The sequence below is a fragment of the Methylobacterium sp. AC690 genome (assembly GCF_979256535.1).
In genome coordinates this window covers 1-111,670 of sequence record NZ_CEEDOX010000013.1, presented here as the reverse complement: position 1 = coordinate 111,670, position 111,670 = coordinate 1, and the positions used below count along the sequence as shown (strand labels likewise).

Here is a 111,670-nt window from a genome sequence, read left to right as displayed (position 1 = left end):
TTGCAGATCGTGGCGGAGGCGTTCGACGATAAGGACGCCGTGTTTGTGACCACGACGCAGGATCTGCTCAAGCAGGCCAATCGCCAGGGATTCGTGGTCAAGGACTGCAATCGGAATCGTCCCGGCGATACGCTCACCTGCGTTTGGCAGTGCATCAAGATCATCCGGAACGTCCGGCCCAACGTCATCATCTCCACCGGAGCGGCGCCTGGGCTGATCTGTCTTGTCCTCGGCCGCTTGACCGGCGCCAAGACGATCTGGATCGACAGCTTCGCCAATGTCGAGAAGCTTTCCATGTCGGGAAAGATCGCAGGCTACATCGTGCACGAATGGCTGACGCAGTGGAAACACTTGGCCACGCCGAAGGGTCCCTTCTATCGCGGTGAGCTGCTGTGATTATCGTAACAGTCGGCACCCAGCTGCCGTTCGACCGTCTGATCAAGATGATGGACGACATCGCTCCGGACCTCGGAAAGCCGGTAATGGCTCAGACAGGGGTGGGAACTTACACGTGTCGGAATATTCAGGCGGCAGCCAACTACTCGCCAATCGAATTCGATGACTATGTGAAAAAGTGCGACGTCCTCGTCGCGCACGCCGGCATGGGCACGGTGTTGAAGGCGTATAAGTATCGCAAACCCATCATCATCGTTCCGCGGAAAGCGGCGCTCGGCGAGCATCGGAACGATCACCAGCTTGCGACCGTCTCCCAGCTCCGCTCGCGAATCGGCATCCACGCCGCTGAAACCGAGGAGGAACTTCGATCGCTGCTGTCCCGGGATCTTGAGCCCGCTCTGGTCACGAACGACATGCTGGAGCGTCGGGGCCAACTCGTCGGCTTCGTGCGGAACCTGGTCGCCTAGCGGCGGGCGCCCTCCGCGTTGATCCCGATGCGTGTGATGGCGGCGCGGACGGTGGGCCTCGGGTTTCCATGACGCTCCGGAGTGCCGAGGGGGTTCGTGACGGTGGGGGATCGGTCTTCGATGGCCCTCCCCGCGGTCGCGTCAAAGAAAACGTCGGCCGGTCGACCCTGTCGACAGAGGTGAGGCGCGGCAAGGATATGGCACCCGGATGCTCACTTGGGCGTTGAGCCACCGGGACATGGGTCGCATAAGTTGGGCTATGCCGGGTGTCCGGGAGCCTTCCGATCTCGCGAGGATGCCGCCATCACGAAACGCGCTCGTCTGTTCACCCGACGCCCGGCTCGATGAGGGCGAAGCGGACACGCGGGGGGCGAGCCGCGGGGACCAACCAAGGCGCGGCGAGCGACCACGGGATCGGCGGCAGCCACGGCACCCGGTCGCCGACTCAGCGATAGGGCCGACGGCAAGTCCAGCGATGGTGTCCTGATCTCACAGCAACGCAGAGCGAGGCGCCATGACCGACATCATCGAGCACACCGACGGCCAGCGCATCAGTGAGGATGGACACGCTGTACGGTTCATGTTGCCGGCCTGGCGACACGACCACCCGGTCACAGGCGGGGTGTGCACGGACAGGGTGCTCAACGGCCGGAGGGTTCGAACCTTCAGCATCCAGAAGGGCGATTTGTCAGCGGGTGAGGCGCGTCAGTATGCGGGACGGGTGAAGGACGCACCGGCCCGGGCAATGGCGGTGTTCGACGTCAGCAAGGCGGATGTTCGGCCTCCGGGCAAATTGATGCGGGCGAGCTTCACGATCACCGTTCACCCGGGCCTGCTGATGACGCACGATTGGTGCGGGATCTGCCAGTACAATTCACGGCCCAGCCCCGGTGAGCGCTGGCGCAATCCACCCTTCGCGATCGGCATGAAGCCCAGGGCTCGGAACTCCCGGGAAGAGGTGTTCTACGTCGATTTGACAACCTTCCCGACAGCAGGGTCGCAGGAGCAAGGCCGTCACATCGATCTGGGACCGAAGGCGCTGCTCCCCTTGAAACGGGATCGCCCCTACGCCTTCGTCATCGACTTCGTGGATGGGGCGGGTGGCGAGGGACTGCTGAAGGTGAAGGTCGATGACAGGCTGATCGTCGATTATGCCGGCCCGACCGGCTACGCCAACTTCGCCGGGTGCTTCTTCGCCTACGGTCTGTACCGCTCCCCCTGGTGCCCGGGCTGTGAGGGCTTGACCGCGAGCTTCGCGGACGTCGTCGAGGGCGCGGTGGGTTAGGGACGCTCGTCTCGGTCATTCAGCGCTTGGCTGTGCCAAGCGCCCCGTCAGCCGATGGCCATGCATCCGCGGCGCCGCTCCCTTCGCGACACCGCCTGCCATCGAAGGGCGGTGCCGGCGCATGTCGCACCACCTGCAGACCGAAGCGGGCCACGGCCGCAGCAGCTGCGATGCGGAGCCTCGCGCCAAGCTCCCGCCGCCCGATCAGACGATGGGCCACCCTGCGCACCGTGCTGGCCGCTTCACGGCTTGGGATCCTTGGTCAAGACGTACGAGCGACTGGACCCTGAAATCGTGACCGTCATTTGCTGACCCTCTATCAGGCCGATGTACTGGCGGGCTCCGATCTGAAAGACGATCATCCCGCCCGTCACGTTCTTGATGACCAGCGGACTCCATTCGAAGGGCTTGTCCGGATTGTCGTTCGCCTGAACGGCATCTTGATCGACCCGGATCTGAAGATCCTCTCCCACCCAGTGCCCTTCGAGGAATTTGCGCATGTTGAGTTGGGCGCTCGCCGGGACAAGACCAAGCAGAAGCCCTATCGCCACGTTCAGCAAGCATCGGGTGATTTTCAAAGCGCACCTCCGGTGCTCGCGTAGCATTCTTCGGATTGCACCGCCCCCTCCGACGAAGCACCGATACGACGCGCGTGGCGCAGCCATTTTCCACCTGGGACGTCGGCGCCGCAACGACGCATCGGCCATCGCGCACTGACTGACGGCTGAGCCTCGCGGGCCGCCAAGAGACTGCCATCGGCGCCCAGACCAGCGCGGATGTCTCGTGAGCCATTCGCGGCGGAGGATCCACCCGGATCACAGGAGCCGAGAGGCCATCCTGAGGCCTGTCGCAATCAGAATTTTGCCGGCTCCAGGCAGCGACCATCGCTGGCAGGGCCGCGTGGATCTGCATCGTCCTCAACGCGTCGGTCGATCACCCAGCGGAGGCCGCTCCCGTGCTCTGGGCATCGCTGTCTCCGTCCGCCTCCATGGCAGCGCCGACGCGGCCGCGAGGGTCGGCGGCGCCCAGGCTCCTGACGCGACGCGCGTCGGAGATGAGGCGCGCGACCTCGGCACCGAAGCGGCATCACCGGTTCGGAATAAAGGCGTTGTCGAAGGGGGGGCACGGCGAACTGGCCGCGCGGGGTTCGGGCTCATCAGCCTCTTCGCGGATCGAAGCCACCGAGCCGGCCCTCTCGCGCCGGGTCCGACGCCGACCGGCGGGCGCGGCGGGATGTTCAGCCCGCCGGCCGCGCGTCTCCTGCCTTCAGGGGCCGCCGCGCCCACCGACGGCGCCGAAGACCTGGCCCGTGGAGTAGCTTGCCTCGTTGGAGGCGAGCAGGACGTAGATGCCCGCGAGTTCGGCCGGCTGCCCCGGCCGCCCGATCGGCGTGTCCTTGCCGAAATTCGGCAGCTTCTCCGGCGGCTGCCCGCCGCAGACCTGGAGCGGCGTCCAGAAGGGTCCCGGCGCGACCGCATTCACCCGGATGCCGCTCTCCGCCAGTTGCTTGGCGAGACCCTTCGAGAAATTCACGATCGCCGCCTTGGTGGCGGCGTAGTCGAGCAGGGTCTCGGAAGGCTCATAGGCGTTGACCGAGGCCGTGTTGATGATCGCCGCGCCGGGCCCGAGATGCGCGAGAGCGGCTTTGGTGATCCAGAACATCGCGTACACATTGGTCCGGAAGGTCTGGTCGAGTTGCTCGGTGGTGATGTCGAGGATCGAGACCTGGGACTTCTGATAGACCGCGTTGTTGACGAGGATGTCGAGGCCACCGAGTTCGCGCGCCGCATCCGCCACCAGGCGCTGGCAGAAGGCCTCCTCGCGGATGTCGCCCGGTAGCGCCACCGCCTTGCGTCCGGCCTGCCGGATGAGCGCCACCACCTCGGCCGCATCCGGCTCCTCGGCCGGCAGGTAATTGATGGCCACGTCCGCGCCCTCGCGGGCATAGGCGATGGCCGCGGCTCGGCCGATGCCCGAATCGCCGCCGGTGATCAGCGCCTTACGGCCGGCGAGACGTCCGGACCCCTTGTAGCTGGTCTCACCATGGTCCGGGCGCGGCACCATCCGGCTCGCCAGCCCCGGCCACGCCTGCTGCTGCTTCTCGAAGGGGGGCTTCGGATAGCTGCGCGCCGGATTCGGAGCGGTATCGGTCTGCGCGACCTGCTCCTGGGCGCCCGCAGAACTTCCCAGGACGGCCACCATGCCGGCGGAGAGGCCCCCGACGAGGGCGCGCCGCGAGGGATCGGTCTTGGTCTCTGTCATCAGGACTTTCGCTGCTCATCGAGACGGCGGGCTGGACGATCGCCGCCCCCTGGGAGACCCGCGGCCCGGCCGCCCGTCATTGGGGGCGGACCGGGGTCGGCGATCGGAGGGGAAGTGCCTACTGGGTCCGGGTGGAGGCGCTCACCCGCCAGATCGTCTTGCCGACATCGTCCGAGACCAGCAGGGCGCCGGTCTTGTCGAGGATGACGCCGACGGGACGTCCCTGGGCCTTCTCGTCGGCGTTGAGGAAGCCGGTCAGCGCATCGACCGGCTGACCGGTGGGCTTACCGTCCTTGAAGGGCACGTAGATCACCTTGTAGCCGCTCTTCGGGCGGCGGTTCCACGAACCGTGCTGCGCGACGAACAGGCCGCTCTTCCAGGCCTCCGGCAGGCTGCTCGCCTGCGAGAACGCGATGCCGAGGGAGGCGGTGTGGGTGCCCACCGCATAGTCCGGCGCGATCGCCTTGGCGACGAGGTCGGGCTTCTGCGGCTCCACCCGCGCGTCGACGTGGTTGCCCCAGTAGCTGTAGGGCCAGCCGTAGAAGCCGCCCTCCTGCACGGAGGTGATGTAGTCGGGCACGAGGTCGCTGCCGATTTCGTCGCGCTCGTTCACCGCCGTCCAGAGCTTGCCCGTCACCGGCTCGAAACCGAGGCCGTTGGGGTTGCGCAGGCCGGTAGCGTATTCGCGCATCTGCTTGGTGGAAATCGTGTATTCCCAGATCGCCGCGCGGCCGGTCTCCTTGTCGAGGCCGTTCTCGCCGACATTGCTGTTCGAGCCGACGGTCACGTAGAGCTTCTGCCCATCGGGGCTGGCGATGACGTTCTTGGTCCAGTGGTGATTGATGCCGGACGGCAGGTCGACGAGCTTTTCCGGGGTCGCGGTGATCTCGGTCTGGCCCGCCTGGTAGGGCACCTTCACCAGCGAATCCGCGTTGGCGACGTAGAGGTCCGACCCGACCAGCGCCATGCCGAAGGGCGAGTGCAGGTCCTTCAGGAGCACGTGGCGTTCCTCGGCGACCCCGTCGCCGTTCGCGTCCCGCAGCAGGACGATCCGGTCGGGGCTCTTCACGCCGGCGCCGGCCAGGCTCTTGACCTTGTCGGCCACCCAATCCGCGACGCCGGTGGAAGGGTCGTCGGTCTGCGGCTTGTTGGCCTCGGCCACCAGCACGTCGCCGTTGGGCAGGAGGTACATCCAGCGCGGATGGTCGAAACCATCCGCGTAGGCCGCCACCTGCAGCCCATCCGCGGCCTGCGGCTTGGCGCCATTCTCCCAGCGGGCAACGCGGGCGATGTTTACGGTGGGCATCAGGGTCGGGTTCGGAGCCGGCAGGGTCGGACTCGCGCCCTGTCCGGCCGAGGCCTCGAGCGTGGCCTGCTCGGGATAGACGATGAAGCGCACGAAGGCCGCGCCGCCGAGGAGAACGACGGCCAGGGCCGCGAGGCCGAGTTTCGATCGGGTCCGCATGATGATCTCGTCAGCTGGCATGGTGCGCGAGGCCCAGCGGGCCACGCCTCATCGGAACAAGCACCCGAGACCGGTTTTGGCTCCATCGGCAGGGGTGGCGGTTCCTTTGCGGCAGCCCCTTGCGCAGGCTCCCTCGCCTCCGCTTGAATGCTGATCGCGACCCTGCACGCGCGAGGCGATCTCCGCAGGGACGCGGCGGCCCACGATCCCGCAGGCCATGTTCCCGCGGCCCATGATCCACCGGATGGACCCATGCTCAGGCGCTCGTTCCTCATCGCGGCCACGGCGGCAACGCTGGTCCCGTCCCGGCGGGCGCGATCGGCCGGCGGGCTCGTCCTGGCGACGGCGACGCCCGGCGGCTCGTTCCCCGCCTTCGGCCAGGCGCTGGCGGAGGCGCTCCGCACGGTCGATCCCGCGCTGTCCATCGCCCTGCAGCCCTCCAAGGGCTCGGCCGAAAATGTCGGTCTCCTGAAGGGCGGTTCCGTCGATCTCGCCCTGGTCCAGGGCGACTATGCCTATGACACCCTCAAGGCCGAGCCCGCGGCGGGGCCGCGGATCACCGTGGTCGCGCCGGTGAACGCCTCGCCGGGCCTCTTCGTCGTCCCGGCCGCCAGCCAGATCCACGGTGTGCCGGACCTGCGCGGCAGGCGCGTCGTGCTGGGCACCCACGCCTCCGGCCTCACCGTCATGGGCCGGACCGTCCTGGCAGGGTCAGGCCTCGACCCCGACCGCGACATCGCGCCGATCCTCCTCGACCGGGCCGGCGACGGCGCGGTCATGGTGCAGGACGGGCGCGCCGCGGCGCTCTGGGGGGCGGGGCTCGGCTGGCCGGGCTTCCGCACGCTGGCGGAGGCGCCCGGCGGCGCCCGCTTCTTCGGGCCGCCCGCCGATGCGATCGATCGCATCCTGGCGCTCGGAACCTCCCTCCGCCGCCGCACCGTTCCGGCAGGGGCCTTCGCGGGGCAGCACGCGCCCATCGAGACCGTCGGCTCCTGGAGCTTCGTCCTCGCCCGGCCGGACATCGACGGCGCGCAAGTGGCACGCTTCGTGGCGGCCCTGGCACGAAGCCAGGCGAGCCTCGCGCGGATCTACCCGCAGGGCGGCGACAGCGACCCGCGCAACCTGATCGACGCCGTGCCGCGGGGCTGGCTGCACCCGGCAAGCGCCGCCTACCTGCGCGACAGCGGAGCGCTTCCGTGAGCGGAGGCGCAACCTTCCCTCGCGCCAGCCGGTTGCGCTGAGCGGAAACGGGGGGAATGACATGCGGCAGGCCATCCTGGGAGTCACCCTCACGCTCCTCGCCGGTCCAGCCAGCGCGATCGAGGTCTCGCGCAGCCGCGACATCCCGGCCCCGGCCGCCGCCGTATGGGCGCTCATCGGCGGCTTCTGCTCCATCGCCCTGTGGCACCCGCAGGTGGTCGCCTGCGAAGCATCCGGGACCCGGGACGACGCCGACCGGGAGGACAACGAGCCCGTCCGCCGCCTCGTCGTCGCCGGAGGTCTCGGCACCCTCGTCGAAGCCGAGACCCGGCGCGACGAGGCCGGGATGAGCTACAGCTACGCCTTCATCGAGGGGCCCCTGCCGGTGGCGGCCTACAATGCCACCTTGCAGGTCCGGCCGAACGGCACCGGCGCGACGGTGGTGTGGAGCGCCACCTTCGACCCGGCCGGCATGAGCGAGGCCGAGGCCCGGGCCGACATCGAGGGCGTCTACGACCAGGGCCTCGACGGCATCGCCCGGGAGCTCGGCGCTCCGGCGACCCGCCCGCGATAGGTCCCCGCGACCCCCGATCCGGGATCAGCCCGCGGCGAGGCGAAGACCGGCCTTGTCCCGGCGCCGCACCTGGACCTGGTTGCGCCCGTTCGCCTTGGCCGCGTAGAGCGCCTGGTCCACCGCCTCGACGAAGGCGGCGGCGTCGGCCGCCCGGATTTCGGGGATCTGCGCCAGGCCCAGGCTGACGGTGAGCACCCCGAGGGGGCTGCTCGCATGCGGGACCTTCCAGCCCGCCACGGCCTCGCGGATGCGGTGGGCGACGATCTCCGCCCCCGCCGCGTCGGTCTCGGGCAGGATCACGGCGAATTCCTCACCGCCGATGCGGCAGGCCGTGTCGGAAGCATTGGCGATGCTGGCCTCGATGGAGCGCGCGATCAGCCGGAGGGCCTCGTCGCCCCGCTGGTGCCCGTAGCGGTCGTTGAAGCCCTTGAAGTAGTCGGCATCGAGGACGATGAGGGAGAGGGGCAGCTGGTTGCGGACCGCACGGCGCCATTCGCGTTCCAGCGCATCGTCGAACCGGCGCCGGTTGGCGAGGCCCGTCAGGGCATCGGTGGTGGCCAGCTTCTCGAGCTGGACGTTGAGGTCGAGGGCCGCCTGCTCCGCCGCCCTGCGCTGGTGCAGCTCGCGGCGGAACAGCCAGGTCAGGACGATGGTGGAGGCGCACAGGCTCAGCACCACCCCCCCGAGGACCAGGGCGCGGTGCCACCAATCGGCATAGATCTCCTCCGGCGCCACGGCGATGCTGAGGTGAAGCGGCAGGTCGCCGACCTTGGTGAACACGAAGTCGCGGCTGCCCTCGCCGACCATCGCAGGGCCGGTGAAGCGGCCCTCCGGTGCATCGAAGAACTTCCGGTAGCTGTCCGTGGCCGAGACGCTCCGCCCGATGACGCCCTCGTCGTAGGGCTCGCGCATGACGATCGTGCCGCCCGGACCGTAGAGGGTGACGGTGCCGGCATGATCGGCACCGACGGCGGCGAACAGCTGGCGGAAGTAGTCGAGATAGATCGAACCGAGCACGACCCCCGCGAAGCTGCCATCCGGGTCCGACAGGCGCCGGCTGATGATCAGCACCCGCTTGCCCGTGAGGCGCGAAACCAGGGGTTGGCTGATGTGCAGCTCGTTGCCCGGGTGGGTGATGTGGTACTGGAAATATTCGCGGTCGGCGTAGTTCAGCGGCTCGGGGGCGAGGGATTTCGAGCTGATGATCAGCTTCCCGACTCGGTCGAACACCAGGGTGTGGCCGAAGTTCTCGGCCGTGGCGGCGCGATCGAACAGGATCATCTGCCGGAGCTCGGGATCCGCCTGGGCCAGATCGGGAAGCTTCAGGCCATCGACGACGGCCCGCAGGGAGAGATCATAGAGCTCGATGTTCCGGGCGATATCGCGTCCCAGAACCTGCACGAGGCTCCGCGACGTCACCTCCGAGCGCCGGGCCGAATCAAGGCGCATCTGCCAGAGCATGAAGGCGGAGACGGCGCAGAGACCGATAATCGAAAGCAAGTTGATGGCACTCAGCCATCGGGCCGAATGCGTCCATCGAAATCGCTGCAGCAGGACGGGTCGCTTGGGCATCGTCAGCACCCTGACATCCATCGTTGATCTGCGGTCAGCGCGGCGTGAGCAAGGAGAACGACCGCCGCCAGAGTCCTTTCATCACCGAGAGCCAGTTAATTCTTTCTCCGTTTCCTGCGTATGCGTACGCTGATGGACCATTGCGGATTGGCGGGCCGGCGGATCAAGGGCCGTTCGGCCGCGTTGCCCCGGCGACGCGGACCGAACCGGACGGCGCACAGGACGGAAGGACCCTTCATGGCATCCCGGCATCGTCACATCCTGCTCCTTGCCTTCGGGCTGGCCGGCCCGGCCCTCGGGCTGGCAACGCAGGTCGCGGCCCAGGCACCGGCCGTCGCCCCGCCCGCGAGCGGGCAGGCGCACGACGAGGCGGTCTGCGCCGCGCAGGCCGACAAGAACGCGTTCACGGGCGCGCACCGCGAGACCTACCTGCGGGAATGCGTGGCGGGCGAGAAGCTCGATCGACCGAAGACGGATCCGGCGAAGCCGTGACGATCCGCGCCGCCGCGGATCCCGTTCAGAGAACGGCCTTCAGCTTGTCCGCCATGGACTGTTCCTTGTCGCGCCGCGACGAGAACGCCATGGTGAAGAAGACCCGCTGAACGCCGATCTCGCTCAATCTGGCCTCGCAGGCCTCGATGAGGGCGCAGATGTCGCTGAGTTCGCCCTCGATATTGGTCCCGTTGGCATGCATCTCGGCATTGAGGGGACTGGCGTCGATGACCGCCTTGATCTCTTTCACGTAGGGCGAGACCGAGGGGCCGACGCCCATCGGAACGATGCACAGATCCGCCACGACCTTCATGATGTGTCTCCCGGTGCCTGCTGACGCTGTCAGAGGTCGCACGCGCTCCGGCCTGTCAACCACGTCCGGACGCCGACGGCTCTCACCGCGGGGCCGCGGGTGGATCAAGGCGGGGGGAACGGAATCCGCACCTTCGCCGTATCTGCTGACCGACGGGGACCCCTCCGCGCCTCACGGGGCGCGTCTGTCGAGAGGTCCGGAGGACAGGAGACGATCGAGCCTTGACCGACAGGTTTCGCGCCCTCGCCGCGGCGATCGCCGCTCTGCTGCTGTCGACGGCCTGGGAAGCGCCGGCCCAGGCCGCGACCGAGGCACCGGCCGTCGAGGTGGAGGAGGGGCGCCCGGGACCGCCACCGCCACTCCCCGATCTGGCCGATCCCAACGGGCGTGCCGGCGAGCCCTTGAACCAGCCCGGCCCGAACTCCGGTATTCCGCGGGCGCTTCGCGGCTCTGCCGACCGAGCCGGTGGCCCGGCCAACGACCTGACCGAGGTCGACCGGCCGGATGAGCCGCCGCTTCCCAGGGCCGATCTCGCGCAGGTGCTGGAGGGCAAGGCCCTGTTCCACGGCAATTATTGCGGTGCCGGCCAACGGGGCGAGGGCTTGCCGCCGACCGACGATCTCGATGCCGCCTGCCTGCGCCACGACGCCTGCTTCGATGCGGCCGGGCATCGGTCCTGCGCCTGCAACGTCCGCCTCGAACGGGAAGCGGCCGCTGTCTCCGAGCGGCCGGGCCTCTCGCGGCAGGTTCGCGAGCGCGCCCTCAGCGTGGCCCAGGCCGCCGAGGTGATGGACTGCCAAGCCCCCTGACCGCCCTCTCGACGATGGCGCGGCTCGGGGACGTGATGCCCCCAACGAGAACGGCCGCCGCTCGTGACACGACGGCCGTCTTCGTTCTCGGAAAGGCGCTGCGGCTCAGATGTGGATCGCGCGCTTGCCGACCGCGAGGGCGGCTTCCTTGACCGCCTCGGTAAGGGTCGGGTGGGCGTGGCAGGTGCGGGCGACGTCCTCGGCCGAGGCGCCGAACTCCATCGCCACCGCGACTTCCGCGATCAGGTTGCCGGCATCGGCCCCGACGATGTGGACGCCGAGGACACGGTCGGTGGTGGCGTCGGCCAGGATCTTCACGAAGCCGTCCGTGGTGTGGTTCACCTTGGCACGGCCGTTGGCGGTGAAGGGGAACTTGCCGCTGTTGTAGGCAATGCCGTCCTTCTTGAGTTCCTCCTCCGACTTTCCGACGGAAGCGACCTCAGGGTAGGTGTAGACCACGTTCGGGATGACGCCGTAGTTCACGTGGCCCGACTGGCCGGCCAGCAGCTCGGCCACGGCGACACCCTCGTCCTCGGCCTTGTGGGCCAGCATCGGCCCGGCGATGACGTCGCCGATGGCGTAGATGCCGGTGACGTTGGTGGCGTAGTGGCTGTCCGTCTGGATGCGGCCCTTGTTGTCGAGGCCGACCCCCACCGTCTCCAGCCCGAGGCCTTCGGTGTAGGGCACCCGGCCGATGGCCACGAGCACGACGTCGGCCTGCAGCTTCTCGGCCTCGCCGCCGGCGGCGGGCTCCACCGTGACGGTGGCGGCGCCGTCCTTGACCTCGACGCCCGTGACCTTCGACGCGAGCTTGAACTGCATGCCCTGCTTGCCGAGGATGCGCTGGAACTGCTTGCCGACTTCGCCGTCCATGCCCGGCAGGATCCGGTCGAGATACTCGACCACGGTGACCTCGGAGCCGAGGCGGCGCCAGACCGAGCCGAGTTCGAGGCCGATGACGCCGGCGCCGATGATGAGAAGCTTGCCCGGGACCTTCTCCAGGGTGAGCGCACCGGTGGAGGAGACGACGACGGTCTCGTCGATGGTGACGCCCGGGAGCTTGGTGACGTCCGAGCCCGTGGCGATGACGACGTTCTTCGTCTCCAGGAGCTGGTTGCCGCCATCCTCGGACAGCACCTCGACGCGGCCGGCACCGGCGAGGCGCGCGGTGCCGCGATAGGCGTCGATGCCGTTCTTCTTGAGGAGGAACTCGACGCCCTTGGTGTTGCCGTCGACGCCGTCCTGCTTGAACGTCATCATCTTCGCGAGGTCGAGTTCGGGCGCGCTGACCATCACGCCCATGTCGGCGAAGTGCTTGCCCGCCTCTTCGAACGCTTCGGAGGCGTGCAGCAGGGCCTTCGACGGGATGCACCCGACGTTGAGGCAGGTGCCGCCGTGGGAGGCCCGCTTCTCCACCACGGCCGTCTTGAGGCCGAGCTGGGCGGCGCGAATGGCGCAGACGTAACCGCCGGGGCCGGTGCCGATGACGACGAGATCGTAGGACATAGGAATCTGACTCGCTGGATTGGGCGGCGGGTCATGCCCCACCATCGAAGTACGAAGCGCACGGAAGCGTCCGGCCGCGCGGGAGCGCGGCCGGCGGACGGCAGCTGCCGGGCCTTAGAGGTCGAGCACGAGGCGTGCCGGATCCTCCAGCGCCTCCTTGACGCGCACGAGGAAGGTCACGGCCTCCTTCCCGTCGACGATGCGGTGATCGTAGGACAGGGCGAGGTACATCATCGGGCGCGCCTCGATCTTGCCGGCGCGCACCACGGGGCGCTCCTCGATGCGGTGCATGCCGAGGATGCCGGATTGCGGCGCGTTGAGGATCGGCGTCGACATCAGCGAGCCGTAGATGCCGCCGTTGGTGATCGTGAAGGTGCCGCCCTGCATCTCGTCGATGGAGAGCTTGCCCTCGCGGGCCTTCTTGCCGAAGCCGGCGATCTTCTTCTCGATGCCGGCGATCGACAGGTCGTCGGCGTCGCGCACCACCGGCACCACGAGGCCCTTATCGGTGCCGACGGCGATGCCGATGTGGTAGTAGTTCTTGTAGACGAGGTCCTGCCCGTCGATCTCGGCGTTCACCGCCGGAACGTCCTTGAGGGCGCCGATCACCGCCTTGGTGAAGAAGCCCATGAAGCCGAGCTTGGTGCCGTGCTTCTTCTCGAAGATGTCCTTGTACTGGCTCCGCATCGCCATCACGGCCGACATGTCGACGTCGTTGAACGTCGTCAGCATCGCGGCACTGTCCTGCGCGTCCTTGAGACGGCGGGCGATGGTCTGGCGCAGCTTGGTCATGCGCACGCGCTCCTCGCGCGCGGCATCGTCGGGCTTCGAGGGCGCGCGCGGGGCGGCGGGCTTGGCCTCCCGCGCGGAGGCGGGCGCCGGGGCGGAGGGAGCCTTCGACGTGGCCTCGAGCATGTCGCCCTTGGTCACGCGGCCATCCTTGCCGCTGCCGTTCAGGGTCGCGGGGTCGATGCCGGACTCGCGCGCCATCTTGGCGACCGCGGGGCCGTGATCGCCGCTCTCCCGAGCCGCCGGCGGGGCGCCATCGCCATGGTTGCCGTAGCCGGCCGAGGTGTCCTGGGCCGGCGGTTCCGCGGCCTTGGTCTCGGACTTGGTCTCCGTCTCGGACTTGGTCTCGGCCTTCTTCGGCGCCGCGGCCTTGCCCCCGCCGGCCCCGGCCTCGACGATCGAACCGAGGAGCGCGCCGGGCTCCACCGTCTCGCCGTCCTTGGCCAGGATCTCGCCGAGCTGACCCGCGGCCGGCGCGTTCACCTCGAGGGTGACCTTGTCGGTCTCGAGTTCCACCAAGGGCTCATCGGCTGCCACGGCGTCGCCCGGCTTCTTGAACCAGCGGCCGATGGTGGCCTCGCTCACGGATTCGCCCAGGGTCGGGACGACGATATCGGTTGCCATGGTTCAGTGTCCGTCCGGAGGGTTTGGGACGCCGCTCTGCGGCGCCCTCGGATCGCGAAACGTGGGGGCGAGTAACGTGGAGAGAGGGCCGGCGGTCAGACCGCCAGCGCCTCGTTGAGGAAGGCCTGGAGCTGGGCCTGGTGCTTGGAGAGCATGCCCACCGCCGTGGAGGCGGAGGCCGGGCGACCGACGTAGCGCGCACGCTTCACCGGCGACTGGGCCTGGCCGAGCACCCATTCGAGGTAGGGCTCGACGAAGGCCCAGGAGCCCATGTTCTTCGGCTCCTCCTGGCACCACACCACCTCGGCGTTGCGGAAGCGCGCCATCTCGTTGGCCAGGGCCTTCAGGGGGAACGGGTAGAGCTGCTCGACGCGCATCAGGTAGACGTCGTTGACGCCACGCTTCTCGCGCTCCTCGTAGAGGTCGTAATAGACCTTGCCCGAGCACAGCACGACGCGCCGGACCTTGTCGTCCTTCACGAGCTTGATGCCGTCCTCGTCGCGCTCGGCATCGTCCCAGAGCACGCGGTGGAAGCTCGAGCCCTCCGCCATGGCCTCGATCGGCGAGACCGCCTTCTTGTGGCGCAGAAGCGACTTCGGCGTCATCAGGATGAGCGGCTTGCGGAACTCGCGGTGCAGCTGGCGCCGCAGGATGTGGAAGTAGTTCGAGGGCGTGGTGCAGTTGGCGACCTGCATGTTGTCCTCGGCGCACATCTGCAGGAAGCGCTCCAGGCGGGCGGAGGAGTGCTCCGGGCCCTGGCCCTCGTAGCCGTGCGGCAGCAGCAGGGTCAGGCCCGACATGCGCAGCCACTTGCGCTCGCCCGACGAGATGAACTGGTCGATGACCACCTGGGCGCCGTTGGCGAAGTCGCCGAACTGCGCCTCCCACAGCACCAGGGCGTTGGGCTCGGCCGCGGAGTAGCCGTACTCGAAGCCGAGCACCGCCTCCTCGGAGAGCATCGAGTTGATGACCTCCAGGCTGGCCTGGCCCTCGCGGATCGAATTCAGCGAGGTGTAGCGCTGCTCGTTCTCCTGGTCGATCACCACCGCGTGGCGCTGCGAGAAGGTGCCGCGCTCCACGTCCTGGCCCGACAGGCGGACGCGATTCCCCTCGATGAGGAGCGAGCCGAAGGCCAGCGCCTCGGCGGTGGCCCAATCGATGCCCTGGCCCGAGTCCACCGCCTTGGCGCGGTTGTCGAAGAAGCGCTGGATCGTCCGGTGCAGGTGGAAACCGGGGGGCGGCGTGGTGATGCGCTGGGCGATCTCCCGCAGGGTCTCCACCGGCACGCCGGTCTTGCCGCGGCGCGGATCGTCCACGTCCTCGCGGACGGCCTTGAAGCCGGCCCAGCGGCCGTCGAGCCAATCGGCCTTGTTGGCCTTGTAGTTCGTCGCGACCTCCAGCTCGGCGTCGAGCATGGCGCGGAACTCGGCCTTGCGCGCGTCGAGCTGCTCCTGGCTCACCACGCTCTCGGCGACGAGCTTCTTGCCGTAGGTCTCCAGCGCGGTCGGGTGCTTGCGGATGCGCTGGTACATCTTCGGCTGGGTGAAGGCCGGCTCGTCGCCCTCGTTGTGGCCGAAGCGGCGGTAGCAGAGCATGTCGATGACGACGGGCTTGCCGAACCGCTGGCGGTACTCGATCGCGATCTTGGCCGCGAAGGTCACGGCCTCCGGGTCGTCGCCGTTGCAGTGGAAGATCGGTGCCTCGACCATCTTCGCCACGTCGGACGGATAGGGCGAGGAGCGCGAGAAGCGCGGATCGGTGGTGAAGCCGATCTGGTTGTTGATGATGAAGTGGATCGAGCCGCCGGTGCGGTGCCCCTTCAGGCCGGACAGGCCGAGGCACTCGGCCACCACGCCCTGGCCCGCGAAGGCCGCGTCGCCGTGGATGAGCAGCGGCACCACGCGGGTGCGCTCCACCGTGGGCTTGGCCCGCTGGTCCTGCTTGGCGCGCACCTTGCCGAGCACGACGGGATCGACGATCTCGAGGTGCGACGGGTTGGCGGTGAGCGAGAGGTGGACGTTGTTGCCGTCGAAGGCACGGTCCGACGAGGCACCGAGATGGTACTTCACGTCGCCGGAGCCCTCGACTTCGGCCGGGTTGGCCGAGCCGCCCTTGAACTCGTTGAACACCGCCCGGAAGGGCTTGGCCATCACGTTGGTGAGCACGTTGAGCCGGCCGCGGTGGGCCATGCCCACGACGATCTCCTCGGCACCGAGCGCGCCGCCGCGCTTGATGATCTGCTCGAGGGCCGGGATCATCGCCTCCGAGCCGTCGAGGCCGAAGCGCTTGGTGCCGGTGTACTTGAGGTCGAGGAACTTCTCGAAGCCCTCCGCCTCGATCAGCTTGTTGAGGATCGCGCGCCGGCCCTCGGGGGTGAAGGTGATCTCCTTGCCCTTGCCCTCGATGCGCTCCTGAATCCACGCCTTCTCCTCCGGATTGGAGATGTGCATGAACTCGACGCCGAGCGTCTGGCAGTAGGTGCGCTCCAGGATCTCGACGATCTCCCGGATGGTCGAGAATTCGAGGCCGAGCACGTTGTCGAGGAAGATCGGGCGGTCCCAGTCCTTCTCCTCGAAGCCGTAATGCTGCGGATGCAGCTCCTCGTGGTCGCCGCGGGGGGCGAGGCCGAGGGGATCGAGCTTGGCGTGCAGGTGGCCGCGCATGCGGTAGGCGCGGATCAGCATGATCGCGCGGACCGAGTCCTTCGTCGCCTGCTCCACCGAGATCCCGGGAGCCGAGGCGATGACGGCCCCCTTGGCCGGGGCCGTCGCGGTGTCGGATTTGGCGCGGATCTTGTCGCCCATCGCCTTCTCGACGGTGGCCCAGTTGCCGTCGAGGGCCGAGACGATCTCGCCGTTGGCGTGGATCGGCCAGTTCGGCCGCTCCCACGAGGCGCCGGCCGCGTTCTTCTCCGCCAGGCCCTTGTCCTCGTTCAGGGACCGGAAGAACGTCTGCCACTCGGGGTCGACCGAGTTCGGATCACGGGCGTAAGACGCCTGCAGCTCCTCGATATAGGCGGCGTTGCCGCCGTAGAGGAACGAGGTTTCGAGCGCGTCCTGGCGTGCCATCGTTCGGGTCATCCTGCCGCTGTGCGGGGTCCTCCGCCGGGGAGGCCCCCTGCCCGACCCCATCCGCGCGGATCGCGGCCGGGATCGGATGTCTCGGGAAAGACGCGGGCCCCGATGGGCTCGCGTCGCTCAGTCGTCAGATGGGGTCGCGGACCTGAACCTCGTACAACGCGAGGCCCGCGTCCCGTGCGTGTCAGCCGCGCAGGACCTCGACGAGGGTGCTGCCGAGGCGGGCCGGCGAGGGCGAGACCCGGATGCCGGCCGCTTCCATTGCGGCGATCTTGTCCTCGGCGCCGCCCTTGCCGCCCGAGATGATGGCGCCCGCATGGCCCATGCGGCGGCCCGGAGGCGCCGTGCGGCCGGCGATGAACCCGACCATGGGCTTCTTGCGGCCGCGCTTGGCCTCGTCGGCGAGGAACTGCGCCGCCTCCTCCTCGGCCGAGCCGCCGATCTCGCCGATCATCACGATCGACTCGGTCTTGTCGTCGGCGAGGAACAGCTCGAGCATGGAGATGAACTCCGTGCCCTTCACCGGGTCGCCGCCGATGCCGACCGCGGTGGTCTGGCCGAGGCCCGCATTGGTGGTCTGGAACACGGCCTCGTAGGTCAGCGTGCCGGAGCGGGAGACGATGCCCACCGAGCCCGGCTTGAAGATGTTGGCCGGCATGATGCCGATCTTGCACTGGCCGGCGGTGACGATGCCGGGGCAGTTCGGCCCGACGAGCCGGGACTTCGAGCCCTCCAGGGCGCGCTTGACGCGCACCATGTCGAGGACCGGGATCCCTTCCGTGATGCAGACGATGAGCGGGATCTCCGCCTGGATCGCCTCGCAGATCGCGTCCGCCGCGCCCGGCGGCGGCACGTAGACGACCGATGCCGTCGCGCCCGTGGCCTCGCGGGCCTCCGCCACCGTGTCGAAGACCGGCAGGTTGAGGTGCTTGGAGCCGCCCTTCCCCGGGCTGGTGCCGCCGACCATCTTGGTGCCGTAGGCGATGGCCTGCTCGGAGTGGAAGGTCCCGTTCTTGCCGGTGAAGCCCTGGCAGATGACCTTGGTGTTCGCGTCGATCAGGATGGACATGGGTACTCTCAGCCCTTCTTCACGGCGGCGACGATCTTCTGCGCGGCGTCGTCGAGGTCATCGGCGGGGATCACGTTCAGGCCGGAATTCCGGATGATCTCCTTGCCCTTCTCGACGTTGGTGCCCTCGAGGCGCACCACCAGGGGCACCTGCAGGCCCACCGCCTTCACCGCCGCGATCACGCCGTTGGCGATCACGTCGCACTTCATGATGCCGCCGAAGATGTTGACCAGGATGCCCTTCACCTGCGGGTCGGCGGTGATGATCTTGAAGGCCGCGGTGACCTTCTCCTCGGAGGCACCGCCGCCCACGTCGAGGAAGTTCGCCGGCTCCTCGCCATAGAGCTTGATGATGTCGAGGGTCGCCATGGCGAGGCCGGCGCCGTTGACCATGCAGCCGATGGTGCCGTCGAGGGCGATGTAGGCGAGATCGTACTTCGAGGCCTCGATCTCCTTGGCGTCCTCCTCGGTCTCGTCGCGGAGCGCGACGATGTCGGGGTGGCGGTAGAGGGCGTTCGAGTCGAAGGAGATCTTGGCGTCGAGACACTTGAGATGGCCATCGCCGGTGAGCACCAGCGGGTTGATCTCCAGCATGCTCATGTCCTTGGCGGTGAACGCCTCGTAGAGCCGGGTGGTGAGGTCGCCGGCTTCCTTGGCCTGGGCGCCGCTGAGGCCGAGCGTCTTGGCGACGAGGCGGCCGTGATGGGGCATCACGCCCGTGGCGGGATCGACCGAGAAGGTGACGATCTTCTCGGGCGTGTCGTGCGCCACCGTCTCGATGTCCATGCCGCCCTCGGTGGAGACCACGAACGCGACCTTTCCGGTCTCGCGGTCGACCAGCATCGAGAGGTAGAACTCCGCCTCGATCTGGGCGCCCTCCTCGATGTAGAGGCGGTTGACCTGCTTGCCGGCCTCGCCGGTCTGGATCGTGACCAGGGTCTGGCCCAGCATTTCGCCGGCGAACTGCTTCACTTCGTCGAGGGACTTGGTGACGCGCACCCCGCCCTTGGCGCCGGCGGGAGCGCCCTTGAAGGTGCCCTTGCCGCGGCCGCCCGCGTGGATCTGCGACTTCACCACCCAGACCGGGCCGCCGAGTTCCCGGGCGGCCGCCTCGGCCTCTTCCGGCTTGAAGATCGCCACACCCTTGGAAACCGGCAGGCCGAATTCCTTCAGCACCGCCTTGGCCTGGTACTCGTGAATGTTCATGGATGAGAACCTCAGCGTCATCCCGGGGCCGCGCAGCGGAGCCCGGGATCCAGAAACACAGGTTGCGATCCAGCCTGCCGCATCGGCGGCCCTGGATTCCGGGCGCGCCCGCGGCGCCCCGGAATGACGGTCGAACTAGGCCAGCGCGGGGTTCACGCCCTTGCAGGCCTCGATCAGGGTCTTCACGGCGCCGACCGACTTGTCGAACATCGCCTTCTCGTCGCCGTTGAATTCGACCTCGAGGACGCGCTCGACGCCGTTCGCGCCGATCACGATCGGCACGCCGACATACATGTCGGAGACGCCGTACTCGCCGTTGAGGTAGGCGGCGCAGGGGAGCACGCGGCGCTTGTCGCGCAGGTAGCTCTCGGCCATGGCGATGGCCGAGGCGGCGGGGGCGTAGAAGGCCGAGCCGGTCTTGAGCAGGTTGACGATCTCGCCGCCGCCCTTGCGGGTGCGCTCGACCATGGCGTCGAGCTTCTCCTGCGTGGTCCAGCCGAGCTTGACCAGGTCGGGGAGGGGTACGCCGGCAACCGTGGAGTAGCGCACCAGCGGGACCATGTCGTCGCCGTGGCCGCCGAGCACGAAGGCGGTGACGTCCTCCACCGAGACCTTGAACTCGTCGGCGAGGAAGTGGCGGAAGCGGGCCGAATCGAGCACGCCGGCCATGCCGACCACCTTGTGGGTGGGCAGGCCGGAGAACTTCTGCAGGGCCCAGACCATCGCGTCGAGGGGGTTGGTGATGCAGATGACGAAGGCGTCCGGCGCGTGCTGCTTGATGCCGGTGCCGACGGCCTCCATGACCTTCAGGTTGATCCCGATCAGGTCGTCGCGGCTCATGCCGGGCTTGCGCGGTACGCCGGCGGTGACGATCACCACGTCGGCCCCCGCGATCGCCGCATAGTCGCTGGCGCCCGTGTAGGTCGCATCGAAGCCGTCAACGGGCGCGGATTCCGCGATGTCGAGACCCTTGCCCTGCGGAACGCCGTCGGCGATGTCGAACAGCACGACGTCGCCGAGTTCCTTCAGGCCGGCGAGGTGCGCGAGGGTTCCACCGATCTGTCCAGCGCCGATGAGCGCGATCTTGCTGCGTGCCATGGGGGAAACGAACCTCCGGTCCTTGCGTGGCGGTCGCGGCGCTGGGAGGCTTGAAAAACCACCGGCGCGTTGCTGCGGCGGTGTGTGGCGGAAAAGGCCCAGGGCTTCAACCGAGGCACGAAGGGCAAAGCAGGGCGAAGGTCAGGACGGGTGCCGGCCGGGCTCCCGGCCGGTTGGAAAAAACCGTTCAGGACCGGAGAGTTAGAGAAACGAGCGCCGAGTTTACCCCGGGATCGAGCCTAAGTGACAGAGAGGAAATTCTGTCACAGAGCCTCAGAGCGTCCCCGTCCGCAACACCTTCTGGATCGCCAGAATCACGGCGCCGAGGCGGGCTTCCACGAGGTCGCGCGGCAGGTCGGCATCGTGCTGAATCGCCAGCGGATGGGTGAAGCGGTAGCTGGCGTCGAAGATATGGGCGATGGCCCGCTCCCGGTCGCGGGCGATGAAGGCACCGGCCCCGATCCCTTCCTCGACGACCCGCTCGACCAGGCTGCGCAGCCGGACCCGGTGACGCCGGGCGATGGGCCGTGCCCCCACGGTGGCGTCGAGATGGACGGCGAAGAGGTTCGGTTCGTGGACCAGGGTCTCGCGCTGGACGCTGGCCAGGGCGGTGAGCAGGCGCTCGATCTTGTCGTCGGCCGGGTCCGGCGCGTCGGCGATGCGGGCGAGCTCCGCCTCGACGTCGCGCAGCCAGCGCCCCGCCACGGCATCGAGGAGCGCGTCCTTCGACGGGAAGTAGCGGTAGACGTTGGCATGCGTCATGCCCGCTTCGGCGGCGACGGCCACCACGGTGACCCGCTTGGGACCGAGGCGCCGCAGGTGCTCCGTGGCGACGGCGAGGAGCCGCGCATCGACGGCCAGGGGAGCCGCGGCCCGTGGTGCCGGACGCGCGACGCGCGGCACCGTAAGGCGGACGGCGCTGTCCGGGGCTTTCCGGTCGTCCGACGGTTCGCTTCCCCCGCTCTCGCCGAGGTCGATCTCATGCCCGAAGGCGAAGGGCGGGCCGGGCGGCTGCATCAAATCGGACACCGGGGCTCGTGGATGGACGGGATGGACCGATCCGGACAGAGCCGCTTCGCGAGAAGTGGATTTCCACCCGGAAAGTCCAACGAGGCCAATATCAATGACAGCACCAGCCTCGCTGTAACGCCCCTTTAACGACTCAGAACCGGTTCTTCCAGGCCCTCAGTGCGGCAAAGACAACCGACGGCTGGGTGCCGGGGGCGAGATCCACCCCTTGGGCGAGGCTCGGCTCGCCGGCACGCAGGAACGGATTGGTCGCGCGCTCCGCCCCCAGGGTGGTGGGAATCAGGAAGCGGCCCTCCGCCCGGGCCCGCTCGGCCTCGGCGGCCCGGGCGGCGAGGGCGGCATTGCCGGGCTCGGCCGCCAGCGCGAACCGGGCGTTGGAGAGCACGTAGTCGTGGCCGCTATAGACCTGGGTCTCGTCCGGCAGCGGCAGGAAGCGCTCCAGGGAGCGCCACAGGGTGGCGGGCTCGGCCTCCATCACCCGGCCGCAGCCGAGGGTGAACAGGGTGTCGCCGGCAAAGATCACGCCCGCCGCCTCGAACCAGTAGGTGACATGGTCGGCGCAGTGCCCCGGCGTCTCCCAGACCCGCGCCACGAGGTCGCCGACCCGGACCACGTCGCCCTCCGCGACCGTGGCGTCGACGTCCGGCACGGCGTCGCCGGCCTTCAGGGGTGCCGTCACCCGGGCGCCGGTGCGGCGCTTCACCTCCGGGATGCCCTCCACGTGATCACCGTGCCGATGCGTGACGAGGATATCGGTGAGGGTCCAGCCGGTCTCGTCGAGGGCCGCCAGCACGGGGCCGGCCTCGGGCACGTCGATGGCGGCGCAGGCGCCGGTGGCGGGATCGCGGATCAGGACCCCGATGTTGTCGCTGCGGCACAGGAAGGTGCGGATCTCGGGCTTCGGGGCGCTCATGGGGCTTCCTTCCGGACGGGGGACGGGCCGCGCCGACGCGGTGTGCGGCGGACCCTCGGTGCGGCACAGGAAGATGGGTGCGGCAGGAGACAGGTCCAGGGGCGGTTTCCCCGCTCCTTCCGGGGCCTTGGGCCGATCCGGACTTGTCGGGCCGGGCGTCGCCCCCCATTGATGCGGGTGAGCCTTTCTCGTCGCGCGCCTTCGAGCCGATCCCGACCCGAGCCGCGCGATCGTACCGAAACCCGAGCCATGCGCCTCGACGTCACCGATCTGCGCGCCTTCTATGCGAGCCCCCTCGGGGGGGTGACGCACCGCATCGTGGCGCGCGCGATCCACGGCTTCCTCGGCTCGGTCTCGGGCCTGCGGGTCCTCGGGCTCGGCTATGCCACGCCCTATCTCGGCCCCGTCCACGTCATCGCCGAACGGACGCTGGCCTTCATGCCGGCGACGCAGGGCGTGGTGAACTGGCCCGGCAGCGGCCGCTCCTGCTCGGCCCTCGCCGACCCGACCATGATGCCCCTGCCGGAGGCGGCCGTGGACCGGGTGATCCTCGTCCACGCACTGGAATCCGTCGAGAGCCCGACCGAACTCCTGCAGGACGTCTGGCGCGTGCTGACCCCGGGCGGCCGCATGATCCTGGTGGTGCCGAACCGCCGGGGCGTCTGGGCCCGGCGCGACGCGACCCCCTTCGGCCATGGCCAGCCCTACAGCCGCTCGCAGCTCGCCCGGCTGATGCGCACCACCCAGTTCTCTCCCGAGGGCTGGGCCGAGACCCTCTACATGCCCCCGGTGGAGAACCGGCTGCTGCTGCGCACGGCGAGCGCCTGGGAGCGGATGGGCACGAGCCTGTCGCTGCCCTTCGCCGGGCTGCACGTGGTCGACGCCACCAAGCAGCTCTACCGTCCCGTCGCCGTGCGCCGGGTGCGCAAGGTGGCCCGCCTCGCACCGGCCCGCGTGCTGGTGCCCGCCCCCTCGCCGGGCTGAGCGGATGCTGAGCCTCATCGCCCCCGAGGCGGCCCTGCAGAGCTTCGTGCTCGCCTTCTCCTCGCTGTTCTCCATCGTGAACCCGGTCGGCTCGTCGCTGATCTTCGCGCAGGTGACGGCCCTGAACTCCCATGCCGAGCGCCTGGAGCTCGCCAAGCGCATCGGCTTCTACGCCGCCCTGATCATGCTCTCGACGCTCTGGGCCGGCGCGCCGATCCTCAACTTCTTCGGCGTCTCCCTGGCGGCTCTGCGCATCGCCGGGGGCCTCGTGGTGGCGGCCTCGGCCTGGACGCTGCTGACGGCGCCCGAGGCGCGAGAGGCGCGCAAGCAGGCGGAGGCGACCCGGGAGCCGGCTGGAAACTTGGCCGGGAACCCGGCCGGGAGCTCGGTCGGGAACTTGGCCGAGATCGCGTTCTTTCCCCTGACGCTGCCCTTCACCACCGGACCCGGCACCATCGCGGTGGCGATCGCGCTGGGCTCCAACCGTCCGGCCCCGGGCCCCGACCGGATCGGCTTCTACGTCGGCATGTCCCTGGCGGCGCTCGCCATCGCCGTGCTCGTGCGCTTCACCTACGGCTCGGCCGACCGGGTGGTGACCTGGATCGGCCCCGTCGGCGCGCGGGTGCTGGGGCGCCTCTTCGCCTTCCTGCTCCTCTGCGTCGGCACCCAGATCACCGTGAACGGCGTCACGGACGTGCTGGGGCCCCTGCTGGCGCAGGCGGGGCGCTGATCCTTGTCCGCTCCGTCCGGAGGCTGTACCGCAACGCGCACGCGGCAGTGGGCAACAATCTCTGGAGGCTGAGGACGATGCGGCTCGTGGTGGTCGGCGCCGACGGGCGCATGGGACGGATGCTGATCCGCGCGGTGGCGGAGACCGAGGGCTGCACCCTGTCGGGCGCCATCGAGCGCGCCGGTTCCCCCGCGCTGGGGCAGGATGCCGGCACGCTCGCGGGCCTCGCGCCCCTCGGCGTCGCGGTCACGGACGATCCGCTGCCGATCTTCGCGGCGGCCGAGGGCGTCCTCGACTTCACGGCACCGGCCGCCACCACCTTCTTCGCCGAGCTCGCCGCCCAGGCCCGCATCGTCCACGTGGTCGGCACCACGGGCCTGCAGGAGGACGATCTCGCCAAGCTCTCGGCGGCCGCCCACCATGCCCGCATCGTGCGCTCGGGCAACATGTCCCTCGGGGTGAACCTCGTCGCCGGCCTGGTGCGCCGGATGGCGGCGGCCCTCGGGGAGGATTTCGATATCGAGATCGTCGAGATGCACCACCGCATGAAGGTCGACGCCCCGTCCGGCACCGCCCTCCTCCTCGGCGAGGCGGCGGCGGCGGGGCGTGGGGTCTCGCTCGCCGACACCCGGGTCTCCGCCCGCGACGGGCATACCGGCGCCCGCCGGCCCGGCGACATCGGCTTCGCCACCCTGCGCGGCGGTACGGTGGTGGGCGACCACAGCGTGGTCTTCGCCGGCCCGGGCGAGCGGATCACCGTCAGCCACCATGCCGAGGACCGGGCGGTCTTCGCCCGCGGCGCGGTGCGGGCCGCACTCTGGGCCTTCGCCAAGCCCCCCGGCCTCTACGGGATGGACGACGTTCTCGGGCTGTAGAGACATCCGAACTTGAGGAAGTTCATGGGTTGTCAGGCGTCGCCAGGCATTCATACGGAGCCCGCACCGGGCCGGCACGTTTCGTCATCTGCCGTTCAGACTTACGCGCGCATGAGCCGCCCGATGCGCGCTCGCTGCGCTGCACCATCGCCCTGTGCCCGCGCCTCTGCCGAGGCCGTGCCGTCTCAAAGACCAAGAGGATCATCCCCCGATGGATCGCCTTCTCGTCCTCGCTCGTCATGGCCAGAGCGAATGGAACCTCAAGAAGCTGTTCACGGGCTGGCGTGATCCCGAGCTGACGGATCTCGGCGTCGAGGAAGCCCGCAATGCCGGGCGCTGGCTCAAGGAGCAGGGCTACGGCTTCGACGTGGCCTTCACCTCCAACCTGAAGCGCGCCCAGCGCACCTGCGCGCTGATCCTGGAGGAGATGGGCCTGGAGGGGGTCGAGACGATCCGCAACGAGGCGCTGAACGAGCGCGATTACGGCGATCTCTCCGGCCTCAACAAGGACGACGCCCGCGAGCGCTGGGGCGACGCCCAGGTGCACCAGTGGCGCCGGTCCTACGACGTGCCGCCGCCCGGCGGCGAGAGCCTGAAGGACACCGCCGCGCGCGTGCTGCCCTACTACATCCAGTTCATCCTGCCCCGCGTCATGGCGGGCGAGCGCGTGCTGGTGGCGGCCCACGGCAACTCCCTGCGCGCCCTGGTGATGGTGCTCGACGGCATGACCACGAAGACCATCGCCAGCCTCGAGATCGCCACCGGCATCCCGCTCGTCTACCAGCTCAAGGCCGACACCACGGTGGAGAGCAAGACGGTGCTGGAGCACGACATCGACCATAAGGTCTGACCACGGCACCGATGGCGTCCCCTGATCCGGCCGGGATCGTCCTCGTTCCCGGCCTGCTCCATCTGCCGGGCTACCTCGACGCGGCGGCGCAGGCACGCCTCGCCGCCGAACTCGCGACAGCCCTGAGGGCCGCCCCGCCCTACACGCCGCGGATGCCCCGCACCGACCAGCCCTTCTCGGTGCGGATGTCGAATTGCGGGCCCCTGGGCTGGGTCTCCGACCGGGCGGGCTACCGCTACCAGGCACGCCATCCCGTGACCGATACCCCCTGGCCGGATATCCCACCCACGGCGCGGGCCGCCTGGGACGCCCTGTCGGGGTATGGCGCTCCGCCCGAGGCCTGCCTCGTCAACCTGTACGAGGCCGACGCCCGCATGGGCCTGCACCAGGACCGCGACGAGGATGCCCTCGACGCGCCCGTCCTCTCGCTCTCGCTGGGCGCCACCGCCCTGTTCCGCTACGGCGGCCTCCGGCGCTCGGACCCGACCCGCTCGGTGCGCCTCCGGGCCGGTGACGCGCTCGTGATCGGCGGGCCCGCACGGCTGATCCATCATGGAATCGACCGCCTCGTCCCGGAGGCACCGGACCTGCTCCAGGGTACCGCCCCCGGGCCGGTGCCGGATTTCCTCATGCCGGGCGGGCGCTGCAACCTGACCCTGCGACGCGTGACGCGGCCCCCGGACGCTTGACAGCGGCGGGGTGTTGAGCCGACCCATCGCGACAGCCTCAGCGCCGGACCGCTCCCGCCACGGGACGGGCGGCGGACCTTGACCAGCGGACCTTGCCCGGCGGACCTTGCCCGGTCCGAGACCGGGGCCTTGCGGAGATTCGATACGATGCGTCTGCGTAACCTCGTTCGTCCCGTTTCCCTCCTGGTCCTCGTCCTGGGGCTGGCAGGACCCGCCCTGGCGGCCGACCCCGTCTTCCCGCCGAGTTCGCGCTTCGGCTTCGACCCGCCCTCCGACATGGTCTCGTCCAAGCGCTTCTCCGGCCTCGAGCGGCTGGAAGGCGGTGCCACGGTCTCGGTGGTCGAGCTGCCGGCCAACGCCTTCGCCGACCTGGAGACGAACTTCACCGATGCGAACCTGAAGGCCCAGGGCTTCATCGTCACCAGCCGACAGGCCATCAAGGTCGCGGGCGACGTCGACGCGGTGCTGTTCACCGGCGAGCAGCCGGCGGTGGAATCGGCCGGGACCCCGGCGATCAAGAAGTGGATGCTCCTCGTGGGCGACCCGACCGTGACCGGCATCATCATCGCGCAGGCGACGCCGGATGCCGAGACCGAGGAGACCATGAAGCGGCTGCTGACTGGGATCCACATCCGGCCGGCGCTGACCCTGGAGCAGCAGGTCGCCGCCCTGCCCTTCCGCATCGGCAACGACGCCGGCTTCCGTCCGGTGCGGGTGCTCGCCGGCAATTCGGTGCTGCTGACGCAGGGCACGAAGGACGAGATGCTCGGCCTGGAGCAGCCGATCCTGGTTCTGGCCCAGGCGGTGCAGCCGCCGCCGGCCACGGAACAGCGCGACGCCTTCGCGCGGGCGGCGCTCTATTCGAACCAGACGATGAAGGACTTCGTGATCGAGCGGGCCCAGAGCTACCGCCAGAACGGCGTCGACTGGCACGAGATCGTGGCGCGCGCCGTGGACACGGCCTCCGGCACGCCGGTGGTGATCTCGCAGACGATCCGCTTCGCGCCGGACGGCTACCTGCGCGCCGTCGGCGTCGTGAAGGCCGAGAAGCGCGAGGGCGTGCTGGCGAAGTTCCGCGAGGTCGTGGACAGCGTGCAGCTGCGGTAGGGGCACGCCTCCCCGCCCTCCACGGGGCGGGGGTGGTCGCCCGGGCGACGGGTCGCGTGCCGACCGTTCGGCCGGTTGCCCCACAGGCAGGGGGTGCAGGATGTCAGACCGTCGGCGGCTCCGGATTCCGGGCTCGCCTGCGGCGCCCGGACCGACGGCACGCTACCCACCTGCGATCCCCCTCCCCGGGCGGAGAGGGGTGGTGCTGCGCTTTAAAGGCGCGTCAGGCGGCGTCGGCCGGGTTGGCGGCGGTCGGCTTCGGTCCGCCCTTGGCCACGCCCACCAGGGCCGGGCGCAGGACGCGGTCGCCGATGATGTAGCCGGCCTGCATGACCTGCACGACGGTGCCGGCGGGAACCTCCGGATCCGGGACCTCGAACATGGCCTGGTGGCGGTTGGGGTCGAAGCGCTGGCCCTTCGGCTCGATCAGCTTGACGCCGTGCCGCTCCAGGGTCTTGGCGAGATCGCGCTCGGTGAGCTCGATCCCGTCGATCAGGGCCTTGAAGGCGCCGTCGGCACCGGTCCGGTCCGCTTCGGGAATGCTCTCGAGGGCCCGCCGGATGTTGTCGGCCGAATTCAGGAGATCGCGGGCGAAGTTGGTCACCGCGTAGGCGCGGGCATCGGCCACCTCGCGCTCGGTACGCCGGCGCAGGTTCTCCATCTCGGCCAGGGTGCGCAGCACCCGGTCCTTCAGCTCGTCGCGCTCGGCCACGAGGGAGGCCAGCGCATCGGCCTGCATCGCCTCGCCGGATCCGGCAGACTCGGCCTGCGCGGCCCCTGGGGTCTCCTCGACCGCCTGGGCCGGGTCGCGCCGCTCATCGTGCATGTCGTTCGCCATCATGTGGTTTCGTCGGAGATTGTCGGTGTCGGGGTTGGCGCTGATATCAGGCGGTGACGCCCTGAAATCAAGCGCGCAGCGCCGCCTCGCTTCCCGCACGCCTCGGCTCAGGCCTCGCGCGGGGGCGGCGAGTCGATCAGCGCATCGAGTCCTTCGGCCCGGAGCGCGGCCACGTCGCTGGCGAAGACTTCCATCACGGCCGTCCGAATCGCCACCTGGCGGTCGGGCTGGGTCACCCGGGTGCCGGTGAGGTCGGTGACGTAGAACACGTCCACCGCCCGCTCGCCGAAGGTCGCCACATGGGCCGAGGTGATGTTGAGGCTGAGCCGGCTGAGCGCCGTGGTCAGTTCGTAGAGGAGGCCCGGGCGGTCGAGGCCGGTGATCTCGATCACGGTCTCGCGGCTCGACAGGGCATTGTCGATCGCCATGTCGGGCGGCACCAGGAAGGTCCGCGACCGCTCGCTCGGCGGGTGCTTGTCGGCCACGAGGTCGGCGATGCGGATCTCGCCGCGCAGCGCCTTCTCGATCGCGGCGGTGATGCGGCCGGCCCGGCGCAGCTCGTCCTCGTCCCGCTCGAAGGCGCGCGAGATGAAGATCGAATCGAGGGCGAAACCGTCCGTGGTGGTGAAGATCTGCGCGTCGACGATGTTGCCCCCCGAGGCCGCGCAGGCCCCCGTGACGATGGCGAGCAGGCGCGGATGATCCGGCGAGTAGATCGTCAGCTCGGTGACGCCGCGGACCGGATCGGTCTCCGTGGCGGTGGCCACGGTGCGCCCCTCGGCCGTCAGCGCCTTGACGAAGCCCGCGTGCTTGTACTGGCGGGTGGTGTCGACCTTCAGCCAGTAGGCCTGGTTGTGGCGCGCCGCGTAGGCGTCGAACAGCTCGGCCTGCCAGTCGCTGAGCTGCTCGCGCAGGGCCATCTGGATCAGGCGGACCCGGTCGGTGCGGGCGATCTCCGAATGGCCGCCGGAGAGCACCACCTCGGTCTCGTCGTAGAGGGTGCGGATCAGGGTGCCCTTCCAGGCGGTCCAGACGCCCGGTCCCACGGCCTTGATGTCGGCCACGGTCAGGATGGTGAGGAGCTTCAGGCGCTCCAGGGTCTGCACCACGCCGGCGAACTTCTCGATGGTCTTCGGGTCCGAGAGGTCGCGGCTCTGGGCGGTCATCGACATCAGCAGGTGATGCTCCACCAGCCAGGCCATGAGTTCGGTCTCGGCCGGGGTCAGGCCGAAGCGCGGCCCGAGCTTCTCCGCGATGGCGGCGCCCGCGATGGAATGGTCCTCGGGCCGGCCCTTGGCGATGTCGTGCAGCAGCACGGTGACGTAGAGGGCGCGCCGGTTGCTGATCGTGTTGATCAGGCGGGTGGCGAGGGGGTGCTCCTCCTCGGTGCGCCCGGACTCGATGGCCGAGAGCACCCCGAGGGCGCGCAGCAGGTGCTCGTCCACCGTGAAGTGATGGTACATGTTGAACTGCATCATCGCGACGATGCGGCCGAAATCCGGGATGAAGCGACCGAGCACGCCGGCCTCGTTCATCAGCCGCAGGATCGTCTCGGGCGAGTTCTTCGAGGTCAGGATGTCGAGGAAGAGCCGGTTGGCCTCCTCGTCCGCCCGCAGGGAATGGCCGATCAGGCGCAGGGCGCGGTTGGCCGCCCGGGTGGCGTCGGGGTGGATCGGCAGGTTGTGCCGGTCGGCGAGCCAGAACAGCCGGATCAGGTTCACGGGGTCGCGGCTGAAGGCGTCCGTGTCGCGCAGGTTGATGCGGCCGTGATCGTCGACGAAGTCCTCCGCCTCGATGGCGGTGGCGCGGAAGCGGTCGCGGAACCGGCCGATCCAGCGGTCGAGCACCGGGGTGCGCTTGGCGTGGCGCGCCTCCAGGGCCGCGCAGACGATGGCGGTGAGGTCCCCGACCTCCTTGGCGATCAGGAAGTAGGCCTTCATGAAGCGCTCGACGCCGGAGAGCCCGCCGCGGGGCTCGTAGCCGAAGCGCTCGGCGATCTTCGGCTGCAGGCCGAAGGACAGGCGCTCCTCGGCCCGGCCCGTGACGAAGTGCATGTGGCAGCGCACCCGCCACAGCAGCTCGTCGCAGCGCTCGAACACCCGGTACTCCTCGGGCGTGAACAGGCCGGCGGCCACGAGCTCGCTCTGGTCGCGGACCCGGTAGGTGTACTTGGCGATCCAGAACAGGGTGTTGAGGTCGCGCAGGCCTCCCTTGCCGTCCTTGACGTTGGGCTCGACGAGGTAGCGCGAGGCGCCCGCCTTCGAGACCCGCGCGTCGCGCTCGCGCAGCTTCGCCTCGACGAATTCCGGTGCGGTCCACATCACCAGCTCGGTGTCGAAGCGGGTGACGAGCTCCTCGAACAGGGCGCGGGTGCCGAACAGGTAGCGCGCCTCGAGGAGCGAGGTCCGGATGGTCATGTCGGCCCGGCCCTCGCGCAGGCACTCCTCCACCGAGCGGGTGGCGTGGCCGACCTTCAGCTTGAGGTCCCAGAGGACGTAGAGCATCGCCTCGACGACGCTCTCGGACCAGGCGGTCTGCTTGTAGGGCAGCAGGAACAGGAGATCGATGTCCGAGCCCGGGGCCATGGTGCCCCGGCCGTAGCCGCCGGTGGCCACCACGGCGAGCTGCTCGCCGGTGGAGGGATTGTCGTTCGGATAGAGCCGCCACACCACCGCGTCGTGGATGGTGCGGATCACCGCGTCGGTGAGGCGGCTCAGGCGCTGGGCGCAGGCGATGCCGTCGCGCTCCTCCAGGAGCCGCGCCTCGGCATCGGCGCGCCCGAGCTCGATCACCCGGCGCAGCTCCGGCACCAGGACCGCCCGCAGGCGCGTCGCCTCGCGGGCGTCGCGGTCCAGGTTCTCGAGGATGTCGTGGAGGGCGGCGACGGCGTCGAACATGGCCAACCCCGTTAGCATGTTGGCAGAATGACGCCAGCGGCATCACCGCGCGGGTCCCGCGCAGCGGCGGGATCGCGACGCGTTTTCACTCGCGTCCCGCGCCGTCGCGGCGTTCTGCGTTCCGGCCAGCGATGATCCGGCGGGCCACGGTTGCGCCGCAAGCCGGCGCTAGCGCTGCGTCGTCTCCGATCCGAACCCTGCCGCCCCGCGCACCTCAGCATTCACGAAGGCTCCCGATGCGTTCGATCCTGCCTCCGATGTCCGTCCGCCCCGCCCGGGCCCTCGTCGCTCTGGCCGGCCTTCTCCCGGCCCTGGCCGCGCCGGCTTGGGCCGCTTCCTTCGAGTTCGTGCCGGCGCCCCAGATCGACCTCAACCGGGTCTATCGCGTCGACAAGGTCACGGGCGAGGTGACCTCCTGCCAGTACGGCCTGCGCGAGGGCGCGGTGGGCAGCGTCGGCGTCACCGTCTGCTACGGCGCCGGCGAGGGTGCCAGCGCCCAGGCCCCGTCGGAATACGGCCTGGTCGCCTCCCGCCACACCCGCGAGGCGGGGGTGTTCCGGGTCAATTACCGCACCGGCGAGATGAGCATCTGCTACGTGCAGCTGCAGAAGGAGGCGGTGGTCTGCACCGCGCAGGCGAATCCGGCGAGCCCGGGGGCCGACGAGGCCCCGGCCACCGGCGCCGCGCCGGGCCGGGTGGGTCCGAGCGCCACGCCGCCCCAGGGCGCCCGTCCCTGACCGAGCCCTCTCCCGACCGCAACCCCTGGCACGCCGCGTTGGACCGTCCGGCCCGGCGTGCTAGGGGCACCGGGCACGCCGGCCGGCCGCTGGCGCGCCCCAGTCGATTCGCCCCTCGCCCGAGCCTCCCATGCCGCACGCCTTCCCCCTCCCCGCCGCCGGAGCCTTCGCGTGAGCGGGCCGGATCTGCGCCGCGCGGCGGCCGAGGTCGCGGTCGGACTGGTGACGCCCGGGATGCGGCTGGGGATCGGAACCGGGTCCACCGCCAACGTCTTCGTCGAACTCCTGGGGGCCCGCGTCCGGGATGGCCTCGACGTCGTCGGCGTGCCCACCTCCGAGGCGACCCGGGTCGCGGCCGAGGCCGCCGGCATCCGCCTCGCCACCCTGGACGCGCTGCCCGAACTCGACTTGACCATCGACGGCGCGGACGAGATCGACGGGGCGATGAGCCTCGTGAAGGGCGGCGGCGGCGCGTTGCTCCGCGAGAAGATCGTCGCCTTCGCCAGCCACCGGATGGTGGTGATCGCGGATGCCGCCAAGCGCGTCGAGACCCTCGGGGCGTTCCCGCTGCCGATCGAGGTCAACGCCTTCGGCCTCGGCGCCACCCGCCGGGCCGTGGCCGCCGCCCTGCAGGCGAGCGGCTGCACCGGCCAGCTCGTCCTGCGGGCCCGGGACGGCACGCCCTTCGTCAGCGATGGCGGCCACCACATCCTCGACGCCCATCTCGGACGCATCCCGGATCCCGAGGCCTTGTCGGGTGCCCTCTGGGCCGTGCCGGGCGTCGTCGAGCACGGCCTGTTCCTCGGCCTCGCCACCGGAGCCATCCTGGCCGAGGCGCGCGACGGGCAGGCGGTGGTGAGCCGGCTCGGAACCGTCTGAGGGCGCTCACCCCATCTCCCGCCCCTCCCATCCTCCCCTTCGCCGAACCCCTCCCGGAGCGTCCGCCATGTCCCGCCGCCTCGCCGCCCTGGCCGCCCTCGTCCTCGCCAGCGCCCCCCTGGCCGCCCAGGGCCAAACCCCGGCCCAGAAGCCGCCGGCGGCCAAGCCCGGCGCCAAGCCGTCGACGCCCGCCGCCGCACCGGCGCCGAGCACGCCCGCCGCGCAGACACCCGCCTACTCGGCGAACCACTTGGCCCTCGCCCGCGAGGTCATGCTGAATTCCGGCATCGCCCGGTCGTTCGACTCGATCATCCCGGCCTTCGCCGAGCGGATCCGCCAGGGCGCCGTGACCCGGCCCGAGCTCTCCAAGGACCTCGAGACGGTGCTGACCTCCCTCGAGCCCGAGATGGAGCTGCAGAAGCAGGCGATGATCGACACCGCCGCCCGGATCTACGCCGCGCGCCTGTCCGAGGCCGAGCTGAACGAGATCGCGACCTTCTTCCGCTCGCCCGCCGGCAAGCGCTACGTCGAGACCCAGCCGCAGGTGCTCGACGAGATGGTCCAGGCCATGCAGAACTGGACCCAGGACGTCTCGGAATACATCATGGTCCGGGTCCGTGCCGAGATGGCCAAGAAGGGCCATCAGCTGCAGTAGCGGGCTTCGGGGCCCGGGCGGCGCGGCGGCCGGGCTTCAGGCCGCCGCCGCTTCGACGCGGTTCCGGCCGGGCTTCAGGCCGCCGCCGCTTCGACCCGGTTCCGGCCGGGCTTCAGGCCGCCGCCGCTTCGACGCGGTTCCGGCCGGTGCTCTTGGCCCGGTACAGGGCGAGGTCGGCCCGCTTGAGCATGTCGGCCGGCCCGACATCCTCGGCCCGGCGCCAGGCCACGCCGATGGACACCGTCACCGGCACCATGCGGGTGTCGCGCTGGATGGCGAACGGCACCGCCTCGATCCGCTCGCGGATGCGCTCGGCGATGGCGTAGGCCCCCTCGGCCTCGGCATCCGGCAGGATGATGACGATCTCCTCGCCGCCGTAGCGGGCCACGATGTCGATGCCGCGCGTATGGGTGCGGATGCGCTCGGCGAAGGCCTTAAGCACCTCGTCGCCGGCCTCGTGGCCGTAGGTGTCGTTGATGGACTTGAAGCGGTCGATGTCGAGCATCAGCGCCGCCACCGGACGGTTGCGCAGGGCCGCCTCGCCGAACAGCGCGCCGAGGTGGCTGTCGAGGTAGCGCCGGTTGTGAAGGCCCGTGAGGCCATCGGTGACCGCGAGTTCCATCGAGGCCTGGACGGCGCCCCGCAGGGCGTCCGAGAAGCGGCGGCGGCGCACCTGCGTGCGCACCCGGGCCACGAGCTCGTTCCGGTCCACGGGCCGCATCAGGTAGTCGTGCACGCCGAATTCGAGCCCCCGGATCACCCGGGCGCGGTCGTGCTCCTCGGCGATCATCATCACGGGCATCAGGCGGGTGCGATCGAGGGAGCGCAACTGGCTGCACAGGCGCAGGCCGTCGAACCCCTGGATGTCGAGGCTGACCAGGGTCAGGTCGAACGCGCCCTCCGCCGCCAGCACCAGGGCCTTGTGCGGGTCGGGCTCGACCGTCAGCGTGTGGTGCTGGCCCAGGGCCGCCGAGAGGCGGTCGGCCGAGCCGGGACGGTCCTCCACGAGGAGGATCGAGGCGTTGAGGCCGGTCTCGGCGGCGGCGAGGGCCAGGGGATCGCCGATCCCGAAATCCCGCGAGGCCATGGCGCGGGAGCGCAGCTCGTCCGTCACCGCCTTGAGGCGCACGAGGCTGCGCACGCGGGCGAACAGGGCCGTGTCGTCGATGGGCTTCGTCAGAAAGTCGTCCGCACCCGCATCGAGCCCGCGCAGGCGGTCGGAGGGCTGGTCGAGGGCGGTGACCATCACGACGGGCAGGTGGGCCGTGTTGGGATTGCTCTTGAGCCGGCGGCAGACCTCGAACCCGTCCATGCCGGGCATCATCACGTCGAGGAGGACGAGGTCGCAGAGGCCCTTCTCGCAGATCGTCAGCGCGTCGGGGCCGTTCATCGCCGCCAGGACGTCGAAGTATTCCATGGAGAGCTTCGTCTCCAGGAGCTTCACGTTCGGGAAGAGATCATCGACGATCAGAATTCGGGCCGACATCGGTCCTCGCGCAGGGTCGTACTACGGGCCATCGGGAAGGCTATGAGCGAGGCGGGCGGGTCAGGCGGTCCTGGCGTCGCCGAGATACTGTCGGACGGTGGCGAGAAACTTCGCCACCGAGATCGGTTTCGACAGGTAGGCTTCACAACCGCCCTCGCGGATGCGCTCTTCGTCGCCCTTCATGGCGAAGGCCGTGATCGCGATCACCGGGATGGCCTTGAGGTCGTCGTCTTCCTTGAGCCACTTCGTGACTTCGAGGCCGGAGACCTCGGGCAGCTGGATGTCCATGAGGATCAGGTCGGGGCGATGGGCCCGCGCGAGCTCGATCGCCTCGATGCCGTTGGCCGTCTTGAGCGTCGCGTAGCCATGTCCCTCCAACAGGTCGTTGAAGAGCTTCATATTGAGTTCGTTGTCCTCAACGATGAGCACGGTCTTCTTCATGGCCCGTTGTTCCCGGTGCGTGGACGGCCCATTGTCGTTCGACGCATGCCCCGCCTGAGGAGATTTAGCGGATACATGTTGACGAAACGCAAACCCAATAGCGGAGACGAATCCGCCGAAGGCGTGGCCCTGGCGGCCCTCGCCTGGATGGCCACCGACGACGAGCGCCTGTTCGCCTTCCTCAACGCCACCGGGGCGACGCCCGAGACCCTGCGGGCCAGTGCACAGGACCCCGGCTTCCTGGCCGGCATCCTCGATCATATCATGGGTGACGAGGCGACGCTCCTCGCCTGCGCGGAGGCCCTCGACACCAAGCCCGAGCGCATCGCCGCCGCCTGGCGCCGCCTCGGCCCGCCGGAGTTCGACGACGGGATGTAGGCGGGGCCGCGCGGCCGGATATCCCCCTGGGATTGTCCCCGCGAGGCTCGCCCCGTCCCCGGCCCCGCGCTATGGCTCGACGGCTTCGCGCGGGCGCCGTCCGCGCCGCGGGCCCCTCGATGCGGCCCCTCGCCGGAGACCCCTCGCCCATGTCCCTCGCCAGCCTCTCGACGACCTGGGCCCCGCGCCTCCTCAGCATCCTGCGCATCGTGGCAGGCCTGCTCTTCCTGGAGCACGGCACGCAGAAGCTGTTCGGCTTTCCCCTCCGGATGGGTGGGGGAGCGGGCCCCGCGATGATGTCGCTCCTGTGGTTCGCCGCCATCCTCGAAACCCTGGGCGGCGTGCTCATCATCCTGGGCCTGTTCACCCGGCCGGTGGCGTTCCTGCTCTCCGGCCAGATGGCGGTCGCGTATTTCATCGCCCACCACCCCAAGAGCCCGTTCCCGGCCCTCAACGGCGGCGATGCCGCGATCCTGTTCTGCTTCGTCTTCCTCTTCCTGGCGGCCGCCGGCGCCGGCCCGTGGAGCCTCGACGCGCAGCGCCGCGGCCGGTTCTGAGGCGGCCTCCGCGCGGGGCGCGGCTCAGGCGCTGAAGCGCCAGACGCTGCTGCGCTTGACCTCGGCATCCTCCAGGGAGCGGCTCACCGGCACCGTGTAGGTGGCGAGTTCGGTGAGCCGGTCGCGGGGCAGGTAGGAGCGGCCGGGATCGCCCACCAGCACGGTGGCGCCGCGCGCGTGCAGGCCGGACAGCCAGGCGGTGACCCGGGCGGCGAGGTCCTGCTCGTAGAAGATGTCGGCGGCGAGCACCACGGCGGACCCCGGATCGGAGCCGATGAGGTCGCGCGACACCGCCTCGATGCGCTCCGCCACGCCGTTGGCCGCCGCGTTGAGGGCGATGGCCGGGATCGCGAAGGGGTCGAGGTCGCTCGCCGTGACATGCTCCGCGCCGGAGCGCGCCGCCGCGATGGCGACGAGGCCCGAGCCGGAGGCGAAATCGAGCACCCGGCGTCCCGCCACGAGACCGGGATTGTCGAGGATGTAGCGGGCCAGGGCCTGCCCGCCGGCCCAGGCGAAGGCCCAGAACGGCGGCGGCAGGCCGATCACCGCCAGCTCGTCCTCGGTCTTCTGCCACAGCTCGGTGGCCTCGTCGGCCACGTGCAGGACGATCTCGGGCGCGTGCGGCACCGGGCGCAGCCGGGTGTTGGCCCGGATGAAGGCGAGGGGATCGGCCGACGGCGTCATGCGGGCGTTCTCTTGCGGGGCTTGCTCATGCGGGCGTGATCATGCGGGCGTGATCAAGCTGGCTCGATCATGCTCGGGCGAACTCGCCGTAGAGCGTGCCGGCGGCGACCGCGAGCCCGTCCGCGCCCGCCAGCGCCAGCGCCGTATCGGCCGGGTCGAGGCCCAGGGCGGCGGCCTCGGCCGCGGTCGCGCAGAGATAGCGGGTGGCCCGGGTGGCGAGGGGGCCCCGCAGCGCCCCGCGCAGGCCGAAGCGCGTCAGGCGCCCGGCGGCGTCCGTGCGGGCGTTCAGGGCCGCGAGGTCGCCGGGCTGGTAGATCCGCGCCGCGATTCCCGACATGGCCGCGGCCGTGCCGCCGACCACGATCGCCCGGAGGCCGATGGCGTGGAGGAGGTCGGCCTCCAGCGCTTTCAGGATTCCAGCGAGCTGGCCCGCCTCGTAGCCCGCCGCCATCGGGTTGAGCCGCGAAGTCCCCAGGGCGAAGGGAACCACCCGGGCGCCCGCCGCCTCGATCGCCCCGCGATGGGCGTCCACCCGCGTCACCACCGTCGCGGACAAACCGGCAGCCCGGGCCGCCGCCACGAGGGGAAGGTCGCGGGCCGCGAAGCCCGCATCGTCGGGGGCGAGGAGGACGAGGCGCCGGGATGCGGCGGCGGAAGCGGGGGTATCCATCGGACGCGATGTAGCACGCTCCGCCCGGAACGGGGCATGGCAGAGCGGGGCATGGCGGAACAGGGCATGGCGGAACAGGGACTAGCGCGGGCCCGTTGACGGCGAACCAGATCACCGCAGGGACGGGACCAGCATGGCCACGGCGCGCGACGAAGAGGGCACGGTCGCCGACCCGCGCGACGCCGCCGAGGAAGCGGGCCTGCGCTACGTCGACGACACCATGCCGGGCCTGACGCGTCGGAAGAGCGGGACGGGTTTCGCTTATCGCGACGCCCGGGGCCAGCCGGTGCGGGACGCGAAGACCCTCGCCCGGATCCGCGCCCTGGCGATCCCGCCGGCCTATACCGACGTCTGGATCTGCCCGCGGGCCAACGGCCACATCCAGGCGACGGGCCGCGACGCCAAGGGGCGCAAGCAGTACCGCTACCACCCGGATTTTCGCGCCGCCCGCGACCTCACCAAGTTCGAGCACGTCATGGCCTTCGCCGACGCGCTCCCGGCCATCCGCGCCCGCGTGGATGCCGACATGGGCAAGCGCGACCTTCCCCGTGAGAAGGTGCTGGCCACCGTGGTGCATCTCCTGGAGACCACGCTGATCCGCGTCGGCAACGACGATTACGCCCGCACCAACAAGAGCTTCGGCCTCACGACGCTGCGCGACCGGCACGCCCGGATCGCGGGTTCGGCGCTGACCTTTCGGTTCAAGGGCAAGAGCGGCAAGACCTGGGACCTCGGCCTCAAGGACCGCCGCGTCGCCCGGATCGTCAAGGCCTGCCAGGACCTGCCCGGCCAGGAGCTGTTCCAGTATCGCGACGCGGACGGCACCGTGCGCGACGTGACCTCGGCCGACGTCAACGCCTACCTGCGCGAGATCACCGGCCAGGACATCACCGCCAAGGATTTCCGGACCTGGGCCGGGACCGTCCTGGCCGCCCTGGCGCTGCAGGAATTCGAGGCCTTCGACAGCGAGGCCAAGGCCAAGAAGAACCTGCGCGCCGCCATCGAGGGCGTCGCCGCCCGGCTCGGCAACACGCCGACCATCTGCCGCAAGTGCTACATCCATCCGCAGGTGCTCGACTGCTACCTCGAGGGTGCGCTCCTCCTGCAGATCAAGGACGCGGTGGAGGACGAGCTGCGCGAGGACCTCACCGTGCTGAAGCCCGAGGAGGCCGCCGTGCTCGGCCTGCTCCAGGCACGCCTCGCCGAGGTCAAGGACGGCCAGGGCCGCGATCTCTCGACCGGAGCGGGAAGCCCCGGTGCGCGCAAGGCCACGCGCCGCCGGGCCACCAAGGCGGCGAAGTCCCTGGCTGCCCCGGCAGCCGCCGCAGAGGCGCCCGCGGCCAAGGAAGCGAAAGCCAAGGAAGCGAAAGCCAAGGCGGCGACAGCCAAGGCGGCGACAGCCAAGATGTCGAAAGCCAAGAAGCCGGCCGCGGAGGCGGGCCAGGCGGCCTGAGGCGTCGTCGACCGCCCGGTCCGTCCGGGACCCGTGTCGTTTGGGCACGCGGTCCTCGAGGCAACAGCCGCACCCCTGGACCGTTGGCGCAGGCTGTCGTCGAGAAGGAAGCCGAAATCCATGACCAAGGTCGCGGTCGTCACCGGAGGAACCGCCGGAATCGGGCTCGCCACCGCCCATCTCTTCGCGCGGCGAGGCTGGGCCGTGGTCGTCATCGCCCGCGATGCCGACCGCCTGCGCGACGCGGAGGCCGACCTGACCGCCTACGGCCGCCCCGTCCTGGGGATCTCGGCCGACGTCGCGGACGCGGAGGCGATCGACGCCGCCGCCGAGCGGATCGAGCGGGAGTTCGGGCCGATCCGGGCCTGGGTCAACAACGCGATGGCGACGATCGTGAACCCGGCCGACCGGATCACGCCCGAGGAGTACCGGCGCGTCACCGAGACGACCTACCTGAGCCAGGTCTACGGGACACTGGCGGCCCTGCGCCACATGAAGCCGCGCAACCGCGGCGCGATCATCCAGGTCTCGTCGGGTCTCGGCATCCGGGCCGCGCCGCTCCAGGCGCCCTACTGCGCGGCGAAGTTCGCGGTCTCGGGCTTCACCGACGCCCTGCGCTCCGAGCTGATCCACGATCGCGTGGATGTCTCCCTCAGCGTGGTCTACCTGCCCGCCGTCAACACCCCGCAGTTCAACTGGGCCCGCAACCGCACCGGCCACGGCCAGTACGCTTCCGATCCGGTCTACGATCCGCGCCTCTGCGCCGAGGCGATCGTCGCCGCGGCGGAGAACCCGAGCCGCGAGGTCTGGGTCGGCCACAGCACGGTGATGATGGCCGCCGCCCAGGCGCTGATGCCGGGCTACGCGGACAAGAAGGCCGCCACGATGTGGTCGGCCCAGCTCACCGACGAACCGGTGCCCGACAAGGCCGGCAACCTGTTCGCCCCGGTGCCCGGCCATGTGGGCATCGACGGGCGCTTCTCGGACCGGACCAAGACGACGCGCAGTGCCTACTGGACGAGCCGCGACCGCGACCTCCTCGTGGCCGGGCTGACCGGGGTGGTGGCCCTCGGCCTGTTCGGGGTCGCGACCCTGGCTCGCGCGCCGCGCCGCCTGCTGCCGCGGCGCTGAGGAGCCCCCCGGGCCGCCCCCTGCGACCCGGTCGCCCGCCGCGAACCGGATGCAGCTTCGGCGTCTTCACGCTATAGCTGCTTCAGGAGTCCCTGCCATCGGGGCTCCGCATCGCATGAGGGTTTGCCATGGAAGTCGACGCGCTCCTGCTCTCGCGCATCCAGTTCGGCTTCACCATGGCCTTCCACATCATCTTCCCGGCCTTCACCATCGGGCTGGCGAGCTTCCTCGCCCGCCTGGAGGCGCAGTGGCTCTGGACCGGCAACCCGATGTACCGGAACCTCTACCGGTTCTGGGTGAAGGTCTTCGCGGTCTCGTTCGGCCTCGGCGTCGTCTCCGGCATCGTGATGAGCTACCAGCTCGGCACCAACTGGTCGCGCTACTCCGACTTCACCGGCAACGTGCTCGGGCCGTTGATCCAGTACGAGGTGATCACCGCCTTCTTCCTCGAAGCGGGCTTCCTCGGGATCATGCTGTTCGGCTGGGACCGGGTCGGCGACAGGCTGCACTTCGTCTCCACCTGCATGGTGGCGATCGGCACCCTGATCTCGGCCTTCTGGATCCTGTCGGCCAATTCCTGGATGCAGACGCCGGACGGCTTCGTCGTCGAGAACGGCCGGGCCATCGCCACCGACTGGTGGAAGGTGATCTTCAACCCGTCCTTCCCGATCCGCTACGCCCACATGGTGCTGGGCTGCTTCCTCACCACGGCCTTCGCGGTGGCGGGCATGTCGGCCTGGATGATCCTGCGGGCGCGCAAGGAGCCGGCCGAGAAGGTGGCGGGGGCCCGTCTCTCGCTCTCCATGGCGCTCTGGTTCGCGGTGATCTTCACCCCGATCCAGATCTTCGTCGGCGACACCCACGGTCTCGCCGTGCTCAAGCTGCAGCCGACCAAGCTCGCGGCGATCGAGGCGAACTGGGACCGGCAGGACAACATGCCCCTGCTGCTCTTCGCGATCCCCAACATGCAGGCGGAGAAGAACGACTTCGAGATCGGCATCCCGCGCCTCGGCAGCTTCATCCTCACCCACGACTTCTCGGGCGTGGTGCCGGGCCTGAAGGACGTGCCGCCGGACCAGCGTCCGCCGGTCTGGCCGGTCTTCTATTCGTTCCGCATCATGGTCGCGATCGGCATGGCGATGCTGGGCTTGAGCCTGTGGAGCCTCTACCTGCGCTGGAAGGGCACGCTCTTCTCGAACCGCTGGTTCCTCAACGCGGCGATGCTGATGACCCCCTCCGGGTTCGGGGCGGTGCTGTTCGGCTGGTTCACCGCCGAGATCGGACGCCAGCCCTACATCGTCTACGGGCAGCTGCGCACGGCGGACGCCCACTCGCCCCTGACGGTCAACGCCGTGACGACCTCGCTGATCGCGTTCCTGATCGCCTACGCCTTCATCTTCGGGTTCGGCAGCTACTACCTGGCCAAGCTCCTGCGAAAGGGTCCGGAGCCGCTGGAAGAGGCCATCCGCGGCGGCGACGTGGCCCAGAAGCCCAAGCGTCCCCTCTCCGCGGTCAACGAAAGTCTGACCCCCGCCTGAAAAACGCTTACCTGCCTGAAAAACGACTTGCCCGCCCGAGGGGCGTCGCGGCCCGGCTCAGAGCCGGGCCACGGACTCGCTCGCGTGCTGTCCCCGGGGGCGGTCGCCGCCCGTCGAACGGACCGGAGCGGCATCGACCACCGGCGTGAGGCCGAGGTGGCGGGCCAGGGCGACGAGGTCCTTGAGACGCCCGGTCTGGGTCTTGCGGCGCAGGTTGAGGCGGTGGGTCTCCACCGTGCGCACGCTGAGGTTCAGGCGGCGCGCCACCTCCTTGTTGCTGAAGCCGGCGCTCAGGAAGCGCAGGATCTCGGCCTCGCGCGGCGTCAGGCCATCGGCCGGCGCTGCCGCCGCAGCCTCGTCCCAGGTCGGCTCGGCCGGGTTGGCGGCAAGGCTCAGGAGGGCCTCGCAGACGTCGCGCGGCGTCGCCGAGCGGGCGATGAAGGCATCGGCGCCCGCATCCACCAGACGGGTCAGCAGGCCGGCCCGCAGCACCTCGAAGCCGACGAGGACGGCGAGGCCCGGCGCCCGGCCCTTGAGCGCCGCGATCCGGCCGGCGAGGCCCGGCTCGGGCTCCGCGCCGACGAACAGCAAGGCGACCTTGCGCGACGGCCCTTCCGATCCGGGCGCGAGCTCGCCCTCGCTCAAGGTCTGCAGGCGCGGCTCATGCTCGATGACGGCGCGAAACGCGGGTTCGAGCCCGAGGGGCTCGCCGACGATCAAAACTCCCACGGCGTCATTCATGCCGCTGCACTCCCCATTGTCCCACCGCGACACACCGCGGCGTTCCCTGGGAGGTTCAGATCAAGTTCCGTTCCAGAGCTTTACTGGCCAAATCTCAGTCTGGATTCGGGCGAAATCCCCCGAACATTGCCCAAGCCGCGCGGAAATCCGCGCGGTACTTTGGTAAACGGCCGGATTTCGCGGTCGGATCGGGAAGCTTGGCGTTTCGCAACGGCACAGGGGCGTCGGCGGGTTAACCCTCGATTCGAGACAGGGTCGGACTCAGCCGGCGCGTGCCAGCACGAGGTCGGAGGCGGCGCTCACGACGCGGTTGCGTCCCGTCGTCTTGGCCTCGTAGAGGGCGATGTCGGCCCGCTTGAGAAGCCCCTCGATGGTGTCGCCCTCCGACCACTCGCTGACGCCGAAGCTGCAGGTGAGGCGGATCGGGACCCGGCCGCCGCGGATGCGCAGGGCTTCCATCGAGCGGCGCAGGCGGGTCGCCAGACCCTCGGCCTCGGCGCCGGTGCGATGGGGCAGGACGATGCCGAACTCCTCGCCGCCGAGACGGCCGACGAGGCCGTCGAGGGCGAGTTCGCGGCACACAGCCTGGATCGCCGCGTCGCCGACGTCGTGGCCGTACTCGTCGTTGATGCGCTTGAAGTGATCGATGTCGAGGAGGATGGCCGACATCTTGCCGTGATCCCCCACACGGTCGGCGGCATCGCGCGCTTTCTGCAGGAAGGCGCGCCGGTTGAGCAGGCCCGTCAGCGAGTCCGTGTCGGCGAGGCGGATCAGTTCGCTCTGCATCGTGGTCAGGCGCTCGGCGGCCCGCAGGCGGGCATGCAGCTCCTCCGGTCCCGGCGGCTTCTCGATGAAGTCGTCGGCGCCGCTATCCAGGGCCTCGGCGAGGTTCCGGGCGTTCCGGGCCGAGGACATGGTGATGACGTAGAGGGGACGATTGGCCTCGGCGAGCAGGCGGGCGGACCAGCACAGTTCGAGGCCGCCCAGGGGCCGAACCTCGAGACTGGTAATCAGCACCCGAACCGAGCCGGTATTCTCGACGAAGTTCAGGGCCTCGGCAGAATCGGTGAAGGCCGAGACAGTGTGCCCGTTGGGTTCGAGCAGCGCCGCGATCATCTTGAGCACGACCCGACTGGTGTCGACGAGGACGATATGCATGACGCGGCCTGACCACCTTCACGGTTCTTGACGTGAGAGTGGCACGAACAGATTAACCGCTTGCGAAAGCCGGCTCGAAGTCTTCTTCCCGCAACCGCCTTACCGGCGCGAGATCTGGACCGGCGAAACCCGAACGGGAATGACGCGGGCGCCACCGCCCGTCTCGGCGACCGGAGCCGCAGCCTGGAACGGCCCGCCGCGGGCCCGGGTCCGCTCGGCGCCGGCCGCGTCCGACCAGCGCCCCTGGCGGTTGCGCGTCAGAACCCGGGCGCGGCCCGGGGCTGCCGTGCGCAGCGCGGAGGGCTGCCCATCGATGACGTAGACCGTCGGCGTGCCGACCGAGGCGCTGCGGATCCCCGCCACCGTGGGGATGCCGTAAGTGCCGTAGCCCCAGGCGCTGGGCACGAGCTCGCTCGGGCGGGGGAAGCGGGTGAGCGGCGCACCGACATAGTCGCCGTGGAGCAGCGGCCCGCCATAGCCGTTCTCGGAACCGGCATAGGGATCCGTGCCGTAGGCGAGGTCCTGGCCCTGCGCCGTGCCGGCCAAGCCGGAGAGCACCAGGGTGCCGGCGAGGCCGACGACGCGGAGAGAGATTCCCCGGCGCGGCCGGATCTTCGAACAAGTGGTCATGCGGCGCCGAACTCCCACGCTGGCCGATTCGAGAAAGAACCGGCGGCCGCATCCGTCGTTCCCCAAATCCCGGCGGCGTTCAGCGTCGAAGAGTGCTTACAGGGCGTGCCGGCCAGGGTCCCCATCGGAACGGAGCAGCCCCGGGGCGGCGGGCGACCGGACCGATGACACGAAAAAACCCTGCCTCGCGGCAGGGTCGGGTTCGCCTCGGTGGTCTCGGTCCGAAGTCAGCGGCAGGTGGTGACGCGGCGAACGATCCAGCCCTCGCCCTCGACCCAGAGGCGCTTGCGCGAGCGGCTGCAATTGACCGATTCGTCCTCCGATTCGGTCACCGCCGCGACGGGGGTGACGGCCGCCGTCACCACGGCGGTCTTGCCCGGTCCCTGGTTGGCGACCGGGGCCGCCATGGCGCCGGGGACGAGAGCGCCCGAGAAACCGGCTCCTGTCAGAACCGTCCCTGCCAAGACGAAAGCGCCCACGATCGTGGACACGCGCAGTCGATTCGCTACCATCGAAAAGTCTCGCTCGCACATCCCTCGGTGGACGTGCCCTCAACATGTCGGGATCGTGCAACGGCGTGCCCAGCGGCGCGCGTTGCATCTTGGACTGTTAAGTCGCGAGAGGCCGGAAGGGTTGCAGTCAAGAGGGCGGACCGATCATGAATCCTTGAGCGGGATTTCGGATGCGGCCCGGACCAGAGCTCAGGGCAGCGCCGAGACGGAGATCATCGGCAGGGTGACCGCCAACTGGGTCACGGCCGGGCGTGGCAGGGCACGGTCCGACAAGACCAGGGCACCGAGCCCGAGGACCAGACTGAGAGCCAGGAGGCCCGTCTCGATCCCGCGATAGAACCCGTCCATCTCACACTCCCCGCGCGCCGACGCGAGGCCGTCAGCGGGCTCGCGTCGGCCATGTTCGGCCCGGGAGTGTGAGGGAATCGTAACCGTGACGGCTCAAGCGCGTCCGAGGGGGATCATGCGCGCGAGATCGGGCTCGGGCGGCTGCATCAGGGCCGCCGCGAGGTTGGCCTCCAGCACGATGAGGTCGCAATCGGGATCCGGCTCCCAGCCGCAACGGCAGCCCTGCGGCCCCTCATGGGCCTGGGCAACCTGCCGATAGAGGGCGCCGACGACGCGGGCCGCCACCTCCAGTGCCGAGAGGGCCGGCAGGGGCGCCCGGTTCAGGCTCTGCCAGAAAGCGCGGCGCAGGGCCTCGTCGAGATGGGCCTCGGGTGACGCGGGCTCGGCGCAGGCCGGCACCGGGTGGGGTGGGGCCTCCATCCGCTCGTCCTGCCCGCTCACGCCCGGGCTCCCGAGGTCCGGTCGGACGGGCGTTCCCGCCAGTGGGCCGGCACCAGGGCGGGATCCGTCTCCGGAGCGCCCGCCAGGGCGTCGATGAGATCGGCGAAGCGATGCAGCCGCAGGTCGAGGGCCGAGCCGTCCCACCAGGCGATCCGCAGAGCGCCGCGAAGCCAGTCCAGCATGCGTTCCATGATCCCGCTCTCCTCTCGCGATCAGCGTCGTTGAGAGAGGGTTTGAAAGCTTAGTCTCCGCTTGGCAAGCAATTCCCACAACATTGGAATTGATTGAATCTTGTACGCTGCGAACGATCTACTGTCTTCGATTTGGAAGAATTCCATGCGCTGGAAAAAACGGCGCGGTGGCGGGGGCTTGATCCTGCGACAGCGCGGTGCCGGGCGGTTCTCAGGCCCGGTAGGCCACCAGGATTGCCCCGGCCGCGATCAGGGCGACGCCGATCCAGTTCGGCAGGGTCAGGCTCTCGCCGAGGAGAATCACCCCGAGGATCGCCACGAGGACGACGCTGAGCTTGTCGAGGGGGGCCACTCGCGCCGCATCTCCGAGGGCGAGGGCCCGGAAGTAGCAGAGCCAGGAGGCGCCGGTGGCGAGGCCCGAGGCCACGAGGAAGCCGGCGCTGCGGCCCGGGATCGTCGCGAGGCCCGTCGCCTGCCCGGTGGCGAACAGGATCGCGCCGGTGAGGGCGAGGATCACCACGGTGCGGACGAAGGTCGCCACGTCGGGGGGCACGCCGGTGACGCCGACCTTCGCCAGGATGGCGGTCAGCGCGGCGAAGAAGGCCGAGAGCAGGGCCCAGAACCGCCAGGATTGCAGCAGCGCGCTCAGCATCACGACGGCCCGGCCGGTCTCACAGGATCATCCGCATGACCATGAGGCCGAGGAGCAGGCCGGCGAGACCGAGGACCACCGAGCCGAGAATGTAGATGATGGCCGCAGCCACCTCGCCGCGCTCCAACAGGAGGATGCCGTCGAGGGCATAGGAGGAGAAGGTGGTGAAGCCGCCGAGCACGCCGGTGGCCAGGAACAGCCGCATCGGCTGGCTGCCGCTGCGCATGGCGTACCAGCCCGCCAGCACCCCCATCAGGATCGAGCCCAGGATGTTGATGCCCATCGTGCCGTAGGGAAAGGCCGTGCCGAAGCGCAGGGCGGCGAGCCCGACGCCGTGCCGGGCCATGCCGCCGAGGCCGGCCCCGAGAAAGACGATGAGAAACCCCATGGCGGGTACGATCCCCCTGCAGCCGGCCGCCAGCCCGGCCCGGCGCTCAGGATACGCAGAAACTTCGAGCGGTTCGCCGTCGGGGCCCGGCTTGCCCCCGAGGTCCACAGGGCACGGACGGGATTTCGTGCCGGCGGCGGGCAGATCCGTCTCGCTCCGCCCCGCCGACGACCGTGGATGGAGGCTCCCGGCCGGCGCTGAACCACGTGGCGCAAGATTTCTGCACAAGATGCGTCGCGGTTTATCTGGGATTAACCAAGCTGCGGCTGAATAGGGTCAGTTAAGGTTGATGTTTTCCTAACGGGCACCTTCCGCCGCTCTCGTCTACGCTTAACCTTCTCTTGAGGTCTGCGGCGATGGGCTGTGCCAGTTCGGGAACTGCGTATTCGAGTTCGCCCGCATGAACGACGCTGTGTACCCGTCCGGCCGCCGCCTCCGCCGCCGTCGCCGGCCCCACGGGCCGATGCTCCTGCGGACCTCCGCGGTGGCGCTCCTCTGCGCCGCCTTCCCGCACCTGACCGCGCCGGACGCACCCGTCCCGGCCGGCCCGGGACGGGCGGTGCTGGCGACCGCACCTGCGCCGAGCGCCTCCGCCTGGATGCTCGATCCGGTGCCGGTCCTGGGCTCCGCAGCCCGGGGGCTGGCCCAGGCGGCCCCGCTCAGCGCCGCCCTGCTGCCCGGCGCGGGTGCCGCCCGGACGCGGCTGGCGACGGCGACGCCGCGCCCCGCGCCGGTCCCGGTTGCTCCGGCCGCCAGCCCGGTCCGGATCGCGCAGGCGCTGCCCCAGACCATCCCGCTGCCGGTGCCGCGCCCGGCCGGCCTCGTGGCCCAGGCCGAGCCGGCCCGCCTCGCGCTCCGCGCGGCGCCCGCCCTGCGCGCCCTGGCCACCCGCCGGACCCAGGTCGCCCGCGCGAGCGCCGATGCCGCGGCCGAGCGCTCCTTCTTCGACACGGTGTTCGGAACGCGCTCCGCGCCGGAGCCCGAGGCGGAGCCGCGGACCACCCTCGCCTACGCGGCGGTGGATCCCAGCGTCGATCCGGGTCCGCGCCGGGTGATCGAGAGCAGCCCGGTGGTCGGCGCCGGCACGGCCGTCTACGACATCACCGCCCGCACCGTGACCCTGCCCAGCGGCGAGCGGCTCGAGGCCCATTCCGGCCTCGGCGAGAGCATGGACAACCCGCGCCACGTCCACCGCCGGATGCGCGGCTCGACCCCGCCGGGCACCTACGAGCTCACCGAGCGCGAGGCGCTGTTCCACGGCGTCCGGGCGATCCGCCTCAACCCGGTGGGCGGCAGCGCGGCGATCCACGGCCGCGACGGCATCCTGGCCCACACCTACATGCTGGGCCCCAGCGGCGCCTCGAACGGCTGCGTCTCGTTCCGCGACTACAACCGCTTCCTCCAGGCCTTCCTCCGCGGCGAGGTCCGCCGCCTCGTCGTGGTCGCCGGGCGCGGCGATGCGGGCCCGACCTTCGCCGAGCGCCTGTTCGGCCGCGCCACGCGCTGAACAGAAGAGCCGCGCGCCCGGACAGGCACGCGGCTCTCAAGACATCAAGACCGGCGGCGCGGGATCAGCCGATGATCTTGTCAATGGTAATCGGCAACGTGCGGATGCGCTTGCCGGTGGCGTGGAACACCGCGTTGGCCACCGCCGCCGCCGTGCCGACGATGCCGATCTCGCCCAGGCCCTTCACGCCCATCGGATTGGCCGTGTCGTCCTCGTCCACGAAGATCACGTCGATGTCGTGGATGTCGGCGTGCACCGGCACGTGGTACTCGCCGAGATTGTGGTTCATGAACCGGCCGATGGTGTGGTCGAGCATGGACTCTTCCTCGAGCGCCGAGCCGATGCCCATCACCACGCCGCCGAGGATCTGGCTGCGCGCCGTCTTGGTGTTGATGATCTTGCCCGCCGCGATCGCCGAGACGACGCGGGTGACGCGCACCACGCCGAGGTCCTCGTCGACCTTCACCTCGGCGAAGATGGCCGAGTGGGTGTAGCCGGCGAATTCCTGGGAGTGATTGGAATCCGGCCCGGCCGAGCCGGTGGCCTCGATCTTGTCCATCCCGGCCTTCGCCATCACCTCCGTGAGGGCGATGCTGCGGGACGGGTCGCCCGCCACGGAGATGCGCCCCTCCTTGAAGACCGCGCGGTCGAAATCGACGTTGGCCAGCGGCGAATCGTCGAGGCCGCGGGCCAGGGTGAAGACCTGGGCGGCGATGTCGCGGCAGGCCTTCATCACCGCCGTGCCCGAGGAGGCCGCGGTCCAGGAGCCGCCGGCGATCGGCGCGTCGGCGAGCTTCGAGTCGCCGAGCTTCGTCGTCACGTCCGACATCGGAACGCCCAGGGCGTCGGCGGCGATCTGGGTCAGGATGGTGTAGGTGCCGGTGCCGATGTCGCCGGTCTGGTTGCCGACCACGAGCTTGCCGTCGGCGGTGAGGGTCGCCTGGGCGCTGGACTGCTGCATCAGGGCCTCCCAGATGCCGGTGGCCATGCCCCAGCCCACGAGCTCGCGCCCCTCCTTCATGGAGCGCGGCTCCGGGTTGCGGGTCGACCAGCCGAAGCGCTCGGCGCCCTGGGCATAGGCCGCCCGCAGGGACTTGGAGCTGAACGGCTTGTCCTGGGTCCGGTCCTTCTCGGCATAGTTCCGCAGGCGCAGGTCGATCGGGTCCTGGCCGGTCTCGTGGGCGAGCTCGTCCATGGCGATCTCGAGGGCGAACACGCCCGTCACCGCGCCCGGCGCGCGCATGTCGGAGGGGGTGTAGGTGTCGATCTTGGCGAGCCGGTAGTCGAGGGCGACGTTCGGACAGTCGTAGAGGATGCCCGACCAGTTCACGACCACCTCCTGGTAGTCCTCGAAGCCGGAGGTGCCGGAGATCGCCTCGTGCCGGACGGAGGTCAGCGCGCCGTCGGCCTCCGCCCCGAGGGCGATGGTCTGGCGCACGTCGGGCCGGTAGCCGAAGGTGAACATCTGGTCGCGGGTCAGGGTCACCCGCACCGAGCGCTCCAGCTCCCGCGCCGCCATGACGGCGAGGAAGAGCTGGTATTGCGGGCGAAGCCCCGAGCCGAAGCCGCCGCCGAGATAGGGGTTGAGGACGTGGACGTCGTCCTTCTTCATCCCGAACACGCCGGTGATGTAGCCGAGGCTGTTCGAGACGCCCTGGATCTTGTCGTAGACGGTGAGCTTGCCGCCGCCTTCCCAGACCACGGTCGAGGCGTGGGGCTCCATCGGGTTATGGTGCTCGACGGCCATATGGTAGTGGTTGGTGAGCTGGACCGGGGCGGCCTTGTAGGCGCCGTCCGCATCGCCCCAGGGCGCCGGCGGCGGCTTGATGCCGGACCGCTTCTTGGGCGGCACGTAGGCCACATCCTCCAGGGTCCGCAGATCGGTGGTCGGCGTCTCGGCCTCGTAGGTGAGCTTCACCAGCGAGGCGGCGTAGCGCGCCGTGCCGAAATCCTCCGCCACCACCAGGGCCACGGGCTGGCCGCTGTAATGGACCTTGTCGTCGTAGAGCGGCCGGAAGGGCGAGCCCGGAGGCGCGACCTGGTCCTGGTAATTGTAGTCGAGCCAGGCGGTGCGCGGCCGGTTCTCGTGGGTGAAGACCTTGACGACGCCCGGCACCGCCTCGGCGGCGGCGGTGTCGATGGAGAGGATGCGGCCGCGGGCGATGCCGCTCGAGACCACGTAGCCGTGGGTCAGGTCGGGGGCGGCGAACTCGCCGGCGTACTTCGCCTGGCCGGTGACCTTGGCCGGGCCGTCGACGCGGCTCTGGGCGGTCCCGACATAGGTGTCGGTGCCTGAGGTGCTGATGCTGTGGGCCATGGGGGTTCCTTCAGGCGATGCGCTTGTCGGACTGCGACTGGGGCGTGCCGGCAGCGGCCTGGGCGAGGCCGCGGGCGATGGCGCGCCGCGCGAGTTCGATCTTGAACGCGTTCTCGGATTGGGGCTGTGCCTCGGCCACGACGATCTCGGCGGCCGCCGCGAAGGTCTCGGCGGTGGCGGGCTTCCCGATCAGGGAGGCCTCGGCATCGCGGTTGCGCCAGGGCTTGTGGGCCACGCCGCCCAGCGCGAAGCGCGCGGTCCGGATGGTGTCGCCGTCGAGCTTGATCACCGCCGCCACCGAGACGAGGGCGAAGGCGTAGGAGAGCCGGTCGCGCAGCTTCAGGTAGGTGTGGTGGGCACCGAAATCCTCGTCGGGCAGGTCGACCGAGAGCACGATCTCGTCCGCCGCCAGGGTGGTGTCCCGCTCAGGGGTGTCGCCCGGCAGACGGTGGAAGTCGGCGAAGGGGATCGTGCGCTCGCCCCCCGGGCCGGCGACCCGGACCGTCGCCTCCAGGGCGGCCAGCGCCACGCACATGTCGGAGGGGTGGGTGGCGATGCAGGACGGGCTCGTCCCGAAGATGGCGTGGATGCGGTTGACCCCGCCGATGGCGGCGCAGCCGGTGCCGGGCTCGCGCTTGTTGCAGGGGGTGGCGTCGTCGTAGAAATAGTAGCAGCGGGTGCGCTGCAGGAGGTTGCCGCCCGTGGTGGCGGCGTTGCGCAGCTGGCCCGAGGCGCCGGCCAGGATCGCGCTCGACAGCAGCGGATACCGCGCCTTGACCCGGTCGTCGTAGGCCACGGTGGAATTCGTCACCAGGGCGCCGAGGCTGAGGCCGCCATCGCGCGTCTCGATCCGGTCGAGGGGCAGGCGGGTGATGTCGACGAGGCGCTCGGGCCGCTCGACGTTGTACTTCATCAGGTCGACGAGGTTGGTGCCGCCGGCGATGAAGCGGGCCTGGGTGCCGGACGCGACGGCGAGGACCGCCTCGTCGACGGTGGTCGGGCGGACGTAATCGAAGCGGTTCATTTCGCGGCTCCCGCGTGCATCACGTCCTCGATGGCGTCGACGATGTTGGTGTAGGCGCCGCAGCGGCAGATGTTGCCGCTCATCGCCTCCCGGATCTCGTCCCGCGACTGGGCATGGCCCTCGGAGAGCATGCCCACCGCCGAGCAGAGCTGGCCGGGCGTGCAGTAGCCGCACTGGAAGGCGTCGTGCTCGACGAAGGCCGCCTGAAGCGGGTGCAGCCCGTCGGATCCGGCCAAGCCCTGCGCTCCGGCCAAGCCCTCGACCGTGGTGATGCTGGCTCCATCCTTCATCACCGCCAGCGTCAGGCAGGAATTGATGCGCGTGCCGTTCACCAGCACCGTGCAGGCGCCGCACTGGCCGTGGTCGCAGCCCTTCTTGGTGCCGGTGAGGTCGAGGTCCTCCCGCAGGAGGTCGAGGAGTGTGGTCCAGGGGGCGACCTGAAGCGTCCGGCTCTCGCCATTGATCGTCAGGGTGATGCCAAGAGTGTTGGCAGCATGGCTGGAGCCGCTTTCGATGAGCATGGCGGTATCCGTGGCTTGCGCGGCGCGAAAGGCGCGACGCCGCTGGTGTTCGGAAAAAACTCGCAGGGGCGGCGGCGGGGGAAAACCATCCGCCCCGTCCCGGTCCACTCGATAACAGTTCCAAAAAGCTGGTGTTCCCGCCGGGTATCCCTGCGCCGGGTTCACGTTTGACGGGAGCACCACTTGGCGACCCGATCCCGTGGCCGCGCCTCGGACCGACGCGGGGCCGCCGCGGTCGCCTGCCCGGAGGCCGCCCGCCCCGGGGGCCGGCTGTCGGCCGCCCCTTCCCGGTCACCCCCCGGCCCGCCGTGACGGTCCCCTGGTTGCTTGGCGCGGGCGCGTTGCGCTAACCCGGTGGCGCCACGTGTGCCGCCGCCTGTGCCGCCACGCGCCTGAGCCACTCGCCTGATCAAGGACGCCCGATGACCGCGCTCGCCCCCGTTCTCAACGACATCGACCGCGACCTCGACAACGCCCTGGAGCGGCTCTTCGCCTTCCTGCGCATCCCCTCGATCTCCACCGATCCGGCCTTCGCCCCCCAGTGCCGCGAGGCCGCGAGCTGGCTCGCCGGCACCCTGACGGCCCTGGGCTTCGAGACCGGGATCCACGAGACCTCCCTGCACCCGGTGGTGCTGGCCCATGCGCCGAAGCCCGGCACCCCGCACGTGCTGTTCTACGGGCACTACGACGTGCAGCCGGTCGACCCCCTGCATCTCTGGGAGACGCCCCCCTTCGAGCCGCGCCTCGCCACCGATGCCGCCGGGAAGCAGAAGATCGTCGGGCGCGGCGCCTCGGACGACAAGGGCCAGGTGATGACCTTCGTCGAGGCCTGCCGGGCCTTCAAGGCGATGGAGGGCGAGCTCCCCTGCGGCGTCACCCTCCTGATCGAGGGCGCCGAGGAGAACGGCTCGCAGGGGCTGCCCGAATGGGTCGCGGCCAACCGCGACAAGCTCGGCGCCGACATCGTCCTCGTCTGCGACACCAGCATGTGGAATCCGACCACGCCCGCCATCACCACCTCCCTGCGCGGCCTCGCGTATTTCGAGGTGAAGGTGACCTGCGCCGACCGGGACCTGCATTCGGGCTTCTTCGGCGGCGCGGCGCGCAACCCGATCCACGTCCTGTCCAAGATCATCGCCGACCTGCACGACGCCGACGGAAAGGTCGCGCTGCCGGGCTTCTACGAGGGCGTGCGCGAGACGCCGCCGGAGGTGCTGGAGCAGTGGCGCGGCCTCGACTTCACGGCGGAGACGTTCCTCGGACCCATCGGCCTGTCGGAGCCGGCCGGCGAGCGCGGCCGCATGCTGATCGAGCTGATCCAGTCGCGTCCCGCCTGCGACGTCAACGGCATCATCGGCGGCTATACCGGCGAGGGCACCAAGACGGTGATCGCCGGCCAGGCCAGCGCCAAGGTCTCGTTCCGCCTTGTCGACGATCAGGACCCCGAGCAGCTCGCCCGCACCTTCGAGGCCTTCGTGCGCGCGCGCATCCCGGCCGACTGCGCGGTGGAGGTGATCTGCTACAAGGGCAGCCGCGCCATCAGCCTGCCCTTCGACATGCCGGAGCTGGAGACCGCCCGCGCCGCCCTGGCCGAGGAATGGGGCGTGCCCGCCGTGACCATCGGCGCCGGCGGCTCGATCCCGATCGTGGGCGACTTCAAGCGTCTCCTCGACCGCAACACGCTGCTGATCGGCTTCGGCCTGGACGACGACCGCATCCACTCGCCCAACGAGAAGTACGACCTCGACAGCTTCCACAAGGGCACCCGCTCCTGGGCTCGCATCCTGGCGGCCTTCGGGGCGCAGCGGGCCGGCTGAGCGGCCCTCTCGTCTCCCGTGGCGCGCGGCTTCGCACCCTGGAGCCTGCGCCGATCCCTTCCGGAGTCTGCGCCGATCCCGTCTGGTGTCTGCGCCGATCCCTTGGGGGGACGCGCGTGACGACGCGCCACCCTCTCCCGGAAGGAGAGGGTTGGGGTGACCCTCGACCGTTCGAGATCCGCGGATTCACGCTCCGCTCGAGTCCCAAGGCCGCATGACCGCCCTTCCCGACCATCCAGCCCCCCGCGAAGCCCGCTTGTTCGCGGCCGGCCACGGCGTGCTGGTCTGCCGCTATCCGGTGGCCACCGATCTGCCGATTCCCCTCGCGGTCCCGGAGCCGCCGGGCCTGCGCCTGCTCAGCTGGACCTTCACCGGCTTCGGCGGCCCTGAGCCCGATCCCGCCGGGCTCCTGGTCCTGCAGGACGGGGCGGCGGCCCTGGCGGAGGGCGGCGTCCTGACCCTGGAGACGCATTTTCGCGACCAGGCGATCGCCTGTCCGAAGCCCCGACCCGTGGCGGAGCTGGCGCGCCCCGCGCGCGCCGCCCTCGGGGAGGCGGTGCTGGCCGCGGTGATGCCGGACACCCTCGACGCTCTGGCGACGCTGTTCCCGCTCCTGGCGCCCGCCGTCGCGGAGAGTCCGGTGCCCGAGACGGCGCCCCGCCTCGCCCTCGCGGGCGACGATGCGCACCGGGCCACGCTCTCGGGCTCCACGGTGCCGAACTACCTGCTGCTGCGGGCCGGCAGCACCTGGAGCTGCGCCCGGGTGGCGACGGCCGAGCTCCGCTTCGGCCCCGCCCCCGAGATCGACCTCACCCTGGCGCCGGCCTGGGGCAACCCCCGCGGGGCGACCGTCGAGACCGCCTTCCTCCTCGGTCCCGGCACCGTCACGCCGGCCCGTCTCCGCCGCGAGGGCGGACGGTGAGCGGCCCGGCGATCCTCGTGGTGGCACCGATGCCGGCGTTTCCGACCAGCGCCGGCAACCGGCGCCGGCTGCTCACCACCTGCGCCGCCCTGCAGCGCGGCGGGTACGCGGTCGACCTCGCCTATTATGCCCATGAGGACCAGATCTACCGCCGCTTCGGGCAGCACCCGCCCACCGACGAGGCCGCGGCGGCGGGCCTGTTCCGGCACACCTTCCGGATCGAGCCGCCGGCGACCATCCCGCTCACCACCCGGTCGCGGTGCTTCTCCATCGACGACTGGTGCCCCGAGGCCGTCGGCGCCTTCGTGTCCTGGTACGGGAAGGCCTATCCCGAGACCAGCGCGATCCTGATGAACTACGTCTTCCTGTCGCGCGCCCTGGAGGCGGCGCCTCCGGGCGTGCTGACGCTCATCGACACGCACGACCGCTTCGCCGACCGGCAGCGCCAATACCGGCCGTTCCGGGCCGAGCCGAACTTCTTCTACACCGATCGGGCGGGCGAGGCGGCGGGCCTCGGCCGGGCCGACATCGTGCTGGCGATCCAGTCCGAGGAGGCGGCCTATTTCCGGACGATCACCGACCGCCGGGTTCACCTGCTGCCGCCGCGCTTTCCCGCCCGCCGGCCCTTCACCGCCCCGACCCGGGTGAGGCGGATCGGCTTCCTCGGCCACGGCAACGATCCGAACCTGTTCTCCATCCGGCGCTTCGCCGCGGCCTGGAGCGAGGGCTGGACCGCGGCCCGTCCCGAACTCGTCATCGCGGGGGAGATCAGCAACAGCCTCAGCCCGACCGCGGGGCCCGGGATTCGCTTCGCCGGCTACCTGCCAGACCTGGAGGACTTCTACGACGGAATCGACCTCGTGGTGGCGCCCATCCTCATGGGCAGCGGCCTGAAGATGAAGGTCGCCGAGGCCCTGTCCTTCGGCAAGCCCGTCATCGGCACCGCCCTCGGTTTCGAGGGCTTCGACCCCGTCGTGCCGGCCCATCGCCTGGACACCGCCGAGGCGGTGATGACGCAGGTGCTGGCCTTGGCCTTGGACGCGGCCGAACTCGCCGCGCTCACCCGGGCCTGCGCAGATCTATTTGCCGGCTACAACGCGCGTGCGGAAGAGGCGGAAACCGCTTTGCTGGCAATGCTTTCTGTTTCCGACGGGAAACCATTGGCGGCCGATGCGGCGGCGGCTCGCTCGGCGGCCATCGACCCGGACCGGGTCGTCACCGCCCTGGCGAGCGGACGCCTCACCTGCGAAACCTCCCTGCGGTCCGACCTGCGCGACGATCCCAACCTCGGCCTCCTGGTCGCCACCGAGCGCGTCGCCCCGCCGGGCGCCGAACCCTACACCCCCGCCCGCCGGCGCTGGTTCGCCAGGGCGGAGGCCGCGCAGACCGGGCGCAAACAAGACGAGGCCGGGTCAGCGGATGCCGGCCTGGCCGGGCTCCGGCTCGCCCTCTCGCCGGAATGGGTCCGCGACCGGCGCCTGCCCCCGCCCCTCCGGGCGGAGCTCGCGGCGCAGCTGGCGGACGTCGCGGCGGATTGGGATGCCCAGGCGGTCCGCGTCGGCACCGCCGGAGACGAGACGACCCTGGCCCTGACGCTGCCGCGTCACCTCGCGTTCGGGACGCATCCCCACGCGGTCTTCCGGATCGGCACGCCGACGCGCGAGATCACCCTCCGACGTGTCACGCTTCTGAATACCAGCCGGATTTCGGTGTATTCCAGCCCGTATATCAGTGCGTATGCCAGCGCCCGCGCGGACCTCCCGGGGGCGCCGGCGGCCGTGACCTTCGCGGGGCTCGGGGCGGGCACGGAGGCGTCCACGATCCTGGTCCTGCACGACGATCTCATCGGCCGCATCACCGTCCTGCCCGACCCTCTGCCGAGCCCGGAGCCCCTTGCATGATGGCGGCCCCCGACATCCTCGACGCCCCGGCAGGCCGGAAGGCGGCCCTGGTCGAGGCCGCCCTGATCTGGAACGCGTTGTTTCTCAACGACGTCCGCATCGCGTTCCGGCCGGAGGCCGCGCCCGTGATCTCGGTCGTGATCGTCTCGCGCGGGGCCCGGCACCTGCTGGCCTGGACCCTGGCGAAGCTCGCCGGGCACCAGGCTTTCGCCGGGCCGGCCTTCGAGGTGATCCTGGTCGACAACGCCTCCGATGCCGAGACCCGGGCCCTGTTCGGGCGCATCGACGGCGCCCGGATCCGCCTCAATCCAGAGAATGCCGGCTTCGGTCCCGCCTGCAACCAGGGTGCCGCCGAGGCCCGCGGCCGCTACGTGCTGTTCCTCAATCCCGACATCGACCTGATGCCCGGCGCCCTCACGGCCCTGGTGCGCACCTTCGCGGAATCCGACGAGATCGGCATCGTCGGTGGGCGGCTGGTGTTCCCCGGCGGCATCCTGCAGGAGGCCGGGGCCGGCTTCCAGGACGACCCGCAACTCACCCATCCGGCCGGCCGCGGCGGTCTCGATCCCTTCGCGCCGGAGGCCTCCTACGTCCGCGACGCGGGCTACGTCTCCGGTGCCCTGCTGATGATCGAGGCCCGGCTGTTCACGGATCTCGGCGGCTTCGACGACCGCTTCGCGCCGGCCTATTTCGAGGACACCGACCTCTGCGCGCGCTGCCAGCAGGCGGGGCGGCGGGTCGTCTACCAGCCCCGGGCCCTGGCGATCCACGTGGAGAGCGGCACCAGCGTCCGGCGTGCCGACGTCGAGGCGCTCCTCGATCGCAACCGGGTCCGCTTCCGCGAACGGCACGGCCCCTGGCTCTTCGGGCAGGGTCCGCGGCGCACGGGCTTCGGCCCCCGCGACGACGCCCCCTTCGCCCTACGCGTCCTCTACGTCGACGACCGGGCCCCGCATCAGGATCTCGGAGCCGGGCTGCCGCGGGCCAACGCCATCGTCAACGCGATGGCGGACCTCGGCTACGCCGTGACGGTGTGCTCGGTCTATGGCGAGCGCGAGGAGCCGGCGACGACCTACCGCGATCTCTCGGACCGGATCGAAGTCATCGAGCCCTGCGGGCGGGAAGGCTTCCGGCGCCTCGTCACCGAGCGGGCCGGGATCTACGACGTGCTCTGGGTCAGCCGACCACCGCATATCCGCATGGTGTGCGAGGTCCTGGCGGATCTGGGCCTGACCCCGCGGGAGGTCGGCCGCGCCCGCGTGGTGTTCGATTCCGAATCCCTCTACGCCCTGCGCGAGTTCGTCGTCGATGCCCTCAAGGGCCGGCCGGCGCCGGGGCCGGCCCTCGCCCGGGCGACCGCCCTGGAGCTGCGGACCATCGCGGCGGCCGACCGGGTGGTCTGCGTCTCCCCGGCCGACGCGCGCCTGCTGCGCCGGGCCGGGGTCGCGGATCCGGTGGTCCTCGGCCACGTCCAGGCGCCCCATCCGAACCCGCCCGGCTTCGCCGCCCGCTCGGGGTTCGTCTTCATCGGATCCCTCGCCCGCGAAGGCGAGCCGAACATCGATTCCCTCGACTGGTTCTTCGGGCAGGCTTGGGATGCCCTGCGGGCGCTCCTGCCGGAGGCCCACGTCACCATCATCGGTGCGGTCGCGCCCTCCATCGCCGAGCGGCTGACCCGGCCCGGCGTCACCGTCCTCGGTCGCCTCGACGAGATCGGCCCCGCCCTCGATGCCGCCCGCGTCGCCCTTGCCCCCACGCGCTTCGCCGCCGGCCTCCCGCACAAGGTGCTGGAGACCGTCGCGCGCGGCCTGCCGAGCGTCATCACCCCGGTCCTGGCCGGACAGATGGGCTGGCCCGACGGCACCGGATACCGGGTCCATGACTGGCACGATCCCCGGGGCTTCGCCGAGACGCTGGCGCATCTCCACGCGGACGCGGCCGCCTGGACGCAGGTGCAGCGCGCCGGTCTCGCCCAGGTCGGCCGCGAGGAGGACCCCGAGGCCTACCGCGCCGTCCTGCGCCGGTTGTGCGAGGCGCCGACCTTCCCATGACACGCAGCCCGACGTTCCACGCCGTCCGCCTCGCCACGCCCCTGATCCGCCGGGTGATCCTCGGCCGCGTGCCCCGCCTGTTCGACGCGGCCTATTACCGGACGAACAACCCGGACGTGGCCCGCTCCGGCATCGACCCGTTCCTGCACTATGTCTGGCGCGGCGCGGCGCAGGACCGCGATCCCAGCGCGGATTTCGACACCGCCTTCTACCGGCGCCAGAGCGGCGCGACCCGCCTCGACCCGGTGCGGCATTACCTGCGCGTCGGTGCCAAGGCCGGTCTCGACCCGAACCCCGCCTTCAGCACCCTGATGTACGTGGCGCGCTACCCCGATGTCGGCCTGGCCGGGATCAACCCCCTGGTGCATTACCGCCAGGACGGGCGGGCGGAGGGCCGCGTCGCCGCCCCCTCCGCCTCGCAGCCGGAGGAATGGGTGCCCTTCCAGGGGGTCCGCGAAGCCCAGCGCTGGGCTTATCCGGCGCAAGCCTCGCCCCGCTTCGCCCTGACCCTGAGGCGCGACGTGCCGGTCTCGGCCTGCCCCAGCGTCCTGCCTCGGCTCTGCCTCGTGCTGACCCTCGATGGGAACGAGATCGACGGACTGGTGCAGAGCTTCGACGCCTTCCCGGACTCCGCCGCCGATGCGCTCACCCTCGCGATCGACACCACCCTGCGCCCCCATCCGCCCCGCTCCACCCTGGTCCTCGCCCTGGAGCAGTGCTTCCACGGGCCGGGCCCCGGGGGCACGGTCCTGCTGCGCTACGCGGAGGCGCGGATCTGGGACGTGCTGCCGGAGCGCCCGCACGTGCTCCGGCTCTGCCCGGCCGGAGCGCTCGCGCTTCGGGTGCTCTGAGGCGCCTCCGGCGAGACTGCGGGCGTTCAGGCGGCGGAGGCCGGGCGCACGAGATCCGCGAGGTCGACCGGGCAGTCGCCGTTGCGGGCGATGACGATCACCGGCACGGCCCGGTGCCGGGCGATGGCCCCCGCCACGAAATCGGGCGGGGTCGGCGCGTCGGGGCTGGCGCAGACGACGATCCCCAGCAGGGGAACGCCGTGCGCCTGCAGGGTCTCGGCCGCCGTGAGGGCATGGCTGATCGCGCCGAGATACGAGCCGGAGACGAGGAGAGCCGGCAGGCGCAGGGCCTTGAGCCAGTCAAGGCCGGTCGCCTCCCCCGTCACCGGGCTCATCACGCCGCCGACCCCCTCGATCAGCAACGTGGTGTCGGGCGGCGTGGCCGCGATCTCTCGCCGGCACCAGCCGACGAGGTCGTCCAGGGCCAGGGTCCGGCCCTCGCGGGTGGCGGCGAGATCGGGGCTCAAGGGGGCGGTGAAGCGCCAGGGCGAGCAGGCGGCGACCGTCTCGGGCGTCGTCGCCAGGCCCTGCGCCGCGAGCAGGCGCCCGGTGTCGCTCTCCGCGAAATCCGCGGCATCGAGGGGCGGGACGCCGCTCGCCAGGGGCTTGAGGGTCCGCACGCCGCGGCCCAGGGCGCGCAGCCGCCGCGTCAGCGCGGCGGTGACGTAGGTCTTGCCGATCTCGGTCCCGGCGCCGGCGACGAAGACGGCGCGCGTGCCGCTCACTTCTCGACGAAGGCCTTCTCGATGACGTAGTGGCCGGCCTCGCCGTGATTGCCCTCCTCGTAGCCGCCCTCGGTCAGCAGCTGGCGGGTGTCGCGGATCATGTCGGGCGAGCCGCAGAGCATGAAGCGGTCGTTCTCCACCGACATCGGCGGCAGGCCGATATCCTCGAACAGCTTGCCCGAGGTCATCAGGTCGGTGATGCGGCCGCGGTTGCGGAAGGGCTCACGGGTCACGGTCGGGTAGTAGATCAGCCCGGCGCTGATCACCTCGCCGAGAAACTCGTGGTTCGGCAGATCCTGGGTGATGGTCTCGCCGTAGGCGAGCTCCTGCACCTGACGGCAGCCATGGACGAGGACGACCTTCTCGAAGCGCTCGTAGGTCTCCGGATCCTTGATGATCGACATGAAGGGCGCGAGGCCGGTGCCGGTGCCCAGGAGGTAGAGGTTCTTGCCCGGCATCAGATTGTCGAGCACCAGGGTGCCGGTGGGCTTCTTGCCGACGATGATCGGGTCACCGACCTTGAGGTGCTGCAGCTTCGAGGTGAGCGGGCCGTTCGGCACCTTGATCGAGAAAAACTCCAGTTCCTCCTCATAATTGGCCGAGACGACGCTGTAGGCGCGCAGCAGCGGCCGGCCCTCGACCTCGAGGCCCATCATCACGAACTCGCCGTTGCGGAAGCGGAAGGCGGGATCGCGGGTGGTGCGGAAGGAGAACAGCGTGTCGGTCCAGTGATGGACACTCAGCACACGCTCCTCGTTGAACTTGCTCATCGACGGTCCGTCTCGAATTTCGCTCGAATCTCGAAGCTTTGCGTGGGGTCTTCTCGCACCTGCGGTAGGCCCGTCAAGGCGGCGCGCGTACGCAGGCACACGCGCGTGCAGTGGCTTGGAATCGTTCTTAATTCTGCCCCGGCCCGTCAGAGGGGCTTCAGGCCGGCCTCGATCTCCGCGCGGCGGGGTTCGAGGAAGGGCGGCAGGGCCAAGCGCTCGCCCAGGGTCTCCATCGGCTCGTCAGTGGCGAAGCCCGGCCCGTCGGTGGCGATCTCGAACAGGATTCCGTTGGGTTCGCGGAAGTACAGGCTGCGGAAGTAATAACGGTCCACCGGGCCGCTGGAGGGCATGCGCCGCTGCTGGAGGCGATCGGCCCAGGCCGCATAGTCGGTGTCCGGGATGCGGAAGGCGACGTGGTGCACGGCCCCGGCGCCTTGACGGGCGGGGGCCAGCTTCGGTTCGGCCACGAGGTGGAGTTCGGCGGCGGGGCCTCCCCCACCCATGCGATAGACGCGTACCTCGCCCTCGGGAAGCTCATAGTTCCGATCGTGATTCATGCCGAGGATCTCGGTGAGCACGGCCTCGGTCCGCTCGATCTGCGCCACGCTGAGGCGGATCGGCCCGAGACCCCGGATCTGATGCGCCGCCGGTACGGGGCTCTGCGCCCAGGGATGGGCCTCGCCGGCGCCCCCGTCCTCCAGCAGCATCAGGCGCTGACCCTCGCCATCCTCGAAATCCAGGGTGAGGCGCCCGTCGCGCTCCACCGGCACCGCATGGCTTACGCCCTGCCGGGCGAAGTGCTCGCGCCACCAGTCGATCGCGCCGGCGCCCGCGACGCGCAGGCCGGTGCGGCTGATGCTGTTGGTGCCGCGCCGCTCGCGCGGCGCCGGCCAATCGAAGAAGGTCACGTCGGTGCCGGGCGAGGCCAGACCGTCGGCGTAGAACAGGTGGTAGGCCGAGACGTCGTCCTGGTTCACCGTCTTCTTCACCAGCCGGAGGCCGAGGACCCGGGTGTAGAAGGCCAGGTTGTCGGCCGCCTGCGCGGTGATGGCGGTGAGGTGGTGGATTCCGGTGAGTTGCATCGGCTGATCCCTGAGCGACGGGCGGACCCGTCAGATGGGGCGGCCTGTCCGAAAACGAAACGGCCCCCGGGAGGGGGCCGTTCGACGACGTCGGATGGGGCGCTCAGAAGGCGCCGGCGAGAAGACCGAGGCCCGCGAGCGCGAGGCCCGCGCCGGTCACCCGCAGGGCAGTGAAGCTCTGCACGAGCCGCCCGGCCGAGAGGCCGAGACCGAGGCCCACCGCGTGCAGGAGGGCGGTCGCCCCGAGGAAACCGAGACCGTAGGTGAGGCCCGAGCCGGTCCCCGGCATCTCGGCGCCGTGGGCATGCCCATGGAACACCGCGAAGGCGCCCACGAGGGCCATGGCGGCGGTGACCGGCAGGGCCGGACGCAGGGCCAGGGCGGCACCGAGCACCACCACCGAGAGGGCGATCCCGATCTCGACGAAGGGCAGCCCGATGCCGGCGACCCCGAGGGCGCCGCCGACGGCCATCATGCCGAGGAAGGACAGGGGGACGAGCACCAGGGCGCGTCCGCCGATGCGGGCCGCGATCAGGCCCACCGCCACCATGGCGAGGACGTGGTCGAGGCCGCCGAGGGGATGGAGGAAGCCCTGGGTCAGGCCGGCGGCGGGCGCGTGGCCGGGATGGGCCAGGGCCGGCGTCGCGGCGAGGCCCATCGCCGTCACGAGGGCGAGGCGGGCCGGCAGGGAGGCGAGGCGTGATGTCATCCGGACTGTCCCGAGCTTGAAAACCAGCGGTGCAGCATCGTCGCCGCCCCGGCGGAAACTAGCAACCGTCGTGCCCGCGGACAGGCCCGAGACACCGCAGCCAGGCGCGGCGGTTCGTCCACGGGCCCCGGACACCCGGGCGCCCCCGAACGTTCGTGATCCGTCAGACGTCCGTGGGACGGCCGGCGGCGACCACCAGCATCTTCCCGTCCGCGAAGGTGCGGGCCCCGGCGCGGCGGATGTCGGCCTGGGTCACGTTGGCCACCAGATCGTTGCGGCGGGCGATGTAGTCCATGCCCAGGCCCTCGAAGGCGATCTGCACGAGCTGGTGCGCGATCTTGGTCGAGGTGTCGAAGCCCAGTGCGTAGGAGCCGGTCAGGTAGTCCTTGGCCTTCTGCAGCTCCTCGTCCGAGGGGCCGTCCGTGACGAGGCGGCCGATCTCCTCGCCGATCACCGACAGGGCCTCGCCGACGCGCTCGTTCTTGGTGGCGGTGTAGCCCCAGGTCATCGAAGCGGCGCGGTGACTGACCAGGGACGTGCCCACCGAATAGGCGAGGCCGCGCTTCTCGCGCACCTCCTGGAACAGGCGGGAGGTGAAGGAGCCGCCGCCCAGGATGTGGTTCAGGACGTAGGCCGGGATGAAGTCCGGGTCGCACCACGGAACGCCGTTCATGCCGAAACGGATCACGGATTGCGGCACATCGAGATCGACCACGTGGCGCGCGCCGATGTTATGCATCCGGGTCTGGGGCACCGCCGTGAGGGGGGTGGCCATGTCGAGCTTGCCGAACGCCCGGTCGAGGCTCTCCGCCAGGCGGGCGGCGTCGATGGCGCCCACCGCCGCGACCTTGACGGCCCCGCGCCCGATGATCTGGCGATGCATCGTCACGAGGTCGTCGCGGGTGATCGCCGCGATGCTCTCGGGCGTCCCGGAGGACGGGCGGGCATAGGGATGCCCGGCATAGGCCTCGGCGAAGAAGCGGCGCGAGGCCATCACGCCCGGATCGTTCTGCTGGTAGCGCAGGCCGGCCAGGGTCTGGGCCCGGACCCGCTCGATGGCGTCGGGGTCGAGGCGGGGCTTGGCCAGGGCCAGGGCCAGGAGGTCGATCGCCTCGTCGGCATGCTTGACCAGCATCTTGAGGGAGCCGCCCAGCGCGTCGGAGCCGGCATGGAAGGAGAGTTCGATGGCCCTGGCGGCGAGGCGCTCCTGGAAGGCGTCGGAGGTGAGGTCGCCGGCCCCCTCGTCGAGGAGGCGGGCGAGCATCTGGGCCACGCCGGCCTTGCCCTCCGGGTCCTGGGCCGCGCCGCCCTCGAAGGTGAAGGCCAGGGCGATCAGCGGCACCACCGGGGATTCGACGTGCCACGCCTCGATGCCGGGAGCGACCGCGACGGGAACCGCCTGGGTCGGCGAGGTCGCGGAGCGGGTGGCGGGGTCGAGCAGGTCGGTGGTGGCCACGGTCATGGGAACCTCATGCTGTGCGCGGGGCGCGGCGGCAGGCGCCGCGGCCTCTCGAATTGCGTGGCCCGGCCGCGAGGCCGGGAGCGGCCTTCAGGCCGCGTCGGCCTCGCGGGCCTTGGTCAGGTAGCCGGTGACGGATCGGGAGGGCGACAGGTAGCGCTCGGCCACGGCCACGAGCCGCGCCTTCGTCACCCCCTCGATGTCGGAGGGCCAGCGACGGACCTCTTCGATGCTCTCGCCGATGGCCAGCGCCGAGCCGTAGATGCGGGCGAGCGAGGATTGGCTGTCGGACGAATAGACCGTCTCGGCCACGAGCCGGGTCTTGGCCCGCTCGATCGCCTCGGGCTCCAGGGCCTCGGAGGGGACACGGCGCAGGACGCGGTCGACCTCCTCCTCCAGCTTTTCCAGGCTGACCCCCTCGGCGGGGATCGCGTAGACGGAGAAGCGGGTGTCGTCGATGGCCGAGCCCATGTACCAGGCGCCGGCATTCACTGCGACGCCGAGCTCCATCACCAGCTTGCGATAGAGGTAGGAGGTGGAGCCGCCGCCCATGACTTCGGCCAGCAGCTCGAGGGCGTGGCACTCGCCGTCCCGCGCGGTGATGCAGGAGGGGGTGAGGTAGAGCCGCTGCAGGGTCGGCTGCTCGACCTTCGGATCGGCCACGGCGAGGCGGCGGAGCGCCCGGGGCTCCGGCTCCTTGGCGCGGATGCGCACGGGCCGGGCGCCCTGCGGGGTGACGCGGCCGTAGGTGTCGTCGGCCATGCGGCGGACGTCGTCCGGGGTCACGTCGCCCGCCACCACCAGGATGGCGTTCTCCGGCGTGTAGAAGCGCTTGTAGTAGTCGAGGGCGTGGGTGCGGTTCAGCTCCTCGATCTCGTGCATCCAGCCGATGATCGGCGTTCCGTAGGGATGATGCACGAACAGCGCGGCGGCCATCGCCTCGGAGAGCTGCGCCGAGGGGTCGGTCTCGACCCGCATGCGGCGCTCCTCCAGCACCACGTCGCGCTCGGGCGCCACCACGGCGTCGTCGAGGACGAGGCCGGTCATGCGGTCGGCCTCGAACTCCATCATGGTCCGGAGGTGATCGCGGGCAACGCGCTGGAAATAGGCGGTGTAGTCGTAGGAGGTGAAGGCGTTCTCCTGGCCACCGAGGCCCGAGACGGCCTTTGAGAAGGCGCCGATCGGGTGCCGATCGGTGCCCTTGAACATCAGGTGCTCGAGGAAGTGGGCGATGCCCGACTGGCCCAGCGGATCATCGGCCGAGCCGTTGCGGTACCACACCATGTGGGTGACGACCGGGGCCCGGTGATCGGGCACGACCACGACGTCGAGGCCGTTGTCGAGGGCGAAGGCACTGACCTCGGGGCCGCCCGCCTCGGAACGCCCGAAGGGCGCGGCCTCGGCCCGGCCCGCGCTGGCATGGCCGCGCGCGGGTCCGAAGAGGGGCATGTCCTTCCTGAACAGGTGCATCGAAGCTCTTCCTTCCGCGGCCGGCCGCTCGCGAGGGCCGTCCGTCATGTTGGCATTGCGCCGGCTCCGCGCCACGGGGGTGCGGCGGAGGGGCAGGAAACGGGTCCGCGTGCGGTGACTCGCCGCCCCTGCGGCACCGGGCCGGACCCGGGGTTCAGTTCGCGGAACGCGCGCGCACGTAGGCGCCCGGATCGGACTCCTCACGCTCGCGATAGGGGTTGTTCACGGGGTCGCCGTTGGTCTTGGCGACCTTGCGCGGCGGCTTGCGGTAGCCGGTGGGCGGATCGGTGAGGACGTCGCGGTCCGGCTCGACCTGCGACGGCTCCGCGACCTCGGCGGAACGCAGGCCGAAGGGGTTCGACCAGAAGGAATTGCGATCGTCGTTCTCGCCCTCGGGCCGGCCCGGCTCGGTACGGCCCTGGGCGCTCGCCCGGCGGCCTCCGCGCATCTCGTCGATGGAGAGGGTCATGTTGTTGTCGTTCATCCGGCCCTGGGCGCCGCGGACGATCGGCTTCCGGGCCTCCTCGCGCTCGCGCTCCCGCTGGACGACCTCGGGATCCTTCGGCCACTGCGCCGAGGCTTCGGGCTGGCGCGGCGGCGGCAGCGACTTGCCGTCGAGCTTGGGCGGCATCACCAGGGGGGCCCGCTCGCGGTAGGTAATCGCGGGCTTCTCGGGCTCGATCAGGCCGATGCTGCTGAGCGTGTCGCGCATGAACACGCCCTGCTGCGCCTGAGCGCTCCCGGCGGTCAGGATGCCTGCCACCACCAGCAAAGCCCGATGTCCGATCATGCTGTCCCCGCTCTCCGCCCGGTTGTGGGTCCCGGTTCCCCGAGCCCGGATGATCGCCTTGTGCCGCGATCTTGATCCGACCTCCTCGGCCTGACCCCGGTTTCAGGCGATCGTATGGCGCCTTGACCGCAGTGCACCAGCCCAGCCGGCACAACGATCCCGGTTGTGGTTTACGGACCACAGGTCCGACGGAAACGACAGCGGAGCCTCAGAGCTCGGAACCGGTGCTCCGGGGAGCGGGCCGCAGGCTGTCGAGGATGAGGCCGACGACGCCCGCGACGATGGCCGCATCGGCGATGTTGAAGACGTACCAGGACCAGCTGCGCCAGTGCAGGTGCACGAAGTCGAACACCGCGCCGTAGGCCGCGCGGTCGATGGCATTGCCGAGGGCGCCGCCCGCAACGAGCCCGAGGGCCACCGCCAGCAGGCGCGAGTCCGCCCGTCGCATCCAGAGCGACAGGCCCAGGGCCGCGAGGCAGGACACCCCCACCAGCACCCAGCGGCCGATCCCGCCCTCCTGCTGGAACATCCCGTAGGAGACGCCCCGGTTCCACACCACGAGGAACTCGGCGAAGGGCGCGATCCGCCAGGGCTGCGTCAGCACCAGATCGGTGCCGAGATAGAGCCAGAGCTTCGAGGCTTGGTCGACGACCAGGGTGACGAGGAGCGCAACGAGGCCCAGGCGGGAGGGGGTCATGCGGGAGAAGGGGTCATGCGGGAGAGACCGTCATGCGGGAGAACGTCGCGCGCGGGGATGGGGCCTCCCCCCGGAAAGGGGGGAAGGTCGGGGGCGGCGCCTGCGTCAGGCGGCGTCCGTGCCGGCATGCGCCGCGTCCCACTCGCGCAGGGCGCGGGCGTCGCGGGGCGTCACGTCGGGATAGTCCGGGTCGCTGCCGACCTCGGGCGTGACCCGCCAGGAGCGGGCGCATTTGCGGCCCTCGGCCAGGGCCGGCACCACGGCGACCCCCCGCACGTCGTCGAGGCGGAACGCCTCGCTCGGGCCCTCGCCCGCCACGATGCGGAGGGCGGAGGTGATGCAGATATCGGCGAAGTCGACCCCCTCGACCACGGCCCGCAGCTCCGCATCCGCGACGTAGACGGTGGGGGCCGCCTCCAGGCTCGCCCCGATGCGCTTGGCCGTCCGCTCGATCTCCAGGGCCCCGGTCACGACCCGGCGTACGCGGCGGATCGTCTGCCAGCGGGCCGCGAGGGCGTCGTCCCGCCAGGCGGTGGGCGTCTCCGGCAGGGTCTGGAGGTGGACCGAGCCGGTCTCCGACGGGTAGCGGTCGAGCCAGGCTTCCTCCGCCGTGAAGGCCAGCACGGGCGCGAGCCAGATCGTGACCCGGCGGAAGGTCTCGTCAATGACCTGAAGGGCGGCGCGGCGCACCGGCGACGAGGCCGGGTCGCAGTAGAGCACGTCCTTGCGCACGTCGAAGTAGAAGGCCGAGAGGTCGCCGGTCATGAAGCCGTTGAGGAGCGCCACCACCCGCTTGGTGTCGAAGGTGGCGTAGGCCTCGCGGATCTCGCCGTCGAGCTCGGACAACCGGTGCCGGATCAGCCGCTCCAGTTCGGGCAGCTCCGCGTGCGGGATCTCGGTGCCGGGCTCGAAATGCGCCAGCGATCCCAGCATCCAGCGCACCGAGTTGCGCAGCTTGCGGTAGGTCTCCGCGAAGGTCTTGATGATCTCCGGGCCAATGCGCAGGTCGTCCGCGTAATCGGAGGCCGCCACCCACAGGCGCAGGATATCGGCGCCGGAATCCTTGATGACGTTCTGCGGCGCGACGACGTTGCCCTTCGACTTCGACATCTTCAGGCCCTTGGGATCCAGAACGAACCCGTGGGTGAGGACGATGTCGTAGGGGGCGCGGCCGCGGGTGCCGGCGGATTCGAGCAGGGACGACTGGAACCAGCCGCGATGCTGGTCCGATCCTTCCAGGTACATCACCGTGTCGGTCCCGCCGTCGCGCTTGCGCGCGACGCCGGACAGGCCGGGGAACTGCTCGGGATCATCCAGCACGAAGGCGTGGGTCGAGCCGGAATCGAACCAGACGTCGAGGACGTCCGTGACCTTTTCGTAGTCCGCCGGATCGTAGTCGGGCGCCAGAAAGCGGGCACCGTCGGCATCCGTGAACCAGGCATCGGCCCCCTCGGCCTTGAAGGCGGCCTCGATGCGGGCGTTCACCGCCGCATCGCGCAAGACCTCGTGGGTGCCGCGCTTGACGAAGACGGTGATCGGCACGCCCCAGGCGCGCTGGCGCGACACCACCCAGTCGGGCCGGTTGGCGACCATGCCGTTGATGCGGTTCTTGCCCTGCGGGGGCACCCACTGGGTCTCGTCGATCGCCTTCAGCGCCACGTCCCGCAGGGTCTTCTCGCCGAGGGACGCGACCGGCCTGTCGAGGGCGATGAACCATTGCGGCGTGTTGCGGAAGATGACCGGCTTCTTCGAGCGCCAGGAATGCGGGTAGCTGTGCTTGAGCGTGCCGCGCGCCACCAGGGTGCCGGCCTCCGTGAGGGCGGCGATGACCGCCTTGTTGGCGTCGCCCTTCTCGCCCTTGTGGTTAAGAACGAGTTTTCCCGTGAAACCGGGAGCCTCCTCGGTCAGCGCACCGTCGGCATCCACGGTGTAGGGGATGCGGGTCTCGATGCCACGCTGGGCGAGAGCCCGGCCGTTGGCCATCCAGACCTCGAAATCCTCGCGGCCATGGCTCGGGGCCGTGTGGACGAAGCCGGTGCCGGCCTCGTCGGTGACATGCTCGCCGTCGAGGAGCGGAACGGCGAAGTCGTAGCCGGGCAGGTGGCCGGCGAGCGGATGGCTCAGGGTCAGGCCGGCGAGTTCGGCCGGCGCGACGTCACGCAGCCGCTCGAAAGCCTCGACCCGGGCGCTCGCGAAGACCGAAGCCGCCAGGGCATCGGCGAGGAGGTAGCGGTCGCCGACCTTGGCCCAGTTGTCCTCCGCCGCGGCGGTGACGCGATAGAGCCCGTAGGCAACCTTCCGCGAATAGGCCACCGCCCGGTTGGCCGGCATCGTCCAGGGCGTGGTGGTCCAGATCACGACCCGGGCCGTCTCGAGGGCCTCCGTCGCCCCGCCGGTGATCCGGAAGGCGGCGAAGATCGCGTCGCTGACGACGTCCTCGTACTCGACCTCGGCCTCGGCCAGGGCCGTCTTCTCCACCACCGACCACATCACCGGCTTCGAGCCGCGATAGAGCTGGCCCGTCATCGCGAAGGTCATGAGTTCGCGGGCGATCGCGGCCTCGGCCGGGAACGACATGGTGACGTAGGGGTGGTCCCAGTCGCCGGTGACGCCGAGGCGCTTGAACTCCCCGCGCTGCACGTCGAGCCAATGGGCCGCGAAGGTCCGGCATTCCTGGCGGAACTCGATGACCGGCACGTCGTCCTTGTTGCGGCCCTTGGCGCGGTACTGCTCCTCGATCTTCCACTCGATGGGCAGGCCGTGGCAGTCCCAGCCCGGCACGTAGTTGGCGTCGTAGCCGAGGGTGCCCTGCGCGCGGACGATGACGTCCTTCAGGATCTTGTTCAGCGCCGTGCCGATGTGGATGTTGCCGTTGGCATAGGGGGGGCCGTCATGCAGCACGAATTTCGGCCGGCCGGCGGCCTGCGCACGGATCTGGCCGTAGAGGCCGGTGGCGGCCCAGCGCTCCAGCAGCAGGGGCTCGCGCACCGGCAGGCCGGCCCGCATCGGGAAGTCGGTCTGGGGCAGGAACAGGGTCTTCGAGTAGTCGCGCGCGGCGGCCGCGGCGGGAGAGGTCTGGTCGCTCATGGGCTGTCTGTGAGGTCTTCGGCGCGGATCGGCGTTGAGGCGTTCGGCGGGCAGGACTGCCCCCGGGGCCGGCGGAATGGAGGCGAGACATCGCCCTCCCGGCCTTCGCATCGGTCCGCCGCGGCGGCCCTCAGGCGCAGGCCGGGCTCATAATTCGGGGCCGGGACGCGCTCGGCACGCCGAACCGCCCGCGTGGATCACCATCAACGCACATCCGGCGGCTTCTAGCAGCGGTGCAGGCGCGAGACCAGCGAGCTTTCCGCCGCCGGTACACCGCGGGACGTTTCGCGGGGACCTTTTTCAAGCTCGGCCGTTGTCCCGCACGCGTTCGGGCGCCCCTCGCCTCGCCCGGGAACCGGCTCCGAGGGGCGACCCGAGACGCGGCGTCATTGGGAGACACGATCATGAGAAAAGCTCTGCTCGCCGCCAGCCTCGTCCTGTCCGCCTTCGCCCTGTCGGGCGCGGTCGAAGCGCAGGGCCTGCCGGGCGGCATCCGCCGTGGCGCGGCCGAGGGCGACCGGGTCGCCGGTCCGGTGGGCGGCATCGTCGGCGGCGCCGTCGGCGGCGCGGTCGGGACCGTGAACGGGGCGCTCGGCATCGATCCGGGCCGTCGCGCCTACCGCACCCGCATGAAGTCCCGCCGCCACGCCCATCACCGCCGTCACCGCTGAGGCGGTGCGGGATCCCGTGGCCCGACCGCGCCGGCCGGCCGGCGGCGTCCACGGGATTCCTGGGCCAGCAGGGTGAGCCCGGACCCGATGACGATGGACGCGCCGATCAGCGTCCATCGGTTCGGCACGTCGCCGAAGATCAGGTAGCCCAGCATCACCGACCAGAGCAGCTGGGTGTAGATGAAGGGGGCCAGGACGTTGGCCGGCGCCCGGGCATGGGCCAGGACCAGGAGCCAGTGCCCGAGGGTGCCGAACAGCCCGACCCCGATCAGGAGCGCCCAGGTGGCCCAGGCCGTCGGCGTGGTCCAGATCCAGGGCAGGAGCGGGGTCATCACCGCGAGCCCGGCCAGCCCCGAGTAGAAGACCGTCGTGGCCGTCGAATCGACGCTCGCGAGCTTGCGCGTGGTCAGCACGTAGAACGCGTAGCACAGCATGTTGCCGATGCTCAGGAGCACGGCGGGCTGGAAGGCGCCGACGCCCGGACGCACGATGACCAGCACGCCGAGGAAGCCGATCGCCACCGCCCCCAGGCGACGCGGCGACGACCATTCGCCCAGGAGCGGCCCCGCGAGCAGGGCCACCATCAGGGGCGTCGCGAACTGGATCGACAGGGTCTCGGCGAGCTGGAGCTTGCGCAGGGCGAGGAAGTTGAGGGCCGTCGAGCCGAACAGCAGCAGCGAGCGCAGGACCTGGAGCGTGAGCCGGTTCGTCCGCGCCACCCCGGGCGTCCGGACCGGATTGAGGACCATCAGCACCAGCGAGACGTTCACCGCGTAGCGCATGAAGGTCGACAGCAGCGGATCGACGCCCAGGCCCGCCAGGGTCTTGGCCGAAGCGTCGAGGCAGGCGAAGAACGCCAGCGTGCCGCACATCAGCGCGATGCCGGCCAGGCGCCGGTTCGGGGGCGCGGCGCCCCCTGGTTGTGACCTCAACGACGTGATCCCGATCCGCGACGGCGTTCCGCCCGGTGTGAACGGCGTGGGGGCCAAGCTTTAAAGCAGGCGCGGGGCAGCGCACACCTGCGTGGGGATCGGGTCCGCCACGGCGACGGAGCATCGATCCGCGACGCGAAACCAGCCCGTTCGTAACCAGATGGTGACTCTCAGTTGCGATCGCGTCCGCGAATCGCACGGGCTGCACGAAGTCTTATCGATGGCCGCTCAGGATCGCCGGCGAACGTCTCTGGCGGAGGGCCATCCATGGCGAAGACCATACCGTTGCTTGCGACCTTCGGGCTGATCTGCCTGATGGTTCTCCCCGCTCCGGGCATCCTGGGCCTGATGATCGGCCTCGGCTGCGCGATCACCATCGTGATCTGCGCCGCGATCTGGCTGTTCGACCGGGTCGCCACCCGCCTGGCCTTCTTCCTGGAACAGAGCAGCGAGCGCCTGTTCCGGCGCCGCCGGGCCGTGCATGCGGGCTCCGGCATGATGCGCAAGGCGAAGCCCCCGAAGGCCAAGGTCGCGGCGAAGGTCGCGGCCAAGGTCGCAGCCAAGGTCGCGTAGACCGCGGCGCGCGAGGGGGATCGGTTCGAGGGGGCGTGGTCCGGGGGCTGCCGGCGCTACAGCGCGTCCGGGACGGCCAGGCCGTCCGCCTCGTCCTCGTCCATCTCGGCATCGCCCTCGACCTCGTGACCGGTGACGCCGGAGGCGTCCGCGAGGTTGCGGGCGGCCTTGCGCAGCAGCTTGCGCAGGCGGCGCTTCTCCTTGCCGTCGAACCCGTCGAGGAGTTCGGCCTCGACCTCGTCCCACAGCCGCTCGATGGCGGCGGCCTTGGCGAGGCCCGTCTCGGTGAGGCGCACGCGGACGATGCGGCCGTCGCCGGCCTCGGCGCGGCGCTCGACGAACCCCAGGGCCGCGAGCCGCGAGATGGTCTTGGAGGCGGTCGGCGGACGCACCCGCAGAGTCGCGGCGAGGTCGCCCATCGTCATGGTCCCGGCCGCGGCGAGGGCCTGGACCACCTGTTCCTGTCCGGCGAAGAGATCGAGGCTGGCCAGCCGGTCGCCCACGCGGGAGCGGTGCAGGCGCGCGGCCTGGACCAGGGCCCAGCCCACGCTCTTGGCGCCCGGAGGCCGCAGGCGCTTGTCGGACTTGCTCATGCTCCGCTCGCCATCCGTGTCACCGCTCGTCTCGGGGAGCGACGCCATCACCGCGCGGGTCAAGCCCTCGCGGGGTTCGACCATCCCGCGCTCGTCAGCCGCCCGCATCGCTCGTGCCCTCTGCTCTCATACCCCGCGGACGATGGGCCCGCGCCGGTCAATCCGGGTACATCCACCGGCAACCGGGAACGTCCCTTCGTCCCGGGGCATGACCGGCCCGTATGAAGCTGGGATGACAGTGCCCGGCCCGGGGGCCCGAGCAGGCGGGAAAAGTCGGCTAAACGCCCGGTCGGTCCCGGGGCCCGCCCCGTGCCTGGACGAAGGCCGACCCCTCGACTAAGCCTTGCGCGACGGGGCGCACGCGTCCGCAGCGCGACTGTTCCTGCACCAGGAGCTTGTCCCGCACCAAGACCTTGTCCCGCGCCAGAACCTCCGACGACCACTCAGGAATCCATGAAGGCAGTCATCCTCGCAGGCGGTCTCGGCACGCGCCTCTCGGAGGAGACGGTGACCCGGCCCAAGCCCATGCTGGAGATCGGCGGCCGGCCGATTCTCTGGCACATCATGCAGATCTTCGCCGCCCACGGGGTGCGCGAGTTCGTGATCTGCCTCGGCTACAAGGGCTACGTCATCAAGGAGTTCTTCCTGAACTACCGGCTGCACCTGTCCGACGTGACGGTCGACATCGGGCGCGGCCACGTGGACTTCCACCGCAGCACCGCCGAGGACTGGCGCGTTTCGCTGATCGAGACCGGCGAGACCACGATGACGGGCGGGCGCCTCAAGCGGGTGCGCGACTATCTCGGCGACGACGACTTCTTCATGACCTACGGCGACGGCGTCGCCGACGTGGACCTGACGGCCCTGGCGGCCTTCCACCGGGCGCACGGCAAGCTCGCCACCCTCACGGCGGTGACGCCGCCGGGCCGCTTCGGGGCGCTGGAGCTGGAGGACGGCACGGTGCGGCGCTTCCGGGAGAAGCCCGCCGGGGACGGGGCGACGATCAACGGCGGCTTCTTCGTGCTCTCGCCGCGGGTGCTCGACCGGATCGCCGGCGACGCCACCGTCTGGGAGGCGGAGCCCCTGGAGGGCCTGGCCGCCGACGGGCAGCTCGCGGCCTACGTCCATGCGGGCTTCTGGCAGGCCATGGACACCCTGCGCGACAAGAACCACCTCGAAGCCCTGTGGGCGGGGGACGCGCCGCCCTGGAAGTGCTGGTAGTCTGGCGCCAGCGAAGATCGTTTCCGGAGATCGTTTCAGAGCGTGCAGCCCTCGCCCTTCCCGCAGCCCTCGCCCTTCCCCTTGCCGCGCACGCGCAGCCCGAATCCCGATCCCGCCTTCTGGGCCGGGCGGCGGGTGCTCGTCACCGGCCATACCGGCTTCAAGGGCGGCTGGCTCTGCCTGTGGCTGGAGCGCCTCGGCGCCCGGGTGAGCGGGCTGGCCCTGGCCCCCGACAGCACCCCGAGCCTGTTCGCGACGGCCGGCCTCGGCACCGGCCTCGACTCGCACCTCGCCGACATCCGCGACCCGGCGGCGGTGCAGGCCTGCCTGACCGCCACGGCCCCGGAGGTCGTCATCCACATGGCGGCCCAGGCCCTGGTGCGCGCCTCCTACCGCGACCCGCTGGCCACCTACGCCACCAACGTGATGGGCACCGCCCACGTGCTGGAGGCGGTGCGGGTGACGCCCTCCGTCCGGGCCGTCGTGGTGGTGACGAGCGACAAGGCCTACGCGAACCAGGAATGGCCCTGGGGCTACCGCGAGACGGAGGCCCTCGGCGGGCACGACCCCTACAGCAGCTCCAAGGGCTGCACCGAGCTGGTGGCGGCCGCCTACCGGGCCTCGTTCCTCGCCCAGCGGGATTGCCGGCTCGCCACCGCCCGGGCGGGCAACGTCATCGGCGGCGGCGACTGGTCGGAGGACCGGCTCGTGCCCGACATCGTCCGCGCCTTCGCGCGGGGCGACTCGGTGGAGATCCGCGCCCCCCACGCGACGCGGCCCTGGCAGCACGTGCTCGAGCCCCTGAGCGGCTACCTCCGCCTCGCCGAATGCCTGTCGGGGGCGGACGGGGCGCGCTACGCCGAGGCCTGGAACTTCGGCCCGGCCGACGAGGATTGCCGGCCCGTGGCCCATCTCGTCGACGCCCTCGCCCAGGCCTGGGGCTCCGAGGCCCTCTGGCACCTGTCGGAGGCGATCCACCCGCACGAGGCGACCTTCCTCAAGGTCGATTCGGCCAAGGCCCGCACCCATCTCGGCTGGGACCGGCGCCTGCGCCTCGATGCGGCCCTGGCCTGGACCGCGGCCTGGCACCGGGCCCAAGCCGGCGGGGCTTGCGCCCGCGACCTGACCCTGGCGCAGATCGGCGCCTACGAGGCGCTCGCCGCATGATGGCCCCGACACCGACAACGACAACGACCCCGACCCCGCCTCCGGCCCGAAGCTGCCGCGCCTGCGGGGCGCCCCTGCACCGGAGCGTGGCCGATCTCGGCCTGTCGCCCCTGGCCAACGCCTACGTGCCGGCCGACCGCGCCGATCGGGGCGAGAGATTTCATCCCCTCCACACCTTCGTCTGCGAGACCTGCTGGCTGGTGCAGCTCGAGGCCTTCGAGACCCCGGAGGCGATCTTCTCGGACTACGCCTACTTCTCCGGCTTCTCCGCCGGCTGGCTCGCCCATGCGGAGGCCTACGTCGCGGCCATGCAGGCGCGCTTCGGTCTCGGGCCGGACAGCAAGGTCGTGGAGGTGGCGAGCAACGACGGCTACCTGCTGCGCGCCGTCGTGGCCCGCGGCATCCCGGCCCTCGGCGTCGAGCCGGCCGCCAACGTGGCGGCGGTGGCGCGCGCGCACGGCATCCCCACCGCGGTGGCGTTCTTCGGGGCGGAGACCGCCCGGCGTCTCGAGGCGGAGGGCCACGCCGCCGATCTCATGGCGGCCAACAACGTGCTGGCGCACGTGCCCGACATCCACGACTTCGTGGACGGCTTCCGGATTCTCCTGAAGCCCGAGGGCGTCGCCACCTTCGAGTTCCCGCACCTCCTGCGGATGATCGCGGAGCGCCAGTTCGACACCATCTACCACGAGCACTTCTCGTACCTTGCCCTCGGGGTCGTCTCGGGGATCCTGGAGGCGCACGGCCTGCGGGTCTTCGACGTGGAGGAATGGCCGACCCATGGCGGCTCCCTCCGGGTCTTCGCCTGCCACGCGGCGGCCGCCCACCCGCAGGGTCCGGCCGTGGCCCGGGTGCTGGCGGCGGAGCGTGCCGGGGGCCTGTTCGACGCGAGCGGCTACGCCGCCTTCGCGGAGGACGTGGTGCGCATCAAGTGCACCACCCTCGCCTTCCTGGCGGAGCTGCGGCTGACGGGGAAGACCGTCTGCGCCTATGGGGCGGCGGCCAAGGGCAACACCTTCCTGAATTACTGCGGCATCGGTCCCGAGCTGGTGCGGGCCGTGGCCGACCGCTCGCCGCACAAGCAGGGCACGCTCCTGCCGGGGAGCCGCATCCCGGTGGTCGCGCCGGAGGCCCTCCTGGCACGGCGGCCGGACTATGTCCTGATCCTGCCCTGGAACCTGAAGGACGAGATCGCCGGCGAGATGGCCGCCATCCGGGATTGGGGCGGGCGCTTCGTCACCGCGATCCCGCGGCTCGCGGTGTTCTGAGCCCATGCGCTTCGAGGCCCTGCCGCTCGCCGGCGCGTACCGGATCGTCCCGGAACCCCATGCCGACGCGCGCGGCTTCTTCGCCCGCACCGCCTGCGCGGAGGATTTCGCCGCGCGGGGCCTCGTCGGCGCCTTCGCGCAGTCCAGCATCTCCTACAATGCCCGGCGCGGCACCGTGCGGGGCCTGCACTTCGCCGCCGAGCCCGACGCGGAGACCAAGCTCGTGCGCTGCACGGCCGGCGCGATCCACGACGTCCTCGTCGACCTGCGGCCGGATTCCGCCACCTACCTCCGGTCCTACGGGGCCGAGCTCAGCGCCGGGAACCGCCACGCCCTCTACATTCCGGCGGGGTTCGGCCACGGCTTCCAGGCGCTCAGCGACGGCGCGGAAGTGCTCTACATGATCGACCGTCCCTACGTGGCCGGCAGCGCCCGGGGCCTGCGCTGGAACGATCCGAGCCTCGACGTCGCCTGGCCGGAGCCCGTCACGGTGATCGCCGAGCGCGATCTCGCCTATCCCGACTGGGTGCGGTGAGGGAGCGCGTCCTCGTCACGGGTGCGGCCGGCTTCGTCGGCCGCCACGCCGTGAAGGCCCTGCGGGCGCGCGGGTTCGCGGTTCACGGCGTCGGGCGTGCCGCCTCTGCCGAGGCGGGCTGGCACGCCGCCGACCTGCTCGTCCCCGAGGAACGGCGCGCGCTGCTCGCGCAGGTCCGGCCGAGCCACCTCCTCCACCTCGCCTGGGATGCCGAGCCCGGCCGCTACTGGACCTCGGCGCGCAACCTCGACTGGGCCGCGGCCACCCTGGATCTCGCCCAGGCCTTCGCGGCCTCGGGGGGCCGACGGTTCGTGGGGGTCGGCACCTGCGCCGAGTATGCGTGGGGCGCGGCCCGCCTCGACGAGGCGACGACGCCCTGCCGGCCCGCGACGCTCTACGGCGCCGCCAAGGACGGCACGCGGCGCATCCTGGAGGCATTCGCCGGGCAGACCGCGATGCGGTTCGCCTGGGGTCGGCTGTTCTACCTCTACGGGCCCGGCGAGCGTCGCGGGCGGCTGGTCTCGGACGCGATCCAGGCGCTGATCGCCGGTACGGCGTTCCCGACCTCGCACGGGCTCCAGCGCCGCGACTTCCTCCATGTCGCGGATGCCGCCGCGGCCCTGGCCGCCCTGGTGGCGGGGGACGTGACCGGACCGGTGAATATCGGCTCGGGCACGGCGATCCCGGTGCGGACGCTCCTCGAAGGGCTCGCCGCCCGGATCGGGGGCGCCGAGCACCTGGATTTCGGGGCCCGTCCCCTGAGCCCGACCGAGCCACCGGTCATCGAGGCCGGGACCCACATCCTGACGGAGACCGTGGGGTTCCGGCCGCGCTTCGACCTGGCACGGGGCCTCGACGACACCGTGGCGTGGTGGCGGGCCCAGGGCCAGCCGCCGGCCTGACCGCTCAGGGCCTCAGCAGGGCAGCAGGCCCCTGAGCTGGGACAGGATGTCCTCGCCGGTGCAGGGCCGGGCAATGAACTTGGCCCCCTTCGGCATCCGCTCGGGATCGGGGGCAGCGCGCCCCGAGACGATCACGATCGGCAGCTGCGGCCGGGCCTCGGACACCGCTGTCGCGAGCTCGAAGCCGTTGGTCTTGCCGGACAACTCGACGTCCGTGATCAGGCCGCAGATGTCGGGGCGGGCCTGGATGATGCCGAGGGCCCGCTCGGCCGAGGCGCATTGCACGGTCTCGTATCCGCCATTCTCGAGAACGTCGCCGAGGTCCATGATCGTCAGGGCCTCGTCCTCCACCAGCAGGATCACCGGCCGGTCGTCGTTCGCCTTCGCCTCATCCACCACGATGCACCCTCCAGCCTGTCTGGCCGCGGGCCCCGCCCGGGACCGGGACCCGCGCGTGAAGCCCGGGGGCCCGCACGGCACGATCAGGGTCTCCGGGGATCCTGGACACTTCGGGGATCTTGGACACGGGGCCAGCGCAACGTCATCCCAACGAGCGACGCGGGCGTGGGTTGCACCGGATGCAGGGTCCCGCCGTCAGGAGGCCACGGCCCGCACCACCGTCCGCATGGCGTCGAGAAGCTCGGCCAGATCCTGCGCCGGGATGGTGAGGGCCGGCGTCAGGTAGACGATGTCGCCGAAGGGGCGGACCCAGGTGCCCCGCGCCAGGAAGCGGCGCTTCAGGTCGGCCAGGTCGGGGGCCTGGCGGAACTGCACCACCCCGATCGCCCCCAGGACCCGGATGTCGGCGACGTGCGGCAGCCCGCGCAGGGGTTCGAGGCCGTCCGCCAGGGCCTCCGCGAGGGCCGCGGCCTGGTCGAGGCGCGGCTCGCGCGCGAACAGGTCGAGGCTGGCATTGGCCGCCGCGCAGGCGAGCGGGTTGGCCATGAAGGTCGGCCCGTGCATGAGGGCGGCGGCGGGATCGTCGGCGAGGAAGCTCTCGAACACGGCCCCGGTGGCCACCGTGGCGGCCAGCGCCATCGTGCCCCCGGTGAGCGCCTTCGACAGGCACAGGATGTCCGGCACGATGCCGGCCTGGGTGCAGGCGAACAGGGTGCCGGTGCGCCCGAACCCGGTGAAGATCTCGTCGGCGATGAGCGGCAGGCCGTGGCGCCGCGCGAGCCGGGCCACGGTCGCCAGCACCTCGGGGGGGTGCATCCGCATGCCGCCGGCGCCCTGCACCAGGGGCTCCACGATCACGGCCGCCAGGCTCTCGCGCTCGGCCGCCAGGGTCGCGTCGAGGGCGGCGACCTGCGCCGCCGTCCGGGGCAGGTCGCAGAAGACCTGCCCCGGCAGGTAGGCGCCGAAGCGCCGGTGCATGCCCTCGTCGGGGTCGCAGACCGACATCGCCCCGAGGGTGTCGCCGTGATAGCCCTCGCGGAAGGCCAGGATGCGGGTGCGCCCGGCGACCCCCCGGTTGATCCACATCTGCACCGCCATCTTCAGGGCGACCTCCACGGCCACCGAGCCGGAATCGGTGAAGAAGACGTGGTCGAGATCGCCCGGGAGCAGGGCCGCGAGGCGCGCCGCCAGCCGCTCCGCCGGGGCGTGGGTGAGCCCCCCGAACATCACGTGCGGCATCGCCTCGAGCTGCGCGGCCACGGCCGCCCGGATGTGGGGATGGTTGTAGCCGTGGGCCGCCGTCCACCACGAGGCGATGCCGTCGATCAGTTCGCGCCCGTCGGCGAGGACGATGCGCGACCCGTGCGTGCGCACGGCCTCCAGCGGCGGGGCCGCCCCCCGCATCTGTGTGTAGGGCCGCCAGAGATGTTGGATGTGCGGGCTGTCCATGACCCGCAGGGGATGGGCCGGCGCAGACCCCGGGTCAAGGCGGGGCGCGATGCTCCGCCTGGGACCCGGGATCATTCGGCATGAAGTTTAGTTTGTGAAATATATTGATATACTGACATATATAACAGCAGAGTTAGATATATTCCAATATACGCGACGGCTATTGTTATAAAGTCAAGACTATCCTACGGCAGATCGACCCCCGACCAGGAGCGATCATGTCCCGTCAGGCCCGACGTCATCACCGCATCTCGTCCTGCGTCCGGAAACCTGCGGGTCCGGCTGCATGGATCTCGCCATGGATCTCGACGCGGTGGATCTCGACGCGGTGGATTTCGGCGGGATGGATCTCGGGTGCCGCGCTCCTGCTCCAGGCCGGGCCGACGGCCGCGCAGCAGCCCGATTTCTCGTCCGTCGCCCTCGATGAGATCCGGGTCGCGGGCGACGGCGGGGCGGTGATCGGCTACCAGCCCCGGCGTACGAGCTTCGGAGCGGGGTCCGACACGACCCTCCTCGACACACCGGCCAACCTCGCCATCGTGCCGAACGCCGTGCTGCGCGATCAGCGGGTGCTGAGCCTCGACGAGGCCCTGCGCAACGTCAGCAGCGTGGTGCAGACCAACAGCCTCGGCGGCACGCAGGAGGCCGTCATCCGGCGCGGCTTCGGCTTCTCCCGTGACAGCTCGATCCTGCGCGACGGGCGCCGCACGGTTCTGCAGCAGAACTTCAACCATGCCATCGAGCGGGTCGAGGTCCTGAAGGGTCCGGCCTCGCTCCTCTACGGCATCTCGGATCCCGGCGGCCTGATCAACCTCGTCTCGAAACGTCCGGACTTCACGCCTCGCGGCTCCCTCGACCTGACCGGGACGAGCTTCGGCGGCGGTCTCGTCCAGGCCGACCTCACCGGCCCGATCCAGGACACCAACCTCGCCTACCGGGTCGTCGGCGATTTTCAGGACTACGCCTACTGGCGCAATTTCGGGCAGATCCGCCGGCAGGTCGTCGCCCCGTCGCTGACCTGGCGCGGTGACGACACCACCGTGACGGTGGGCTACGAATTCACGCACTACGCCATCCCCTTCGACCGGGGCACGACCTTCGACCGGCGCACCGGGCGCGCCCTTCGCGTGCCCCGCGACCGCCGCTTCGACGAGCGCGTCAGCAAGGTGGACGCCGAGAGCCATCTCGCCACGATCGATGTCGACCACAGGTTCGACGCGGATTGGAGGCTTCACTTCGGCTACAGCTATTCGCGGCTCGGCTACGACGACAACCAGATCCGACCCGTCGCCTACAATTCCGACACGCGCCTCCTGACGCGCCGGGCGGACGCGACGCGCGGCGGGGATTTCGAGGCCCACGTGGCCCGCCTCGACCTGACGGGGCGCTTCGAGACCTTCGGCCTGCGCAACGATCTCCTTGCCGGGGCGATGGTCGAGCGGATCGACTATTATCGGAAGACCAGCGTGCGGGGACCGAACGTCGGCGGGTTCGACCCGTTCGACCCCGTCTACGGCCTGATGGGCGCCTCCGACCGGGTCTCGCTGGCGGCCAGCAACAACCGCGACCGACTCAGCAACACCAGCCTCTATCTTCAGGATTCGCTCCACCTCACCGACCGGCTCATCCTGGTGGGCGGGATCAGCGCCCAGATCTACGACCAGCTCGCCTATGAGGGCCGCCCCGCCGTGATCTCGACCGCCATCGACGGCGTGAAGCCGGTGCCGCGGGCCGGGCTCGTCTACAAGCTCGCGCCCAATCTCTCGCTCTATGGAAGCTACACGCAGTCCTTTCGCCCCAACGTCACCGACCTCGATGTGACCGGGGCGCTGCTGCCGGAAGAGGGGACGGCCTACGAGGTGGGGGTCAAGGCGGAGGTCGCCGACGGCCTCCTGATCACCGGCGCGATGTTCGATGCCGAGAAGAGCAACGTGCTGATCACCCAGGTGATCGACGGCACCCGCTTCGGCTCGACCGCGGGCAAGGTGCGCTCGCGTGGCTTCGAACTCGATTTCGCGGGGCAGATCCTGCCCGACTGGGCCGTGATCGGCAGCTACGGCTTCACCCAGGCGGTCGTCACCGAGGATCCGGTGCTCGCCGGCAAGCAGCTCCAGAACACGCCGCGCGTCACGGCCTCGCTGTTCCTCACCCACCAGTTCGGCGCCGTCGCCGACGCGACGGCGTTCGGCTCGACCCTCCTCGGCCCTGGCTTCCTGGAGGCCGGGTTCGGCAGCCGCTACGTCGGGGTCCGCCCCGGAGACGCGGCCAACAGCTTCACCATGCCGGACTACGTGGTCTGCGACGCGTTCCTGTCTTACCGGACCCAGGTGAACGGCCTGCCGACCACCCTGCAGCTCAACCTGAAGAACCTGTTCGACGAGACCTATTATCCCTCGGCCGGCGCCAGCAACCTGCTGGTGGCGGTGGGCGAGCCCTTCCAGGCCCTGGTCACCGCCCGCGTCGCCTGGTGAGCGGGCGCACCGAAGCCGGGCGGGATGCCGGGTCACCACAGACTCTGATACCGGGACGAACCGGCCGGTCTGATCTTGCGTTCACTGCACTAGATCCAAGAATGATTCTAGAACTCAACGTCTCTTCTGTTTTTGAATGCTTCTAATCTTGGCATTCACAATGGAAATTCCGCGGGGGAGCCGGTAGAGGTACCGGCTTCTCCGCACGGACCCGTCATGCCTTCCGCTCCCCGCCCGTTCGCCGCCACGCGGCGGCCCCTGCCGACCGGCCTTCTCCTACTCCTTGCCACCGGGACCGCCTTGCAGGCCCAGGGCACTTCGGACCAGGCGGCGTCGCCGTCCGCCGTCACCCTCGAGGAACTCAGCGTGGCCGGTCTGGGCAACGGACTCGCCACCGTCGGCTACCAGCCCAGGCGCTCGACCTTCGGGGCGGGCGCCGACACCGCGATCCTCGACACGCCGGCCAACATCGCCGTGGTCTCCGCCGGGGTGCTGCGCGACCAGCGCGTGATCTCGCTCGACGAAGCCCTACGCAACGTCAGCGGCATCGCCCAGACCAACAGTGTCGGCGGCACGCAGGAGGCCGTGGTGCGGCGCGGCTTCGGCACCTTCCGCGACGACTCGATCCTGCGGGACGGGCGCCGCACCGTCCTGCAGCAGAACTTCAGCTACGCCATCGAGCGGGTGGAGGTGCTCAAGGGACCGGCGTCGCTCCTCTACGGCATCACCGACCCGGGCGGCCTGATCAACCTCGTCTCGAAGCGGCCCGAGTTCACCGCGCACGGCTCGCTCAACCTCACGGGGACGAGCTTCGACGGCGGCCTCGTGCAGGGCGACCTCACCGGCCCCATCGCGGGCACCAACCTCGCCTACCGGATGGTGGCCGACCTCCAGAGCTACGCCTACTGGCGCAACTTCGGCCATCTCAGCCGCCAGGTCGTGGCCCCCTCGCTGACCTGGCAGGGCGACGACACCACCGTGACGGTGGGCTACGAGTTCGGGCATTACCGCGTGCCCTACGACCGCGGCACGATCTTCGATCCCCGCACCGGTCGGCCCCTGCGGGTGCCGCGCGACCGGCGCTTCGACGAACGTTCGAGCGAGCACGCGGCCACCAGCCATCTCGCCACCCTCGACGTCGACCACCGCTTCGACAACGATTGGAAGCTCCACTTCGGCTACACCTACTCCCATCTCGGCTACGACGAGGACCAGATCCGGCCGGTCACCTATGTCCCGGCCACCGGCCTCCTCACCCGCCGGGCCGACGGCACCCGCGACGCCGACTTCAATGCGCATGTCGCCCGCCTCGACCTGACCGGCCGCTTCGACACCGCCGGCCTGTGCCACGACCTCCTGGCCGGCGTGACCTACGAGAACATCGATTACGGCCGGCCCGACATCATCCGGGGTCCGAACCGGGCGGGGTTCAACCCGTTCCGGCCGGTCTACGGCACCCTCGCGGCGGTGCCGGTGATCTCGCCCGCCGACAGCAACCTGCGCGAACGCTTAGTGAATACCAGCCTCTATCTGCAGGACTCCCTGCACCTCGGCGACCAGTGGATCCTGGTCGCCGGGGTCAGCACGCAGATCTTCGACCAGTTCGGCGCCAAGGGGACGCCGGCGGTGGCCTACACCGACATCGACGGGGTGCGCGTCCTGCCGCGGGTCGGCCTCGTCTACAAGCTGGCCCCCCATCTCTCGCTCTACGGCAGCTACGCGCAGTCCTTCAAACCCAACACCTCGCTGGCCAACATCGTCGGAGCCCTGCCACCCGAGGAGGGGGAGTCCGTCGAAGTCGGCGTGAAGGCGGAGATCGCGGCCGGCCTGACCGTCACGGGGGCGATGTTCGACATCGACAAGGCGAACGTGCTGGTGACGCAGGTCAACGGCCAGGGCCTCACCGTGGCGACCACCGCCGGCAAGGTGCGCTCGCGCGGCTTCGAGCTCGACGTCGCCGGTCAGATCCTGCCCGACTGGGCGGTGATCGCCAGCTACAGCTTCACCCAGGCCGAGGTCACCCAGGATCCGGTGCTGGTGGGCAAGCAGCTCCTGAACACCCCGCGGGTCACCGCCTCGGCCTTCCTCACGCACCAGTTCGGGGCCGTCGCCGAGCCGACGGAGTTCGGCGCGACGCGGCTGGGCGCCGGCTTCCTGGAAGCGGGCTTCGGGGCACGCTACGTCGGCGTCCGCCCAGGGGACGCCGCCAACAGCTTCGCTCTGCCGGACTACGTCGTCTGCGACGCGTTCCTCGCCTACAACACCCAGGTGAACGGCTTGCCGATCACGCTCCAGCTCAACCTCAAGAACCTGTTCGACCGCACCTATTACCCCTCGTCGGGGGGCAGCAACCTGCTGGTGGCGGTGGGCGAACCCTTCCAGGCCCTGGTGACCGCACGGGTGGCGTGGTGAGGTACCTGCGCGCCGTCCTGTTCCAGTTGCACTGGCTGCTGGGGCTCGGGGCGGGGCTGATCCTGGCCGCGGCGGGCGTCACCGGTGCGCTCCTCAGCTACGAGGACGCCATCGGCGAGGCCTTCGACGCGGACCTGATCCGCGTCGCCCCCCGGGCGGGGGATCCGCTCACGCCGGACGCCCTCCTGGCCCGCTTCCATGCCCAACGGCCCGACACGGTGGCGAACCTGACGCTCTCGGCCGAGCCCGCCACCGCCGCGATCGTACGGCTCGGGCGCGATCCCGCCACCGGCCAGCGGCCGCCCGCCCTCTACCTCGACCCCTATGACGGCGCGGTGCGGGGCGCTGCGCGGACGGAGGAGGCCTTCGCGACCATCCGGCGCCTCCATCGCTGGCTGCTCCTGCCCGGCGACGGCAAGGGCTGGGGCCGGACCCTGACCGGCGCGAGCGTCGTCGCGCTCCTCGTCCTCCTGTGCACCGGTCTCTACCTGCGCTGGCCGAAGGTGATGTCGCTGCGGATCTGGCTGAAGCCCCATCTCCGGCAATGGGGCCGGCCGACCTACTGGTCGCTGCACGCGGTGGCCGGAACCTGGGTGCTGCCGGTCTACCTCGTCATCGCCCTGAGCGGACTGTGGTGGTCCTTCGACGGCTATCGCGAGGTCGTCACCGCCGTCCTCACCCGCGGCGAGACCATCACCCGGATGGCGGATGGCAAGCCACAGGCGGAGAAGACGAACGGGCCGGCCGCCGGCCGGAGGGATGCCGCGGCGAAGGGCGAGGCTGTAGGTGGAGGCCGTCGGAAGGATGAGGGGCTGGGCAGCGCAGGAGCGCCGTCCCTCGACGCAGCCTGGTCGGCCTTCCGCACGGCGGATGACGGACACTTCACCCGTGCCACCCTGCTCCTGCCCGCGGGCCTCACCGGGCCGGTGCGCATCCGCTCCGAGAATCGGAACGGCTGGCGCGACGACACGCGGATCGAAGCGGCCAGTGCGCGCATCCTCGTGCGCGAGATCGGAGGGGAGCGCCCGCTCGGCGTCCGCATCGCCGGCAACATGCTCGACGTGCACAGCGGGCGCATCTTCGGGCCCCTCGGCCCCCCGGTCTTCCTCGTCGCGGCCCTGACGATGCCGCTGTTCCTCGTGACGGGGCTACTGCTCTACATCGGGCGCCGCGCGGCGAAGGCGCGGCGGCGCGTGCAAGCGGGGGCGAGCCCCACCGCGACCTCCGCACTCAACCCGCGCGCTTGACCCTCCGACCGGTTTTCGACAGGTTCCGCCGCCACAGCTCCCGACCCCGACCGCTGCAACTCCTGAGATCCGATGTCGTCTGGCGACGAATCCGCCGTTCCGCCCGCCGCATCCGCGCCCGGGCGACGCTTCACGATCTGCCGCGAGGACGAGCCGGTGCCGCCCGCGATCGCCGGTGCCATCGCGGCGATCGGGAATTTCGACGGGGTGCATCTGGGTCACCGGGCCCTGATCGCCGCCGTGCGGGAGACCGCGCAGGAGGCCGCCCACCCGGCGGTCGCCCTCACCTTTGAGCCGCATCCGCGCGCCTATTTCGCGCCGCATCTCCCCATGTTCCGCCTCACAGACGCGGACGCCAAGGAGATCGTCTTCGCCCATCTCGGCCTCGACGGGCTCATCGTGCGCCGCTTCGACGCCACCCTGGCGGGCACCGGCGCGCGCGACTTCGTCGAGGGGCTGCTGGTGCGCGACCTCGGTGTTGCGGGCGTCGTCATCGGCCACGACTTCCATTTCGGCCGAGGTCGCGAGGGCACCCCGGCGCTCCTCGCCGATCTCTGCGCGCAAGCGGGCCTGAGCTGCCGGATCATCCCTCCTGTCGCCCTGAGCGCGGGCGCGGAGCCGGTCTCGTCGAGTGCGATCCGGGCGGCCCTTACCGAGGGTGCGGTGGCGCGAGCCAACGCGCTCCTCGGCTATCGCTGGTTCGTCGCAGGCGAAGTCCGCCACGGCGACAAGCGCGGACGCACCCTCGGCTATCCCACCGCCAACGTGGCGCTGCCCGCCTGCAATCTCGCCCACGGCATCTACGCGGTCCGGGTGCGCCTGCCCGACGGCCGGGTGAAGGACGGGGTCGCCAGCTACGGCCGGCGCCCGACCTTCGATGATGGCGCCCCGCTCCTCGAGGTCAATCTGTTCGATTTCTCCGGCGACCTCTATGGCCAGACGATCGCAGTGGAGTTCCTGGAGTATCTCCGCGGGGAGGTCCGCTTCGACGGAGCGGAGGCCTTGATCGCTCAGATGCATCGCGACGCGGCCGAGGCCCGCCGGATCACCGCCGAGAATGCCGTCCCCTCGCTGCTCGACGCCTGAGGCCGCGCCTATTCGGCATCGTCCTCGGTCTCCGGCGTGCGATTGGGCCAAGTTACGATCCGATCGAGGAGTTCGTCGGCGGTGAACTCCTCCTCGTTGCCGGAGACGCGGCCACGCACGGAGATGCCGGCCTCATGCACGCTGGCCGCGCGGCCTGAAACCAGCGGATGCCAAGCATAGAGATCGCGGCCTTCGCGGATCAGGCGATAGGCGCAGGTCGGCGGCAGCCACGGGATCGTGCGCACCGCCTCGGGCGTCAGGCGCACGCAGTCGGGCACCCGCTTCTGACGGCGTGCGTAGTCGCGGCAGCGGCAGCCATGGCCGTCGAGAAGGGTGCAGCCGACATCGGTGTGGTAGACCTCCGCCGTATCCTCGTCCTCGAGCTTGAGGAGGCAGCAGCGACCGCAGCCGTCGCACAGGCTCTCCCACTCGGCCGGGGACATCGCCTCCAGGCTCTTGGTCCGCCAGAACGGCTCGTCGGTCGGAGAAGCCGGGAGATCGGAACGGACGGTTTCGGGGAAGGCCTGCTGCGTTTGAGAACGCGCGGCCGAGCGGTCCCGCATGGGGAACACCTTGGGCTGGGAGCGGCGAGGATCCGGATGATCCGCTCCTGTGCCGCAACGCGGCCCCGGGAGCAAGCGTTGCCGGCGCACGGCATGACGCCGCGCCGCGTCGGGAGGCGCCACGCCACCACGCCGCCCCATTCCAGCATCAAGGTTAAGAACAGGTTATGGCCTGCGGCGGCGGGACGCTTGCCCTTGTCGGGCGTTCCCGCGAACGAAGCCTCGCGGCCGGGCGCGGGTGTTGTTAGGATCGCGCGGGCCGGCGTCGTGCCGGAACCGGGTGCGGAAGGACTGGAACTCAGGTGCGCCTGCCCAAAGCGACCTCCCTCACGACTCGGATCAAGCACGCCGCCCTCGCCTTCGACGCCTGGGTGAACGCGAGCCTGTACGACGGCGGCCGCACGGCGGGAGAGACCTACGAGCGCTTCCAGGAGCGCATGAACGTCTTCTCGGTGCGGGGCTGGAAACGCTTCGCCCTCGACCTGACCAGCGAGGCGGTGACCCTCGGTACGGGTGGCGCGGTCCTGATGCTTGCCCTGGCGCAGCCGGCCTTCAACCTGACCAGCGACAACTGGCTGAAGGCCCAGGACCTCGCCGTGACCTTCCTCGACCGCTACGGCACCGAGGTCGGACGGCGCGGCATCAAGCACGACGATTCACTGAAACTCGACGATTTTCCAGACATCATGATCAAGGCGCTGGTCTCCACCGAGGACCGGCGCTTCTACGAGCATTGGGGCATCGACCCCATCGGAACCGCCCGCGCGCTGGTGTCGAATTCGCGCGGTGGCGGCAACACCCAGGGCGGCTCGTCGATCACCCAGCAGCTCGCCAAGAACCTGTTCCTCACCAACGAGCGCTCCCTCGAACGCAAGATCAACGAGGCCTTCCTGGCGCTCTGGCTGGAGAGCCACCTCTCCAAGAACGAGATCCTGAAGCTTTACCTCGACCGTGCTTACATGGGCGGCGGCACGTTCGGCGCCGTGGCAGCGGCGGATTACTATTTCGGCAAGCCGCTCAAGGACATCACCCTGGCCGAGGCCGCGATGCTCGCGGGCCTGTTCAAGGCGCCGACCAAGTACGCCCCCCACGTGAACCTGCCGGCGGCCCGCGCCCGCGCCGGCGACGTGCTGCACAACATGGTCGAGGCCGGCTTCCTCACCGAGGGCCAGATCCAGACCGCGCTGCGCAACCCCGCAACACCAGTGACCCGGACCCGCGACATCACAGCGGACTACTATCTCGACTGGGCCTTCGGGGAGATCAAGCAGATGGCCGATGCCGGTCGCTTTCGCAGCGACCGCGTCCTCACCGTGAAGACGCCCCTCGACCTGACCATCCAGCGCCGGGCCGACGAGGTGGTGCAGAACACCCTGCGCCGCTTCGGAGACCAGTACGAGGTCGACGAAGCCGCCATGGTGATCCTCGATCCGGACGGGGCCCTGCGGGCGATGGTCGGCGGTGCCGATTACGGCGAGAGCCAGTTCAACCGCGCCACCGACGCCCTTCGCCAGCCCGGCTCATCGTTCAAGCCCTACGTCTACGCCGCCGGTCTCGCCTCAGGCCTGTATCGCCCGGACACCCGTGTCGTCGATCGGCCCGTCTGCATCGGCAACTGGTGCCCGCAGAACTATGGGCGCTCGTTCTCGGGTGCCACGACGCTCACCGTTGCGGTGGCGAAATCCATCAATACCATCCCGATTCAGGTGTCGATCGCCCTGGGCAAGGCGATGGGCATCTCCCACGAAGCCCGGGCGGCCGCCGCCGGGCGCAAGAAGATCATCGAGACCGCCCACGCCATGGGCATCACCACCCAACTGACCGATTCCGTCTCCCTGCCGATCGGCTCGGCGGAGGTGAACGTCATCGACCAGGCCGCCGGCTACGCGGTGTTCGCCAATGGTGGGCGCAGGGCCAAGCCCTATGCGGCCATGGAGGTCCGCAACTCGTCCGGGGATGTGATCTACCGCCATGCCGACGAGCCGATGCAGCAGGTGCTGTCGACCCAGGTGGTCGCCGACATGAACTACATGCTCACCAAGGTCGTCGAGGAAGGCACCGGCAAGCGCGCTGCACTGGAAGGCATCAAGGTCGCGGGCAAATCCGGCACCACGAACGCCTACCGGGATGCCTGGTTCGTCGGGTACACGGGCAATTACGTCGGCGCCGTCTGGTTCGGCAACGACGATCATACCTCCACCAACAAGATGACCGGCGGCTCGTTGCCGGCCATGACGTGGCATGACGTGATGGAAGTCGCCCACCAGGGTATCGAGCTCAAACCCATGCCGGGCCTGAAGGATCCGGGCCGTGCGGTGGCCCAGTCGGGGCAGAGCGCGGCCCCCGTGAACGCCGCGGCGAGCGCGGCCGGCAAACTCTCCCGGCGCTCCTTCGAGGTCATCGGCAGCATGAACGGCCTGTTCCGCCAGGTGGAGAAAACTTCCCTGAAAGCACCCGAGAAAACCTCTGCCCTTGAGCCCGTGAACGCCCCCGGCTCGGTGGCGGACGGGGTCCGCGCCGTCAGCGGCCGCATCGGCACACCGTAACCGGCGATCATGCGCATGACATTCGCCGAGACGGTCGCGCGGTTGCGTCCGGACCAGACCCGAACACGCTCTTCCGAGTCTCTGAGCCGGGAAGCAGGCCCGGTCTCCGAGACCGGCGGACGCGTGACGCGCGCACTGCGACACGGCGTGCGCAAGGCTTCGACCGTGACGCTGATGCTCTACGCCCTGGCACTGGGGGCGGGACTCGGCCTCGCAACGGCCGATTACGCCACGCGGGGTGGCTATCTCTTCGGCGGCGTCCGGGTGGGGGCCTGGACCGCTTGGCCGAAAGTCGGCTCCTTGGGTGCGGATCCTTACGCCCGTGCGGTCAACGCGCGGCGCGGCGAGATCCCACTGGCGGTCGGTGAAGGCATGCTGCTCACGGCCGAACAGGACGAATCCGGACGGCAACTCGATGCCGCCTGCACCTACCGCGTGGCGGGCGTGACGCCGCCGGCCCGTGCCTGGACCGTGACGGTGGCCGGACGCGGGCCGCGCGATTCGGATAGCGCCCCCATGCGCGAAGGCTTCACCGCCACCGAGATTTTGCGCGAGGCCGATGGGCAGTTCGTGATCACCCTTTCACCGGAGGTCCAGCCGGGCAACTGGCTGCCAATGCCCCGTGCCAAGGGGCCGGTACGGCTCGCCCTGCGCCTGTACGACACGCCCGTGGCAGCCAGCGCGGGCAGCCTCGACCGCTCGGCGGTGCCGGCCATCACCCGGACTGGGTGCGCCGTATGACGCCGCGGGGACGCTTTCTCGTCGCCAGCCTGTCGGGACTGGTTCTCGCCGGCCTCGTGCACGGGGCCACAATCCTGCTGATTCCGCGCCTGGCGGAGTCCGATGCCCTATCGCGGGCGCGTTCCGGAGAGAACCTCGACCATCCTTTGGCGATCAACACCGTGGCGGCCGGCGACACCACACCGCCCGTGGAAGCGTGGCTTCCGATTCCGGATCCGGCGGTGGCGGTCGGGCTCTGCGCCTATGACCTCTCCGAGGGACCGATGCGGGTTTCAGCGCGCACGGGCGCACTGATGCTGTCCCTGGCGGTACACGGGCCGCGGGGGGCATTCTACGCGGTGACCGATCAAGCGGCGGTGCGCGGCGCCCTCGACCTCGTGGTGCTCACCCGGGCACAATACGACGAGGCGCTCGCCAACGCCGACGAGGACGAGGTCAGCCACGACGTCCGTATCGTCGCCGGCGACACCCGTGGGTTCGTGGTCGTGCGTGTGATCGCGGCCCTGCCGAGCCAACGCGCGGCGGCCGACGCGGCGGTACAGGCGGTCTCCTGCACCGTCGACAGCCCTGGCGACGAGAAGGCCGGCGGCTGAAGCAGCCCTCAATGCTTCGCGACGATCGGCCTCGGCGCAGGGATCGGGACCACGCCGTCCGTCTCCGGCAGCAGCCCGCATCGGGCCTCGGCTTCCGGCGGCACCAACGGATCAAGCAGCGGCCTCCGTCCGTCGAGGGCGGCTAAGGTCTGTCCGACCGCCAAGCCTTCCGGCCCCGGCGCCTCGATCAGCAGGTGCTCAAGCGCATAGCGGTAGCGGCGGGAGCGGCGACCGGTCTCAAAGCGGACCCAGGCGATGAGGCAGCGGTTCTCGGCCACCCGCATGGCGGCTTGGCGTACGTCGCCGTCGTCCAGACTCTTGGCGAAGGGCAGGCTGCGCAGGCGCAGGGCGTCGCCCTCCTTCACCCGCATCGCCACAGCGGCGAATTGCGGGATCAGCCGGGCATCGGTGCCGATATCCTCCGACAGACGCCGGTAGCGCGAGACTGGCGAGCGAAAGCTCTCAGCCATCAAGGTGTCGTGATAGGCGGCCGGATCGTCGGTTCGCCAGGAGGCGGGCAGCACCCGAGTGCGCGTGAGATTGGCGAGAATGTCCGTGAACGCGTCGTGCCCGGCCGCCGGCATGAGGAAGCGCCAGGCGCGATCGCGCAGGGCGCGTTCCTCGTCGGTGAAAGGAAAGGCCGAGGCCGGCTCCTCGCGCTCCCGCGCCGCCAGAGTCCCGGTGGTCTCGATCAGACTGTTCCAGGCGCCGGCCTTGGGCCGCCCGAAATCGCCCCCCTGCGCGCAGCCGGCGAGGAGCGCCAGCGTCGCGAAGGGTGCCAGGCGCAGGGCCTGCCGGCGTCCGGTCCGGGAAAAGGGTACCATGCGGGCGCGCGTCGGCCGGGTGTCAGGACCGGCGGCGCAGGCGCGGCGCGGGAGCTTCCGGCTCGGGCATGCGCTCGTAGCGAATTCCGGTGAAGAGCAGGATGGCGCCCCGCGGCGCATCCGCGTCCGCTCTCCGGAAGCGGCGCGCCGGGGCCGGGAACGTCACGACCGTGGCCGTCGGACGCTCGGGGCGGCGATCGGCGCCGCCGGTATCGGGCAACCTGTGGGTGTTCATCGGCTGGTTTCCGATTCCATTCGATCTCTGAGGCGAGCCGTCGCCGGGCCTGCCACCACCGCATCCGGGCCGTTCCGGTATCGGGGTGATGCCGTCAGAGATCAGCATGGGGTGGTTAACGGAACCTTGCGATGGCCGGAGCGCCTTCGTCTTCCATGCCCTACTCACGGCAGGCCGATCGGGCGTGGCTTCCCTGCCACGCTCCTCGGCTCATGCCATGGCCCACGATTTGCTAAGCCGTGGACTGCCCATGGCGGGCATTTCCTCCCTTGTACTCGGCCCCGCTCGCCCGGCGAGCGGGGCTTTTTTGCGGGAGCGGCGTCATCGTGGCGCTTCGAACCCCGCTGGGTGCGGGATCGAAGGCATGGAACACGCGGCGGCGGGAGCGCTTGCTAAGGGCCGGTCGCGCCCGATATGCCGTGTCGCTTCCGTTCGAACGACCTGACTCTTCGCGAACGCACTCTCCCGTCCAACGCATTATCCCTTTCGCACACCCCACTTTCGATTGAAGGACACCGCCGGATGCGCGTGGTTATCTCCCGACTCTTGAGCTCCAACAAAGGACTCAACACGGCCCTGCGGATTGCGCCGTTCGCCCTCCTGATGGTGGCGGTCAGCCCGGCCCAGGCCCAGCGTGAGGACCAGGGCCTTCAGCTGGGATGCGCGAACGATTATTTCCGCCTGTGTGCCGGCGTGGATCCCAACAGCCAGGATGCGGAACGTTGCATGGATCGCAACCGTGCCCGCCTGTCGCCCGAGTGCAAGGCCGCCATCGGCGACTACGACCGCCGTACCGGCGGGAAATCGCAGAAGTAAGGTGCCGCACGGCACACCGCATTACGGTCGGGACGGGCATCGACGCGGCCCGTCCCCAGACAGAGGTTTGACAGCATGACCCTGACCGTCGCGGTGCAGATGGATCCGATCCAGGCGATCCGGATCGCCGGAGACACCACCTTCGCGCTCCTGCTCGAGGCCCAGGCGCGGGGACACCGGCTGCTTCACTACACCCCCGATCGACTGTCGATGCAGGGGCAGGTCGTGACGGCCCGCGTCGAGGCCCTCACGGTGCAGGACGTGGAGGGGGCGCACGCCACCCTTAGGCCCGCCGAGCGCATCGACCTGTCCAGCGTTGACGTGGTCCTGATGCGCCAGGACCCGCCCTTCGACATGGCCTACATCACCGCGACCCACATGCTGGAGCGGATCCACCCGCGGACCTTGGTGGTGAACAACCCGGCCGAGGTCCGCAATGCGCCCGAGAAGCTGTTCGTCCTCGACTTCCCGGAGTTGATGCCACCGACCCTGATCACCCGTGACAAGGCGGAGATCGAGGCGTTTCGGGCCGAGCATGGCGCCATCGTGATGAAGCCCTTGCACGGGCATGGCGGAGCCGCGGTGTTTCGAGTCCTGCCGGAGGACGCGAATTTCGGCTCGATGTTCGACCTGTTCTCGGTGACGTTCCGCGAACAATGGGTCGTGCAGCGCTTCCTGCCGCGCATCACCGAGGGCGACAAGCGCATCATTCTGGTGGACGGCGAGCCGATGGGCGCGATCAACCGAGTGCCTGCCCTCAACGACATCCGCTCGAACATGGTCCGCGGTGGAGCGGCGGCGGCTTCGGATCTCACCGAACGCGAGCGCGCGATCTGCGCCGCCATAGGCCCGGAGCTGAAGCGTCGGGGACTGATCCTGGTGGGGATTGACGTCATCGACGGCAATCTCACCGAGATCAACGTCACTTCGCCGACCGGGATCCGGGCAATCAAACGCCTCGGCGGGCCTGATCTGGCGGTCTCGGTCTGGGACGCGATCGAGAGCCGCGTCGGCAGGGTCCTGTCAGCCTGAGCGACTCCGAGGGTTGGACGACCCGTCCGGGCAGGTCCGGGACATCCTGGACCTGCCGCGTGTTCGTTTCAGCTTCAGACCAGACCCAGCTTCTGCGCCAAGCCGATCCGCTGGAGCTTGCCGGTGGCGCCCTTCGGGATCTCGTCCAGGATCATGATCTTGGCCGGCACCTTGAAGGCGGCGAGCCGCTCCGAGGCGAAGCCGCGCAACTCCTTCTCGACGAGGTGGTGTCCCTCGCGCAGCACGATCGCGGCGCAGACGTCCTCGCCGAGCTTGTCATGCGGCATCGCGAAGGTGACGCACTGCGAGACCGCCGGGTGGTCCATGAGAATCTCGTCGACTTCGCGGGGCGAGATCTTCTCACCGCCTCGGTTGATGATCTCCTTGAGACGCCCTGTGATGGTCAGGTAGCCCTCGGATGAGAGCGAACCCTGGTCGCCGGTGCGGAACCAGCCCTGCTTGGTGAAGGCTTCCGCATTGGCTTTGTCGTTGTTCTCGTAGCCCGCCATCACGTTGTCGCCGCGGATGACGATCTCGCCGGTCTCGCCGGCGGGCAGGGGCTCGCCATCCTCGTCCACGATGGCAATCTCCGGACCGGCGGCGAGACCGACCGATCCGGCGTAGTGGGGGCGCGGCGGGAGTGGGTTCGAGGCCATCTGGTGAGAGGCCTCCGTCATGCCGTAGGCCTCGATCAAAGGTGCGCCGAAAACCTCCTCGATTTCCTTCATGACCTGCGGCGGCATGGAGGAAGAAGAGGAGCGGATGAAGCGCAGGGGATTGGCCTCGATGATCTCCCGGTTGCGGGAGGCGCGGCCCAGGATCGCCTGGTGCATCGTCGGCACCGCCGTATACCAGGTCGGGTGGACTTCGTTCATCCAACCGAAGAACTTCAAGGCGTTGAAACCCGGGGTGCAGCAGACTTGGCCGCCGGCCGAGAGTGGCGCCAGGATGCCGGCGATCAGCCCGTGGATGTGGAACAGCGGCATGATGTTGAGGCCCCGATCCTCGGCCGTGAAGGCCAGGGTGGTCCGGATGTTGCGGGCCGAGGCGCAGACGTTCGACTGCTTCAGGGGCACGATCTTCGGGCGCGAGGTGGTGCCCGAGGTGTGCAGCACGAGGCCGATATCGTCGGGCTGGGCCGGGCCGCCCTGGGCCGCCGGAGCTGCGGCGGAGCCCTCGAAGGATAGATTGAAGCTGCCGGCCCCCTCCGCCGGGGTGGGCGTCAGACGCACCACCGGCACCCCGAGGCGCGCGGCCACGGCCACTGCCGGGCTCTCGGAGCCTGCAGCGACGACCAGCAGGCGGGCGTTGAGGTCAGAGAGATAGAACGTGAATTCGTCCGCCTTGTAGCTCGGATTGAGGGGGGCCGCCGTCGTGCCCGCTCCGATGGCCATGAAGGCGGCCGCCATCTCCGGCCCATTGTCGAGGACGATGCCGACCCGATCGTTCCGACCAATGCCCTGCGCGTTGAGGGCCGCGATCGTCCGGTCCGTGAGCGTACGGAGCTGACCGAAGGTTAGTGGCACACCACCGGGGCTCGACAGGGCGGTAGCCTCCTCGGCCCCCGCGCGGATCAGGGCGTGGAGAGTGGTGGCGGCGGTCGTCAGTGCGGCGGTCTCGGCCATGGTCATCATCCTCGAATGTCTGGAGTTCAGGCCGGCGTGATGGAGAGGCGCCCCTGCGCTCGCTCCAGGCTCTGGGCGAGGAGGCGCATCAGGGCGTAAACGGTGTCGATATGGGGCGTCGGGGTGTCGGTGAGGCGCCCGAGTTCGATGATCGAGCCGACCAGAGCCTCGAGCTCGATCGGCCGCCCGGCCTCCACGTCCTGCAGCATCGATGTCTTGTGGGCGCCGACCTTCTCGGCACCCGCGATGCGGCGCTCGATGCCGAGCTTGAAGGTGACGCCGAGGCGGTTCGCGATCGTCTCCGCTTCCCGCATCATGTCGGCGGCGAGAGCGCGGGTTTCGGGAAACTGACAGATGTCCACCAGGGTGGCGTGGGCCAGCGCCGAAATCGGGTTGAAGCTGAGATTGCCCCACAGCTTGAGCCAGATCTCCGCCCTGATGTCGCTGGTCACCGGAGCGCGGAAGCCCGCCCTGATCAGGGTCTGGGCCAGGGACTGCACCCGCGGGGACATCGACCCGTCCAGTTCCCCGAGGCCGAAGCGGTGGCCCTCCACCACCTGAACCACGCCGGGCTCGGTGAGCACGGCGGCCGGGTATACCACCGACCCGATGACGTGTTTCGGGTCGAGGTGCTGGGCGATGAGGCCGCCCGCATCGGCGGTCTCCAGGTGCGTACCCGTCAGGTCCCCGCCATGCCCCTGCAGAAAGTACCACCACGGGATCCCGTTCTGCATCGTCACCACCATCGTCTCGGGTCCGATGAGGTGGTGCAGGTCGGCCGCGATCGGCCCGACCTGATGCGCCTTGACGGTGAGGAGCACGATGTCGTGCTGGCCCGCCTCGGCCATCGACTTGGTGGCCTTGAGGTTCGTCACGTGGATCTCGGAGCCGTCCTCCTCGATCAGCCGCATACCGTTCCGCTGGATGGCGTCGAGGTTGGCGCCGCGCGCGATGAAGGTGACGTCCTCGCCCGCATGGGCGAGGCGCACGCCGAGAAATCCTCCGATGGCGCCGGCGCCGACGATCGCGATGCTCATATGGGTGTCCTTAAAACCTGTCCTGATCACGGCCGCTTCGTGGGCGTCGGGTGTCTCATGAAACGCTGTTCGACAACACGCCGATGCCGGCGATCTCGACCTCCACCGTGGCGCCCTTGGGGATCGGGCCGCTGCCCACCGAGGTGCCGCAGGCAATGAGGTCGCCCGGCTCCAAGGTCATGTCCCGAGAGAGCTCGGCCACGAGTTCGGCGGGCCGGCGCATCATGTCGGCGAGAGGATAGCGCTGGCGCTCGCGCCCGTTCACCCGCACCGCCACATCGAGCACCTCGGGATCGATGCCGGTGGCTATCACCGGGCCGAAGGGGCCGAAGCCGTCGAAGCCCTTGGAGCGGGTCCAGTGCACGAAGCTCGGATCGGCCTTCAGCGCCTCCAGGGCGGTGACGTCGTTCACGCACGTGTAGCCGAAGATGTGCGCGGCCGCCGTCTCCGGCGTGAGGTCTCGACCGCGCTTTCCGATCACGATCCCGAGTTCGCCCTCGAACAGCAGTCGCCCTGAGCCCTCAGGCGCCGTGATCGTCTGGCCGCTCGCAAGGTAGCAGCTTGCCGGCTTCACGAAGTACAGCGGCACGTCGGGCCGGGTCAGGCCCTGCTTCTCTGCGGAGGCGTGGAAGTTATTCCACAGGGCAATGTACTTCGAAGGCCTGCACGGCAGGTCGAGGGTGACCTCGGAGAGCAGCAGGGTCGCGCCGGTGGGTGTCGGTTCGGCGAACAGATCGCCCGTGTGAACGTGGATGGTCTCGCCGTCGAGGCGGCCGAAGCCGCGCGCGCCGTCGTGGAGGTAGCGGAGCCAGCGTGCCATCGGGTCAGCTCCGGGCGATGAACCGGGCGCGCATCGGCTTCAGCACGAAGAGCGCGAGAAACCCGGCCAGGAAGGCCATGCCGGAGGCGGCGTAGAACACGTTCTGCCAGCTGCCGGTCTTGGCCTGGATCATGAGCAGGATGGGCAGGAGCAGGGCAGCGGTGCCCTTTGCGGTGTAGAGGAGACCGGCATTGGCCGCAGCGTTCTTGTCGCCGTAGGTGTCGCTGCAGGTGGCTGGGAACAGGGAGTAGATCTCCCCCCAGGCGAAGAAGACGAGGCCGGTCAGCAGCACGAAGGCCATGGGGATATGGGCGAACATCCCAAGCGCCAGGATGCCAGCACCCTCGATCATGAAAGCGATGACCATCGTGTTCTCGCGCCCGATCTTGTCCGAGACCCAGCCGAAGAACGGTCGCGTCACACCGTTGAGCACCCGGTCGATGGTGAGCGCGAAAGTCAGGGCCGGCAGGGTGATGCCGATGAGCGAGACCTCGACCCCTGCCACCTTGAAGTCCTTGGCGATGGGAGCGAGGGAGGCAGCCGCCATCAGGCCACCGGCGGCCATCATCACGAACATGAGGTAGAGAAGCCAGAAGACCGGCGTCCGGACCATCTCGGCGGTCGAGTACTGGCGCCGGGTGACGGTGTTCACAGTCGCGGTGCGGCCGGCCAGCATCCGATCCTTGAAGGCGGCGCTGGGCGAGACGAGGAGCAGCGCCGCCAGCATGACGATCAAGCCCTGGCCGAGGCCGAACACGAAGAAGGTGTGCTGGTAGCCCGAGTCGCGGATCATGTTGGCGATCGGGATCACGGTCAGGGCCGAGCCCGCGCCGAAACCGGCGGCGGTGAGGCCGGCTGCGAAGCCGCGCCTGTCTGGAAACCACTTCAGGGCATTGCCCACGCAGGTGCCGTAGACCGCGCCGGCGCCGACGCCGCTGATGGCGGCGGCCACGTACAGCAAGGTCAATGTGTCGGCATAGGCGTTCAACACCCAGCCGAGGGCGCAGAGGGCGCCGCCAAAGATGGTGACGAGGCGCGGACCGTACTTGTCGACGAACCAGCCCTCGATCGGCACCAACCAAGTTTCCATCACCACGAAGATCGTGAAGGCCCACTGGATCGCAGTGCGCTCCCAACCGAACTTCTGCTGGATCGGATCGACGAACAGCGTCCAGCCATATTGCAGGTTGGCGATCATCGACATGCACAGCACGCCGAGAACGAGCTGTCCCCACCGACCGAGCGGGGGCGCATCCACCTTCGCCGCAGGCGCCACGCGGCTTGCAGCGACGCCGGCGGGCGCGATCGACGTCGTCCCGGGCGGGACAGGCGCAGCAGTACGCGCGGTCATGGGCGGCTTCCTCGACTCAACTCTTGTTTGGGAGTTTCGGTTTTATCGGCAATTATTTTGAATTCAAGGATCTATACCTCGGGCAAACCTTCCGTTCGTCTGCAAAATTTTTGGGTTAAGCCGCTAAAAAATTTGAGATGCTGGGCGACCGGGCATCCGGACAGTCGATCTTCTTGCGATGCAAGAGAGACGTTTGCGGCGCCGCGTCGGGAGGCATAGCCAACAGGGGGCCTCGCGTGCGGGGAACTGTCGGATATGGAACCAACGGCAGTAGGCACCGTTACGCTTGCCTGACGACGCCGGGTTGCATTCTGCGACCGGACGTTCAGCCTGACACCAACTTGATGGAGCGTTTGATGAGCAGTACGACGGACAAGATCAAGGGTCTCGCCAACGAGGCCGTCGGCAACATCAAGCAGGGCATTGGTTCGGCAACCGGCAATGAGAAGCTGCAGGCCGAGGGCAAGGCTCAGGAATTGAAGGGCGAAGCCCAGAAGACGGTCGGCGATGCCAAGGACGGCATCAAGGGTGCGGCCCAGAGCGCGGCCGACGCCGTCAAGAAGATCTGAGCGGATCGTCCCTGCGCCTCGGCTCCGGATGGGCCGAGGCGTCGGGCTGCCGGGCCGACCCGCCGCAGCATCGAAACAGTCCTGGCCGAAGAGACCGCGCACGTTCGGTTGTGCCGGCAAGGGACGAGACGAGAAGGATCTTCAAGATGAACCGCGACCAGATCGAGGGTGGAATCCGGAATATCCGGGGCCGCGGGCGCTCCGCACTCGGTGCCGTGACTGGACGGGTTCGTCCGCAGGCCGAGGGCGCCTACGATCAGGCAGCCGGAGCCGTCCAGTCTGCCTATGGGCGGGCCCGCACCGCCGCCGATGAGATCCAGCGCGACGGAGCCCATCTTATCGACGGGGCTCGTCACCGGAGCCGGGCGATCGCGGGCGACCTTCAGGACCGTGGTCGGCTGTATCAGGACGAGGCCGTCCGACGCAGTCGCGCCGTCGCCCTGCGGGCCGATGAGAACAAGGGTACCACGCTCCTCCTCGTGGCTGCCGCCGCGTTTGGCGCCGGTTGGCTCCTGCGACGCACCCGTTGAATCGTCGATCCACCCTCTGAGAGAGGGCCGGGGCATTCATGCCTCCGGCCTTCCTCGCGTTCGACGGTCCGGTACGGCGCGCCCCTTGGAGGAGGCAGGGATTCCGTGGCAGGCAGGGCTGCGCGCGGCGTCCCGATCGCTTCGCCCGAGGAGAGCGGAGATGCCGATACGCCACTGGGCCGAGTTGACGACGGACGAGTTCCGGGATCGCGACATGGGCCGGACCATCGCGGTGCTGCCCGTCGCCGCCATCGAGCAGCACGGCCCGCACCTGCCGCTGGCCACTGACGCGATCATCGCCGAGGGCTATCTGGCGCGCCTCACGACGTTGTCAGCCGCAGATCTCGACGTCCTGCTCCTGCCGACCCAGGTCGTCGGCAAGTCCGACGAGCACGCGAGTTTCCCCGGGACCTTGTCACTGACCACCGCGACGGCCCTGGAGGCCTGGACCGGGATCGGCGATGCCGTCCGCCGCGCCGGTTGCGGCAAGCTCGTCATCGTGACCTCGCATGGTGGCAATAGCGGCCTGATCGACCTCGTGGCCGGTGACCTGCGCGGGCGCCACGCCATGGTGGCGGTGACCACCGCCTGGAGTCGGTTCGGCTATCCCGACGGACTGTTCCCCGAGGCGGAGATCCGTCACGGCATCCATGGCGGCGGCGTCGAGACCGCCCTGATGCTGGCCTTGCGGCCAGATCTGGTGCGACGTTCCGAGATCGCGAATTTCACGCCGCGCACGCTGGCCATGGCGCAGACCTTCACCCATCTGCGCGCGGGCCGTCCCGCTGCCTTCGCCTGGCGGGCGGAGGACCTCAACCCGGCCGGCGCCATCGGAGACGCCCGGCTCGGGACCGCGGAGGCGGGGGACCGCGCCCTCGACCACGGCGCCCGCGCCTTCCTCGATCTCCTGCGCGACGTCGACCGCTTCAGCCTTGTCGCGTGATCCGCTTTTCCGCGTGAGAGGAGAATTTCGTGAGGTCGGTCCCATGCGCTCCGTAACCTCCGGGGAGACGGGAGCGAACAAGCCTGATGCGGGAGAGCCGACCCCGATGTCGGCCTCTCGGATCATGGAGCACCCCCGATGGCCTGTGCCGTCCCGGCTGGACACGATCGGCCGACCCTGCGGACCCGCGACGCCTTCGGCTGGGCGAAGGTCGTCCGGCACTCCGCGGCGGCCAGCGGATTCACCGCACGCATGAGCCAGGATCAGGCGCTCGCATCCGACATGGCCGCCGCACAATCAGGTGACGCGGAGGCCTATCGCCGCCTTTTGCGCGACTGCCTTCCGGTGATTGCCGGAATGGTGCGGGCGCAGGGGGTCCGGGCGGATGCCGTGGACGACGTGGTGCAGGACGTGCTGCTGACGATCCACCGGGCGCGGGCGACCTACGATCCGGCCCGGCCCTTCCTGCCCTGGCTGCGCGCCATCACCCAGCGCCGGGCCATCGACGGGATGCGCCGGGCCGGTCGCCGCCCGCGGGAAGTCCACGATCCCATCGCCTACGAAGCGGAGGTCGATCGGGGGCCGGCGCCGGGCCACCGCCTGGAGGCGCGCGACCGGGAGCGGGTCCTGGCCCGGGCCGTCGCCGCCCTGCCGGAAGGCCAGCGCCAGGCCGTCGAGCATCTCGCGCTTCAGGAGCGCAGCCTGGACGAGACGGCCGCCCTGACGGGGCGCACAAAGGGTGCCCTGAAGGTCAACCTGCACCGGGCACTGAAGGCCCTGCGACGGACGCTGGGATCGGGCTCCGCGGACCGGGACGAGGCCGGGCCCCGGGCAGGTGAGCGAGGAACCCACGATGTCTGACACGGCCCGAACGTCCGCGCATGAGCGTCTGGTGGACAGCCTCGCGGTCGGTCTGCAGCCCGTCCGGCGGCTGCCTGGGCCGGCCTTCCGGGCCCTCGCCTGGTGCGCGGCCGCCGCCGGGCTGGGCCTCGCCCTGATGCCCTTCGCCGATCTCGAGGCCCTGCGCACCCGCATGGCCGTGGCGGATCTGCGCTACGCCGCGCTCGGGGCGGTGCTGACCGCCGTCGCGGCGGCGGTCGCGGCGTTCCAGACCAGCGTACCGGGGCGCGCCTCCACCTGGGCCCTGCTACCCCTGGCGCCGGCCGCCCTCTGGATCGGGGCCAGCGGCGTCGGCTGCCTGCGCGATTGGGCGGTGCCTGGTGCCGATCCCGCCGACATGCACCAGACCGGCGGATGCGTCGCGTTCCTCCTCACCTTCTCGCTTCCGTTGTCGCTGGCTCTCGTCTGGATGCTGCGCCGGGCCTGTCCGCTGCGCCCCAACCTGACCGCCGCCCTGGCGGGGCTCTCGGCGGCGGCGGCCTCGGCGGCGCTCCTGGTGCCGTTCCATCCGCACGACGCCACCGCGACGGACCTTGCCCTGCACGCGCTCGTGGTCGGCCTCGTGATCGGGGCCAACGGCTTGGCCGGCGGACGCCTGCTCAGACATGGCTGACCGCCTCACGTCCAGGCGAGCAGGACCTCCTCGGTGGTCACGGGGTGGACCTGCTGGCCGTAGCGGCGATGGTACATCGTCAGCAGGGCGTCGTGCGCCTCGTCGCAGGAGCTGCACAGGGCGTCGGTGACGACGAAGACCCGGTAGCCGAGGTCGACGGCTCCCAGCACGCTTGCGAGCACGCAGACCTCGGTCTCGCCGCCGGTCATCACCAGGGTGTCGACGCCGCGGGCCTGGAGGCGGGCATCGAGATCGGTGCCGAGCCAGGGGGAATAGACGGTCTTGTCCAGGATCTCCGCCGGCGGCGTGAGGCGGGCGAGGCCGGGGGCGAGGTCGACCAGGCCGGGCGGCAGCTGATCCCGGGTCATCGAGGCCCAGCGCCGGTAGTAGCCGGCCCAGGTGCCGCGACCCTCGCCGGGATGCTGGGCGGGGATGAAGCGGGTGAGGATGGTGCGCTCCGGATGCGCGGCCACGAGGCGCTCGACCCGCGGCAGGACCCGGGCCATCCAGGGCGTGTGCCAGTCGGTCTCCTCCAGGAACATGCGCTGCATGTCGACGCACAGATGCAGGCAGTTCGGCCCCAGCGCACCGGGGCGCGCACGCCACTCGCTCACGATCCCCTCCCCTAATTGTCCACGACAGGACCCTTGAGTGTCCACGACAGGACCCGTGCTGGTCCGCCTGGATCAACCCCCGCTCGGGCCGTGAGTTCTGTGGAAAGATGCCGGTGCTCGAGGCTAGATGCGCCCTCAGCTGAAAGAAATTGCATCCTCTAAAAAAATTGAACACCCAGTGACTCTCACGGTTCTCGGGATATCCGGAGACCAACGTCTCCGTATGCACGTCCATCGCACCGCCGTTATCGTGACGAGCGGGCTGTTTTTGTTCGAGCATGGCGAGATTTCTGCATGTTATACTATGATAAGCGCCTCCAATACCCGGTGAAGGTCGACAAGCCGGATCCGATCTTCGCACGCATGCTGCAGCAGGCGATCGGCGGCATCGAGGGCGAGATCCGCGTCTGCATGCAGTACTTCTTCCAGGGCTGGGGCGCGCGCGGGCCGACGACCAAGTACCGCGACATGCTGCTCAACACCGCGACGGAGGAGATCGGCCACATCGAGATGCTGGCCACCGCGGTGGCGCTGAACCTCGAGACCGCGCCGGCGACGCTGCAGGAGGCGGGGGCGGCCGATGGGGTCGTGGGCGCCGTGATGGGCGGCGGCAACCCGCGCCACACCATCGAGGGCATGCTGCACCGGCACGTCCTCTCCACCGGCATGGCGGCCTATCCGGCCAATTGCGACGGCGTGCCCTTCGACATGAGCCATGTCTACGCCAGTGGAAACCTCGCGGCGGACATGTATTGCAACGTCGCCGCCGAGACGACCGGCCGTGTCCTGGCGGTTCGCCTGTTCAATGCCGCCCATGATGCCGGCATGAAGGACATGCTGCACTTCCTCATCGCGCGCGACACCATGCACCAGCAGCAGTGGCTCGCGGTGATCGAGGAGATGGGTGGCCACGAAGGCAACCTGCCGATCCCGAACAGCTTCCCGCAGAGCAAGGAACACGAGAAGTTCAATTACAACTTCTTCGCCACCACCCGGGACGGCTCGCCGCCGCCGGCGGGGCGCTGGACCAGCGGGCCGTCCCTCGACGGCAAGGGCGTGTTCACCGTGGTCCAGAACGAGCCGATGGGCGAAGAGCCGAATCTCGGTCCGGCGCGGCCCGACAGCGGCGCGCAGACCCAGCAGATGTGAGGCGCGGGACGCGCCGGTATACCGGCGGGGTCGTGTCGAGGTCGCGGGGGTTTCGCCCCGCGCCGCTCAGCCGGCGCGGATCGCGTCCGCCACCTCGCCCGGATATTCCTCGTGCGGGCTGAGTGCGCCCGGCACCGAGGCCCGGGCGACCCGGCCGGTGGCGATCAGCGCGTCCATCTCGGCGCCGGAGCGGCGCGGGGCCCGCTCCGGCCGCAGGACCAGGATCGGCGGCAGGTCGGGGGCCTCGAACAGGTCGAGGAAGTCCCGGCGGTTCGCGAACGGGTCGAGGCCGCCGGTGACGAAGGCGGCGGTGCCGAAGCGGCCGCCGTTCTGACGGGTGATGGCGTGCTTGTCGGCGATGACTCCGGGCGTGACGTGGTCGGGGTCGGCATAGACGTGGGCCCGCATCATCCGGCCGATGACGGGGCGGCTGATGTTGATGCGGTAGAGGGCGTCGCCCAGGAGCGGCAGCTCCACGGCCCGGCGCAGGCCGGCGAACAGGCCCCGGCGCTCCGGTCCCAGGGCGGTGGGCAGGGGCCCCCGCCAGGTCGGGGCAATCAGGACGAGGCGCGCGAACAGCCCGGGGTGGCGCCGGGCCGCGGCCATGAGGTAGCCGGCGGCGTGGCCGGCCCCGACCCCGAGGGCGTAGGGCCCGGGGGCCGCCGCCAGCAGGGCGTCGAGGTAGGCGTGCATCGTCTCCGGGGTCATGGGCACCCGGGCGCGGACATGGTCGCCGAAGCCCGGCCAGTCCGGCACGAGGCAGCGATAGGCGTGGCCGAGGTCCTTGGCCAGGGGCCGCATCTCGACCCGGGCCGAGATCGAGGACAGGGCGGGCAGCAGCAGGGCGTCGGGGCCACTGCCGACGACGTCGTAGGGCGTCGGCACGCGACGCCCGGCGAAGGTCAGCGCGAAGCTGCGGGCGGAATGGGCCGGGTCGATCATCGTACGCCTCTCCCTCGCATCCGGAACGATCTCACCGGCCCCAGATGGGGCATGGCCGGCCGCACCGGCACGCGACCGAGCGCCGCCCCAGGAGGGGCTTCGCTCGGATTTCGGTCCAGCGACCCGGCGCCGCCCCAGGAGGGGCTTCGCTCGGATTTCGGTCCAGCGACCCGGCGCCGCCCCAGGAGGGGCTTCGCCCGGATTTCGGTCCAGCGACCCGGCGCCGCCCCAGGAGGGGCTCCGCTCGGATTTCGGTCCAGCGACCCGGCGCCGCCCCAGGAGGGGCTTCGCCCGGAACACGGTCCAGCGACCCGGCGCCGCTCCGAATGGGGCTTCGCCCGGAACGCGGTCCAGCGACCCGGCGCCGCCCGGATCAGGTGCGCAGGAGCTCGTTGATGGCGGTCTTGGAGCGGGTGCCGGCATCGACGCGCTTGACGATCACGGCGCAGTAGAGGCCCGGGCCGGGGCTGCCGTCGGGCAGGTCCTTGCCCGGCGTGGTGCCGGAGACCACCACCGAGTAGGGCGGCACGCGGCCGTACATGACCTCGCCGGTGGTCCGGTCGATGATCTTGGTCGAGGCGCCGATGTAGACGCCCATGGAGAGCACGCTGCCCTCGCCGACGATCACACCCTCGGCCACCTCGGCGCGGGCGCCGATGAAGCAGTTGTCCTCGATGATGACCGGGTTGGCCTGCAGCGGCTCGAGCACGCCCGCGATGCCGGCGCCGCCGGAGATGTGGCAGTTCTTCCCCACCTGGGCGCAGGAGCCGATGGTGACCCAGGTGTCGACCATGGTGCCCTCGCCCACATGGGCGCCGAGGTTGATGAAGCTCGGCATCAGCACGGCGCCGGGGGCGATGTAGGAGCCGCGGCGCACGACGCAGCCGGGCACGGCGCGGAAGCCGGCCTCGCGAAAATGCTTCTTCTTCCAGCCCTCGAACTTCGAGGGCACCTTGTCCCACCAGGTCGCGCCGTCGGGGCCGCCATGGATGATCTCCATGTCGTTGAGGCGGAAGGACAGCAGCACCGCCTTCTTGAGCCACTGGTTGACCTGCCAGTCGTCGCCGACCTTCTCGGCGACCCGGGCCTTGCCGGAATCCAGGAGGTCGAGGGCCGCGTCGACGGCCTCGCGCACGGCGCCCTTGGTGCCGGTGTCGATGCCGGCACGCTCCTCCCAGGCGGTCTCGATGGTGGCGGCGAGGTCGGTGGGGGACGCGGGGTGCGACATGGGGCAGGTTCCGGCAACGGATCGGGACGGGCCCCGTGCTTACAAAAGCCCGTCCGGCCTGTCACCTTCGCGGCCTTGCGCGGCCTCGCGCGGCACGCCGGCGGGCGCCCTGGCCCGGCCGGACTCGACCGGCCCGGCCGGACGGCGTCGGCCCGAGGACGTTCACCCGAAGACGTTCCCCCGCAGACCTGAACCCGGAAAAATTCGCCCGCGGTCATCAGCCCGCAGTCATGGGCTTGGCGCTGGCATGGCCGCAGGCGTCGTAGCGCCGCTCGATGAAGAAGTAGTCCTTCATGGCGGTGTTGAAGTACTTGGCCGAGACCGAGACCTCGCGCCGGCCCGGCCGCCCCTCGGCGATGGGGCTGGGCACCCGCTCGATGGTGCAGCACTCGGTCTTGTCCCCGAGATAGTCGAGCCGGTTGGCATAGGCCCGTCCGCCGTGATCGCCGTTCTTGACGATGTCGCGGATCATGATGTCGACGTAGGCCTCGTCGGGCAGGGTGGCGTTGGTCTCGTAGCAGACCAGCAGGCGGGTCGACTGCTCGTAGATCAGGAATCCGGCACCCAGGACGGCCAGCCCGAAGAAGGCGACGGTCGCCGCCTGCGTCCTCCGGCTCATCGGTTGATCCTCCTGGCGCTCCGCCATCCCATGTCCCTCCGCAGGGCGCCGACCCGGGCCCGCGGGCACACGGGGCCCGGGCGTGCGATCCCGGGCCGAAGGCCGGGATGCCACGTGCGCCGGATGTCACCTCCGACCGAGCTTGCACCCGATTCCATCACAAAGGGTTTCCGCGGAGGGGATCGACGACCACAAAGGCCGGCCGGGTGCCGGCCAAGTGCCGGCAAAGGCCGGCTCCGGGCGGGATCGAACGGATGCGGGTCCGAGACCGTCCCGCTGCCGCGTCCGTCGTCCGCCGGCGATTCGGGTCGCAAGGGTTCGGGACGAGGCCCCGGCTCAGGCCGCCCCGATGGGACCTGGGGCGACCGAGCCGGGCGCGATCGTCGTTCAGTCGCCGTAATAGCGCTCGATGCGGGCGGCCTGGCCGGCGTGATACGCGAACCGGGCGTCTCCATCGGATTGCGCCTGCCGGACGGCGGCGGCATGCCCGTACACCTGGGCCGCACCATAATCGCCCTGGAGCACAGCAACGTTCGCGGCGTGCAAGTCTCTCCGAGACTGAATCGCACGAACATTCGCGTCATGGGCGGCGTTTTGGGCGACGATGTACGAGCGCAGGCTCTCATGCGCCTGCGCCGGCACTGCGAGCCACGCCGAACTACTGACGAGAAAACCGGCCAAGGCCATTTTTACGACGCTCATGACAGTATCTCCTCAAACTGATCAATGATCACCGATGACACAGCAGGCCCATCCCATCCCTCTGAGCGGATCAGGAGCCTGGGGTCGAGTCGAACTTAGTGTGTTTGTCCCGACTCGACCAAGGCTATAGCCTGACGGAATGTCGGGCTCCTTAACGGCGCGCGCCCTCGGCGCTCCGGCGGCGTGCCTCGATCGCGACGCCGCGCGCCCGGTCGGGCCGCCGCGGGCCCGGTCGGGCCGCGCGAAGGGCGCCTCGGCGACCGAAGGCACCGGGTCGTCCGGACCTGCGGCGGCCGCCCGGCCGGTGGCGGTGGGGTGAGATCGCGGGGACCGTCAGCGCCGCGGGGCGAAGCCCCGACGCCGGCGGAGGCGGGCGGTTACGGCGCGATGCGGTCGAACCGGTCGCCGAGGCTGGCGAGGTCGCCCGCGAAGGTGGCGAGGTCCGTGCTGAGTTCGCCGTGAATCGCCCGGGCGGCGTCGGGAAACTCCTCCAGCACCCGGCGCATCAGGGTCGGGGTGATGCGGACCACCTCGGCGGGGCTGGTCGCATCGGCGTCGCAGGGGCGCTCGCCGCGCTGGAACAGGGCGAGGCGGCCGATCAGGCTGGAGCGCCCGACCGTGACGGGGGCGGCGCGGCCGCCCCGCGGGGTCAGCGTCAGGGTGCCCGACATCACCACGAAGCCGCCGTCGCCGCGCTCGCCCTGCGCGAACAGGCGCTCGCCCGCCGCGAGGCTGCGGCGCTCGGCGGCGAAGGAGAGCAGGCGCAGGGCGTCCCGGCCCAGGAAGCCGAACAGCGGCGCGGCGCTCAGTATCGCGATGTCGTCGTCGAGCCCCACCTGGCGTCCGTTCCTTGCCGCGCTGCCGGGGGAGCTTAGCCGAACCGGCGCGGACGCGAAACGGCGGCGGCGCGCCTCCGGCGCCGGACGGGGGAGAGCGGAGCACCCGGCCGGATCGACCGCGCGGAGGATGGCGCGGAGGATGGAGCAGAGGCGGTGTCGGCGACGGCGGCGCGCGCGCCAGCACCGGGGCGCCCGTAACGTCTGCCACCCGACAAAGGCGGGCGACGACTATCTCGCCTCGGGAACGATGCTAGAGTGTCGGCACCTTCGACGTTTCTTCTCGGTGATGATACCCGAATTGTGCTGGGTGCCCTTGCCTGTCGGACAGGGACCATGACACGGCTCCAGCCATCCGCCTCCGCCAACGGGCTGCTCCGGCGGCTTCCCCCCGAGGATTTCGACCGCCTCGCGCCCGACCTCCGGCGGGTCGAGGTCGAACTCCTCCAGGTCCTGATCGCGCCGGGCGAGACCGTCGAGACCCTCTACTTTCCCGAGAGCGGCTACGGATCGGTCGTGGCCAATGGCGGCGAGGGCGGGACCGGCGGGGTCGAGATCGGGCTGATCGGCCGGGAAGGCCTGATCGGGGCCGCGCCGGTCCTGCTCGATGCCGACCGCACGCCGCACCAGACCCTGGTCCAGCAGGCCGGCACGATGCTGAGCCTTCCGGCCTCCGCCCTGACCGAGGCCGTCGGCCGCAGCGAGACCCTGCGGCGCTTCCTGCTGCGCTACGTCCACGTCCACGGCCTGCAGGTGGCCTCGACCGCCTACAGCAACGCGACCTACACCATCGACGTGCGCCTCGCCCGCTGGCTGCTGATGTGCCACGACCGGGCCGAGGGCGACGAGATCCGCCTCACCCACGACTTCGTGGCGCTGATGCTCGGGGTCCAGCGCGCCAGTGCGACCATCGCGGTCCAGACCCTGGAGGGCAACGGGCTCATCCGGGCCCAGCGCGGCCGCGTGACGATCCGGGACCGGGCGCGCCTGCGGGAGATGGCGAACGGGAGCTACGGCTCGGCGGAGGCGGAATATGCCCGCCTGATCGGGCCTTCCTAGGGAGGTGACCGCCGGATGCCGCGCTACTTCTTCAGCATCCGCTGCGACACCGGTCCCCTCGACCTGGCCGTGGACGAGGAGGGCGACGAGCTGCCCGACGTCGCGGCGGCGCGCCGGCATGCCCGGACCCTGGCGCAGGACCTGATCGCCCGGCACCGCATGAGCCTGATCCGGGACTGGTTCGCCTGCACCGTCGAGGTGACGGACGAGGCGGGGGAGCGGGTCTTCACGCTTCCGTTCGCCGACACCGTGCCGGATTCGTTCTAGGGGCGGATCGCCCCGCCTACGGCAGCAGCTTGTAGCCGCCGCCCTCGGTGACGAGGATCGCCGCCAGGGCCGGGTTCGGCTCGATCTTCTGGCGCAGGCGGTAGATGTGCGTCTCGAGGGTGTGGGTGGTGACCTGGGCGTTGTAGCCCCAGACCTCGGCCAGCAGCGTGTCGCGGCCGACCACCTCGCGCCCCGCCCGGTAGAGGAAGCGCAGGATCGCGGTCTCCTTCTCGGTGAGCTTCAGCTTCGAGCCGCGCTCGCCGACCAGCAGCTTGGCGCCGGGCCGGAAGGTGTAGGGACCGATCTGGAACACCGCGTCCTCGCTGGCCTCGTGGCTGCGCAGGTGGGCGCGGATGCGCGCCAGCAGGACGGCGAACTTGAAGGGCTTGGTGACGTAGTCGTTGGCGCCCGCCTCCAGGCCCTCGACGGTGTCGTCCTCGGAATCCTGCGCCGTCAGCATGATGACGGGGCCGCGATAGCCGCCGCGGCGCATGGCCCGCACGGCCTCGCGCCCGTCCATGTCGGGCAGGCCGACATCCATCACCGCCAGGTCGATCCGATCCTCCGTGACGCGCGTGACGGCGCTCTGGCCGTCCAGGGCGGTCAGCACGGTGAATTCGTCGTAGAGATCGAGCTGCTCCATCAGCGTCTCGCGGAGCGAGGCGTCGTCGTCGCAGATCAGCAGGCGATGGGTATTCGGCATCGACCGAAGGACTTTCAGGCAGTTTGCAGGATCCGCCAGCGGTGTTCAGGTCCGCGGACGGGCGGTGAGTCGTGAAGATCGACGGTTGCACCGCGACCCCGAAGCAGGATGATGACACGCGGCCGTCGTCTTGCTGTATGTCAATCACATCGGGTGCATTAAACCAACAATCCGGACTGCGCACAATACGGTTGTGCGCAGCCTAACACCCCGCAAACGGTGCAGGCCCACGAAAAGTTTCAGGGACATGCTTCGGCCGAGGGGCCCGATCGCGGTTTTGAGGAGGTCGATCGCGGTTTCCGCGCGGGGCCGGATTTGGCAGCCGGGCCGGCCCACGCGATAAGCGCCCCATGAAGCGGATCCCGACCCCGGCGCGGCAGCCCCCCCGGACGCCCACCACCC

At 70.2% G+C, this 111,670-nt stretch carries 109 protein-coding genes (1 of these 109 cut by a window edge); 52 read left to right on the top strand and 57 right to left on the bottom strand.

The window, feature by feature from the left end:
* The 4 genes from AC0IY1_RS16425 to AC0IY1_RS16410 form a co-directional block, all read left to right on the top strand.
* Positions 1–396: the 3' portion of a glucuronosyltransferase gene (locus AC0IY1_RS16425; RefSeq protein WP_244477144.1), read on the top strand. The gene continues 48 nt to the left of window position 1, outside the view; the window shows 396 of its 444 coding nt (coding positions 49–444); its start codon lies beyond the left edge, outside the window; its stop codon occupies positions 394–396.
* Positions 393–863, top strand: a complete 471-nt coding sequence (locus tag AC0IY1_RS16420; protein WP_471770892.1) for a glycosyltransferase — start codon at positions 393–395, stop codon at positions 861–863. Before AC0IY1_RS16425 ends, AC0IY1_RS16420 begins: the two co-directional genes overlap by 4 nt.
* Before the next feature lie 514 nt (positions 864–1,377).
* Positions 1,378–2,148, top strand: coding sequence for a hypothetical protein (locus AC0IY1_RS16415; RefSeq protein WP_471770890.1), 771 nt, complete (start codon positions 1,378–1,380; stop codon positions 2,146–2,148).
* A gap of 305 nt (positions 2,149–2,453) precedes the next feature.
* A complete protein-coding gene (locus tag AC0IY1_RS16410) occupies positions 2,454–2,750 on the top strand; it encodes a hypothetical protein (protein WP_471770888.1) in 297 nt (98 codons plus the stop codon).
* Positions 2,751–3,414: 664 nt separating this feature from the next.
* Here AC0IY1_RS16410 and AC0IY1_RS16405 read toward each other — a convergent pair.
* Together AC0IY1_RS16405 and AC0IY1_RS16400 are read right to left on the bottom strand one after the other, a co-directional pair.
* Positions 3,415–4,410 carry an SDR family oxidoreductase gene (locus tag AC0IY1_RS16405; protein WP_471770887.1) on the bottom strand — a complete coding sequence of 332 codons (996 nt, stop codon included), beginning with the start codon at positions 4,408–4,410 and terminating at the stop codon, positions 3,415–3,417.
* 118 nt (positions 4,411–4,528) lie between these two features.
* Positions 4,529–5,875 (bottom strand): PQQ-dependent sugar dehydrogenase, encoded by a 1,347-nt coding sequence (locus AC0IY1_RS16400; protein WP_471770885.1) that lies wholly within the window; start codon positions 5,873–5,875, stop codon positions 4,529–4,531.
* Positions 5,876–6,127: 252 nt separating this feature from the next.
* Between AC0IY1_RS16400 and AC0IY1_RS16395 the strand changes: the two genes are divergently transcribed.
* Together AC0IY1_RS16395 and AC0IY1_RS16390 are read left to right on the top strand one after the other, a co-directional pair.
* Positions 6,128–7,075, top strand: coding sequence for a TAXI family TRAP transporter solute-binding subunit (locus AC0IY1_RS16395; protein WP_471770883.1), 948 nt, complete (start codon positions 6,128–6,130; stop codon positions 7,073–7,075).
* Positions 7,076–7,136: 61 nt separating this feature from the next.
* Positions 7,137–7,649 carry an SRPBCC family protein gene (locus AC0IY1_RS16390; protein WP_103709059.1) on the top strand — a complete coding sequence of 171 codons (513 nt, stop codon included), beginning with the start codon at positions 7,137–7,139 and terminating at the stop codon, positions 7,647–7,649.
* A 24-nt stretch (positions 7,650–7,673) separates the two neighbouring features.
* Here AC0IY1_RS16390 and AC0IY1_RS16385 read toward each other — a convergent pair whose 3' ends face one another.
* Positions 7,674–9,149: a sensor domain-containing diguanylate cyclase gene (locus AC0IY1_RS16385; RefSeq protein WP_162242023.1), complete on the bottom strand. Its 1,476-nt coding sequence runs from the start codon at positions 9,147–9,149 to the stop codon at positions 7,674–7,676.
* A gap of 309 nt (positions 9,150–9,458) precedes the next feature.
* Here AC0IY1_RS16385 and AC0IY1_RS16380 point away from each other — a divergent pair, with 309 nt between their 5' ends.
* Positions 9,459–9,713, top strand: a complete 255-nt coding sequence (locus tag AC0IY1_RS16380; RefSeq protein ID WP_471770880.1) for a hypothetical protein — start codon at positions 9,459–9,461, stop codon at positions 9,711–9,713.
* A gap of 25 nt (positions 9,714–9,738) precedes the next feature.
* Here the strand turns inward: AC0IY1_RS16380 and AC0IY1_RS16375 are convergent, their stop codons facing one another.
* Positions 9,739–10,026, bottom strand: a complete 288-nt coding sequence (locus tag AC0IY1_RS16375) for an MTH1187 family thiamine-binding protein (RefSeq protein WP_055946193.1) — start codon at positions 10,024–10,026, stop codon at positions 9,739–9,741.
* Positions 10,027–10,247: 221 nt separating this feature from the next.
* On the opposite strand from AC0IY1_RS16375, the gene AC0IY1_RS16370 reads away from it, so the two are divergent.
* Positions 10,248–10,835, top strand: a complete 588-nt coding sequence (locus AC0IY1_RS16370; protein ID WP_471770878.1) for a hypothetical protein — start codon at positions 10,248–10,250, stop codon at positions 10,833–10,835.
* A 105-nt stretch (positions 10,836–10,940) separates the two neighbouring features.
* Here the strand turns inward: AC0IY1_RS16370 and lpdA are convergent, their stop codons facing one another.
* From lpdA to gloB, 8 genes are all read right to left on the bottom strand, one after another.
* Positions 10,941–12,341, bottom strand: a complete 1,401-nt coding sequence (lpdA, locus tag AC0IY1_RS16365) for a dihydrolipoyl dehydrogenase (protein WP_471770876.1) — start codon at positions 12,339–12,341, stop codon at positions 10,941–10,943.
* Positions 12,342–12,455: 114 nt separating this feature from the next.
* On the bottom strand, positions 12,456–13,754 hold the full coding sequence (odhB, locus tag AC0IY1_RS16360) for a 2-oxoglutarate dehydrogenase complex dihydrolipoyllysine-residue succinyltransferase (RefSeq protein ID WP_471770874.1): 1,299 nt from the start codon (positions 13,752–13,754) through the stop codon (positions 12,456–12,458).
* Positions 13,755–13,849: 95 nt separating this feature from the next.
* Positions 13,850–16,822 carry a 2-oxoglutarate dehydrogenase E1 component gene (locus AC0IY1_RS16355; RefSeq protein WP_055946206.1) on the bottom strand — a complete coding sequence of 991 codons (2,973 nt, stop codon included), beginning with the start codon at positions 16,820–16,822 and terminating at the stop codon, positions 13,850–13,852.
* Positions 16,823–17,015: 193 nt separating this feature from the next.
* Positions 17,016–17,900, bottom strand: a complete 885-nt coding sequence (sucD, locus tag AC0IY1_RS16350) for a succinate--CoA ligase subunit alpha (protein ID WP_055946209.1) — start codon at positions 17,898–17,900, stop codon at positions 17,016–17,018.
* Between the two features lie 8 nt (positions 17,901–17,908).
* A complete protein-coding gene (gene sucC / locus AC0IY1_RS16345; protein ID WP_055946213.1) occupies positions 17,909–19,105 on the bottom strand; it encodes an ADP-forming succinate--CoA ligase subunit beta in 1,197 nt (398 codons plus the stop codon).
* 135 nt (positions 19,106–19,240) lie between these two features.
* Entirely contained in the window at positions 19,241–20,203 is a 963-nt protein-coding gene (gene mdh / locus AC0IY1_RS16340; RefSeq protein ID WP_055946216.1) for a malate dehydrogenase, read from the bottom strand.
* Positions 20,204–20,476: 273 nt separating this feature from the next.
* On the bottom strand, positions 20,477–21,220 hold the full coding sequence (locus tag AC0IY1_RS16335) for a TetR family transcriptional regulator (RefSeq protein ID WP_082512756.1): 744 nt from the start codon (positions 21,218–21,220) through the stop codon (positions 20,477–20,479).
* Between the two features lie 145 nt (positions 21,221–21,365).
* A complete protein-coding gene (gene gloB / locus AC0IY1_RS16330) occupies positions 21,366–22,145 on the bottom strand; it encodes a hydroxyacylglutathione hydrolase (RefSeq protein WP_471770872.1) in 780 nt (259 codons plus the stop codon).
* A 249-nt stretch (positions 22,146–22,394) separates the two neighbouring features.
* On the opposite strand from gloB, the gene AC0IY1_RS16325 reads away from it, so the two are divergent.
* The 6 genes from AC0IY1_RS16325 to AC0IY1_RS16300 all read left to right on the top strand — a co-directional run bounded on the left by AC0IY1_RS16325 (position 22,395) and on the right by AC0IY1_RS16300 (position 27,380).
* Complete coding sequence (locus AC0IY1_RS16325; RefSeq protein WP_055946221.1) at positions 22,395–23,129, top strand: methyltransferase domain-containing protein; 735 nt, start codon at positions 22,395–22,397, stop codon at positions 23,127–23,129.
* A 4-nt stretch (positions 23,130–23,133) separates the two neighbouring features.
* Entirely contained in the window at positions 23,134–23,859 is a 726-nt protein-coding gene (locus AC0IY1_RS16320) for a MarC family protein (protein ID WP_471770870.1), read from the top strand.
* 77 nt (positions 23,860–23,936) lie between these two features.
* Entirely contained in the window at positions 23,937–24,734 is a 798-nt protein-coding gene (gene dapB / locus AC0IY1_RS16315; RefSeq protein WP_471770869.1) for a 4-hydroxy-tetrahydrodipicolinate reductase, read from the top strand.
* Positions 24,735–24,945: 211 nt separating this feature from the next.
* The gene (locus AC0IY1_RS16310; RefSeq protein ID WP_055946230.1) at positions 24,946–25,584 is read left to right on the top strand and encodes a 2,3-bisphosphoglycerate-dependent phosphoglycerate mutase; all 639 of its coding nucleotides are present in this window, start codon (positions 24,946–24,948) and stop codon (positions 25,582–25,584) included.
* 11 nt (positions 25,585–25,595) lie between these two features.
* A complete protein-coding gene (locus AC0IY1_RS16305) occupies positions 25,596–26,273 on the top strand; it encodes an alpha-ketoglutarate-dependent dioxygenase AlkB (protein WP_471770868.1) in 678 nt (225 codons plus the stop codon).
* Positions 26,274–26,420: 147 nt separating this feature from the next.
* Positions 26,421–27,380 carry a hypothetical protein gene (locus AC0IY1_RS16300; protein ID WP_103709049.1) on the top strand — a complete coding sequence of 320 codons (960 nt, stop codon included), beginning with the start codon at positions 26,421–26,423 and terminating at the stop codon, positions 27,378–27,380.
* 223 nt (positions 27,381–27,603) lie between these two features.
* On the opposite strand, the gene grpE is transcribed toward AC0IY1_RS16300, so the two are convergent.
* Together grpE and AC0IY1_RS16290 are read right to left on the bottom strand one after the other, a co-directional pair.
* Entirely contained in the window at positions 27,604–28,221 is a 618-nt protein-coding gene (gene grpE, locus AC0IY1_RS16295; protein ID WP_471770866.1) for a nucleotide exchange factor GrpE, read from the bottom strand.
* A gap of 104 nt (positions 28,222–28,325) precedes the next feature.
* A complete protein-coding gene (locus tag AC0IY1_RS16290) occupies positions 28,326–31,115 on the bottom strand; it encodes a [protein-PII] uridylyltransferase (protein WP_055948511.1) in 2,790 nt (929 codons plus the stop codon).
* 257 nt (positions 31,116–31,372) lie between these two features.
* Between AC0IY1_RS16290 and AC0IY1_RS16285 the strand changes: the two genes are divergently transcribed.
* From AC0IY1_RS16285 to AC0IY1_RS16275, 3 genes are all read left to right on the top strand, one after another.
* Complete coding sequence (locus AC0IY1_RS16285) at positions 31,373–31,852, top strand: hypothetical protein (protein WP_055948513.1); 480 nt, start codon at positions 31,373–31,375, stop codon at positions 31,850–31,852.
* A 171-nt stretch (positions 31,853–32,023) separates the two neighbouring features.
* Positions 32,024–32,731, top strand: coding sequence for a ribose-5-phosphate isomerase RpiA (gene rpiA, locus AC0IY1_RS16280; RefSeq protein WP_471770865.1), 708 nt, complete (start codon positions 32,024–32,026; stop codon positions 32,729–32,731).
* A 67-nt stretch (positions 32,732–32,798) separates the two neighbouring features.
* Entirely contained in the window at positions 32,799–33,386 is a 588-nt protein-coding gene (locus AC0IY1_RS16275; protein WP_471770864.1) for a DUF2059 domain-containing protein, read from the top strand.
* Between the two features lie 112 nt (positions 33,387–33,498).
* Here AC0IY1_RS16275 and AC0IY1_RS16270 read toward each other — a convergent pair whose 3' ends face one another.
* Positions 33,499–34,872 (bottom strand): PleD family two-component system response regulator, encoded by a 1,374-nt coding sequence (locus AC0IY1_RS16270; protein WP_471770862.1) that lies wholly within the window; start codon positions 34,870–34,872, stop codon positions 33,499–33,501.
* A 60-nt stretch (positions 34,873–34,932) separates the two neighbouring features.
* A complete protein-coding gene (locus AC0IY1_RS16265) occupies positions 34,933–35,313 on the bottom strand; it encodes a response regulator (RefSeq protein WP_055946254.1) in 381 nt (126 codons plus the stop codon).
* A 75-nt stretch (positions 35,314–35,388) separates the two neighbouring features.
* On the opposite strand from AC0IY1_RS16265, the gene AC0IY1_RS16260 reads away from it, so the two are divergent.
* Together AC0IY1_RS16260 and AC0IY1_RS16255 are read left to right on the top strand one after the other, a co-directional pair.
* Positions 35,389–35,691, top strand: a complete 303-nt coding sequence (locus AC0IY1_RS16260; protein ID WP_055946257.1) for a DUF3572 domain-containing protein — start codon at positions 35,389–35,391, stop codon at positions 35,689–35,691.
* Positions 35,692–35,840: 149 nt separating this feature from the next.
* Positions 35,841–36,248 carry a DoxX family protein gene (locus AC0IY1_RS16255; RefSeq protein ID WP_471770860.1) on the top strand — a complete coding sequence of 136 codons (408 nt, stop codon included), beginning with the start codon at positions 35,841–35,843 and terminating at the stop codon, positions 36,246–36,248.
* Positions 36,249–36,272: 24 nt separating this feature from the next.
* Here the strand turns inward: AC0IY1_RS16255 and AC0IY1_RS16250 are convergent, their stop codons facing one another.
* Together AC0IY1_RS16250 and AC0IY1_RS16245 are read right to left on the bottom strand one after the other, a co-directional pair.
* Positions 36,273–36,932: a class I SAM-dependent methyltransferase gene (locus tag AC0IY1_RS16250; protein ID WP_471770859.1), complete on the bottom strand. Its 660-nt coding sequence runs from the start codon at positions 36,930–36,932 to the stop codon at positions 36,273–36,275.
* A gap of 67 nt (positions 36,933–36,999) precedes the next feature.
* Positions 37,000–37,602, bottom strand: a complete 603-nt coding sequence (locus tag AC0IY1_RS16245) for a hypothetical protein (RefSeq protein ID WP_471770857.1) — start codon at positions 37,600–37,602, stop codon at positions 37,000–37,002.
* Positions 37,603–37,735: 133 nt separating this feature from the next.
* Between AC0IY1_RS16245 and AC0IY1_RS16240 the strand changes: the two genes are divergently transcribed.
* The 3 genes from AC0IY1_RS16240 (at position 37,736) to AC0IY1_RS16230 (ending at position 41,724) form a co-directional block, all read left to right on the top strand.
* On the top strand, positions 37,736–39,055 hold the full coding sequence (locus AC0IY1_RS16240) for a DNA topoisomerase IB (protein WP_471770855.1): 1,320 nt from the start codon (positions 37,736–37,738) through the stop codon (positions 39,053–39,055).
* A 120-nt stretch (positions 39,056–39,175) separates the two neighbouring features.
* A complete protein-coding gene (locus tag AC0IY1_RS16235; protein WP_471770853.1) occupies positions 39,176–40,186 on the top strand; it encodes an SDR family oxidoreductase in 1,011 nt (336 codons plus the stop codon).
* A gap of 128 nt (positions 40,187–40,314) precedes the next feature.
* Positions 40,315–41,724 carry a cytochrome ubiquinol oxidase subunit I gene (locus AC0IY1_RS16230; protein WP_055946273.1) on the top strand — a complete coding sequence of 470 codons (1,410 nt, stop codon included), beginning with the start codon at positions 40,315–40,317 and terminating at the stop codon, positions 41,722–41,724.
* A gap of 57 nt (positions 41,725–41,781) precedes the next feature.
* Here the strand turns inward: AC0IY1_RS16230 and AC0IY1_RS16225 are convergent, their stop codons facing one another.
* The 9 genes from AC0IY1_RS16225 to crcB all read right to left on the bottom strand — a co-directional run bounded on the left by AC0IY1_RS16225 (position 41,782) and on the right by crcB (position 46,785).
* On the bottom strand, positions 41,782–42,465 hold the full coding sequence (locus AC0IY1_RS16225; protein ID WP_471770851.1) for a response regulator transcription factor: 684 nt from the start codon (positions 42,463–42,465) through the stop codon (positions 41,782–41,784).
* A 261-nt stretch (positions 42,466–42,726) separates the two neighbouring features.
* Entirely contained in the window at positions 42,727–43,623 is an 897-nt protein-coding gene (locus tag AC0IY1_RS16220; protein WP_471770849.1) for a diguanylate cyclase domain-containing protein, read from the bottom strand.
* Positions 43,624–43,722: 99 nt separating this feature from the next.
* On the bottom strand, positions 43,723–44,253 hold the full coding sequence (locus AC0IY1_RS16215) for a hypothetical protein (protein WP_471770848.1): 531 nt from the start codon (positions 44,251–44,253) through the stop codon (positions 43,723–43,725).
* A 227-nt stretch (positions 44,254–44,480) separates the two neighbouring features.
* A complete protein-coding gene (locus AC0IY1_RS16210; protein ID WP_471770847.1) occupies positions 44,481–44,765 on the bottom strand; it encodes a hypothetical protein in 285 nt (94 codons plus the stop codon).
* 189 nt (positions 44,766–44,954) lie between these two features.
* A complete protein-coding gene (locus AC0IY1_RS16205) occupies positions 44,955–45,113 on the bottom strand; it encodes a hypothetical protein (protein ID WP_471770846.1) in 159 nt (52 codons plus the stop codon).
* A gap of 93 nt (positions 45,114–45,206) precedes the next feature.
* Complete coding sequence (locus AC0IY1_RS16200) at positions 45,207–45,554, bottom strand: hypothetical protein (RefSeq protein WP_471770845.1); 348 nt, start codon at positions 45,552–45,554, stop codon at positions 45,207–45,209.
* Complete coding sequence (locus AC0IY1_RS16195; protein WP_055946292.1) at positions 45,551–45,745, bottom strand: hypothetical protein; 195 nt, start codon at positions 45,743–45,745, stop codon at positions 45,551–45,553. Before AC0IY1_RS16195 ends, AC0IY1_RS16200 begins: the two co-directional genes overlap by 4 nt.
* 211 nt (positions 45,746–45,956) lie before the next feature.
* Complete coding sequence (locus AC0IY1_RS16190; protein WP_471771030.1) at positions 45,957–46,394, bottom strand: EamA family transporter; 438 nt, start codon at positions 46,392–46,394, stop codon at positions 45,957–45,959.
* Between the two features lie 22 nt (positions 46,395–46,416).
* A complete protein-coding gene (crcB, locus tag AC0IY1_RS16185; RefSeq protein ID WP_055946296.1) occupies positions 46,417–46,785 on the bottom strand; it encodes a fluoride efflux transporter CrcB in 369 nt (122 codons plus the stop codon).
* Between the two features lie 400 nt (positions 46,786–47,185).
* On the opposite strand from crcB, the gene AC0IY1_RS16180 reads away from it, so the two are divergent.
* Positions 47,186–48,292, top strand: coding sequence for a DUF2778 domain-containing protein (locus AC0IY1_RS16180; RefSeq protein WP_471770843.1), 1,107 nt, complete (start codon positions 47,186–47,188; stop codon positions 48,290–48,292).
* Positions 48,293–48,356: 64 nt separating this feature from the next.
* Here the strand turns inward: AC0IY1_RS16180 and AC0IY1_RS16175 are convergent, their stop codons facing one another.
* The 3 genes from AC0IY1_RS16175 to AC0IY1_RS16165 are packed head-to-tail and all read right to left on the bottom strand — an operon-like array spanning position 48,357 to position 52,154.
* Positions 48,357–50,609 carry a xanthine dehydrogenase family protein molybdopterin-binding subunit gene (locus AC0IY1_RS16175; protein ID WP_103709038.1) on the bottom strand — a complete coding sequence of 751 codons (2,253 nt, stop codon included), beginning with the start codon at positions 50,607–50,609 and terminating at the stop codon, positions 48,357–48,359.
* Between the two features lie 10 nt (positions 50,610–50,619).
* Positions 50,620–51,633 (bottom strand): FAD binding domain-containing protein, encoded by a 1,014-nt coding sequence (locus AC0IY1_RS16170; RefSeq protein WP_471770841.1) that lies wholly within the window; start codon positions 51,631–51,633, stop codon positions 50,620–50,622.
* Positions 51,630–52,154, bottom strand: coding sequence for a (2Fe-2S)-binding protein (locus AC0IY1_RS16165; protein WP_471770840.1), 525 nt, complete (start codon positions 52,152–52,154; stop codon positions 51,630–51,632). Before AC0IY1_RS16165 ends, AC0IY1_RS16170 begins: the two co-directional genes overlap by 4 nt.
* Positions 52,155–52,576: 422 nt before the next feature.
* Between AC0IY1_RS16165 and AC0IY1_RS16160 the strand changes: the two genes are divergently transcribed.
* From AC0IY1_RS16160 to AC0IY1_RS16140, 5 genes are all read left to right on the top strand, one after another.
* Positions 52,577–53,971 (top strand): M20/M25/M40 family metallo-hydrolase, encoded by a 1,395-nt coding sequence (locus AC0IY1_RS16160; protein ID WP_103709035.1) that lies wholly within the window; start codon positions 52,577–52,579, stop codon positions 53,969–53,971.
* A 214-nt stretch (positions 53,972–54,185) separates the two neighbouring features.
* Complete coding sequence (locus AC0IY1_RS16155; protein ID WP_471770838.1) at positions 54,186–54,893, top strand: hypothetical protein; 708 nt, start codon at positions 54,186–54,188, stop codon at positions 54,891–54,893.
* A complete protein-coding gene (locus AC0IY1_RS16150) occupies positions 54,890–56,794 on the top strand; it encodes a glycosyltransferase (RefSeq protein ID WP_471770836.1) in 1,905 nt (634 codons plus the stop codon). The genes AC0IY1_RS16155 and AC0IY1_RS16150 overlap by 4 nt, the downstream gene beginning before the upstream one ends.
* Positions 56,791–58,845 carry a glycosyltransferase gene (locus AC0IY1_RS16145; protein WP_471770834.1) on the top strand — a complete coding sequence of 685 codons (2,055 nt, stop codon included), beginning with the start codon at positions 56,791–56,793 and terminating at the stop codon, positions 58,843–58,845. The genes AC0IY1_RS16150 and AC0IY1_RS16145 overlap by 4 nt, the downstream gene beginning before the upstream one ends.
* Complete coding sequence (locus AC0IY1_RS16140; RefSeq protein ID WP_471770832.1) at positions 58,842–59,696, top strand: hypothetical protein; 855 nt, start codon at positions 58,842–58,844, stop codon at positions 59,694–59,696. The genes AC0IY1_RS16145 and AC0IY1_RS16140 overlap by 4 nt, the downstream gene beginning before the upstream one ends.
* Before the next feature lie 26 nt (positions 59,697–59,722).
* On the opposite strand, the gene bioD is transcribed toward AC0IY1_RS16140, so the two are convergent.
* From bioD to ileS, 9 genes are all read right to left on the bottom strand, one after another.
* Complete coding sequence (gene bioD / locus AC0IY1_RS16135; protein WP_471770830.1) at positions 59,723–60,421, bottom strand: dethiobiotin synthase; 699 nt, start codon at positions 60,419–60,421, stop codon at positions 59,723–59,725.
* Positions 60,418–61,191, bottom strand: a complete 774-nt coding sequence (locus AC0IY1_RS16130; protein ID WP_055946326.1) for a ferredoxin--NADP reductase — start codon at positions 61,189–61,191, stop codon at positions 60,418–60,420. Before AC0IY1_RS16130 ends, bioD begins: the two co-directional genes overlap by 4 nt.
* Positions 61,192–61,337: 146 nt before the next feature.
* Positions 61,338–62,273, bottom strand: a complete 936-nt coding sequence (locus AC0IY1_RS16125) for a ring-cleaving dioxygenase (RefSeq protein ID WP_471770828.1) — start codon at positions 62,271–62,273, stop codon at positions 61,338–61,340.
* A gap of 103 nt (positions 62,274–62,376) precedes the next feature.
* The gene (locus AC0IY1_RS16120; protein WP_471770826.1) at positions 62,377–62,982 is read right to left on the bottom strand and encodes a HupE/UreJ family protein; all 606 of its coding nucleotides are present in this window, start codon (positions 62,980–62,982) and stop codon (positions 62,377–62,379) included.
* Between the two features lie 163 nt (positions 62,983–63,145).
* Positions 63,146–64,444, bottom strand: coding sequence for a M16 family metallopeptidase (locus AC0IY1_RS16115; RefSeq protein WP_471770824.1), 1,299 nt, complete (start codon positions 64,442–64,444; stop codon positions 63,146–63,148).
* Positions 64,445–64,531: 87 nt separating this feature from the next.
* Positions 64,532–65,911, bottom strand: a complete 1,380-nt coding sequence (locus tag AC0IY1_RS16110) for a M16 family metallopeptidase (RefSeq protein WP_471770822.1) — start codon at positions 65,909–65,911, stop codon at positions 64,532–64,534.
* Positions 65,912–66,065: 154 nt separating this feature from the next.
* Positions 66,066–66,701: a hypothetical protein gene (locus AC0IY1_RS16105; RefSeq protein WP_055946341.1), complete on the bottom strand. Its 636-nt coding sequence runs from the start codon at positions 66,699–66,701 to the stop codon at positions 66,066–66,068.
* A 208-nt stretch (positions 66,702–66,909) separates the two neighbouring features.
* The gene (gene lspA / locus AC0IY1_RS16100; protein ID WP_471770820.1) at positions 66,910–67,398 is read right to left on the bottom strand and encodes a signal peptidase II; all 489 of its coding nucleotides are present in this window, start codon (positions 67,396–67,398) and stop codon (positions 66,910–66,912) included.
* Between the two features lie 105 nt (positions 67,399–67,503).
* Positions 67,504–70,485, bottom strand: a complete 2,982-nt coding sequence (gene ileS / locus AC0IY1_RS16095; protein ID WP_471770818.1) for an isoleucine--tRNA ligase — start codon at positions 70,483–70,485, stop codon at positions 67,504–67,506.
* A gap of 404 nt (positions 70,486–70,889) precedes the next feature.
* Here ileS and AC0IY1_RS16090 point away from each other — a divergent pair, with 404 nt between their 5' ends.
* Entirely contained in the window at positions 70,890–71,156 is a 267-nt protein-coding gene (locus tag AC0IY1_RS16090) for a hypothetical protein (protein WP_471770815.1), read from the top strand.
* Here the strand turns inward: AC0IY1_RS16090 and AC0IY1_RS16085 are convergent.
* Positions 71,147–72,088 (bottom strand): DMT family transporter, encoded by a 942-nt coding sequence (locus AC0IY1_RS16085; RefSeq protein WP_471770813.1) that lies wholly within the window; start codon positions 72,086–72,088, stop codon positions 71,147–71,149. The two genes, AC0IY1_RS16090 and AC0IY1_RS16085, sit on opposite strands and share 10 nt — an antisense overlap.
* 267 nt (positions 72,089–72,355) lie before the next feature.
* On the opposite strand from AC0IY1_RS16085, the gene AC0IY1_RS16080 reads away from it, so the two are divergent.
* Complete coding sequence (locus AC0IY1_RS16080) at positions 72,356–72,661, top strand: hypothetical protein (RefSeq protein ID WP_471770810.1); 306 nt, start codon at positions 72,356–72,358, stop codon at positions 72,659–72,661.
* A 56-nt stretch (positions 72,662–72,717) separates the two neighbouring features.
* Here the strand turns inward: AC0IY1_RS16080 and AC0IY1_RS16075 are convergent, their stop codons facing one another.
* Positions 72,718–73,302: a MarR family winged helix-turn-helix transcriptional regulator gene (locus AC0IY1_RS16075; protein ID WP_471771028.1), complete on the bottom strand. Its 585-nt coding sequence runs from the start codon at positions 73,300–73,302 to the stop codon at positions 72,718–72,720.
* A gap of 405 nt (positions 73,303–73,707) precedes the next feature.
* On the opposite strand from AC0IY1_RS16075, the gene rfbF reads away from it, so the two are divergent.
* From rfbF to AC0IY1_RS16050, 5 genes are read left to right on the top strand one after another with little or no spacing between them, the layout of a single operon-like run.
* Positions 73,708–74,475 (top strand): glucose-1-phosphate cytidylyltransferase, encoded by a 768-nt coding sequence (gene rfbF / locus AC0IY1_RS16070; protein WP_055946355.1) that lies wholly within the window; start codon positions 73,708–73,710, stop codon positions 74,473–74,475.
* A gap of 42 nt (positions 74,476–74,517) precedes the next feature.
* Complete coding sequence (gene rfbG, locus AC0IY1_RS16065) at positions 74,518–75,642, top strand: CDP-glucose 4,6-dehydratase (protein WP_471770808.1); 1,125 nt, start codon at positions 74,518–74,520, stop codon at positions 75,640–75,642.
* Complete coding sequence (locus AC0IY1_RS16060; RefSeq protein ID WP_471770806.1) at positions 75,639–76,910, top strand: methyltransferase domain-containing protein; 1,272 nt, start codon at positions 75,639–75,641, stop codon at positions 76,908–76,910. Before rfbG ends, AC0IY1_RS16060 begins: the two co-directional genes overlap by 4 nt.
* 4 nt (positions 76,911–76,914) lie before the next feature.
* Positions 76,915–77,445 carry a dTDP-4-dehydrorhamnose 3,5-epimerase family protein gene (locus tag AC0IY1_RS16055; RefSeq protein ID WP_471770804.1) on the top strand — a complete coding sequence of 177 codons (531 nt, stop codon included), beginning with the start codon at positions 76,915–76,917 and terminating at the stop codon, positions 77,443–77,445.
* A complete protein-coding gene (locus AC0IY1_RS16050; protein ID WP_471770803.1) occupies positions 77,442–78,347 on the top strand; it encodes an NAD-dependent epimerase/dehydratase family protein in 906 nt (301 codons plus the stop codon). Before AC0IY1_RS16055 ends, AC0IY1_RS16050 begins: the two co-directional genes overlap by 4 nt.
* A gap of 12 nt (positions 78,348–78,359) precedes the next feature.
* Here AC0IY1_RS16050 and AC0IY1_RS16045 read toward each other — a convergent pair whose 3' ends face one another.
* Complete coding sequence (locus AC0IY1_RS16045) at positions 78,360–78,746, bottom strand: response regulator (RefSeq protein ID WP_244477148.1); 387 nt, start codon at positions 78,744–78,746, stop codon at positions 78,360–78,362.
* 195 nt (positions 78,747–78,941) lie between these two features.
* On the bottom strand, positions 78,942–80,195 hold the full coding sequence (locus tag AC0IY1_RS16040) for an adenosylmethionine--8-amino-7-oxononanoate transaminase (RefSeq protein ID WP_471770802.1): 1,254 nt from the start codon (positions 80,193–80,195) through the stop codon (positions 78,942–78,944).
* A gap of 218 nt (positions 80,196–80,413) precedes the next feature.
* Here AC0IY1_RS16040 and AC0IY1_RS16035 point away from each other — a divergent pair, with 218 nt between their 5' ends.
* From AC0IY1_RS16035 to AC0IY1_RS16020, 4 genes are all read left to right on the top strand, one after another.
* Entirely contained in the window at positions 80,414–82,666 is a 2,253-nt protein-coding gene (locus AC0IY1_RS16035; RefSeq protein ID WP_471770800.1) for a TonB-dependent siderophore receptor, read from the top strand.
* Positions 82,667–82,882: 216 nt separating this feature from the next.
* Positions 82,883–85,078: a TonB-dependent siderophore receptor gene (locus tag AC0IY1_RS16030; RefSeq protein WP_471770798.1), complete on the top strand. Its 2,196-nt coding sequence runs from the start codon at positions 82,883–82,885 to the stop codon at positions 85,076–85,078.
* Entirely contained in the window at positions 85,075–86,325 is a 1,251-nt protein-coding gene (locus tag AC0IY1_RS16025; protein ID WP_471770796.1) for a PepSY-associated TM helix domain-containing protein, read from the top strand. The genes AC0IY1_RS16030 and AC0IY1_RS16025 overlap by 4 nt, the downstream gene beginning before the upstream one ends.
* 72 nt (positions 86,326–86,397) lie before the next feature.
* On the top strand, positions 86,398–87,411 hold the full coding sequence (locus AC0IY1_RS16020; RefSeq protein WP_471770794.1) for a bifunctional riboflavin kinase/FAD synthetase: 1,014 nt from the start codon (positions 86,398–86,400) through the stop codon (positions 87,409–87,411).
* 8 nt (positions 87,412–87,419) lie between these two features.
* On the opposite strand, the gene AC0IY1_RS16015 is transcribed toward AC0IY1_RS16020, so the two are convergent.
* Positions 87,420–87,974 (bottom strand): YcgN family cysteine cluster protein, encoded by a 555-nt coding sequence (locus AC0IY1_RS16015; RefSeq protein WP_471770792.1) that lies wholly within the window; start codon positions 87,972–87,974, stop codon positions 87,420–87,422.
* A gap of 302 nt (positions 87,975–88,276) precedes the next feature.
* Here AC0IY1_RS16015 and AC0IY1_RS16010 point away from each other — a divergent pair, with 302 nt between their 5' ends.
* The 3 genes from AC0IY1_RS16010 to AC0IY1_RS16000 all read left to right on the top strand — a co-directional run bounded on the left by AC0IY1_RS16010 (position 88,277) and on the right by AC0IY1_RS16000 (position 91,854).
* On the top strand, positions 88,277–90,520 hold the full coding sequence (locus AC0IY1_RS16010; RefSeq protein ID WP_471770790.1) for a transglycosylase domain-containing protein: 2,244 nt from the start codon (positions 88,277–88,279) through the stop codon (positions 90,518–90,520).
* 174 nt (positions 90,521–90,694) lie between these two features.
* The gene (locus AC0IY1_RS16005; RefSeq protein WP_471771026.1) at positions 90,695–91,261 is read left to right on the top strand and encodes a DUF1214 domain-containing protein; all 567 of its coding nucleotides are present in this window, start codon (positions 90,695–90,697) and stop codon (positions 91,259–91,261) included.
* Positions 91,258–91,854 carry a DUF1254 domain-containing protein gene (locus AC0IY1_RS16000; RefSeq protein ID WP_471770788.1) on the top strand — a complete coding sequence of 199 codons (597 nt, stop codon included), beginning with the start codon at positions 91,258–91,260 and terminating at the stop codon, positions 91,852–91,854. The genes AC0IY1_RS16005 and AC0IY1_RS16000 overlap by 4 nt, the downstream gene beginning before the upstream one ends.
* A gap of 8 nt (positions 91,855–91,862) precedes the next feature.
* Here AC0IY1_RS16000 and AC0IY1_RS15995 read toward each other — a convergent pair whose 3' ends face one another.
* Positions 91,863–92,678, bottom strand: a complete 816-nt coding sequence (locus AC0IY1_RS15995) for a hypothetical protein (protein WP_471770786.1) — start codon at positions 92,676–92,678, stop codon at positions 91,863–91,865.
* Between the two features lie 22 nt (positions 92,679–92,700).
* The gene (locus AC0IY1_RS15990) at positions 92,701–92,913 is read right to left on the bottom strand and encodes a hypothetical protein (RefSeq protein WP_055946379.1); all 213 of its coding nucleotides are present in this window, start codon (positions 92,911–92,913) and stop codon (positions 92,701–92,703) included.
* 603 nt (positions 92,914–93,516) lie between these two features.
* Between AC0IY1_RS15990 and AC0IY1_RS15985 the strand changes: the two genes are divergently transcribed.
* Both AC0IY1_RS15985 and gshB read left to right on the top strand, forming a co-directional pair.
* Positions 93,517–93,729: a hypothetical protein gene (locus AC0IY1_RS15985; RefSeq protein ID WP_244477193.1), complete on the top strand. Its 213-nt coding sequence runs from the start codon at positions 93,517–93,519 to the stop codon at positions 93,727–93,729.
* Between the two features lie 75 nt (positions 93,730–93,804).
* Positions 93,805–94,761, top strand: coding sequence for a glutathione synthase (gene gshB, locus AC0IY1_RS15980; RefSeq protein ID WP_471770784.1), 957 nt, complete (start codon positions 93,805–93,807; stop codon positions 94,759–94,761).
* 74 nt (positions 94,762–94,835) lie between these two features.
* Here the strand turns inward: gshB and AC0IY1_RS15975 are convergent, their stop codons facing one another.
* From AC0IY1_RS15975 to oxlT, 4 genes are read right to left on the bottom strand one after another with little or no spacing between them, the layout of a single operon-like run.
* Positions 94,836–96,392, bottom strand: coding sequence for an acyl--CoA ligase (locus tag AC0IY1_RS15975; RefSeq protein ID WP_471771025.1), 1,557 nt, complete (start codon positions 96,390–96,392; stop codon positions 94,836–94,838).
* Between the two features lie 20 nt (positions 96,393–96,412).
* On the bottom strand, positions 96,413–97,423 hold the full coding sequence (locus tag AC0IY1_RS15970) for a ketopantoate reductase family protein (protein ID WP_471770782.1): 1,011 nt from the start codon (positions 97,421–97,423) through the stop codon (positions 96,413–96,415).
* Positions 97,424–97,478: 55 nt separating this feature from the next.
* Positions 97,479–98,243, bottom strand: a complete 765-nt coding sequence (locus AC0IY1_RS15965) for a fumarylacetoacetate hydrolase family protein (RefSeq protein ID WP_471770780.1) — start codon at positions 98,241–98,243, stop codon at positions 97,479–97,481.
* Positions 98,244–98,247: 4 nt separating this feature from the next.
* A complete protein-coding gene (oxlT, locus tag AC0IY1_RS15960) occupies positions 98,248–99,594 on the bottom strand; it encodes an oxalate/formate MFS antiporter (protein WP_471770778.1) in 1,347 nt (448 codons plus the stop codon).
* A gap of 356 nt (positions 99,595–99,950) precedes the next feature.
* On the opposite strand from oxlT, the gene AC0IY1_RS15955 reads away from it, so the two are divergent.
* From AC0IY1_RS15955 to AC0IY1_RS15935, 5 genes are all read left to right on the top strand, one after another.
* Positions 99,951–100,163, top strand: a complete 213-nt coding sequence (locus tag AC0IY1_RS15955) for a CsbD family protein (protein WP_055946396.1) — start codon at positions 99,951–99,953, stop codon at positions 100,161–100,163.
* A gap of 146 nt (positions 100,164–100,309) precedes the next feature.
* Positions 100,310–100,693: a CsbD family protein gene (locus AC0IY1_RS15950; protein WP_471770776.1), complete on the top strand. Its 384-nt coding sequence runs from the start codon at positions 100,310–100,312 to the stop codon at positions 100,691–100,693.
* A 160-nt stretch (positions 100,694–100,853) separates the two neighbouring features.
* Entirely contained in the window at positions 100,854–101,636 is a 783-nt protein-coding gene (locus tag AC0IY1_RS15945; protein WP_471770774.1) for a creatininase family protein, read from the top strand.
* 252 nt (positions 101,637–101,888) lie between these two features.
* Positions 101,889–102,497, top strand: coding sequence for a sigma-70 family RNA polymerase sigma factor (locus AC0IY1_RS15940; RefSeq protein ID WP_055948545.1), 609 nt, complete (start codon positions 101,889–101,891; stop codon positions 102,495–102,497).
* The gene (locus AC0IY1_RS15935) at positions 102,490–103,149 is read left to right on the top strand and encodes an NrsF family protein (RefSeq protein WP_471770772.1); all 660 of its coding nucleotides are present in this window, start codon (positions 102,490–102,492) and stop codon (positions 103,147–103,149) included. The genes AC0IY1_RS15940 and AC0IY1_RS15935 overlap by 8 nt, the downstream gene beginning before the upstream one ends.
* A 5-nt stretch (positions 103,150–103,154) precedes the next feature.
* On the opposite strand, the gene AC0IY1_RS15930 is transcribed toward AC0IY1_RS15935, so the two are convergent.
* A complete protein-coding gene (locus AC0IY1_RS15930) occupies positions 103,155–103,766 on the bottom strand; it encodes a cysteine hydrolase family protein (RefSeq protein ID WP_471771022.1) in 612 nt (203 codons plus the stop codon).
* A gap of 291 nt (positions 103,767–104,057) precedes the next feature.
* On the opposite strand from AC0IY1_RS15930, the gene AC0IY1_RS15925 reads away from it, so the two are divergent.
* Positions 104,058–104,912: a manganese catalase family protein gene (locus AC0IY1_RS15925; protein WP_055946408.1), complete on the top strand. Its 855-nt coding sequence runs from the start codon at positions 104,058–104,060 to the stop codon at positions 104,910–104,912.
* Positions 104,913–104,978: 66 nt separating this feature from the next.
* Here the strand turns inward: AC0IY1_RS15925 and AC0IY1_RS15920 are convergent, their stop codons facing one another.
* The 5 genes from AC0IY1_RS15920 to AC0IY1_RS15900 form a co-directional block, all read right to left on the bottom strand.
* Entirely contained in the window at positions 104,979–105,854 is an 876-nt protein-coding gene (locus AC0IY1_RS15920) for an alpha/beta fold hydrolase (protein WP_103709001.1), read from the bottom strand.
* A gap of 373 nt (positions 105,855–106,227) precedes the next feature.
* Complete coding sequence (gene dapD / locus AC0IY1_RS15915) at positions 106,228–107,082, bottom strand: 2,3,4,5-tetrahydropyridine-2,6-dicarboxylate N-succinyltransferase (protein ID WP_055946411.1); 855 nt, start codon at positions 107,080–107,082, stop codon at positions 106,228–106,230.
* 217 nt (positions 107,083–107,299) lie between these two features.
* Positions 107,300–107,701 carry a hypothetical protein gene (locus AC0IY1_RS15910; protein WP_146056331.1) on the bottom strand — a complete coding sequence of 134 codons (402 nt, stop codon included), beginning with the start codon at positions 107,699–107,701 and terminating at the stop codon, positions 107,300–107,302.
* A 387-nt stretch (positions 107,702–108,088) separates the two neighbouring features.
* A complete protein-coding gene (locus AC0IY1_RS15905; protein ID WP_471770769.1) occupies positions 108,089–108,403 on the bottom strand; it encodes a hypothetical protein in 315 nt (104 codons plus the stop codon).
* Positions 108,404–108,780: 377 nt separating this feature from the next.
* Positions 108,781–109,239, bottom strand: coding sequence for a cyclic nucleotide-binding domain-containing protein (locus AC0IY1_RS15900; protein WP_471770767.1), 459 nt, complete (start codon positions 109,237–109,239; stop codon positions 108,781–108,783).
* A 336-nt stretch (positions 109,240–109,575) separates the two neighbouring features.
* Here AC0IY1_RS15900 and AC0IY1_RS15895 point away from each other — a divergent pair, with 336 nt between their 5' ends.
* Positions 109,576–110,298 carry a Crp/Fnr family transcriptional regulator gene (locus tag AC0IY1_RS15895; protein ID WP_103708998.1) on the top strand — a complete coding sequence of 241 codons (723 nt, stop codon included), beginning with the start codon at positions 109,576–109,578 and terminating at the stop codon, positions 110,296–110,298.
* Between the two features lie 15 nt (positions 110,299–110,313).
* Positions 110,314–110,565 carry a DUF6894 family protein gene (locus AC0IY1_RS15890; RefSeq protein WP_055946424.1) on the top strand — a complete coding sequence of 84 codons (252 nt, stop codon included), beginning with the start codon at positions 110,314–110,316 and terminating at the stop codon, positions 110,563–110,565.
* Between the two features lie 16 nt (positions 110,566–110,581).
* On the opposite strand, the gene AC0IY1_RS15885 is transcribed toward AC0IY1_RS15890, so the two are convergent.
* Positions 110,582–111,268 carry a response regulator transcription factor gene (locus AC0IY1_RS15885; RefSeq protein WP_055946426.1) on the bottom strand — a complete coding sequence of 229 codons (687 nt, stop codon included), beginning with the start codon at positions 111,266–111,268 and terminating at the stop codon, positions 110,582–110,584.
* Positions 111,269–111,670 lie beyond the last annotated feature (402 nt).

Coding starts and splice junctions, on each gene's coding strand:
- AC0IY1_RS16415 (WP_471770890.1), top strand. CDS start 1,378: ATGACCGACATCATCGAGCACACCGACGGCCAGCGCATCAGTGAGGAT.
- AC0IY1_RS16405 (WP_471770887.1), bottom strand. CDS start 4,410: ATGACAGAGACCAAGACCGATCCCTCGCGGCGCGCCCTCGTCGGGGGC.
- AC0IY1_RS16400 (WP_471770885.1), bottom strand. CDS start 5,875: ATGCGGACCCGATCGAAACTCGGCCTCGCGGCCCTGGCCGTCGTTCTC.
- AC0IY1_RS16395 (WP_471770883.1), top strand. CDS start 6,128: ATGCTCAGGCGCTCGTTCCTCATCGCGGCCACGGCGGCAACGCTGGTC.
- AC0IY1_RS16390 (WP_103709059.1), top strand. CDS start 7,137: ATGCGGCAGGCCATCCTGGGAGTCACCCTCACGCTCCTCGCCGGTCCA.
- AC0IY1_RS16380 (WP_471770880.1), top strand. CDS start 9,459: ATGGCATCCCGGCATCGTCACATCCTGCTCCTTGCCTTCGGGCTGGCC.
- AC0IY1_RS16375 (WP_055946193.1), bottom strand. CDS start 10,026: ATGAAGGTCGTGGCGGATCTGTGCATCGTTCCGATGGGCGTCGGCCCC.
- lpdA (WP_471770876.1), bottom strand. CDS start 12,341: ATGTCCTACGATCTCGTCGTCATCGGCACCGGCCCCGGCGGTTACGTC.
- odhB (WP_471770874.1), bottom strand. CDS start 13,754: ATGGCAACCGATATCGTCGTCCCGACCCTGGGCGAATCCGTGAGCGAG.
- AC0IY1_RS16355 (WP_055946206.1), bottom strand. CDS start 16,822: ATGGCACGCCAGGACGCGCTCGAAACCTCGTTCCTCTACGGCGGCAAC.
- sucD (WP_055946209.1), bottom strand. CDS start 17,900: ATGTCCATCCTGATCGACGCGAACACCAAGGTCATCTGCCAGGGCTTC.
- sucC (WP_055946213.1), bottom strand. CDS start 19,105: ATGAACATTCACGAGTACCAGGCCAAGGCGGTGCTGAAGGAATTCGGC.
- mdh (WP_055946216.1), bottom strand. CDS start 20,203: ATGGCACGCAGCAAGATCGCGCTCATCGGCGCTGGACAGATCGGTGGA.
- AC0IY1_RS16335 (WP_082512756.1), bottom strand. CDS start 21,220: ATGCAGCCGCCCGGCCCGCCCTTCGCCTTCGGGCATGAGATCGACCTC.
- gloB (WP_471770872.1), bottom strand. CDS start 22,145: ATGAGCGCCCCGAAGCCCGAGATCCGCACCTTCCTGTGCCGCAGCGAC.
- AC0IY1_RS16325 (WP_055946221.1), top strand. CDS start 22,395: ATGCGCCTCGACGTCACCGATCTGCGCGCCTTCTATGCGAGCCCCCTC.
- AC0IY1_RS16320 (WP_471770870.1), top strand. CDS start 23,134: ATGCTGAGCCTCATCGCCCCCGAGGCGGCCCTGCAGAGCTTCGTGCTC.
- dapB (WP_471770869.1), top strand. CDS start 23,937: ATGCGGCTCGTGGTGGTCGGCGCCGACGGGCGCATGGGACGGATGCTG.
- AC0IY1_RS16310 (WP_055946230.1), top strand. CDS start 24,946: ATGGATCGCCTTCTCGTCCTCGCTCGTCATGGCCAGAGCGAATGGAAC.
- AC0IY1_RS16305 (WP_471770868.1), top strand. CDS start 25,596: ATGGCGTCCCCTGATCCGGCCGGGATCGTCCTCGTTCCCGGCCTGCTC.
- AC0IY1_RS16300 (WP_103709049.1), top strand. CDS start 26,421: ATGCGTCTGCGTAACCTCGTTCGTCCCGTTTCCCTCCTGGTCCTCGTC.
- grpE (WP_471770866.1), bottom strand. CDS start 28,221: ATGATGGCGAACGACATGCACGATGAGCGGCGCGACCCGGCCCAGGCG.
- AC0IY1_RS16290 (WP_055948511.1), bottom strand. CDS start 31,115: ATGTTCGACGCCGTCGCCGCCCTCCACGACATCCTCGAGAACCTGGAC.
- AC0IY1_RS16285 (WP_055948513.1), top strand. CDS start 31,373: ATGTCCGTCCGCCCCGCCCGGGCCCTCGTCGCTCTGGCCGGCCTTCTC.
- AC0IY1_RS16275 (WP_471770864.1), top strand. CDS start 32,799: ATGTCCCGCCGCCTCGCCGCCCTGGCCGCCCTCGTCCTCGCCAGCGCC.
- AC0IY1_RS16270 (WP_471770862.1), bottom strand. CDS start 34,872: ATGTCGGCCCGAATTCTGATCGTCGATGATCTCTTCCCGAACGTGAAG.
- AC0IY1_RS16265 (WP_055946254.1), bottom strand. CDS start 35,313: ATGAAGAAGACCGTGCTCATCGTTGAGGACAACGAACTCAATATGAAG.
- AC0IY1_RS16260 (WP_055946257.1), top strand. CDS start 35,389: ATGTTGACGAAACGCAAACCCAATAGCGGAGACGAATCCGCCGAAGGC.
- AC0IY1_RS16255 (WP_471770860.1), top strand. CDS start 35,841: ATGTCCCTCGCCAGCCTCTCGACGACCTGGGCCCCGCGCCTCCTCAGC.
- AC0IY1_RS16250 (WP_471770859.1), bottom strand. CDS start 36,932: ATGACGCCGTCGGCCGATCCCCTCGCCTTCATCCGGGCCAACACCCGG.
- AC0IY1_RS16245 (WP_471770857.1), bottom strand. CDS start 37,602: ATGGATACCCCCGCTTCCGCCGCCGCATCCCGGCGCCTCGTCCTCCTC.
- AC0IY1_RS16240 (WP_471770855.1), top strand. CDS start 37,736: ATGGCCACGGCGCGCGACGAAGAGGGCACGGTCGCCGACCCGCGCGAC.
- AC0IY1_RS16235 (WP_471770853.1), top strand. CDS start 39,176: ATGACCAAGGTCGCGGTCGTCACCGGAGGAACCGCCGGAATCGGGCTC.
- AC0IY1_RS16230 (WP_055946273.1), top strand. CDS start 40,315: ATGGAAGTCGACGCGCTCCTGCTCTCGCGCATCCAGTTCGGCTTCACC.
- AC0IY1_RS16225 (WP_471770851.1), bottom strand. CDS start 42,465: ATGAATGACGCCGTGGGAGTTTTGATCGTCGGCGAGCCCCTCGGGCTC.
- AC0IY1_RS16220 (WP_471770849.1), bottom strand. CDS start 43,623: ATGCATATCGTCCTCGTCGACACCAGTCGGGTCGTGCTCAAGATGATC.
- AC0IY1_RS16215 (WP_471770848.1), bottom strand. CDS start 44,253: ATGACCACTTGTTCGAAGATCCGGCCGCGCCGGGGAATCTCTCTCCGC.
- AC0IY1_RS16210 (WP_471770847.1), bottom strand. CDS start 44,765: ATGGTAGCGAATCGACTGCGCGTGTCCACGATCGTGGGCGCTTTCGTC.
- AC0IY1_RS16205 (WP_471770846.1), bottom strand. CDS start 45,113: ATGGACGGGTTCTATCGCGGGATCGAGACGGGCCTCCTGGCTCTCAGT.
- AC0IY1_RS16195 (WP_055946292.1), bottom strand. CDS start 45,745: ATGGAACGCATGCTGGACTGGCTTCGCGGCGCTCTGCGGATCGCCTGG.
- crcB (WP_055946296.1), bottom strand. CDS start 46,785: ATGGGGTTTCTCATCGTCTTTCTCGGGGCCGGCCTCGGCGGCATGGCC.
- AC0IY1_RS16180 (WP_471770843.1), top strand. CDS start 47,186: ATGAACGACGCTGTGTACCCGTCCGGCCGCCGCCTCCGCCGCCGTCGC.
- AC0IY1_RS16175 (WP_103709038.1), bottom strand. CDS start 50,609: ATGGCCCACAGCATCAGCACCTCAGGCACCGACACCTATGTCGGGACC.
- AC0IY1_RS16170 (WP_471770841.1), bottom strand. CDS start 51,633: ATGAACCGCTTCGATTACGTCCGCCCGACCACCGTCGACGAGGCGGTC.
- AC0IY1_RS16165 (WP_471770840.1), bottom strand. CDS start 52,154: ATGCTCATCGAAAGCGGCTCCAGCCATGCTGCCAACACTCTTGGCATC.
- AC0IY1_RS16160 (WP_103709035.1), top strand. CDS start 52,577: ATGACCGCGCTCGCCCCCGTTCTCAACGACATCGACCGCGACCTCGAC.
- AC0IY1_RS16155 (WP_471770838.1), top strand. CDS start 54,186: ATGACCGCCCTTCCCGACCATCCAGCCCCCCGCGAAGCCCGCTTGTTC.
- AC0IY1_RS16145 (WP_471770834.1), top strand. CDS start 56,791: ATGATGGCGGCCCCCGACATCCTCGACGCCCCGGCAGGCCGGAAGGCG.
- AC0IY1_RS16140 (WP_471770832.1), top strand. CDS start 58,842: ATGACACGCAGCCCGACGTTCCACGCCGTCCGCCTCGCCACGCCCCTG.
- AC0IY1_RS16130 (WP_055946326.1), bottom strand. CDS start 61,191: ATGAGCAAGTTCAACGAGGAGCGTGTGCTGAGTGTCCATCACTGGACC.
- AC0IY1_RS16125 (WP_471770828.1), bottom strand. CDS start 62,273: ATGCAACTCACCGGAATCCACCACCTCACCGCCATCACCGCGCAGGCG.
- AC0IY1_RS16120 (WP_471770826.1), bottom strand. CDS start 62,982: ATGACATCACGCCTCGCCTCCCTGCCGGCCCGCCTCGCCCTCGTGACG.
- AC0IY1_RS16115 (WP_471770824.1), bottom strand. CDS start 64,444: ATGACCGTGGCCACCACCGACCTGCTCGACCCCGCCACCCGCTCCGCG.
- AC0IY1_RS16110 (WP_471770822.1), bottom strand. CDS start 65,911: ATGCACCTGTTCAGGAAGGACATGCCCCTCTTCGGACCCGCGCGCGGC.
- AC0IY1_RS16105 (WP_055946341.1), bottom strand. CDS start 66,701: ATGATCGGACATCGGGCTTTGCTGGTGGTGGCAGGCATCCTGACCGCC.
- lspA (WP_471770820.1), bottom strand. CDS start 67,398: ATGACCCCCTCCCGCCTGGGCCTCGTTGCGCTCCTCGTCACCCTGGTC.
- ileS (WP_471770818.1), bottom strand. CDS start 70,485: ATGAGCGACCAGACCTCTCCCGCCGCGGCCGCCGCGCGCGACTACTCG.
- AC0IY1_RS16090 (WP_471770815.1), top strand. CDS start 70,890: ATGAGAAAAGCTCTGCTCGCCGCCAGCCTCGTCCTGTCCGCCTTCGCC.
- AC0IY1_RS16080 (WP_471770810.1), top strand. CDS start 72,356: ATGGCGAAGACCATACCGTTGCTTGCGACCTTCGGGCTGATCTGCCTG.
- AC0IY1_RS16075 (WP_471771028.1), bottom strand. CDS start 73,302: ATGGCGTCGCTCCCCGAGACGAGCGGTGACACGGATGGCGAGCGGAGC.
- rfbF (WP_055946355.1), top strand. CDS start 73,708: ATGAAGGCAGTCATCCTCGCAGGCGGTCTCGGCACGCGCCTCTCGGAG.
- AC0IY1_RS16060 (WP_471770806.1), top strand. CDS start 75,639: ATGATGGCCCCGACACCGACAACGACAACGACCCCGACCCCGCCTCCG.
- AC0IY1_RS16055 (WP_471770804.1), top strand. CDS start 76,915: ATGCGCTTCGAGGCCCTGCCGCTCGCCGGCGCGTACCGGATCGTCCCG.
- AC0IY1_RS16040 (WP_471770802.1), bottom strand. CDS start 80,195: ATGGACAGCCCGCACATCCAACATCTCTGGCGGCCCTACACACAGATG.
- AC0IY1_RS16035 (WP_471770800.1), top strand. CDS start 80,414: ATGTCCCGTCAGGCCCGACGTCATCACCGCATCTCGTCCTGCGTCCGG.
- AC0IY1_RS16030 (WP_471770798.1), top strand. CDS start 82,883: ATGCCTTCCGCTCCCCGCCCGTTCGCCGCCACGCGGCGGCCCCTGCCG.
- AC0IY1_RS16020 (WP_471770794.1), top strand. CDS start 86,398: ATGTCGTCTGGCGACGAATCCGCCGTTCCGCCCGCCGCATCCGCGCCC.
- AC0IY1_RS16015 (WP_471770792.1), bottom strand. CDS start 87,974: ATGCGGGACCGCTCGGCCGCGCGTTCTCAAACGCAGCAGGCCTTCCCC.
- AC0IY1_RS16005 (WP_471771026.1), top strand. CDS start 90,695: ATGCTCTACGCCCTGGCACTGGGGGCGGGACTCGGCCTCGCAACGGCC.
- AC0IY1_RS16000 (WP_471770788.1), top strand. CDS start 91,258: ATGACGCCGCGGGGACGCTTTCTCGTCGCCAGCCTGTCGGGACTGGTT.
- AC0IY1_RS15995 (WP_471770786.1), bottom strand. CDS start 92,678: ATGGTACCCTTTTCCCGGACCGGACGCCGGCAGGCCCTGCGCCTGGCA.
- AC0IY1_RS15990 (WP_055946379.1), bottom strand. CDS start 92,913: ATGAACACCCACAGGTTGCCCGATACCGGCGGCGCCGATCGCCGCCCC.
- AC0IY1_RS15985 (WP_244477193.1), top strand. CDS start 93,517: ATGGTGGCGGTCAGCCCGGCCCAGGCCCAGCGTGAGGACCAGGGCCTT.
- gshB (WP_471770784.1), top strand. CDS start 93,805: ATGACCCTGACCGTCGCGGTGCAGATGGATCCGATCCAGGCGATCCGG.
- AC0IY1_RS15975 (WP_471771025.1), bottom strand. CDS start 96,392: ATGACCATGGCCGAGACCGCCGCACTGACGACCGCCGCCACCACTCTC.
- AC0IY1_RS15970 (WP_471770782.1), bottom strand. CDS start 97,423: ATGAGCATCGCGATCGTCGGCGCCGGCGCCATCGGAGGATTTCTCGGC.
- AC0IY1_RS15965 (WP_471770780.1), bottom strand. CDS start 98,243: ATGGCACGCTGGCTCCGCTACCTCCACGACGGCGCGCGCGGCTTCGGC.
- oxlT (WP_471770778.1), bottom strand. CDS start 99,594: ATGACCGCGCGTACTGCTGCGCCTGTCCCGCCCGGGACGACGTCGATC.
- AC0IY1_RS15955 (WP_055946396.1), top strand. CDS start 99,951: ATGAGCAGTACGACGGACAAGATCAAGGGTCTCGCCAACGAGGCCGTC.
- AC0IY1_RS15950 (WP_471770776.1), top strand. CDS start 100,310: ATGAACCGCGACCAGATCGAGGGTGGAATCCGGAATATCCGGGGCCGC.
- AC0IY1_RS15945 (WP_471770774.1), top strand. CDS start 100,854: ATGCCGATACGCCACTGGGCCGAGTTGACGACGGACGAGTTCCGGGAT.
- AC0IY1_RS15940 (WP_055948545.1), top strand. CDS start 101,889: ATGAGCCAGGATCAGGCGCTCGCATCCGACATGGCCGCCGCACAATCA.
- AC0IY1_RS15935 (WP_471770772.1), top strand. CDS start 102,490: ATGTCTGACACGGCCCGAACGTCCGCGCATGAGCGTCTGGTGGACAGC.
- AC0IY1_RS15925 (WP_055946408.1), top strand. CDS start 104,058: ATGTTATACTATGATAAGCGCCTCCAATACCCGGTGAAGGTCGACAAG.
- AC0IY1_RS15920 (WP_103709001.1), bottom strand. CDS start 105,854: ATGATCGACCCGGCCCATTCCGCCCGCAGCTTCGCGCTGACCTTCGCC.
- dapD (WP_055946411.1), bottom strand. CDS start 107,082: ATGTCGCACCCCGCGTCCCCCACCGACCTCGCCGCCACCATCGAGACC.
- AC0IY1_RS15910 (WP_146056331.1), bottom strand. CDS start 107,701: ATGAGCCGGAGGACGCAGGCGGCGACCGTCGCCTTCTTCGGGCTGGCC.
- AC0IY1_RS15905 (WP_471770769.1), bottom strand. CDS start 108,403: ATGAGCGTCGTAAAAATGGCCTTGGCCGGTTTTCTCGTCAGTAGTTCG.
- AC0IY1_RS15895 (WP_103708998.1), top strand. CDS start 109,576: ATGACACGGCTCCAGCCATCCGCCTCCGCCAACGGGCTGCTCCGGCGG.
- AC0IY1_RS15890 (WP_055946424.1), top strand. CDS start 110,314: ATGCCGCGCTACTTCTTCAGCATCCGCTGCGACACCGGTCCCCTCGAC.
- AC0IY1_RS15885 (WP_055946426.1), bottom strand. CDS start 111,268: ATGCCGAATACCCATCGCCTGCTGATCTGCGACGACGACGCCTCGCTC.